Source organism: Mycobacterium bulgaricum (genome assembly GCF_041287165.2).
GTDB lineage: Bacteria > Actinomycetota > Actinomycetes > Mycobacteriales > Mycobacteriaceae > Mycobacterium > Mycobacterium bulgaricum.
Map to the genome: position 1 here is coordinate 735,664 of NZ_JBGGKV020000001.1, position 115,085 is coordinate 850,748.

108 protein-coding genes and 1 pseudogene (2 of these 109 only partly in view) are annotated in these 115,085 nt (G+C 66.4%); 61 read left to right on the forward strand and 48 right to left on the reverse strand.

Going from position 1 to position 115,085, the window contains the following annotated elements:
* The 3 genes in view from hsaD to hsaB are tightly spaced (at most 12 nt apart) and all read left to right on the forward strand, a layout consistent with a single transcriptional unit that may run on beyond the window.
* On the forward strand, positions 1-323 hold the final stretch of the coding sequence (gene hsaD / locus ACAG24_RS03625) for a 4,5:9,10-diseco-3-hydroxy-5,9,17-trioxoandrosta-1(10),2-diene-4-oate hydrolase (protein WP_370471303.1). Its footprint begins 562 nt before the window's first position; only the last 323 of its 885 coding nucleotides appear in the window; the start codon falls outside the window, past its left edge; the stop codon is at positions 321-323.
* Positions 324-335: 12 nt separating this feature from the next.
* Positions 336-1,235: an iron-dependent extradiol dioxygenase HsaC gene (gene hsaC / locus ACAG24_RS03630; protein WP_370471304.1), complete on the forward strand. Its 900-nt coding sequence runs from the start codon at positions 336-338 to the stop codon at positions 1,233-1,235.
* A 2-nt stretch (positions 1,236-1,237) separates the two neighbouring features.
* A complete protein-coding gene (hsaB, locus tag ACAG24_RS03635) occupies positions 1,238-1,804 on the forward strand; it encodes a 3-hydroxy-9,10-secoandrosta-1,3,5(10)-triene-9,17-dione monooxygenase reductase subunit (protein WP_370471305.1) in 567 nt (188 codons plus the stop codon).
* Between the two features lies 1 nt (position 1,805).
* Here the strand turns inward: hsaB and ACAG24_RS03640 are convergent, their stop codons facing one another.
* The 4 genes from ACAG24_RS03640 to ACAG24_RS03655 form a co-directional block, all read right to left on the reverse strand.
* A complete protein-coding gene (locus tag ACAG24_RS03640; protein WP_370471306.1) occupies positions 1,806-2,462 on the reverse strand; it encodes a hypothetical protein in 657 nt (218 codons plus the stop codon).
* 150 nt (positions 2,463-2,612) lie between these two features.
* Entirely contained in the window at positions 2,613-3,008 is a 396-nt protein-coding gene (locus ACAG24_RS03645; RefSeq protein ID WP_370471307.1) for a hypothetical protein, read from the reverse strand.
* A gap of 114 nt (positions 3,009-3,122) precedes the next feature.
* Positions 3,123-3,887: an alpha/beta fold hydrolase gene (locus ACAG24_RS03650; RefSeq protein ID WP_370471308.1), complete on the reverse strand. Its 765-nt coding sequence runs from the start codon at positions 3,885-3,887 to the stop codon at positions 3,123-3,125.
* Between the two features lie 9 nt (positions 3,888-3,896).
* The gene (locus ACAG24_RS03655; RefSeq protein WP_370471776.1) at positions 3,897-4,856 is read right to left on the reverse strand and encodes a LysR family transcriptional regulator; all 960 of its coding nucleotides are present in this window, start codon (positions 4,854-4,856) and stop codon (positions 3,897-3,899) included.
* A gap of 80 nt (positions 4,857-4,936) precedes the next feature.
* Here ACAG24_RS03655 and ACAG24_RS03660 point away from each other — a divergent pair, with 80 nt between their 5' ends.
* The 3 genes from ACAG24_RS03660 to ACAG24_RS03670 are packed head-to-tail and all read left to right on the forward strand — an operon-like array spanning position 4,937 to position 8,957.
* A complete protein-coding gene (locus ACAG24_RS03660) occupies positions 4,937-6,319 on the forward strand; it encodes an MFS transporter (RefSeq protein ID WP_370471309.1) in 1,383 nt (460 codons plus the stop codon).
* Positions 6,316-7,062, forward strand: a complete 747-nt coding sequence (locus ACAG24_RS03665; protein ID WP_370471310.1) for a 3-hydroxybutyrate dehydrogenase — start codon at positions 6,316-6,318, stop codon at positions 7,060-7,062. Before ACAG24_RS03660 ends, ACAG24_RS03665 begins: the two co-directional genes overlap by 4 nt.
* On the forward strand, positions 7,047-8,957 hold the full coding sequence (locus ACAG24_RS03670) for an acetoacetate--CoA ligase (protein WP_370471311.1): 1,911 nt from the start codon (positions 7,047-7,049) through the stop codon (positions 8,955-8,957). The genes ACAG24_RS03665 and ACAG24_RS03670 overlap by 16 nt, the downstream gene beginning before the upstream one ends.
* A 1-nt stretch (position 8,958) precedes the next feature.
* On the opposite strand, the gene xylB is transcribed toward ACAG24_RS03670, so the two are convergent.
* Both xylB and ACAG24_RS03680 read right to left on the reverse strand, forming a co-directional pair.
* Positions 8,959-10,353, reverse strand: a complete 1,395-nt coding sequence (gene xylB / locus ACAG24_RS03675) for a xylulokinase (RefSeq protein WP_370471312.1) — start codon at positions 10,351-10,353, stop codon at positions 8,959-8,961.
* Between the two features lie 2 nt (positions 10,354-10,355).
* Positions 10,356-11,537, reverse strand: a complete 1,182-nt coding sequence (locus tag ACAG24_RS03680; RefSeq protein WP_370471777.1) for an ROK family transcriptional regulator — start codon at positions 11,535-11,537, stop codon at positions 10,356-10,358.
* A gap of 136 nt (positions 11,538-11,673) precedes the next feature.
* Between ACAG24_RS03680 and xylA the strand changes: the two genes are divergently transcribed.
* From xylA to ACAG24_RS03700, 4 genes are read left to right on the forward strand one after another with little or no spacing between them, the layout of a single operon-like run.
* Positions 11,674-12,897, forward strand: a complete 1,224-nt coding sequence (gene xylA / locus ACAG24_RS03685) for a xylose isomerase (RefSeq protein WP_370471313.1) — start codon at positions 11,674-11,676, stop codon at positions 12,895-12,897.
* 42 nt (positions 12,898-12,939) lie between these two features.
* Entirely contained in the window at positions 12,940-14,013 is a 1,074-nt protein-coding gene (locus tag ACAG24_RS03690) for a sugar ABC transporter substrate-binding protein (protein ID WP_370471314.1), read from the forward strand.
* 6 nt (positions 14,014-14,019) lie between these two features.
* Entirely contained in the window at positions 14,020-14,805 is a 786-nt protein-coding gene (locus tag ACAG24_RS03695; protein WP_370471315.1) for an ATP-binding cassette domain-containing protein, read from the forward strand.
* Positions 14,806-14,816: 11 nt separating this feature from the next.
* Positions 14,817-16,076: a sugar ABC transporter permease gene (locus ACAG24_RS03700; protein WP_370471316.1), complete on the forward strand. Its 1,260-nt coding sequence runs from the start codon at positions 14,817-14,819 to the stop codon at positions 16,074-16,076.
* A gap of 16 nt (positions 16,077-16,092) precedes the next feature.
* On the opposite strand, the gene ACAG24_RS03705 is transcribed toward ACAG24_RS03700, so the two are convergent.
* The 8 genes from ACAG24_RS03705 to fadD3 are packed head-to-tail and all read right to left on the reverse strand — an operon-like array spanning position 16,093 to position 24,880.
* Positions 16,093-17,376: an HNH endonuclease gene (locus ACAG24_RS03705; protein ID WP_370471317.1), complete on the reverse strand. Its 1,284-nt coding sequence runs from the start codon at positions 17,374-17,376 to the stop codon at positions 16,093-16,095.
* A 37-nt stretch (positions 17,377-17,413) separates the two neighbouring features.
* Positions 17,414-18,580, reverse strand: a complete 1,167-nt coding sequence (locus ACAG24_RS03710) for an MFS transporter (protein WP_370471318.1) — start codon at positions 18,578-18,580, stop codon at positions 17,414-17,416.
* On the reverse strand, positions 18,577-19,098 hold the full coding sequence (locus ACAG24_RS03715) for a Chromate resistance protein ChrB (RefSeq protein WP_370471778.1): 522 nt from the start codon (positions 19,096-19,098) through the stop codon (positions 18,577-18,579). The genes ACAG24_RS03710 and ACAG24_RS03715 overlap by 4 nt, the downstream gene beginning before the upstream one ends.
* Before the next feature lie 34 nt (positions 19,099-19,132).
* Entirely contained in the window at positions 19,133-20,314 is a 1,182-nt protein-coding gene (locus ACAG24_RS03720) for a pyridoxal phosphate-dependent aminotransferase (protein WP_370471319.1), read from the reverse strand.
* Positions 20,315-20,323: 9 nt separating this feature from the next.
* Positions 20,324-21,265 carry an acyl-CoA dehydrogenase IpdE2 gene (ipdE2, locus tag ACAG24_RS03725; RefSeq protein WP_370471320.1) on the reverse strand — a complete coding sequence of 314 codons (942 nt, stop codon included), beginning with the start codon at positions 21,263-21,265 and terminating at the stop codon, positions 20,324-20,326.
* Complete coding sequence (locus tag ACAG24_RS03730; protein WP_370471321.1) at positions 21,262-22,218, reverse strand: acyl-CoA dehydrogenase family protein; 957 nt, start codon at positions 22,216-22,218, stop codon at positions 21,262-21,264. The genes ipdE2 and ACAG24_RS03730 overlap by 4 nt, the downstream gene beginning before the upstream one ends.
* Positions 22,219-22,224: 6 nt before the next feature.
* Positions 22,225-23,349 (reverse strand): acyl-CoA dehydrogenase family protein, encoded by a 1,125-nt coding sequence (locus ACAG24_RS03735; RefSeq protein ID WP_370471322.1) that lies wholly within the window; start codon positions 23,347-23,349, stop codon positions 22,225-22,227.
* A gap of 1 nt (position 23,350) precedes the next feature.
* Positions 23,351-24,880: a 3-((3aS,4S,7aS)-7a-methyl-1,5-dioxo-octahydro-1H-inden-4-yl)propanoate--CoA ligase FadD3 gene (fadD3, locus tag ACAG24_RS03740; RefSeq protein WP_370471323.1), complete on the reverse strand. Its 1,530-nt coding sequence runs from the start codon at positions 24,878-24,880 to the stop codon at positions 23,351-23,353.
* Positions 24,881-24,940: 60 nt separating this feature from the next.
* Here fadD3 and ipdE1 point away from each other — a divergent pair, with 60 nt between their 5' ends.
* Genes ipdE1 through ACAG24_RS03755 form a run of 3 tightly spaced genes read left to right on the forward strand, consistent with a single transcriptional unit; the run spans position 24,941 to position 28,445 of the window.
* Positions 24,941-26,092, forward strand: coding sequence for an acyl-CoA dehydrogenase IpdE1 (gene ipdE1 / locus ACAG24_RS03745; RefSeq protein WP_370471324.1), 1,152 nt, complete (start codon positions 24,941-24,943; stop codon positions 26,090-26,092).
* A 31-nt stretch (positions 26,093-26,123) separates the two neighbouring features.
* Complete coding sequence (ipdF, locus tag ACAG24_RS03750) at positions 26,124-26,915, forward strand: (5R,7aS)-5-hydroxy-7a-methyl-1-oxo-2,3,5,6,7,7a-hexahydro-1H-indene-carboxyl-CoA reductase (protein ID WP_370471325.1); 792 nt, start codon at positions 26,124-26,126, stop codon at positions 26,913-26,915.
* A 57-nt stretch (positions 26,916-26,972) separates the two neighbouring features.
* Complete coding sequence (locus tag ACAG24_RS03755; RefSeq protein ID WP_370471326.1) at positions 26,973-28,445, forward strand: oligosaccharide flippase family protein; 1,473 nt, start codon at positions 26,973-26,975, stop codon at positions 28,443-28,445.
* Between the two features lie 7 nt (positions 28,446-28,452).
* Here the strand turns inward: ACAG24_RS03755 and ACAG24_RS03760 are convergent, their stop codons facing one another.
* From ACAG24_RS03760 to ACAG24_RS03770, 3 genes are all read right to left on the reverse strand, one after another.
* A complete protein-coding gene (locus tag ACAG24_RS03760; protein ID WP_370471327.1) occupies positions 28,453-29,481 on the reverse strand; it encodes a glycosyltransferase in 1,029 nt (342 codons plus the stop codon).
* Positions 29,478-30,668: an O-antigen ligase family protein gene (locus ACAG24_RS03765; RefSeq protein WP_370471328.1), complete on the reverse strand. Its 1,191-nt coding sequence runs from the start codon at positions 30,666-30,668 to the stop codon at positions 29,478-29,480. Before ACAG24_RS03765 ends, ACAG24_RS03760 begins: the two co-directional genes overlap by 4 nt.
* 206 nt (positions 30,669-30,874) lie before the next feature.
* A complete protein-coding gene (locus ACAG24_RS03770; RefSeq protein ID WP_370471329.1) occupies positions 30,875-32,278 on the reverse strand; it encodes a tyrosine-protein kinase domain-containing protein in 1,404 nt (467 codons plus the stop codon).
* A 437-nt stretch (positions 32,279-32,715) separates the two neighbouring features.
* Here ACAG24_RS03770 and ACAG24_RS03775 point away from each other — a divergent pair, with 437 nt between their 5' ends.
* From ACAG24_RS03775 to fadA6, 6 genes are all read left to right on the forward strand, one after another.
* Positions 32,716-34,749 carry a hypothetical protein gene (locus ACAG24_RS03775; protein WP_370471330.1) on the forward strand — a complete coding sequence of 678 codons (2,034 nt, stop codon included), beginning with the start codon at positions 32,716-32,718 and terminating at the stop codon, positions 34,747-34,749.
* Positions 34,750-34,823: 74 nt separating this feature from the next.
* Positions 34,824-35,513: a response regulator transcription factor gene (locus ACAG24_RS03780; protein ID WP_370471331.1), complete on the forward strand. Its 690-nt coding sequence runs from the start codon at positions 34,824-34,826 to the stop codon at positions 35,511-35,513.
* 5 nt (positions 35,514-35,518) lie between these two features.
* Complete coding sequence (locus ACAG24_RS03785) at positions 35,519-36,541, forward strand: HAMP domain-containing sensor histidine kinase (RefSeq protein WP_370471779.1); 1,023 nt, start codon at positions 35,519-35,521, stop codon at positions 36,539-36,541.
* A complete protein-coding gene (locus tag ACAG24_RS03790) occupies positions 36,538-38,082 on the forward strand; it encodes a DUF4153 domain-containing protein (protein ID WP_370471332.1) in 1,545 nt (514 codons plus the stop codon). Before ACAG24_RS03785 ends, ACAG24_RS03790 begins: the two co-directional genes overlap by 4 nt.
* A gap of 46 nt (positions 38,083-38,128) precedes the next feature.
* A complete protein-coding gene (kstR2, locus tag ACAG24_RS03795; RefSeq protein ID WP_370471333.1) occupies positions 38,129-38,731 on the forward strand; it encodes a TetR family transcriptional regulator KstR2 in 603 nt (200 codons plus the stop codon).
* Complete coding sequence (gene fadA6, locus ACAG24_RS03800; RefSeq protein WP_370471334.1) at positions 38,724-39,872, forward strand: steroid 3-ketoacyl-CoA thiolase FadA6; 1,149 nt, start codon at positions 38,724-38,726, stop codon at positions 39,870-39,872. The genes kstR2 and fadA6 overlap by 8 nt, the downstream gene beginning before the upstream one ends.
* Before the next feature lie 13 nt (positions 39,873-39,885).
* On the opposite strand, the gene ACAG24_RS03805 is transcribed toward fadA6, so the two are convergent.
* The 7 genes from ACAG24_RS03805 to echA20 all read right to left on the reverse strand — a co-directional run bounded on the left by ACAG24_RS03805 (position 39,886) and on the right by echA20 (position 45,990).
* Entirely contained in the window at positions 39,886-41,001 is a 1,116-nt protein-coding gene (locus ACAG24_RS03805; RefSeq protein ID WP_370471335.1) for an NDMA-dependent alcohol dehydrogenase, read from the reverse strand.
* A gap of 106 nt (positions 41,002-41,107) precedes the next feature.
* Positions 41,108-41,851, reverse strand: coding sequence for a hypothetical protein (locus tag ACAG24_RS03810; RefSeq protein WP_370471336.1), 744 nt, complete (start codon positions 41,849-41,851; stop codon positions 41,108-41,110).
* Positions 41,848-42,498 (reverse strand): SatD family protein, encoded by a 651-nt coding sequence (locus ACAG24_RS03815; protein WP_370471337.1) that lies wholly within the window; start codon positions 42,496-42,498, stop codon positions 41,848-41,850. The genes ACAG24_RS03810 and ACAG24_RS03815 overlap by 4 nt, the downstream gene beginning before the upstream one ends.
* A gap of 43 nt (positions 42,499-42,541) precedes the next feature.
* Positions 42,542-43,615, reverse strand: a complete 1,074-nt coding sequence (locus tag ACAG24_RS03820; RefSeq protein WP_370471338.1) for a nitronate monooxygenase — start codon at positions 43,613-43,615, stop codon at positions 42,542-42,544.
* Entirely contained in the window at positions 43,612-44,361 is a 750-nt protein-coding gene (ipdB, locus tag ACAG24_RS03825; protein WP_370471339.1) for a cholesterol ring-cleaving hydrolase subunit IpdB, read from the reverse strand. The genes ACAG24_RS03820 and ipdB overlap by 4 nt, the downstream gene beginning before the upstream one ends.
* Positions 44,358-45,233, reverse strand: coding sequence for a cholesterol ring-cleaving hydrolase subunit IpdA (ipdA, locus tag ACAG24_RS03830; protein ID WP_370471340.1), 876 nt, complete (start codon positions 45,231-45,233; stop codon positions 44,358-44,360). The genes ipdB and ipdA overlap by 4 nt, the downstream gene beginning before the upstream one ends.
* Before the next feature lies 1 nt (position 45,234).
* Positions 45,235-45,990: a (7aS)-7a-methyl-1,5-dioxo-2,3,5,6,7,7a-hexahydro-1H-indene-carboxyl-CoA hydrolase gene (gene echA20 / locus ACAG24_RS03835; RefSeq protein WP_370471341.1), complete on the reverse strand. Its 756-nt coding sequence runs from the start codon at positions 45,988-45,990 to the stop codon at positions 45,235-45,237.
* A 52-nt stretch (positions 45,991-46,042) separates the two neighbouring features.
* On the opposite strand from echA20, the gene ACAG24_RS03840 reads away from it, so the two are divergent.
* Together ACAG24_RS03840 and ACAG24_RS03845 are read left to right on the forward strand one after the other, a co-directional pair.
* A complete protein-coding gene (locus ACAG24_RS03840) occupies positions 46,043-46,831 on the forward strand; it encodes an SDR family oxidoreductase (protein ID WP_370471342.1) in 789 nt (262 codons plus the stop codon).
* A 31-nt stretch (positions 46,832-46,862) separates the two neighbouring features.
* A complete protein-coding gene (locus tag ACAG24_RS03845) occupies positions 46,863-47,768 on the forward strand; it encodes an SDR family oxidoreductase (protein ID WP_370471343.1) in 906 nt (301 codons plus the stop codon).
* A 23-nt stretch (positions 47,769-47,791) separates the two neighbouring features.
* Here ACAG24_RS03845 and ACAG24_RS03850 read toward each other — a convergent pair whose 3' ends face one another.
* Positions 47,792-48,487, reverse strand: coding sequence for a GAF domain-containing protein (locus ACAG24_RS03850; protein ID WP_370471344.1), 696 nt, complete (start codon positions 48,485-48,487; stop codon positions 47,792-47,794).
* A gap of 216 nt (positions 48,488-48,703) precedes the next feature.
* Between ACAG24_RS03850 and ACAG24_RS03855 the strand changes: the two genes are divergently transcribed.
* Genes ACAG24_RS03855 through ACAG24_RS03865 form a run of 3 tightly spaced genes read left to right on the forward strand, consistent with a single transcriptional unit; the run spans position 48,704 to position 51,953 of the window.
* Positions 48,704-49,837 carry a glycosyltransferase family 4 protein gene (locus ACAG24_RS03855; RefSeq protein WP_370471345.1) on the forward strand — a complete coding sequence of 378 codons (1,134 nt, stop codon included), beginning with the start codon at positions 48,704-48,706 and terminating at the stop codon, positions 49,835-49,837.
* A 23-nt stretch (positions 49,838-49,860) separates the two neighbouring features.
* Positions 49,861-50,814, forward strand: a complete 954-nt coding sequence (locus ACAG24_RS03860) for an NAD-dependent epimerase/dehydratase family protein (protein ID WP_370471346.1) — start codon at positions 49,861-49,863, stop codon at positions 50,812-50,814.
* 2 nt (positions 50,815-50,816) lie between these two features.
* Positions 50,817-51,953, forward strand: a complete 1,137-nt coding sequence (locus tag ACAG24_RS03865) for a glycosyltransferase family 4 protein (RefSeq protein WP_370471347.1) — start codon at positions 50,817-50,819, stop codon at positions 51,951-51,953.
* A 5-nt stretch (positions 51,954-51,958) separates the two neighbouring features.
* On the opposite strand, the gene ACAG24_RS03870 is transcribed toward ACAG24_RS03865, so the two are convergent.
* The 5 genes from ACAG24_RS03870 to ACAG24_RS03890 all read right to left on the reverse strand — a co-directional run bounded on the left by ACAG24_RS03870 (position 51,959) and on the right by ACAG24_RS03890 (position 56,040).
* Positions 51,959-52,912, reverse strand: a complete 954-nt coding sequence (locus ACAG24_RS03870; protein ID WP_370471348.1) for a GH39 family glycosyl hydrolase — start codon at positions 52,910-52,912, stop codon at positions 51,959-51,961.
* Between the two features lie 98 nt (positions 52,913-53,010).
* Positions 53,011-53,910, reverse strand: coding sequence for a glycosyltransferase family 2 protein (locus ACAG24_RS03875; RefSeq protein WP_370471349.1), 900 nt, complete (start codon positions 53,908-53,910; stop codon positions 53,011-53,013).
* Positions 53,911-53,952: 42 nt separating this feature from the next.
* Positions 53,953-54,462 carry a nitroreductase family deazaflavin-dependent oxidoreductase gene (locus ACAG24_RS03880; protein ID WP_370471350.1) on the reverse strand — a complete coding sequence of 170 codons (510 nt, stop codon included), beginning with the start codon at positions 54,460-54,462 and terminating at the stop codon, positions 53,953-53,955.
* Positions 54,463-54,472: 10 nt separating this feature from the next.
* Positions 54,473-54,859: a DUF8021 domain-containing protein gene (locus tag ACAG24_RS03885; RefSeq protein ID WP_370471351.1), complete on the reverse strand. Its 387-nt coding sequence runs from the start codon at positions 54,857-54,859 to the stop codon at positions 54,473-54,475.
* A 5-nt stretch (positions 54,860-54,864) separates the two neighbouring features.
* Positions 54,865-56,040 (reverse strand): steroid 3-ketoacyl-CoA thiolase, encoded by a 1,176-nt coding sequence (locus tag ACAG24_RS03890; RefSeq protein WP_370471352.1) that lies wholly within the window; start codon positions 56,038-56,040, stop codon positions 54,865-54,867.
* Between the two features lie 121 nt (positions 56,041-56,161).
* Between ACAG24_RS03890 and ACAG24_RS03895 the strand changes: the two genes are divergently transcribed.
* The 7 genes from ACAG24_RS03895 (at position 56,162) to ACAG24_RS03925 (ending at position 63,027) form a co-directional block, all read left to right on the forward strand.
* Positions 56,162-57,424, forward strand: a complete 1,263-nt coding sequence (locus tag ACAG24_RS03895; RefSeq protein WP_370471353.1) for a cytochrome P450 — start codon at positions 56,162-56,164, stop codon at positions 57,422-57,424.
* A 26-nt stretch (positions 57,425-57,450) separates the two neighbouring features.
* Positions 57,451-58,452: an acyl-CoA dehydrogenase family protein gene (locus tag ACAG24_RS03900; protein WP_370471354.1), complete on the forward strand. Its 1,002-nt coding sequence runs from the start codon at positions 57,451-57,453 to the stop codon at positions 58,450-58,452.
* Between the two features lie 2 nt (positions 58,453-58,454).
* Complete coding sequence (fadE29, locus tag ACAG24_RS03905; protein ID WP_370471355.1) at positions 58,455-59,618, forward strand: acyl-CoA dehydrogenase FadE29; 1,164 nt, start codon at positions 58,455-58,457, stop codon at positions 59,616-59,618.
* Positions 59,619-59,710: 92 nt separating this feature from the next.
* Positions 59,711-60,673, forward strand: a complete 963-nt coding sequence (locus ACAG24_RS03910; RefSeq protein WP_370471356.1) for a bifunctional MaoC family dehydratase N-terminal/OB-fold nucleic acid binding domain-containing protein — start codon at positions 59,711-59,713, stop codon at positions 60,671-60,673.
* The gene (locus ACAG24_RS03915) at positions 60,670-61,083 is read left to right on the forward strand and encodes a MaoC family dehydratase (RefSeq protein WP_370471357.1); all 414 of its coding nucleotides are present in this window, start codon (positions 60,670-60,672) and stop codon (positions 61,081-61,083) included. The genes ACAG24_RS03910 and ACAG24_RS03915 overlap by 4 nt, the downstream gene beginning before the upstream one ends.
* Positions 61,080-62,246, forward strand: coding sequence for a 17-hydroxy-3-oxo-4-pregnene-20-carboxyl-CoA lyase (gene ltp2, locus ACAG24_RS03920; protein WP_370471358.1), 1,167 nt, complete (start codon positions 61,080-61,082; stop codon positions 62,244-62,246). Before ACAG24_RS03915 ends, ltp2 begins: the two co-directional genes overlap by 4 nt.
* 73 nt (positions 62,247-62,319) lie before the next feature.
* The gene (locus tag ACAG24_RS03925) at positions 62,320-63,027 is read left to right on the forward strand and encodes a hypothetical protein (protein WP_370471359.1); all 708 of its coding nucleotides are present in this window, start codon (positions 62,320-62,322) and stop codon (positions 63,025-63,027) included.
* A gap of 53 nt (positions 63,028-63,080) precedes the next feature.
* Here the strand turns inward: ACAG24_RS03925 and ACAG24_RS03930 are convergent, their stop codons facing one another.
* Complete coding sequence (locus tag ACAG24_RS03930; RefSeq protein ID WP_370471360.1) at positions 63,081-64,031, reverse strand: MPT63 family protein; 951 nt, start codon at positions 64,029-64,031, stop codon at positions 63,081-63,083.
* 645 nt (positions 64,032-64,676) lie between these two features.
* Between ACAG24_RS03930 and ACAG24_RS03935 the strand changes: the two genes are divergently transcribed.
* Together ACAG24_RS03935 and ACAG24_RS03940 are read left to right on the forward strand one after the other, a co-directional pair.
* Positions 64,677-66,071 (forward strand): hypothetical protein, encoded by a 1,395-nt coding sequence (locus ACAG24_RS03935; RefSeq protein ID WP_370471361.1) that lies wholly within the window; start codon positions 64,677-64,679, stop codon positions 66,069-66,071.
* A gap of 121 nt (positions 66,072-66,192) precedes the next feature.
* Entirely contained in the window at positions 66,193-66,681 is a 489-nt protein-coding gene (locus tag ACAG24_RS03940; RefSeq protein WP_370471362.1) for a hypothetical protein, read from the forward strand.
* Between the two features lie 6 nt (positions 66,682-66,687).
* Here the strand turns inward: ACAG24_RS03940 and chsH3 are convergent, their stop codons facing one another.
* Together chsH3 and kstD are read right to left on the reverse strand one after the other, a co-directional pair.
* A complete protein-coding gene (gene chsH3 / locus ACAG24_RS03945) occupies positions 66,688-67,548 on the reverse strand; it encodes an enoyl-CoA hydratase ChsH3 (protein WP_370471363.1) in 861 nt (286 codons plus the stop codon).
* A gap of 2 nt (positions 67,549-67,550) precedes the next feature.
* On the reverse strand, positions 67,551-69,233 hold the full coding sequence (kstD, locus tag ACAG24_RS03950) for a 3-oxosteroid 1-dehydrogenase (protein WP_370471364.1): 1,683 nt from the start codon (positions 69,231-69,233) through the stop codon (positions 67,551-67,553).
* A gap of 72 nt (positions 69,234-69,305) precedes the next feature.
* Here kstD and ACAG24_RS03955 point away from each other — a divergent pair, with 72 nt between their 5' ends.
* Genes ACAG24_RS03955 through ACAG24_RS03970 form a run of 4 tightly spaced genes read left to right on the forward strand, consistent with a single transcriptional unit; the run spans position 69,306 to position 74,196 of the window.
* Positions 69,306-70,091 carry a 2-keto-4-pentenoate hydratase gene (locus ACAG24_RS03955; RefSeq protein ID WP_370471365.1) on the forward strand — a complete coding sequence of 262 codons (786 nt, stop codon included), beginning with the start codon at positions 69,306-69,308 and terminating at the stop codon, positions 70,089-70,091.
* A 10-nt stretch (positions 70,092-70,101) separates the two neighbouring features.
* Positions 70,102-71,022, forward strand: coding sequence for an acetaldehyde dehydrogenase (acetylating) (locus tag ACAG24_RS03960; RefSeq protein ID WP_370471366.1), 921 nt, complete (start codon positions 70,102-70,104; stop codon positions 71,020-71,022).
* The gene (gene dmpG / locus ACAG24_RS03965; RefSeq protein ID WP_370471367.1) at positions 71,019-72,071 is read left to right on the forward strand and encodes a 4-hydroxy-2-oxovalerate aldolase; all 1,053 of its coding nucleotides are present in this window, start codon (positions 71,019-71,021) and stop codon (positions 72,069-72,071) included. The genes ACAG24_RS03960 and dmpG overlap by 4 nt, the downstream gene beginning before the upstream one ends.
* A 31-nt stretch (positions 72,072-72,102) precedes the next feature.
* A complete protein-coding gene (locus tag ACAG24_RS03970; protein WP_370471368.1) occupies positions 72,103-74,196 on the forward strand; it encodes a RecQ family ATP-dependent DNA helicase in 2,094 nt (697 codons plus the stop codon).
* Positions 74,197-74,331: 135 nt separating this feature from the next.
* On the opposite strand, the gene ACAG24_RS03975 is transcribed toward ACAG24_RS03970, so the two are convergent.
* The gene (locus tag ACAG24_RS03975; protein WP_370471369.1) at positions 74,332-75,234 is read right to left on the reverse strand and encodes an IclR family transcriptional regulator; all 903 of its coding nucleotides are present in this window, start codon (positions 75,232-75,234) and stop codon (positions 74,332-74,334) included.
* 89 nt (positions 75,235-75,323) lie between these two features.
* On the opposite strand from ACAG24_RS03975, the gene ACAG24_RS03980 reads away from it, so the two are divergent.
* The 3 genes from ACAG24_RS03980 to ACAG24_RS03990 are packed head-to-tail and all read left to right on the forward strand — an operon-like array spanning position 75,324 to position 78,389.
* Positions 75,324-76,451: a hypothetical protein gene (locus ACAG24_RS03980; protein WP_370471370.1), complete on the forward strand. Its 1,128-nt coding sequence runs from the start codon at positions 75,324-75,326 to the stop codon at positions 76,449-76,451.
* Between the two features lies 1 nt (position 76,452).
* Positions 76,453-77,244: an SDR family oxidoreductase gene (locus ACAG24_RS03985; protein WP_370471371.1), complete on the forward strand. Its 792-nt coding sequence runs from the start codon at positions 76,453-76,455 to the stop codon at positions 77,242-77,244.
* Positions 77,244-78,389: a sulfotransferase family protein gene (locus tag ACAG24_RS03990; protein WP_370471372.1), complete on the forward strand. Its 1,146-nt coding sequence runs from the start codon at positions 77,244-77,246 to the stop codon at positions 78,387-78,389. Before ACAG24_RS03985 ends, ACAG24_RS03990 begins: the two co-directional genes overlap by 1 nt.
* Before the next feature lie 57 nt (positions 78,390-78,446).
* Here ACAG24_RS03990 and ACAG24_RS03995 read toward each other — a convergent pair whose 3' ends face one another.
* A complete protein-coding gene (locus ACAG24_RS03995) occupies positions 78,447-78,905 on the reverse strand; it encodes a hypothetical protein (protein WP_370471373.1) in 459 nt (152 codons plus the stop codon).
* Between the two features lie 60 nt (positions 78,906-78,965).
* Entirely contained in the window at positions 78,966-80,129 is a 1,164-nt protein-coding gene (locus ACAG24_RS04000; protein ID WP_370471374.1) for a 3-ketosteroid-9-alpha-monooxygenase, oxygenase component, read from the reverse strand.
* Between the two features lie 196 nt (positions 80,130-80,325).
* On the opposite strand from ACAG24_RS04000, the gene ACAG24_RS04005 reads away from it, so the two are divergent.
* Positions 80,326-81,534 carry an MFS transporter gene (locus ACAG24_RS04005; protein WP_370471780.1) on the forward strand — a complete coding sequence of 403 codons (1,209 nt, stop codon included), beginning with the start codon at positions 80,326-80,328 and terminating at the stop codon, positions 81,532-81,534.
* Positions 81,535-81,538: 4 nt separating this feature from the next.
* A complete protein-coding gene (locus ACAG24_RS04010) occupies positions 81,539-82,180 on the forward strand; it encodes a TetR/AcrR family transcriptional regulator (protein WP_370471375.1) in 642 nt (213 codons plus the stop codon).
* Here ACAG24_RS04010 and ACAG24_RS04015 read toward each other — a convergent pair.
* From ACAG24_RS04015 to ACAG24_RS04025, 3 genes are read right to left on the reverse strand one after another with little or no spacing between them, the layout of a single operon-like run.
* Positions 82,138-83,325, reverse strand: coding sequence for a thiolase family protein (locus tag ACAG24_RS04015; protein WP_370471376.1), 1,188 nt, complete (start codon positions 83,323-83,325; stop codon positions 82,138-82,140). The two genes, ACAG24_RS04010 and ACAG24_RS04015, sit on opposite strands and share 43 nt — an antisense overlap.
* Positions 83,325-84,383, reverse strand: coding sequence for a thiolase family protein (locus ACAG24_RS04020; protein WP_370471377.1), 1,059 nt, complete (start codon positions 84,381-84,383; stop codon positions 83,325-83,327). Before ACAG24_RS04020 ends, ACAG24_RS04015 begins: the two co-directional genes overlap by 1 nt.
* A gap of 14 nt (positions 84,384-84,397) precedes the next feature.
* Positions 84,398-85,390, reverse strand: a complete 993-nt coding sequence (locus ACAG24_RS04025) for a Zn-ribbon domain-containing OB-fold protein (RefSeq protein ID WP_370471378.1) — start codon at positions 85,388-85,390, stop codon at positions 84,398-84,400.
* Between the two features lie 70 nt (positions 85,391-85,460).
* On the opposite strand from ACAG24_RS04025, the gene ACAG24_RS04030 reads away from it, so the two are divergent.
* The 3 genes from ACAG24_RS04030 (at position 85,461) to ACAG24_RS04040 (ending at position 88,519) form a co-directional block, all read left to right on the forward strand.
* Positions 85,461-86,492, forward strand: coding sequence for an LLM class F420-dependent oxidoreductase (locus ACAG24_RS04030; protein WP_370471379.1), 1,032 nt, complete (start codon positions 85,461-85,463; stop codon positions 86,490-86,492).
* A 114-nt stretch (positions 86,493-86,606) separates the two neighbouring features.
* Positions 86,607-87,299, forward strand: coding sequence for an acetoacetate decarboxylase family protein (locus ACAG24_RS04035; RefSeq protein WP_370471781.1), 693 nt, complete (start codon positions 86,607-86,609; stop codon positions 87,297-87,299).
* Complete coding sequence (locus tag ACAG24_RS04040) at positions 87,296-88,519, forward strand: cytochrome P450 (RefSeq protein WP_445206162.1); 1,224 nt, start codon at positions 87,296-87,298, stop codon at positions 88,517-88,519. Before ACAG24_RS04035 ends, ACAG24_RS04040 begins: the two co-directional genes overlap by 4 nt.
* A gap of 11 nt (positions 88,520-88,530) precedes the next feature.
* Here the strand turns inward: ACAG24_RS04040 and ACAG24_RS04045 are convergent, their stop codons facing one another.
* Complete coding sequence (locus ACAG24_RS04045; RefSeq protein WP_370471380.1) at positions 88,531-89,331, reverse strand: crotonase/enoyl-CoA hydratase family protein; 801 nt, start codon at positions 89,329-89,331, stop codon at positions 88,531-88,533.
* 68 nt (positions 89,332-89,399) lie between these two features.
* On the opposite strand from ACAG24_RS04045, the gene fadD19 reads away from it, so the two are divergent.
* From fadD19 to ACAG24_RS04065, 4 genes are read left to right on the forward strand one after another with little or no spacing between them, the layout of a single operon-like run.
* Positions 89,400-91,052 carry a medium/long-chain-fatty-acid--CoA/3-oxocholest-4-en-26-oate--CoA ligase gene (fadD19, locus tag ACAG24_RS04050; protein ID WP_370471381.1) on the forward strand — a complete coding sequence of 551 codons (1,653 nt, stop codon included), beginning with the start codon at positions 89,400-89,402 and terminating at the stop codon, positions 91,050-91,052.
* A gap of 28 nt (positions 91,053-91,080) precedes the next feature.
* The gene (locus tag ACAG24_RS04055; RefSeq protein WP_370471382.1) at positions 91,081-92,202 is read left to right on the forward strand and encodes an NAD(P)H-dependent flavin oxidoreductase; all 1,122 of its coding nucleotides are present in this window, start codon (positions 91,081-91,083) and stop codon (positions 92,200-92,202) included.
* A 20-nt stretch (positions 92,203-92,222) separates the two neighbouring features.
* Complete coding sequence (locus tag ACAG24_RS04060; RefSeq protein ID WP_370471383.1) at positions 92,223-93,797, forward strand: acetolactate synthase large subunit; 1,575 nt, start codon at positions 92,223-92,225, stop codon at positions 93,795-93,797.
* Between the two features lie 25 nt (positions 93,798-93,822).
* Positions 93,823-94,218 carry a VOC family protein gene (locus ACAG24_RS04065; protein ID WP_370471384.1) on the forward strand — a complete coding sequence of 132 codons (396 nt, stop codon included), beginning with the start codon at positions 93,823-93,825 and terminating at the stop codon, positions 94,216-94,218.
* On the opposite strand, the gene ACAG24_RS04070 is transcribed toward ACAG24_RS04065, so the two are convergent.
* From ACAG24_RS04070 to ACAG24_RS04100, 7 genes are read right to left on the reverse strand one after another with little or no spacing between them, the layout of a single operon-like run.
* Positions 94,155-94,853, reverse strand: coding sequence for a helix-turn-helix domain-containing protein (locus tag ACAG24_RS04070; protein WP_370471783.1), 699 nt, complete (start codon positions 94,851-94,853; stop codon positions 94,155-94,157). The two genes, ACAG24_RS04065 and ACAG24_RS04070, sit on opposite strands and share 64 nt — an antisense overlap.
* A gap of 48 nt (positions 94,854-94,901) precedes the next feature.
* Positions 94,902-96,041, reverse strand: coding sequence for a 3-ketosteroid-9-alpha-monooxygenase, oxygenase component (locus tag ACAG24_RS04075; protein WP_370471385.1), 1,140 nt, complete (start codon positions 96,039-96,041; stop codon positions 94,902-94,904).
* Positions 96,038-97,585: an FAD-binding protein gene (locus ACAG24_RS04080; protein WP_370471386.1), complete on the reverse strand. Its 1,548-nt coding sequence runs from the start codon at positions 97,583-97,585 to the stop codon at positions 96,038-96,040. Before ACAG24_RS04080 ends, ACAG24_RS04075 begins: the two co-directional genes overlap by 4 nt.
* On the reverse strand, positions 97,569-99,248 hold the full coding sequence (gene casI / locus ACAG24_RS04085) for a steroid-22-oyl-CoA synthetase (protein WP_370471387.1): 1,680 nt from the start codon (positions 99,246-99,248) through the stop codon (positions 97,569-97,571). Before casI ends, ACAG24_RS04080 begins: the two co-directional genes overlap by 17 nt.
* Positions 99,245-100,756 carry a long-chain-fatty-acid--CoA ligase FadD17 gene (gene fadD17, locus ACAG24_RS04090; protein ID WP_445206163.1) on the reverse strand — a complete coding sequence of 504 codons (1,512 nt, stop codon included), beginning with the start codon at positions 100,754-100,756 and terminating at the stop codon, positions 99,245-99,247. Before fadD17 ends, casI begins: the two co-directional genes overlap by 4 nt.
* Before the next feature lie 8 nt (positions 100,757-100,764).
* Positions 100,765-101,862: an acyl-CoA dehydrogenase family protein gene (locus ACAG24_RS04095; protein WP_370471388.1), complete on the reverse strand. Its 1,098-nt coding sequence runs from the start codon at positions 101,860-101,862 to the stop codon at positions 100,765-100,767.
* A 12-nt stretch (positions 101,863-101,874) separates the two neighbouring features.
* On the reverse strand, positions 101,875-103,056 hold the full coding sequence (locus ACAG24_RS04100; RefSeq protein WP_370471389.1) for an acyl-CoA dehydrogenase family protein: 1,182 nt from the start codon (positions 103,054-103,056) through the stop codon (positions 101,875-101,877).
* Between the two features lie 161 nt (positions 103,057-103,217).
* On the opposite strand from ACAG24_RS04100, the gene ACAG24_RS04105 reads away from it, so the two are divergent.
* From ACAG24_RS04105 to ACAG24_RS04160, 12 genes and pseudogenes are all read left to right on the forward strand, one after another.
* Entirely contained in the window at positions 103,218-103,409 is a 192-nt protein-coding gene (locus ACAG24_RS04105; RefSeq protein WP_370471390.1) for a ferredoxin, read from the forward strand.
* A 13-nt stretch (positions 103,410-103,422) separates the two neighbouring features.
* Entirely contained in the window at positions 103,423-104,331 is a 909-nt protein-coding gene (locus ACAG24_RS04110) for a 3-oxoacyl-ACP reductase (RefSeq protein ID WP_445206164.1), read from the forward strand.
* Between the two features lie 272 nt (positions 104,332-104,603).
* Entirely contained in the window at positions 104,604-105,368 is a 765-nt protein-coding gene (locus ACAG24_RS04115) for an MlaE family ABC transporter permease (RefSeq protein WP_370471391.1), read from the forward strand.
* Entirely contained in the window at positions 105,365-106,207 is an 843-nt protein-coding gene (locus tag ACAG24_RS04120; protein WP_278038986.1) for an MlaE family ABC transporter permease, read from the forward strand. The genes ACAG24_RS04115 and ACAG24_RS04120 overlap by 4 nt, the downstream gene beginning before the upstream one ends.
* Positions 106,208-106,217: 10 nt before the next feature.
* Positions 106,218-107,420 carry an MCE family protein gene (locus ACAG24_RS04125; protein ID WP_370471392.1) on the forward strand — a complete coding sequence of 401 codons (1,203 nt, stop codon included), beginning with the start codon at positions 106,218-106,220 and terminating at the stop codon, positions 107,418-107,420.
* The gene (locus tag ACAG24_RS04130; RefSeq protein ID WP_370471393.1) at positions 107,420-108,448 is read left to right on the forward strand and encodes an MCE family protein; all 1,029 of its coding nucleotides are present in this window, start codon (positions 107,420-107,422) and stop codon (positions 108,446-108,448) included. Before ACAG24_RS04125 ends, ACAG24_RS04130 begins: the two co-directional genes overlap by 1 nt.
* Positions 108,441-109,508 (forward strand): MCE family protein, encoded by a 1,068-nt coding sequence (locus ACAG24_RS04135; protein WP_370471394.1) that lies wholly within the window; start codon positions 108,441-108,443, stop codon positions 109,506-109,508. The genes ACAG24_RS04130 and ACAG24_RS04135 overlap by 8 nt, the downstream gene beginning before the upstream one ends.
* Positions 109,505-110,905: an MCE family protein gene (locus tag ACAG24_RS04140; RefSeq protein ID WP_370471395.1), complete on the forward strand. Its 1,401-nt coding sequence runs from the start codon at positions 109,505-109,507 to the stop codon at positions 110,903-110,905. Before ACAG24_RS04135 ends, ACAG24_RS04140 begins: the two co-directional genes overlap by 4 nt.
* 5 nt (positions 110,906-110,910) lie before the next feature.
* On the forward strand, positions 110,911-112,077 hold the full coding sequence (locus tag ACAG24_RS04145; protein ID WP_370471396.1) for an MCE family protein: 1,167 nt from the start codon (positions 110,911-110,913) through the stop codon (positions 112,075-112,077).
* Positions 112,077-113,791 (forward strand): annotated as a pseudogene (locus tag ACAG24_RS04150) (virulence factor Mce family protein). The gene ACAG24_RS04145 and the pseudogene ACAG24_RS04150 overlap by 1 nt, the downstream one beginning before the upstream one ends.
* Positions 113,792-113,808: 17 nt before the next feature.
* Positions 113,809-114,507, forward strand: coding sequence for an Rv1363c family protein (locus tag ACAG24_RS04155; protein ID WP_370471397.1), 699 nt, complete (start codon positions 113,809-113,811; stop codon positions 114,505-114,507).
* Positions 114,507-115,001 (forward strand): mammalian cell entry protein, encoded by a 495-nt coding sequence (locus tag ACAG24_RS04160; protein ID WP_370471398.1) that lies wholly within the window; start codon positions 114,507-114,509, stop codon positions 114,999-115,001. Before ACAG24_RS04155 ends, ACAG24_RS04160 begins: the two co-directional genes overlap by 1 nt.
* On the opposite strand, the gene ACAG24_RS04165 is transcribed toward ACAG24_RS04160, so the two are convergent.
* Positions 114,988-115,085, reverse strand: the end of a protein-coding gene (locus tag ACAG24_RS04165; RefSeq protein WP_370471399.1) for an alpha,alpha-trehalose-phosphate synthase (UDP-forming). Its footprint extends 1,423 nt past the window's final position; 98 of the gene's 1,521 nt are visible here — the last part of the coding sequence; its start codon lies off the right edge, out of view; it ends in the stop codon at positions 114,988-114,990. The genes ACAG24_RS04160 and ACAG24_RS04165 overlap by 14 nt on opposite strands.

Genomic DNA, 115,085 nt, shown 5'->3' on the forward strand with positions numbered 1-115,085 from the left:
TGATCACCCCCGAGCTGGTCGAGGAACGCTTCGCGATCGCCAGCACCCCCGAGTCGCTGGCGGCGACGAAGGCGATGGGGAAGTCATTCGCCGGTGCGGACTTCGAGCTGGGCATGATGTGGCGCGACGTGTACAAGCTGCGTCAACGGGTACTGCTGATCTGGGGTCGCGAGGACAGGGTGAACCCGCTCGACGGTGCGCTGGTGGCGCTCAAGCAGATTCCGCGGGTGCAGTTGCATGTCTTCGGACAGTGCGGACACTGGGCCCAGCTGGAGAAGTTCGACGAGTTCAACAAGCTCACCATCGATTTCCTCAATACGTAAGGGGGACAGATCGTGACGATCAATTCTTTGGGATACCTGCGGATCGAGAGCACCGATGTCGCCGCCTGGCGCGAGTACGGCCTCAAAGTCCTCGGCATGGTCGAAGGTAGCGGGCCGACTGAGGGGGCTCTCTACCTTCGGATGGACGAGTTCCCCGCTCGGTTGATCATCGTCCCGGGCGAGCACGACCGCCTGCTCGAATCCGGGTGGGAGACTGCCAATGCCGCCCAGCTGCAGGACATTCGGTCTCGGCTCGACGTCGAGGGCACGCCGTACAAGGAGGCCACCGCGACTCAGCTGGCGGACCGCCGCGTCGACGAGATGATCATCTTCGACGACCCGTCGGGCAACACGCTCGAGGTGTTCCACGGCGTCGCCCTGGAGCACCGCCGCGTCGTCAGCCCGTACGGCCACAAGTTCGTCACCGAAGAGCAGGGCCTCGGCCACGTCGTGCTCACGACCCGCGACGACGCCGAGACACTGCACTTCTACCGCGACGTCCTCGGCTTCTTCCTTCGTGATTCGATGAAGCTGCCTCCGCAGCTGGTGGGCCGTCCCGCCGACGGCGCGCCGGCCTGGCTGCGCTTCCTCGGCGTGAATCCGCGCCACCACAGCCTTGCGTTCATGCCCGGTGAAACCCCCAGTGGCATCGTGCATCTCATGGTCGAGGTCGGCGAAGCCGACGACGTGGGCCTGTGCCTGGACCGCGCGCTGCGTCGCAAGGTGAAGATGTCGGCGACGCTCGGCAGGCACGTCAACGACAAGATGCTGTCCTTCTACATGAAGACGCCCGGCGGTTTCGACATCGAGTTCGGTTGTGAGGGGCTCGAAGTCGACGACAAGGACTGGGTGGCCCGGGAAAGCACCGCCGTCTCGCTGTGGGGGCACGACTTCAGCGTCGGTTTCAAATAGAGGTGGCGAATCCCCCGATCGATCCACGCACGTTCCGGAACGTGCTGGGGCAGTTTTGCACCGGCATCACCGTGATCACCACCGTCCATGACGGTGCCCCGGTGGGATTCGCATGCCAGTCGTTCGCGGCCCTGTCGCTGGATCCGCCGCTGGTGCTGTTCTGCCCTACGAAGGTGTCGCGGTCCTGGGCGGCGATCGAGGCCAGTGGCAACTTCTGCGTCAACATCCTGCACGAGAACCAGCAGCACGTGTCAGCCCGGTTCGGCTCCCGCGAGCCGGACAAGTTCGCCGGTATCGACTGGAGTCCGTCGCATCTCGGCTCGCCGATCATCGACGGCACGCTGGCGCACATCGACTGCTCGGTGCACTCGGTGATCGACGGCGGCGACCACTACGTGGTGTTCGGTGCGGTGCACTCGCTGTCCGATGTGCCGAAGAAGAAGCCAAGGCCGCTGCTGTTCTACCAGGGGCAGTACACCGGCATCGAGCCCGACAAGAACACGCCCGCCGACTGGCGCAACGACCTCGAGGCGTTCCTCACCGCAACCACCGACGACACCTGGCTCTAGGTCAGGCCGGTTCCAGCAGACCTGGCGCCCAGGCGAAGCCGTTGCCGCCATCCATGTTGGGGACGCTGACGTGGCAGAAAGCGTCGAAGGTGCAGGGTTCCACAAGCGGAACGACAGACGGCGCCCGAAGCGTACCGATCTGACGCTTGCCCGGACCGTCCGGGATGTTGTAGACGTCGACATCTGCCACAACCTTCGCCGACGACTGGCCCGTTCCTTGACCGGTAGAACAGTTCAGCGGTTCGGACGTGTACCACGGCCCCGGGTTCCACAGGTTGATCGGAATGGGAGTTCCCGTCGAGTCTCCCCGTGCGATATCGTCGTCACCGATGGTGCCGGTGAAGTGTGCCGTTCCTTTGTTGTCGTTCCACGTGATTCGCACATCGATGTTGCGACCGCTGATGCTTCCACTGGCTGATCCGTAGGTTCCATTGGTGCCGCTGGGCGGCACGGTAACGACTCCGGGGCCGAGGGATGATCCCTTGGCGTTGATTGTTGTCGTCGTGATGTAATTCCCGAACGCCTGTCTCAACCTCAGGTAGTCGCCGTTGACTGTGCACGAGCTGTCGGCGTGGGCCGGCACCGCTGTCGCAAGCCCTGCAAATACGAGCGCCGATAGAGCCGTCCCCGCCAGTGTGCGGTTGGTTACGCGTGACATGTTGTGTCCTTTCGACTGTTCGGTTCACCGCGGGACGGCTCTTGCCTGAGCGTTCCTCCGTCGCACCCCGAGGCTCGACACCGAAGGTAGAAGTCATGCCGACGTGCGACTTGCGTAGTGGACTACCTGCTTTTGAAACCGAGAACGCTGCTAGCTCGCGCGCTCGCCCGCCTCGGCCACCAGCGACTCCACAGTCGTCAGGTGTGCGGACGGCACCCTGTTCCACAAGAACCGTGCCACCGGGCCGTCGAGCTGTACGAACGTCGCGAAGACAACGCCGTCATCGGTTACCCGCGTCACCAGCTCGCCGGTCAGCCCGGTGCACGAATCTGCCTGCAGCCGAACGTATTCGGAGTCGTTGTGGGCTACGTGCCAACCGGCGATCGTCTCGCCATCGTCGTGCCGCAGCTTGATGCCGAGCAGCGTCCATCCGGTACGCAGGCTCAGTTGTCTGATGAATGAGACGTTTTCGAGGATCTCGCGGGCCCACGGGCGCTGCTCGCCTTCTCGCTCGTCATCGGCGACCACCTGATCGCGGCAGACCATCCAGGCAGCACGCGGCGACGCGTCGTGCAGGACGCCACCCGGCTCCTCCTGGGCTTGTAATCACACGCGTGTGATTACTCCACACTGTGCACAACCCCTGGGGATAACTCCGCCTCAGTCGAGCTGACCTGCGATGAAGTCGGTGATCGCGGCCGCGACGTCGCGGTGCTCGACCTCGTTGAGGATGTCGTGGCGGGCTCGGGGGAACTCGGCAAGCTGCAGCGGGTCGATCTGCTCTGCGTAGGCGCGCACCGCGCCGATCGGGGCTATCGGGTCGATCGCGCCGTGAATCGCCAGCGTCGGCACCGCCAGCGACGGCAGTTCGGCGCCGAACCGGTCCCAGCCGCGGTCGAGTTCACGGGCCAGTGCCGCCCCGTCGGCGTCGACGAACGCCAGCGGGTCGTTGATCATCGCGTCGATGTAGAAGGGATCCGCCGACAGCCAGTCCGGATCGAGGTCGAACGACGTGTCCGCATCGAGGAGTTCGGGGATCGGGACGAGGGGCGCACCGGAGACGACGCCTGCCCTGTACTGCTCCGGATCGTCGAGCAGCCGGAACAGCGTCACGATCGCGCCGAACGAATGGCCCTGCGCGATCAGAGGGACGCTACGCTGCGCCGCGAGCTCCGTGAGCTGATCTGCCAGTGCGGAGCTGTCCTCGATGGTGCCGAAGTCGCCGCGATCGCCGGGGCTCAGGCCATGGCCGAACTGATCGACCGCCCACAGGTCGATGCCTGCGGCGTTCAGTGCGAACCCGTACCGGTGATACACCCCCGTGTGCTCGCCGAAGCCGTGCAGGAAGACCACGGCAGCGGTCGGATCCTCTGCGGCCCAGTGCCGGTAGTAGGCGCGTCCCTTGTCCGTGTCCAGAAATGGCATGGCGCAACGCTATCGCTGATCACGCTCGCCGAGCAGCACGTCGTGCTGTTCGGCGACCCGGTCGCGGATCGCGCCGACGACGGCGGCCACCTCGGGCCTGCGCAGTGTCTCGGCGCGCGTGACGAGCCAGTACGCCAGCCGGATCGACACCTCGGCCGGAAGGACCCGCACGAGGTCGGCGTGCCGGTCGGCCATGAAGCAGGGGAGCAGCCCAATACCCGCGGACGCCCGGGTGGCCTCGACGTGGACGAAGACGTTCGTCGACGTGACGGATTCGCGCATCGCGGGGGCGAAGCTGGCCGCCAGGTCCAAGTCGTCGACCTGCAGCATCGAGTCGATGAAGTACACGAGCGGAAACCTGTGCAGGTCGGCGACATCGGTGGGCGCGCCGTGTCGGGCGAGGAAGTCCTGCGAGGCGTAGAGGCCGAGGCAGTAGTCGCCGAGGCGCAGGGCCTCGGCACGGTGCACCTTGGGTTCGCCGACGACGACCTCGATGTCGAGGCCTGACCGCTGCTGCGTCACGCGGCGCGTCGCGGCGACGATCTCCACCGCCACCTTGGGGTGCTCGCGCTGCACGACGGCGGCAGCGGGCGCGGCGATGTAGGCGGAGAAACCGTCGGTCGCCGAGATCCGCACGACGCCCTCCAGTGCGCGGTGCCCCGCGGCATCGGTGGTCAGCGATCGGACCGCGTTCTCGACCGCCTCGGCAGCGGCGAGTGCTTCGCGGCCGAGGTCGGTCAGCTCCCAGCCACCCGCGACGCGGGCGAGTACACGGCCGCCCATCGCCGCTTCGAGTGCGGCGATTCGCCGACTGATCGTCGTGTGGTTGAGGCCGAGCTCGTCGGCTGCGCTGGTGTATTTGCCGGTGCGGCCCACCGAGAGCAGAACCAAGAGGTCATCCGCGCTGGGGCGCCGACTGGGAACGACCATCTCTGCATTTTTGCAGATACACGCTGCAGTTTTGGCCATTGCTGCGGCGGGTAGCTGCATGAATACTCACTACATCTGTGGCGGTCATCACAGAGTTGCTTCGAGGAGGGGATGCTGCGATGAGCACGCAACAAGACGCTCGGTCGGACGGACCGGGTTCGATCTCGAAAGGCCTCAAACGCGTCGTCGTCGCCTCGATGGCTGGGACGGTCGTCGAGTGGTACGAGTTCTTCCTCTACGGAACGGCCGCTACGCTGGTTTTCAACAAGGTGTTCTTCTCGGAGACCACCAGTGAGCTCAACGCGATCTTTCTTGCGTTCGCGACGTATGCGGTCGGGTTCGTCGCGCGGCCCGTCGGCGGCGTGGTGTTCGGACACTACGGCGACAAGTACGGCCGCAAGAAGCTCCTGCAATTCAGCCTGTTGCTCGTCGGTGTGGCCACCTTCTTGATGGGCTGCCTGCCCACGTTCGGACAGATCGGCTACTGGGCACCCGGATTGCTCGTCGCTCTGCGGTTCATCCAAGGATTCGCGGTAGGCGGCGAGTGGGGCGGCGCGGTGCTGCTCGTCGCCGAGCACAGCCCCGACCGGCAGCGCGGATTCTGGGCCAGTTGGCCGCAGGCCGGCGTGCCGATGGGCAACCTGCTCGCCACCGTCGTGTTGCTGATCCTCACCGGCACGCTGTCGGACGACGCGTTCCTGTCCTGGGGCTGGCGTGTGGCGTTCTGGCTCTCGGCGGTGGTGGTGCTGATCGGCTACTACATCCGTACCAAGGTCACCGACGCTCCGATCTTCGTTGCCGCACAACAGGAAGCAGAACGCATCAAGGCGTCGTCGTACAGCGTCGTCGAGGTCTTGAAGCGCTACCCGCGTGGGGTGTTCACCGCCATGGGTCTGCGCTTCGGCGAGAACATCATGTACTACCTCGTCGTCACGTTCACCATCACGTATCTGAAGGTGCAGGTCGGCACCGACACCAACTCGATCCTGCGCTACCTGCTGGTCGCCCACCTGGTCCACTTCGCGGTGGTGCCGTTGGTGGGGCACCTGTCGGACCGGTTCGGCCGGCGCCCGGTGTACACGGTCGGCGCGATCCTAGGCGCCTCGTGGGGCTTCTTCGCCTTCCCGATGATGAACAGCAACAACTACGTGATCATCACGGCGGCGGTGACCCTCGGCCTGGTCATCCATGCGTTCATGTACGCCCCGCAGCCGGCCATCATGGCCGAGATGTTCCCCACCCGGATGCGGTATTCCGGTGTCTCCCTTGGCTATCAGGTGACGTCGATCGTCGCCGGATCGCTCGCGCCGCTCATCGCGGTGAAGCTGCTCGACATCTACGATTCGCCGGTACCCATCGCCATCTACCTGGCGATCGCGTGCGCTGTCACCCTCATCTCGGTCGTCGTCGCGAGAGAGACCAACGGCATCGACCTGAAGACGCTCGACATCGCCGACGCCGAGGATGTGGCGCGGTCCGAGGGTAGGGAGCGCGTCCTGTGAGCGACCTCAACGGCCGCACCGCGCTGGTGACGGGCGGTGCCAGCGGAATCGGCGCGGCCTGCGCGCGATCGCTGGCCGCCGCGGGCGTCGTCGTCACCGTCGTCGACATCGACGACGTCGGCGCCAAGTCGCTGGCGCAGGAGATCGGCGGAACCGCCTGGACGCTCGACCTTCTCGACGTCGAGGCACTGGAAACACTCGAACTGGAGACCGACATCCTGGTCAACAACGCCGGGGTGCAGAACATCAGTGAGATCGCCGAGTTCCCGCCGGAGAAGTTCCGGTCGATGTTGGCGCTGATGGTTGAGGCGCCGTTCCTGCTGATCCGGGCTGCCCTTCCGTACATGTACCGCAACGAGTTCGGCCGCGTCATCAACATCTCGTCGATCCACGGGCTGCGGGCTTCGCCGTACAAGGTCGCCTACGTCACCGCCAAACACGCCATGGAGGGGCTGTCGAAGGTGACCGCGCTGGAAGGCGGACCGCACGGGGTCACGAGCAACTGCATCAACCCCGGTTATGTCCGCACCCCGTTGGTGACGAAACAGATCGCCGATCAGGCCAGGACGCACAACATCCCCGAAGACCAAGTGGTGTCGGACATTCTCCTCAAGGAGAGCGCGGTGAAGCGCCTCGTCGAGCCAGAGGAGGTGGGCTCGCTGGTCGCGTGGCTGGCGTCGCCGCTCGCAGGCATGGTCACCGGCGCGTCGTACACGATGGACGGCGGATGGAGCGCTCGGTGACGATGACGGTCACCCCGCAATGGACTCCCACTCCGCAGGATGTCGACGGCGCCATCGTCACCGATTTCGCGCGCTTTGCCGAGCAGCGCACCGGAGCGACGTTCCCGGACTATCACACCCTGTGGCAGTGGTCGGTGGACGACATCGAAGGCTTCTGGGCGGCCGTGTGGGACTACTTCGATCTGGGTGAGCGGGCCGAGCACGTTCTCGCAAATCCCGAAATGCCAGGAGCGCGTTGGTTTCCCGAGACCACACTGAACTACGTCGATCAAGTGGTGCGCAATGCGCGCACCGACCGGCCTGCGATTATCTACGTCAGTGAGGACGCGCCCGACCGCGAGATCTCGTGGGCGGAACTTCTCGGCCGTTCCGCGGCGTTTACCGACAAACTCCGTGCGGCAGGTGTGCAGCCCGGCGACCGTGTCGTGGGATACCTTCCGAACAATCCCGAGGCGGTCATCGCGTTCCTGGCGACGGCGAGCCTCGGCGCGGTGTGGAGCGCCTGCGGACAGGACTATTCGGCGAAAGCCGCCCTGGATCGTCTCGGTCAGCTGGAGCCGAAAGTGCTCGTGGCAGCCGACGGGTATGTGTTCGGCGGCAAGCACCGCGACAAGCGCGACGACGTCGCCGCCGTGCAGGCCGGACTGCCGACACTGGTGGCGACGTTCTGGCTCGGCGACCTCACCGACTCCAGCGACACTGCGCTCTGCGGCGTCGCGGTGCCGTTCGAGCACCCATTGTGGATTCTGTTCTCGTCGGGGACGACCGGCCTGCCGAAGGGCATCATCCACGGCCACGGCGGCGTGATGCTGGAACACCTGAAAGCTGTTGCGCTGCAGTCCGACATCGGTCGCGACGACACATTCTTCTGGTTCACCAGCCCCAGCTGGATGATGTGGAACTTCCAGGTGGCAGGTCTCCTGGTGGGGTCGACCATCGTCTGCTACGACGGCAGCCCGTCGGCGGGACGTCCGGATGCACTGTGGGACATCGCTGCCCGAGTTCATGCGACCGTACTGGGCACCAGCCCCGGCTACGTTCTCGGATGCATGAAGGCCGGGGCCGAACCCGCCGAGACCCACGACTTGTCGGCCCTGCGCACCGTCGGAATCACCGGGTCGTCGCTGCCCGCGGCGACGTCGCAGTGGCTGGCCGACCATGTCGGGGTCCAGGTCGCGTCGATCAGCGGCGGTACCGATGTGGTGTCGGCGTTCATCGGCGGCGTACGCACCGTGCCTGTCTGGCCGGGCGAGCTGTCCGCGCCGTTCCTCGGCGTGGCGCTCGACGCATGGGACGACACGGGCAGTCCGGTGCGTGGCGAGGTGGGGGAACTGGTCATCACGAAACCGATGCCGTCGATGCCTGTCGGGTTCTGGAACGATGAAGACGGAAGCCGTTATCAAGCAGCCTATTTCGAGATGTTCCCCGGAGTGTGGCGCCACGGCGACTGGATCACCCTGACCGACCACGGCAGCGTCGTCGTGCACGGCCGCTCGGACTCCACCCTCAACCGGCACGGTATCCGGATGGGCAGCGCGGACATCTACCAGGCTGTCGAGAGCCTGCCCGAGGTGGCCGAGGCGTTGGTGATAGGCGCCGAGCAACCCGACGGCGACTACTGGATGCCGCTGTTCGTCGTGCTCGCCGAGGGCGTCGAACTCACCGACGCGCTGCGCGAGAAGATCAACGAGGCGGTGCGCACCGAGGTCTCGCCGCGGCACGTCCCCGACGAGATCATCCTCGCCCCGGGCGTGCCCCACACCCGCACCGGCAAGAAGCTGGAAGTGCCGGTCAAAAAGCTGTTTCAGGGCGGGGATCCGGCGAAGGTCGTGGAGCGCAGCGCCGTCGACGACCCGGCGCTGCTCGACTGGTACGTGGCGCAGCGCCGCCCCTGACTCACCTCAGCGTGAAATGTTCGGCGGCGCGATACTGCTGGAGCACCTTCGGGGTCGGCGACCCCTCGTAGCGGACCGCCGCATCGGCTGACCAGTCCGGGGGTGATGCGTCGCCCGACAGCACCCATGCCGCCTGGCGTGCCGCGCCGAGTGCCACGTACTCGGCAGGCGGCGGCACGTCGACGGCCCGGCCGAAGACGGCGGGGGCGATGCGCCTCACTGCTTCCGATCGCGCCCCGCCGCCGATGAGGATGATCCGGTCGGCGTCGACGCCCTGCTCGCTGATCTTGTCGATGCAGTAGGCCATCGAGCTCAGCAGCCCCTCCACCGCAGCGCGAGCGATGTTGGCCGAATTGAGGTTTCGCGCGTTCACACCGTGCAGTGCTCCGGCGGCGTGCGGTAGATTCGGCGAGCGCTCGCCCTCGAAGTACGGCACCAGGACGAGGCCGTCGGCGCCGGCGGGCGCAGACAGCGCGAGCTTGTCGAACTCGTCGAAATCCACTTTCAGCATCGCTGCGACGGCCGCGAGGACGGGTGCCCCGTTCAGTGTGCAGACCAACGGCAGCTGGCGGCCGGTGGCGTCGGCGAAGCCGGCGACGATACCGTCCGCGTCGTGCGGTGCGGCATCGCCCACGGTACTGACGACCCCCGAGGTACCCAGTGACACGACGCAGTCGCCGCGCCCGGCAGACAACCCGAGCGCCGCGGCCGCATTGTCTCCGGCGCCGGGGCCGAGGAGCGCGCCGCTGCGGGTCTTGCCTGCCGGTTCTTTCGGTCCGAGCACGCGGGGGACTGCGGGCCGGCGACCGCGGAATGCGAGTTCCAGCAGAGCGCTGTCGTAGGTGCTGCTCTCGGCAGCGAAGTAGCCGGTGCCGCTGGCATCGCTGCGATCGGTGCAGAGCGTCGCGATGTCGGCGGACCCGTTCAGCCGCCATGTCAGCCAGTCGTGGGGCAGGCAGACCGCGGCGGTCGCGTCCGCATGCTGCGGTTCGTGGTCGGCGAGCCAGCGCAATTTGGTGGCGGTGACCGCCGCGACGGGGACGACGCCGGTGCGGCGCGCCCACTCGGCGGCACCTCCGAGTTCCCCGATCAGTTGGTCGGCAGCCTCACTGGAGCGTGTGTCGTTCCACAGCAGCGCGTTTCGCACTACTTCGCCTGCGTCGTCGAGGCACACCATGCCGTGCTGCTGGGCGCCCACCGATACGGCGGACACGTCGTCGAGCCCGCCGGCCTCGTCGAGGGTGCGCTGCAGCGCATCCCACCAGTGCCGGGGGTCGATCTCCGTGCCGTCGGGATGCGGTGAGCTCGCCGACCGCACCACCTTCCCCGTCTCCGCGTCGCAGATGAGGACCTTGCACGACTGGGTCGACGAATCGATACCCGCCACAAGTGCCATTCTCAGTACCTTCCCGGGTCGAGTAGTACGGGTGCGAAAGCGAGTTCGGCTGCGCCGATCATCAACGTGTCCGCACCGAGGGTCGCAGGCACGACGCGCACGAGGTCGCGCGGCGCGCCCATGCTGCGCCGAGTGAGCTCCTCGTGCAGAGCGGTCCCGCCGAATGCCGGAAAGACACGTAGAAAACCGCCGAGCACGATCAGTCGCGGGTTGAGCATGTTGATCGCATTGCCCAGTGCGATCGCCAATGACTTTGCCTGCCGGTTCACTACGTCGCGCTCGGCGAACGTGTGCGCGAACGGGTCGGCTCCTGAGCCGCTGTCCAGTTCGGTGAGCAGACGCGCCAGGGGTGCCTGGGTGACCTCGGTCTCGAGGCACCCGATGCTCCCGCAGTGGCACTGCTCGACCCCGCCCACGTAGGTGTGGCCGAGTTCGCCGGCATATCCCGCGACGCCTTCAAGTAGCCCGCCCGCGACGACGAATCCTGCGCCGATACCGCTCGGGCCGCCGTTGACGTAGATGAGGTGGTCGGCGTTCTGGTGCTTGCCGAACAGGTGCTCGGCGATCGCCCCCGCGTTGGCGTCGTTGGCGGCGTACACCGGATATCCTGTTGCAGCGCTAAGCATCTGGCCGATCTCGACGTCGTGCCAGGCAAGATTGGGTGCCAGTTGGACGACGGACTCTGGTCCGTGCACCAGGCCGGGAACCGCGACACCGACTGCCGTCACCACCTGCTCGCCGTGCAGGCTGCGGCCGATGGTGCCAATCGCCTCGGCGGCGATCGTCACCGTCTCCTCGGGCGTGGGGATGTGGTCGGTGGGCTGCCGGAGAACATCGAGTACGGTGCCACCGAGCGAGACGACGCCGACGGTGACGGCGTCGACCTCCGGGGTGACGGCGATGGCGAGCACCCGGTTGCTGGGACGCACGATGGGGCTCGGCCGCCCGACCTGCGACACCGACGGCGCGGGTGACTCCTCGGCCAGACCCCGCGCGACCAATTCCTCCACGAGATCCTTTGTGGTGGAGCGTGACAGGCCGGTGTGGCGGGTCAGCTCCGACCGGCTGAGGGAACGATGGCGGTGTACCAGCGTCAAGACGCTCGACAGATTGCGCCGCCGAACGTCGTCGGTGCTCGTGCCCACCCGCACGGCCCGACGCTCCTCGGTCGGTTTCACCGGCATCCCGCCCCTCGCCTGCTGGAAATCCAGAGCCTTGACAGTGTCGCAGGCCACATCTTATGTTCGCACGGAGAACAAAAGCATAGATCTCCGCCCGTGGCCCGCTTTTCCCGGAGCCATGATTCATGAGGAGCCACTGATGACCGTCCTGGACTCCGCTGCCACCGCAGCGGACGATCTGACACCGCGTCCGTCCGACAAGTTCTCGTTCGGACTCTGGACCGTCGGCTGGCCCGGCGTCGATCCGTTCGGGGTGGCGACGCGGCCCGCGTTGGATGCGGTGGAGGCGGTCGACCGGCTCGCCGAACTCGGCGCGTACGGGGTGACCTTCCACGACGACGATCTGTTCGCCTTCGGCAGTTCCGACGCAGAGCGCAGGCAGGCGATCGATCGGTTCACTTCTGCCCTCGGCAGGTCCGGCCTCGTCGTGCCGATGGTGACCACCAACCTGTTCACCCAGCCCGTCTTCAAGGACGGCGGGTTCACGAGCAATGACCGCGCGGTGCGGCGGTTCGCGTTGCGCAAGGTGCTGCGCAACCTCGACCTCGCCGCGGAACTGGGCGCACAGACATTCGTCATGTGGGGCGGTCGGGAAGGCGGCGAGTACGACACGGCCAAGGACGTACGGGCGGCGCTGGATCGCTATCGCGAGGCACTGGACCTGTTGTGTGAGTACGTGATCGACCAGGGCAGCGGGTTGAGATTCGCAATCGAGCCGAAGCCGAACGAGCCGCGTGGCGACATCCTGTTGCCGACCGTCGGGCATGCGCTGGCCTTCATCGACACTCTGGCCCATCCCGAGATGGTGGGCGTCAATCCGGAGACGGGCCACGAGCAGATGGCCGGGCTGAACTTCGTGCACGGCATCGCGCAGGCGCTCTACAGCGGCAAGTTGTTCCACATCGACCTGAACGGCCAGCGGGGCATCAAGTTCGACCAGGACCTGGTGTTCGGCCATGGCGACCTGGCCAATGCGTTCGCGCTCGTCGACCTGCTCGAGAACGGCGGACCCGACGGCGGACCTGCCTATGACGGGCCGCGGCACTTCGACTACAAGCCCAGCCGCACCGAAGATGTCAGCGGTGTGTGGGCTTCAGCGGCGGCCAACATGCGGATGTATCTGCTGCTGCGCCGGCGCGCGGCGGCGTTCCGGGCCGACCCTGCCGTCCAGGAAGCGATGGCGGCGGCGAAGGTCGCCGAACTGCGCGCGCCGACGCTGAACGACGGGGAGTCCTACGCCGACCTGATCGCCGACCGGTCGGCCTACGAGGAGTTCGACACCGGTGCCTACTTCGCTGGAAAGGGTTGCGGCTTCGTGACTCTCAACCAGCTGGCCATCGAGCATCTGATGGGCGCGCGGTAAGTCGGACAACACAAAGATCCAGGACCTGTTCGGAGGAATCTCGTGAAGCGAACCAGCACCCTGCTCGTCACTGCCGTCGTCGGAGTCAGCATGACTGTGACTGCGTGCGGCTCTAATTCGGATTCGCAGTCGGCCGAGGGCGGAGGTGGCGGCAAGGTCGGAGTGATCCTGCCCGACACCAAGTCATCGGTGCGCTGGGAGACCAAAGACCGGCCCGCGCTGGAAGCCGCGTTCAAGAACGCCGGTGTGGAGTACACGATCCAGAACGCCGAAGGCTCGGCCGACACGATGGCCACCATCGCCGACGGAATGATCGCCGACGGTGTCACGGTGCTTGCCATCGTCAACCTCGACTCCGACAGTGGCGCCTCGATCCAGGAGAAGGCTGGCGCCCAGGGGGTCAAGACCATCGACTACGACCGACTGACGCTGGGTGGGTCCGCCGATGTGTACGTCTCGTTCGACAACAACATCGTCGGCGAGCTCCAGGGGCAGGGGCTGGTCGACTGCCTCGGGGGCAAGCCTGCAAACGTCGTTTTCCTCAACGGATCTCCGACCGACAACAATGCGACGCTGTTCAGCGCCGGTGCGCATTCGGTCGTCGACACGACACCGTCGATCACCATCGTCGGCGAGCAGGCGGTGCCGGACTGGGACAACGACAAGGCCGTCACCATCTTCGAGCAGATGTACACCGCGGCCGATGGACGGGTCGATGGGGTTTATGCCGCCAACGACGGCCTTGCGGGTTCGGTCATCTCGATCTTGGAGAAGAACAAGCGTGCCGGCCAGGTTCCGGTCACCGGCCAGGACGCCACGGTGGAGGGCCTGCAGAACATCCTCGCCGGCACACAGTGCATGACGGTCTACAAGTCGGCCACCGAAGAGGCCAATGCTCTTGCCGAGGTGGCCATCTCGTTGGCCAACGGTGAAGAACCCAAGACCACGAGCACGTCGCGTGACGATACCGGCGGCCGTGACGTGCCGTCGGTGCTCCTGACGCCGAAGTCGATCACCAAGGACAACATCGACATCGTCTTCGACGACGGCGGACAGTCCAAGGATGAGGTGTGCTCCGGACAGTTCGCCGCCATGTGCACCGCTGCAGGGGCCTGACCGACCATGACCGAGTCCGCCACGCCGATCCTCGAGTTGCGCGGCGTCAACAAGAGTTTCGGTGTCGTCCACGTCCTGCACGACGTCGATTTCAGCGTCTATCCGGGTCAGGTGACCGCACTCGTCGGGGACAACGGCGCGGGGAAATCGACTCTGGTCAAGGCCATCGCTGGCATCCATCCCATCGACACCGGCGCCTACCTGTTCGAGGGCACGCCGGTCACGGTGCGCAGCCCCAACGATGTGTCGGCGCTTGGGGTCGAGGTCGTCTATCAGGATCTCGCGCTGTGCGACAACCTCGACATCGTCGAGAACATGTTCCTGGGGCGCGAACTCAAGAGCCGGGGCATGCTCGACGAGGCCCGCATGGAGACGATGGCCCGGGACGCGCTGACGTCGCTGTCGGTGCGGACGGTCAAGTCCGTGCGACAGCCGGTGTCGAGCCTCTCGGGTGGTCAGCGGCAGACCGTCGCCATCGCGAAGTCGGTGCTGTGGAACTCGAAGGTGGTCCTGCTCGACGAGCCGACCGCGGCACTTGGTGTCGCGCAGACGCGTCAGGTGATCGACCTGGTGCGCAGGCTGGCCGCTCAAGGCCTCGGGGTGGTGTTGATCTCGCACAACATGAACGACGTCTTCGAAGTGGCAGACCGGATCTGCGCGCTGTACCTGGGTCGGGTGGCAGCTGACATCAGGGCGTCGGACGTCACGCACGGCCAGGTCGTGGAACTCATCACCGCAGGGCGCTCCGGGGGCCTGGGCCTCGCGCCCGCGCAGGCCGCCGAGTCGATGTGAGCAGAGGGCATATGACATCCGAAACACTGGCCGACGCGGATTTCGCCGAGGACACCCGAGCGGATCAGACGTTCGGCGATGCGGTGCGCGGCTACCTCGGACGTGTGCGCGGCGGTGACATGGGTTCGCTGCCCGCGGTTTTGGGCCTCATCGTGCTGTTCGTGGTGTTCGGAATGGCCAACGACCGCTTCCTGTCGGCGCTCAATCTGGCCAACCTGATCACCCAGGCAGGCTCGATCTGCGTGCTGGCGATGGGGCTGGTGTTCGTGCTGCTGCTCGGCGACATCGACCTGTCAGCGGGCGTCGCGGGCGGTGTCTCGGCATGCGCGATGGCCCTGGCTGTCGTGAATCTCGAATGGCCCTGGTGGGCCGCGATTCTGGCGGGCACCGCAATCGGTGCATTGATCGGTCTCGCGATCGGCCTGCTGCGGGCGAAGCTCGGAATCCCGTCGTTCGTCGTGACTTTGGCGTTCTTCCTCGGGCTGCAGGGTGTCACGCTGAAGTTGATCGGCGAAGGTGGATCGGTCCGGGTGGACGATCCGGTCATCCGCGGCCTTACGATCAGCAACCTCCCGGTGACCGTCGGCTGGGCCGTCGCACTCGTCGTCGTGCTCGGCTTCGCCGGCTTGGAGTTCTACACGTTCCGGCGCAAAAAGGCCCTGAACCTCGCGAACTCGCCGCTGGGTGTCGTCGTCGTCCGAGTGGCCGCCGTGGCGGCGGTGGTGCTGGGCGTCACCTACATCCTGAGCATCAACCGCAGTGTCAATGCCCGAGCGGAGATCAGCGGCATCCCGTATGTGCTGCCGCTGATCCTGGTGCTGCTGATCGTGCTGACGGTGGTGCTCAAGCGCACGTCGTATGGCAGACACATCTACGCGGTCGGCGGAAACGCCGAAGCAGCACGGCGTGCAGGCATCAATGTGGACCGCGTCCGCGTGTCGGTGTTCATCGTCTGCTCCTCGCTCGCTGCGCTCAGCGGAATCATCGCCGCGTCCTACGCAGGCAAAGTGTCGGCGTCCTCGGGTGCGGGCAACGTTCTGCTCTACGCGGTTGGAGCGGCCGTCATCGGTGGCACCAGCCTGTTCGGTGGCAAGGGCCGCGCACTCGACGCGGTGATCGGCGGCGTCGTCGTCGCGACGATCGCCAACGGCCTCGGTCTGTTGAATCAGTCGTCGTACATCAACTTTCTGGTCACCGGCGGCGTGCTCCTGCTTGCGGCCAGTGTGGACGCGATCTCGCGTCGCCGGCGCTCCTCCACCGGCCTGGCATAGCGTCACGCCGCATGATTCACGCTGCCTGGAACGTCACGAGGTCGATGCTGATCCGCCCTTCGGCCAGGCTGACTTTCTGTCGCACGGGGACGCCGGGCAACGGTGGAGCTATGGATCTGTACGTCGCTCCGGTCGGAGTCGTGTACTCGGCGGTGTGTTCCCCCTCGTGCTTGCTGGTGGAAACCCGCCAGCCGGGTGCCTCCTTGGCGTAGTTGCAGGCTTCGCAGGCCCCCAACCCGTTGAGCGCACTCGTTTCACCGCCTTCGCGGTCTGGGGTGGCATGGTCGTGGTGGCGGATCGGGGCGTCGCAGTAAGGGGTTCGGCATGTGCGGTCCCGCAGGCCGATGAACGCCGCCAGCCCCTTCGGGAAGATCCGCGCCCTGGATTCCATTGCCACCAGTTGCCCTGACTTTGGGTGGCGATACAGCCGCCGCAGGGTGGCCTTGGCCTCGGCGTCGGTGGCGGCGTCGCCGGTGAGCTTGCAGGCGAATCCGGCAGGGATGGGTCCGTACCCGTCCAGCCATGCCGGTTCCGTGTCGTCACCGGCCAGGGTGGTGTCAGCCATCACCAGGTTCAGCGACACCGAAACTGGTTGCGCAACATCCCTTCCCGTCACGCGTTCGTATGCGACATCGGTCATCACCTGCCCGCGGGACCGGCCGTCGCCGCACATGTCAGCTTCGCGTTTGAGTGCGGCGTACATACCGATGCCTTGCGCGAGCGGCATCAGGAACGTCACGTAGACCATGTTGTTGGGGGCGGGGCGAGTGGTGACACAGCGATCCTTGACTGCTTTGTTGTTGCGTTCCACCACCGCCGCCGCATCAAGACGTGCGGTGATCCTCCTGGCTTCGGCCGCGACGCGCCTGTTACCCCAGCCGTCGAACCCGTGGGCTTCTTCATTCAGCTCGGCGTCCAGCTTCCGCCGATCCTCGACTGACAGGCACGCCGATTCGCGCACGATCGTCAGCGCCCGGTACTCCGAAAGCTGACCCTTCTCCAAAGCTGCCAGCGTGCAGGGCATTTCATGAACCAGCGCATTGGCCATACCCAGGTGAGTGTTACCGCAGGCAGGGGCATCGCGGCGCGCCAAAGCGATCTCCGAGGTCAAGCCTTTCCCGCGCCCGCGTGCCGACATCCCGGCCGCCTGCTCAGCGGCGGCGCGCTTCTGCGCCCACAACGCTGTTGCCCGGGCCTGCGCCGCAGCAGCTTTCGACTTCAGTTCTTCGCAGCGCTCGACCACGTCCCGCAGCTGCGCCTCCGACGCGGCGAAGTCGATATCGAACAAACTTTCGAACATGACGCCGACGCTACACCGGCCCTCTGACAACTATCCGTCACGTACGTTCGGTACGGCCACGGACCCGGCTGACCCCTACCCTCGCCAGACCCGCCAGCGACACGATGACCGCCAACCCGGCAAATCCGAACGGCACGCTCGTGACCGCGGCGATCGACGCAACCGCGAGCGGGCCTGCCGCATCCCCACACTCACGGCCGATCTCGGCCGCACCCATGGTCTGTCCCAGCCGTTCCTCAGGAGTCGACCGCGCCAGCATCGTGAACGCCAGCGGTGTGATCAGCCCGCATCCAACTCCCATGACGACCGCCGCACACAGCAACCCGGTCAGGCCTGGCAGCATCGCCGACGCCAATCCCGCTGCGGTGAGCACCATTCCGACCGCGATGCCACCTGACACGGTGATTTTGCCTGCGTCCAGGGCGCGGCCCGCCAGAGGCTGCGCCACCGCCGTGGTCAACGCGAGAACCGAGACGACAGCACCGGTGACGATGGGGGACAGGCCGGCCTGCGTGCCCAGCACGGGAAGGAAGCCGACACCCACCGACAGGGCGGCGGTGGTCGCCGCGAGGGCCAGTGTCGATGTGACGAAGGAGGATTCGGAGAATCGCCGTAGCGTGTCGGCCAACGTCTGGCGTTCGCGCGGTCGCGGACGCACCGACGGGACCGCGACCGCTGCCCACACCGCGACGACGACGGCAAGGACGGTCATCACCGCGAACAGGGACCGCAGACCACCGAGCGCGACGATCACGCCGCCCAGCAGCGGGCCCAGCGTGTACCCGATCGACTTGTAGGATCCATACGTACCGAACGCCCGTCCCTGCGCTTGCGCCGGTGTCAGCAACGCGACCAGAGCCGATGCGGCAGGGGAGAATGCCGCCGCCCCGACCCCCTGGCCGAATCGGCCCGCCCACAGCCACGCCGGGTCGTCGGCGATCGCGTACGACGCGGAAGCCACGGCGAAGATCACCAACCCGGCGATCAGCACGGTGCGCGCGCCGATCCGGTCGGCCAGCGTGCCGAAGATCGGTTTGAGGACCACTTCGGCGCCGTCGTAGATCGCCAGCAGTGCACCGAGTGTCAGCAGCGACGCCGCGGTCCCTGTTGTCGTCGTGCCGAGGGTTCCCGCGACGGCGTGTGCGCCGAACGCCGTCGTGAAACCCGCCGCCAGCAGCGGTGCCCGCTGCGCGGCGGCGCTCACGAAGTGCCGTTCATCGCGCGGTACACCAGCTCCGAGTAGCCCTCGAACGCCTCCGTGCACCCCTTGAGTCGCTCTTCCGCGGCCCCTGCTTCGGGCAGGCTCAGCACATCGCGCAGCTTGAGGTCTCGGTACCAGCGGCGCAGCCGTTCGAGGCTCTGCTCCTCTTCCTCGAGCTCGGCCAGGGTGAACTTCTCGATGCGGATCTCCTTGGCGATCTCGTCTTCGAATTTCTCACAGTCCGAGCGGAATTCGCTCCATTCGTTAAGTCTGGCCGCCGTGAACGCCGCGGCCAGCGCCTCGGCTGCCTCATCGGTATCGGCGACTGTGAGGGTGAGGACGTCCCCTGTGCCGCGCTCGGCGAGTTCGCGTATTTTCTGCTCGGCTTCGAGGAAAAGCGGGGCCCGGGGCATGAGCCAGGCGCCCTGAGTCACCGGCACGGCGCCGGCCCGCCGCAGTTCGCGCCATGCCGCGACGCGATGCCGCGACGGCTCGGCAGGAATGCGTACAAGGAGGAGCATCCATGTCACGAACTGGACTGTAACAGTTGTTACATCAATGCAGCCATGCTCTGATCCTGCGCAGCGCCTCGTCGATGTCGGAGGACGGACCCGCGAACGACAACCGCACATGGGCGCCGCCGCGCACCGTGTCGAAGTCGACACCGGGCGCAATCGCAACTCCCGTGTCGTCCAACAGCTTCGAGCAGAACGACAGCGAATCGGTGGTCAGGTGAGAGACGTCGGCGTACACGTAGAACGCTCCGTCGGTCGGGGCCAGCCGGTCGATGCCGACCGCCCGTAGGCCGTCCAGCAGCAGAGACCGGTTGGCGGCGTAGCCGTCAAGCAGTGCCTCTGCCTCGGCGCTCGACTCGGGGGTGAAGGCCGCCACGGCGGCGAGCTGGGGCAGTACCGGCGGGCAGATGGTGAAGTTGCCGGTCAGGCAGTCGACGGCCCGCTTCAGCTCCTGTGGCACCAACAGCCAGCCCAGCCGCCACCCCGTCATCGCGAAGTACTTCGAAAAGCTGTTGACGACAAATGATTCCCGCGAAGTCTCCCAGGCGCAGCTGATCGCCGGCGCGCCCGGATATACCAGCCCGTGATAGACCTCATCGCTGATCAGTCGCACCCCCGACGACTCACACCACGCTGCGATCGCCGCCAGTTCCTCGGGCGGGATGACGGTGCCTGTCGGATTCGCCGGGCTTGCGACGATCACGCCGGACACCGGTGGATCGAGTTCGGTCAGCATCTCGAGTGTCGGCTGGAAGCGGGTGTCCGGGCCGCACGGCAGCTCGACCACTTCGCAGCCCAGCGCCGACAGAATATTTCGGTAGCACGGGTAACCGGGGCTCGCGATCGCGACGCGATCGCCGACGTCGAAGCATGCCAGGAAGGCGAGCAGAAAGCCGCCGGACGACCCCGTCGTGATGACCACGTCGTCCGGTTCGACGGTCAGTCCGTGCCGCCTCTGGTAGGAGTCGGCGATGGCAGTACGCAGCTCGGGGATCCCGAGGGCGACGGTGTAACCCAGCTGGTTGCGGTTCAGCGCGGCGACGGCCGCATCGCGAACCGCCGACGGTGCGCCCGCGCTCGGTTGCCCCGCGGACAGGTTGACCAGATCGCCGTGGGTGCGCTGGCGTTCCGCTGCGGCGAGCCACACGTCCATCACATAGAACGGCGGTATTCCGGCGCGCAGCGCAGGGCCCTTGATGCTCCTCGCGTCCGCAGAACTCATAGCGCCAGGCTAGAACACCTCGGATTCGAGGCGACGCAGTTGATCGCGCGGAGCCCCGAGGAACTGCGCGCTGCCGTGTGCGCGCTTGAAGTAGAGCTGGATGTCGCTCTCCCAGGTGATGGCGATGCCGCCGTGCATCTGCACCGCCTCGGCCGCAACCTTCGAGAATGCCTCGCTGGCCGCCAGCCGTGCCAGCGCCGCCGCTGCGGGCGACGGTTCGGCGACTGCCTCGTCGACGACGGATTTCGCCGACTGCACGGCGACGTAGAGGTCGGCCATCCGGTGCTTGAGGGCTTGGAAGCTGCCGATGGGCCTGCCGAACTGCACCCGATCCTTCGTGTACTGCACGGTGAGGTCGAGACACTTCGATGCAGCGCCGATCTGCTCGGCTGCCAACAGGATTGCCGCGACATCCGCGAGGCCGGGGTCCTTTCCCAGCGGGGCGGTGTCGGTCGCTTCGACGGCGGCCAGCGGTCGGGTGATGTCCATCGCGACCAGGGGTTGCACGTCGAAAGAGGTCCAGCGAGTGAGGTTCTCGCCGTCTACGCCGATGACGACGTCGGCGATGTTCCCGTTCACCACATGCCCGGCGTCGAAGACGACGGTGCCGATCGACGTGCCCTCGGCGAGGCCTCCGAGCAGTTCGGCGTCGGGTTCGTCGACCGACAACAGCGCCAGCTCCGCCAGCGTGGTACCGAGCAGCGGCGTCGGCACCAGCCCCTTGCCCAGCTCTTCGAGAACGACGGCGGCATCGCCCAATTCGCCACCGGCACCGCCGAGCTCCTCGGGCACCACCAGCGCTGCTGCGCCCACCTGCTCGCAGAGCATGGTCCACAGCTTCTCGTCGTAACCACGCTCCGATGCCGCGGCCGCGCGAACCGCCTCGGGTGAGGCGTGCTTCTCGACAAGTGCGGCAACGGTGTCGCGCAACAGGTCCCGCTCTTCGCTCACGACAGTGCCTCCAACACTCGCCTGCGGTGCCACGTCGGGTCACCCCATGCCGGGCGCAACGCCTGCACCCGCAGCAGCAGCAGCGACAGATCGTGTTCCTGCGTGAAGCCGATTGCGCCGTGCGTCTGCAGCGACGACCGAGCCGCCAGGAGCGCAGCGTCGGCGGCGGCGACCTTGGCCGCGCTGACGTCCCTCGCGGTGTCCGGGGATCCGTCGGCCAGCGACAGCGCCGCCCCGTAGACCAGGGGGCGGGCGAGTTCGACCGCGATCATCACATCGGCGAGCTTGTGCTTGATCGCCTGATACGTCCCGATGACGGTGCCGAACTGGCTGCGCTGCTTCGCGTACTCCACCGATACGTCCAGCATGGCCTGGGCGGCGCCGATCAGCTGCGCGGCCGTCGCCAGCGCACCGAACTCGAATGCGCGTGCCACGTCGGCGCTGCGGGACACCCCGGTTGCGTGGACCTCGAACAACTTTCGTGCCGGATCGACGGATTCGTGCTGCTCGCCCGTCGATGCGTCGCTGACCGAGTCGTCGGCGGCGAGCAGGATGAGGCCCGCCGTGTCTGCGTCGACGGCGCGGGGGACCAACGGTGGCGCAGCGACGGTGGCGACGAGTTCCCCCGAGGCCAGGCCGGCGGCCCGCTCGTCGTCTCCGAGCAGGACCGGTGCCACTGCGATCGATTCGGCGACGGGCCCGGGCACGTTCCACTTGCCGAGACGCTCCAACGCCACGACCAGGTCCACGGGGTGGGCCGCGATGCCGTCGAACTTCTCGGGCACCAGCAGTGCCGTCACGCCGAGGTCGGTCAGCTGTGCCCACACCTTGCGTCCCGGTGCGGTGTCACCGTCTCCCCATGCTCGTACTGCTGCAGGCAGATCCGCCGCGCCCAGCGCGGCATCGATGCTCGCAGCGAAATCGCGCTGCTGTTCGTCGATCTCAAAATTCACGTTCGTCTACTTTCGAGGCAGGCCCAGCAGCCGCTCGGCGATGATGTTGCGCTGGATCTCGTTGGTGCCGGCGTAGATCGGCCCGCCGAGCGCGAACAGCAGGCCCTCGCTCACCGAGTCGACGAGCTCACCGTCGGCGGCGCGCAGGTCGAGCGCGGTCTGGTGGATCGCGACGTCCAGATCCGACCAGAACACCTTGGTGATCGACGATTCCGCACCCAATTCGTCGCCGTTCGAGACCCGTGTGACCGTGCCGAATGTGTGCAACCGGTAAGCCTGCGCCTTGATCCAGGCGTCGGCGACACGGTCGGTGAAGGCCGGATCAGGATTGTCCTTCCATTGTGCGACAAGCCGTTCGGCGGGTGCGAGGAAGCGGGCGGGGCTGCGCAACGACATGCCGCGCTCGTTGCTGGAGGTGCTCATCGCCGCGCGCCACCCGTCGTGCACTCCGCCGATGACGTCCTCGTCGGGAACGAAGACGTCATCGAGGAAGATCTCGCCGAAGCCGGTGTCGCCGCCGAGCTGTGCGATGGGGCGGACGGTGACCCCGTCGGCCTTCAGGTCGAACATGAAGTAGGTCAGGCCCTTGTGACGCTGCGCTTCCGGGTCGGAGCGGAACAGTCCGAACGCACGCTCACCGAAGACGGCACGCGAGCTCCAGATCTTCTGACCGTTGAGCAACCAGCCGCCGTCGGTCTTGGTCGCGGTGGATCGCAGCGAAGCCAGGTCGCTGCCGGACTCCGGCTCCGACCAGGCCTGTGCCCAGATCTGTTCGCCGCTCGCCATTTTCGGCAGGATGCGGTCGAGTTGTTCCTCGGTGCCGTGTGCGAACAGAGTCGGCGCCAGCATGGAGGTTCCGTTGGCGCTCGCCCGGCCGGGCGCGCCCGCACGGAAGTACTCCTCTTCGTAAACCACCCACTGCAGGAGGGTCGCGTCTCGGCCGCCGTATTTCTGCGGCCAGGTGATCACCGAGAGCCCGGCGTCGAAGAGGATCTTGTCCCACCGGCGATGTTGTTCGAATCCCTCGGCGGTGTCGTAGGACTTCGTCGGGAAGGAATCCTTGTTCGAGGCGAGGAAGTCGCGCACCTCGGCCCGGAACTCCGAGGTGGCGTCGTCGAATGTCAGGTCCAACTCAGGCCCTCTCGTCGATCTCTCGCAGTTGCGGTTTGACCACTTTGCCTCCAGGGTTGCGGGGCAGCACGTCGAGGAAGGCCACCGAGCGTGGTGTCTTGAAGTTCGCCAGATGTTCTTTCATGTAGGCGATCACGGCCTCTTCGTCGAGGGAGGCACCGGGTTTGACGACCACGAATGCCTTGCCCACCTCGCCCAGTCGCTCGTCGGGGACGCCGATCACCGCGGCTTCGGCGACACCGTCGAGGCGCGCGAGGACCTGTTCGATCTCGGCCGGGTAGACGTTGAAACCGCCGCAGATGTACATGTCCTTGAGGCGATCGGTGATCTTGAGATTGCCGGCGTCGTCGAGTTCGCCGATGTCGCCGGTGTGCAGCCAGCCGTCACCGTCGATCGCCGCGGCGGTGGCCTCCGGATCGTCGAGGTAGCCCAGCATCACGTTGGGCCCTCGCAGCAGCACTTCACCTGAATCCCCGATACGCAATTCGAAATCCGCGATCGGTCGGCCGGACGTCGTCGCGACGGTGACAGCGTCGTCGTCGGCGCGGCACATCGTGCCGAAGCCTGCGGCCTCGGTGAGCCCGTACGCCGTCAGCACGACGTCGATGTCGAGTTCTTTCTGCATCCGTTCGATCAGCACGACCGGGATGGTGGCCGCCCCGGTCACCGCGAATCGCAGTGAACGCAAATCGAATTCGCCGCGCCTGGGATGGTCCAGCAGAGTCTGGTAGATCGTGGGCGGGCCTGGCAGCACGGTGATGCCGTTCTCCTGGACGGCGCGCATCGCTTTCTCCGGATCGAATGTCAGCTCGGGGAACAGCGTCGCGCCGGTCTGCAGGCAGGCCAGGATGCCGGCCTTGTAGCCGAAGTTGTGGAAGAACGGGTTGATGCACAGGTAGCGATCCGCGCTCGTGACCTCGCCGCAGGCCGCCCACGCCGCGGACGCGTCGAGCGACTGACGCTGTGCGCACCGCACCCCCTTGCTGCGTCCGGTGGTGCCGGACGTGAAAAGGATGTCGGAGACGTCCTCGGAGCCGACTGCCGCCGCACGGGCTTCGACCGCGGCGAGGTCGGTCCCGCGCGCCACGAAGTCGTCCCACGTCCCGTCGGCCTTCTCGATCGGGATCCGCACGACGTGCCGCAGCGCGGGAAGCGAATCCCGGTTGACGCTGGCGGCCTTGTCGGCGCCGAGGAACTCGCCCGACGCGAACAGGAGCGGCGCGGACGTGCGCGACAGGATGTCCTCGGCCTCGCTGGCGGTGTAGCGGGTGTTGAGTGGCACGAGGACCGCGCCGGCATGGTGGGCGGCCAGCGACGCGACGACCCAGTGCCAGGTGTTCGGCGACCAGATCGCGATGCGATCGCCGGTTTCGATGCCGAGGTCGATCATCGCGGCCGCAGCCCGCCGGACCTCTGACCGCAGGTCAGCGTAGGTGAGCGTGCGTTCCGGCGTTACCACTGCGGGGTGGTCGGGAAGCTCGCGCGCGATCCGGTCGAGAACCGCGGGGGTGGTCCTCGGGGAGGTCGTCATCGAAGCTCCTGTAGCAATACGGGATACCCAAGCAAGTGCTTGGTAGGCTACCCTACAGGGGTGATAGAGGTCCAGGAGTTCAGGGCTGAGGTCCGCGACTGGCTTGCGGAGAATCTGGTCGGCGAGTACGCCGCGTTGAAGGGTTTGGGCGGCCCGGGCCGCGAACACGAAGCCTTCGAAGAACGCCTCGCGTGGAACCGGCACCTGGCCAAGGCCGGGCTGACATGCCTGGGCTGGCCGGAGGAGCACGGCGGCCGCGGACTGTCCGTCGCCCACCGCGTCGCCTTTTACGAGGAGTACGCAAAAGCCAACGCTCCCGACAAGGTGAATCACCTCGGTGAGGAACTGCTCGGGCCCACGCTCATCGCGTTCGGGACCGAGGAGCAGAAGAAGCGCTTCCTGCCGAAGATTCTCGACGTCACCGAGCTGTGGTCGCAGGGCTATTCCGAGCCGGGCGCGGGCAGCGACCTGGCCAACGTGTCCACCACCGCGACGCTCGACAGTGATCACTGGGTGATCAACGGCCAGAAGGTGTGGACCTCGCTCGCGCACTGGGCGCAGTGGTGCTTCGTGGTGGCGCGCACCGAGAAGGGCTCCAAGCGCCACGCCGGTCTGTCCTATCTGTTGGTGCCGCTGGATCAGCCGGGCGTCGAGATTCGCCCGATCATCCAGCTCACGGGCGACTCCGAGTTCAACGAGGTGTTCTTCGACGACGCCCGCACCGACGCCGATCTCGTGGTCGGCGAGCCGGGCGACGGCTGGCGCGTCGCGATGGGCACGCTGACGTTCGAACGTGGCGTCTCCACGCTCGGCCAGCAGATCCGTTATGCGCGCGAGCATTCCAACCTCGTCGAGCTGGCCAAGAAGACAGGCGCCGCCGACGACCCGCTGATCCGCGAACGGCTCGTCCGGTCCTGGGCAGGCCTGAAGGCCATGCGCTCCTATGCGCTGGCGACTATGGACGTAGAACAACCCGGACAAGACAATGTCAGCAAGTTGCTGTGGGCGAACTGGCATCGCGAGCTCGGCGAGATCGCGATGGACGTAGAAGGGTCAGCCGGCCTGACCCTGCCCGAGGGCGAGTTCAGCGAATGGCAGCGGCTCTATCTGTTCTCCCGCTCTGACACCATCTACGGCGGATCCAACGAGATCCAGCGCAACATCATCGCCGAGCGGGTGCTCGGCCTGCCCAGAGAGGCGAAGGGCGCCTGATGAGCGCTCGTGTGAAGAAGCGAGGATTGTGGTGACCGATCTTTCCGTAGCTCCCAAGGAAATCGAAGGACACGGCCTGCTCAAGGGCAAGGTCGTCCTGGTGACGGCCGCCGCGGGCACCGGTATCGGGTCGACGACGGCCCGCCGGGCACTCGCAGAGGGCGCCGACGTCGTCGTCTCCGACTACCACGAGCGCAGGCTCGGAGAGACGCGCGACGAGCTCGCGGCGCTCGGGCTTGGCAAGGTCGATGCGGTCGTCTGCGATGTGACCTCGACGGAGGCCGTCGACGCGCTGTTCACCGAAGCGGTGCAGAAAGCCGGCCGGCTGGATGTGCTGGTCAACAACGCCGGCCTCGGCGGTCAGACGCCGGTGATCGACATGACCGACGACGAGTGGGACCGCGTGCTCAACGTGACGCTGACCTCGGTGATGCGCGCGACGCGCGCCGCGCTGCGGTACTTCCGTGACGTCCCGCACGGCGGGGTCATCGTCAACAACGCGAGCGTCCTCGGCTGGCGCGCCCAGCATTCGCAGTCCCATTACGCGGCGGCGAAGGCCGGCGTGATGGCGCTGACGCGCTGCAGCGCAATCGAAGCCGTCGAGTACGGGGTGCGGATCAACGCCGTCTCGCCGAGCATCGCCCGCCACAAGTTCCTGGAGAAGACCAGCAGTTCCGAACTGCTCGACAGGCTCGCCGAAGGGGAAGCCTTCGGCCGTGCCGCCGAGCCGTGGGAGGTCGCGGCGACGATCGCGTTCCTCGCCAGCGATTACTCCAGCTACCTGACCGGTGAGGTCATCTCGGTGTCGAGCCAGCGCGCCTGACGATTCGATTCCTCTGAGTCACCGAGAATTCCGACGCTCTCGGGCTAAACTCGGACGGTGACGGCTCCCGACGGCGGTTCCCTCCAGGGAACTGCCGTCCGCGGCGGGGTCGCGGTGATCATCGGCCAGCTGGCGCGCACTGTGATCCAGTTGGTCGGGTTGATCCTGCTGGCGCGTCTGCTGTCGCCGGCAGATTTCGGCTTGGTCGCCATGGTCACGTCGATCATCGGCGTGACCTCTGTCCTGAGTGACTTCGGCCTCTCGCTGGCCATCATGCGGGAGGCGAATCTCGACCCCAGGATCCGGGACAGCCTCTTCTACATCAACACGATGCTGGCCCTGGCGACCGCGGGGCTGGTGTGGGTGGCGGCTCCGGCGATCGCCGCGTTCTACGGCGAGCCTCGCCTCGAAGAGGTCACCAGATGGCTCGCTGTGTTCGTGGGAATCGCCGGTATGGCGCCCCAGTTCAGGGCCGAGCTCGCGCGCACCCACAAGTTCAAATCGCTTGCGTCCGTGGACACGATCGCGCAGGGAGTGGCCCTGGTCGCAGCGTGCGTCGCCGCCGTCCAGGGCGCCGGATACTGGGCGGTGGTGATCCAGCAGGGCACTGCGGCAGTTGTGCTGGTGATCTCCCTGGTCGCGCTGTCGCGCTATGTGCCGCGGTCGCGGCCGCAACTGCGCGGAGTCAAAGAGCATGTGTCGCTGGGGGCTGCGTCGCTGGGAATCGACGTGACGAACTACGCCGCCGTGTATGCCGCGCCCGCGGCGATCGGCCAAGCGCTCGGCGCCACGGCCGTAGGTCTCTACACGCGGGCGTTCCAGCTCGTCGCGTTCCCTCTCGTCCAGCTGGCGGGCCCCCTCACCCGCGTGGTCGTCCCGATTCTGGCCCACGTCGAAGACGGACCGAAGCTCGTCGCGGCAGCCAAACGTATCCAGCTCGCCATGGCCTACGCCCTGCTGCCGATCCTCGCCCTCATCATCATCGGCGGCGCGGACCTGATCGACATCCTGTTCGGTCCCGAGTGGCGTCCGTCAGGGCGGATCGCTCAGATCCTGGCACTGGGCGGGGTTTTTCAGATCTTCGGCTACGTGAACTACTGGATGTACACCCGCAAAGGCCGCATGGGTCTGCTCTGGGCGATCGACGGGTCCGTGTGGATCCCGATCACCGCAATGTATTTCGTCTTCAACACCAGCGGCGCGGTGTGGGTCGCCGCGCTCTACGCGTTGAGCCTGCTGCTGAATTGGCTTGCGTCCACCCTGATCGGACTTACCAAGTTGGGCCTTCCGGCGTGGGAGTTTCTGAAGCCCTCGCTGATACGTCTGGTCCTTCTGACTCCCGTGGTCGGAGTCGGGCTTGTCGTCAGCGAGGTCCTGGCCCGCGAGGGGTGGTCGGCGCTCTGGACATTCGCAGCTGCCACCGCTGCGGCGCTGCTCGTGGTGGCCGGCTTGCTGCTCGTGCCGGTGTTCCGGCGTGAAGTGCGCGACTTCCTGCAGATCCTTGCGAACGTGCGAAGGCGCAAGATCTGACAGCTGATCAGGGTTCGGACGCGTAGACCCGGTCGAGTTCGGCGCGGATCTCGTTCCACGAGAATCGATCACGCGCAGCAGAATTGAGTGTGACGCAGTACCCGCGCAATTCCGAAGGTTCGAGCGCGGCCAGCGCGTCGTACTTCGACCAGAATTCCTCCGCCGAGGAGAACAGCGATCGGTCACCGTCGGCGGCGTAGTCGGTGACGCCGTCGATGCGGCTGACGAAAGCGGGCAGATAGCAGTTGTAGGCCTCGAACAGTGCGTTGTTCGCGGTCGCGAACGTCAGCGGCAGCAGCAGAGCGAACGATTCCCGCAGCAGCCCGTCGTAGCTGTCGGCATCGAGTCGCGGATGGCACACCACGCCGTCGCGTCCGGTGAATCGACTGCGCGCCGCCTCGTCCATGCCGACGAGGTCGACCTGCACGGGTCGCGAGCCACGTTGGGCGAGAATTCCTTCCAGCATGTCGAAGTCCCGGTAATTGGAGCCGACCAGGACAAGCCGACGCGGATCGCGGGTGCGCATCTCGAAGAGTTCCAGAGGAGGCGGCGGACTGTCGAACGTAAAGCCGTGCGGGACGAAGCTCACCGATTTGTCCGGGAGCGCGGCTTGGAAAACGCCGCGCTGCTGCGCGCTCAGGACGACGATCGCGTGCGCGGCGCGCATCGAGTTCTGCTTGATGCGGTGGTGGACGCTGCGGGTGTCGCCGAACCATTGCGAGTCGTCGAGATGCACCGTGTACACGATGCGTTTTCCGAGGCGACGAAGAATCCTCGGTGACAGGTACGCGGTGGACTCCGGGTACAAGTAGTGCACGGTGTCGTAGCGCAGCGCGCGGATCAGCGTGATGAGGTCCAAGAGCAGGAAGTTGAGGTGGCGCGGCCGGGTCGACTCCAGGCGGTCGGCGAATGGGAGCCGCGCTCCGCTGACGTAGTCGCGAGGATCGGGCACCACCGCGTCGTACCCCGATCCCGGATTGTGGTGCAGGTAGTGGAATCCGGAGTACAGGACCCGTCGACCGGAGCGCGCGGTCACAGCGTTCGCTCCGCGTCGCGGCCGTGGTTACGCGCCATCAGCACGGCGGCGAAAATCAGTGTGCTGGTGGGGAATTGCTGGATGTTGGGCCACAGGTGCCACACGGCCTCCGTCATCGACAACACAAAGAATGCGATGAAGTAGCCGAACAATGCGATCTTCTCGTGAGTGACGCGCATGGTGCCGGTGACATAGATGGCGCCGATCCAGATCGGCAGCAGGAAAGCCAGCCCTGACAATCCGAACTTGATCAACGTGTCGATGAGAATGTTGTGGCCCGTGCCCATTCCGGCCCACAGGATGACCCCCGCCTCCGACTGACCATGGGTCAGGAAAAAGTTGTAGCCGGAACCGACCACGGGGGATTCCTGCCACAGCTCCAGCCCTCCCTTCCAGATGAAGGCTCGTTCGGTGAAGCTGTCGGGGTCCCATTTCAACAGCGGGATCACAAAGGCTGCTGCTGCGGCTGCCCCTGCCAGTACGGTTCCCGTGAGGCGGATCGAGTAACCCGTCCTGGCGCGGCAGATCAGCCACCACAGAATGACGAAACCGACTGCGATGAGCGATGTTCTGGATGCGGACGCCAAGATCGTTGCGAAAAGTATCGCCCCGCAGACGATCCGCCAACGATTCCCGGGTACCAGCGGCACCAAGGAGAACGCGATGGCGCAGTACATTCCGAGGGCGTTGCTCTGGCCGAAGGGCCCCGCCAGTTCCCAACCGAAGATCAGAGACTTGCGGGAAACGATGTTGTACATCATGTACTCGGGAATGATCAGGGCGCCGATCAACGAGTAGGCGCCGACACCGGTGACGAGGATCGGTATCCACTTCAGCTCGGCAACCCGTGCGCCGGTGTTCCAGATGGCCACCAGAACCAGATTGGCGAGGAGGATCTTGACGAGGTCCGAGGGGCCCGGTTGGTCCGGGCCGATGAGGTACGGCAGATTCAGCGCGAGGAGGAACACGAGCAACCAGGTGATGTCCCGATTCGGGTGGCCGCGCATCAGGATCACCAGCGAGCTGACCGCGAGCAGCACACCGGACAGTGCCCAGCGGGCGAGGCCCGCCACCGGAGTCTCCGCGGTGGCCAGTGCCTGATCGATGCTCTGATCCGGCGCGTGCTTGACGAGCAGGTAGTTGATGATCTCGGGAACGATGACCAGCGCGACGGCGGCGATGATCACCAGGGCGAACGCCCGGTCCCCTGCCTTGTAGTCCGCGTTCGTGTCCCGAACGAAACGAGTCGGTGCCGTCAGAAACGTTGTGGCCGAATCGTTGCGATTCCCGGACGGATCGCGATCTCCGCCGCGTGGTCGTGGGCGAGACGCTACGAACGTCGCTGGCCGGCTCGGTGGCAGGACTTCGTTTCCGTCCATGGATCTGCCGGGGGTCAGTTCCGGTGCGACCCGCGGCGCGCTTGCCCGTTCTGCGGCCTGGGATCGGATTGAGTGTGATTGCCTGTGCCGTAGTAGGTGTGACCCTTTGCCGGCTTCTTCGCAGGCGTCATCATCAGGACGGTTCCGACGAGCGGCGCGCCTCCGCGCGTCACCGAGTGGACCGCCTGTGTCAACTGGGTGCGCGTCGTTTTCCCGAAGCGGGCCACCATCAGGACGCCCTGGGAGGCGGCGGCGAGGACGGCGGCATCCGGCTTCAACAGCGACGGAGTGTCGACGATGACGTAGTCGAACTGTTCGCCCAGTTCGTTCAAGACCTCGGTGGCCGCACGGGATTCGAGGAGTTCGGCGGGGCCGGACGGAATCGGGCCGGAGGTGAGCGCGGTTAGTCGGGGGCGGCCGGTGTCCCGCAACACGTCTGCCAGGCGGCCTCCGCCGGTCAGTACCGTGCTCAGGCCGGTCTCCTCGGTGAGGTCGAGATAGCGTGCCACGCGCGGGCGCCTCAGGTCGCCGTCGACGATCGCGACGTTGTTCCCGGAATCGGCGAGGGCCAGCGCGAGGTTGACCGCGGTCGCGGTCCGTCCCTCCTCGGGCATCGCGCTGGCCACCACGAGCACTCGTGGGCCCTGGGACCTTTCGAGGAATCTGATGTTCACCCGCAGATCTCGGAATGCCTCAGCCGCCGCGGTGCGGTCCGACTCGAACGAGATGAGCGGGTTGTCCTTGAATCGCGCCTCTGATGGAATCTCGGCGAGCAGTCCGGCGCCGGTGAGTTTCTCCAGCGATTCCGGGCTTCTTACCGAGCCGTCGGAGCGACCCCGGAACACCGCGATGGTCATTCCTGCCAGTGCGCCGAGCACGGCGGCCAACACCGCGTTGCGGGCCGTCGGCGCCGCCGAAAGGCCGGGCACCTCGGCGCGCTCCTGGACGATCACCCGCGCGTTGGGCTGTGCACCCAGTTCCGGCGTCTCCAGTCCGGCCGCCATGGCGACGAACTCGTCGGACAATGTGTTGGCGATGTCCCGGGCCCGGGTGGGAGACCTGTCGGTCACGGTGATGTCGATCAGGACCGTGTCCGTCGGCGAGGTGGCTTCGACCTTGCTCTTGAGGTCGGACGCGCTCATGTCGAGTCCCAGTTTGTCTACCGTGCGTTGAGCGAGGAGGTCCCCGGTCACCAACTCGACGTAGGACAACACCCGGCGCTGGGCGAAGAGGCCGCCGTCGTTGGACTGGGTGTTGTTGCCGTCCGAGGTTGTCGACACGAACAACCGGGTGGACGCCTGGTAACTCGGCGCGATCGTGAGCGAGTAGGCGACGGCGGCCAGAATTGCGAGGACCGTTGTGGCGCAGATGATTTTCCACCGGCTGCGCAAGATCTGCACGAAATCCTGGACAGTCAACTGCGACCTTTCACGGCTCAAGCCCTCCCTTACACCTGCCGCTCGCACGCCAGGTCTCCCGCCAGCGCTCAAGTCGCACCACGCTATCCCAGGTGGTTGCTCGTCGCCAAGGAAGATCATGCCGTGTCATCGCTGATGACGGGGAGAACTGGGCAGAACTGCGGCGCGAATTCCGGGGACGCGGTACGCGCACCTGCAAACTCCGGCCGTTGTTCGCCTGGCCGCTTTCCGACACGGGCTGCCAGCTACCGATTAGGCCGTCGGCCCGCGTCGCGCGCCGGTATAGTCCGACCCCTGTTGGGAATGTGAAGGCCGAACACGCGAAAGTGGAACAGGGTGCACCCGGTCAGGTCAGAATGGTCATCGGTCCTGCTGCGATTCCGGGCCGCGGAGCACTCGCGACAATCGCGCGTCAATTCTTGTGTGGGGGAACGACTATGAGCCGCACCAGCGTCGTGCGGGTGCTTGTCTCGGTCGTGTTGCTGTTCGTGCCCGCGGTGCTCGCCGCGCCTGCGCACGCGCAACCAGCCGACGACGCTCCCGCACCGGAGTTGGCGAACGTGACGCTGGGGTGGGCCGACCTCGGTATGGAGCGTGAACTGTTCCTCAGCCCCAACGACAGTCAGACGTTCTCGGTTCCGGTGCCTGCAGGGCTCAACGCAACGAGGCTGCGGGGCACCGTCAACACACCGTTGAACATCGACGCCGGGTACGTCGAGATCGACGATGCCGACGGCAGGCTGCTGGCCACCGTGGATTTGCTCCCGGCCGGACCGGCGCGGGCCGCGACACCGTTCGACGTCGACATCGCCCCGGCGCGGGTCCGAGACTCCTCGGTCGAGTTGGCGTTCACCGTGCGTGCGCTCGGCGGCCCCGGCCAGAACTCCAGCGTCTACGAGGGGCAGTTCTGCGGGCCTCTGCAACAGGTGACCGTGACGAATCTGGCGACGGTGTTCACCGGCGTCGAGCCTCCGGTGACCACCATCGCCGGCTTCTTCCCCCCGGTGCTCGAGCGGGTGACGATCTATGCACCCGATGACCCCGACGTCGCCGAACAGCAGTCCGTGTTGCTGATGGTCGCGACGTTGGCGCGGATCTACAACCCGCTGCCGCTCGACATCTCGGTGGTCAATCAGCCACGGGGCGTGTCGCCGCCGCCCGCCGGCCCGCTGGCCCGCGCGGTCGTCATCGAAAGGGGCGGTGAGGCCGGCCTGCGTGTGGAGAACACCGGTGCTCAGGACGCATTTCTTCGCGTGTCGGGCGACGGGGACACGCTGTCCACCCAGGTCTCCCTGCTCGTCGACGAACTGCAATCCCTGGTGCAGGTGCCCACGGCCCGCGTCGACGAAGCGGGCTCCGGTGAGGTACCGAGCAGTGAGAGCTTCACCTTCGATCAGCTGAACCTCGGTGGCAGGACAGAGGTGCTCCGGTCGAGCAATCTACGGGTCGGTGTCGGCCGTTCGCAGCTGGGGAACGGCCGTGTCGGCAGCGTTGAGGTCAACCTGCTCGCCGACTACACCCCGGTGCCCGACCAGGACTCGGCGGCGGTAGTGGTCCGCGCAGCCGATGGCAATGTGGTCTATCGATCGCTGCTCGACAAGACCGGCCGCCTGGACGCCCGCTTCGAGATCCCGGGTCAGACGATGGGTCAGTTCCTCAATCTGGACCTCACGCTGACCTACACCCCGCAGCAGCCCTGCGGACCGCTGATCGCGCCGATGACGTTCCAGATCGATCCGAAGTCGTCATTGACGATCCAGCGTGGGGGCCCGCCGCTCGGCGGTTTCAACGCGATGCCCTCGGAGTTCTCACCCAGCTTCCTGGTCGCCCTCGACGGGAGCAGCCCCGATCAGCTCGTGTACGCCGCGCGGGTCGTCGCGGCGATCGCCGGTCTCACCAACAGGCAGTTGACGCCGAAGGTCGTCGACCTCAAAACTGCCGGGGACGCGAACACCGGCGCGTTGATCATCGCGAAATCTGCCGCGCTAAATGATATTTCACTGCTCCCCCCGGTCAGCGGCGACGGCGCGGACGTGAGCGTCGAGGATCTGCCGGAAGGCCTTCGAGCCACCATCGGCGAAGGACTCGGCTCGATCCAGGTGTTCGCCGATCGACCCCGCGACCGCACCGTCGTCCTCGTGACCACGACGGACTCGTGGAGCCTGGTCGATCCACTCTTCACCTACATCGACGGCTTGGAGGGCAAGTGGTCGGCGCTCAGCGGGGATGTGCTCGCTGCGGGCAGCGCCGGTGTCGCAACCAACCTCTCGATCTTCGCGCAGCCCACCAACGAGAATGTCGCGGAGGCGCCTGCGGCCGAAACGTCGCCGCCGTGGACTGCCATCGGTATCGCGGTCGCAGTGGCCGCGGCCGTCGCGATCCTCGCAGGGATCCTGTGGTCTAGCCTGAGGCGCAAGCGCAGACAGTCCGCCTCCGCTGAGGAGGACGCCCAGGCGGCACCGGCCCCCTAGGGTCGCCCAGATCTCCACAATTTCTTCACCATCGCTGCCGGAAAGGCCCATATCCGGCCCCTAAAGTCTGACGTGTGAAGCGAATCCTGGTGGTCGAGGACGAGCCGACCATCCTGGCCGCGGTCGTCACGCGGTTGCGCGCGGAGGACTTTCAGGTGGACACCGCGGTGGACGGGCCGTCGGCGGTCGACGCGGCCACGACCACCCCGCCGGATCTCGTGGTCCTCGATGTCATGCTGCCCGGGTTCGACGGTCTCGAGGTGTGCCGTCGTATCCAGGCGGTGCACCCGATCCCGGTGTTGATGCTGACCGCGCGCAGCGACGAGACCGACATGCTCATCGGGCTCGGGGTCGGCGCTGACGACTACTTGACGAAGCCCTTCAGCATGCGAGAACTGGTCGCCCGCGTACGGGTGCTCCTACGACGTGTAGACCGCGCCGCGACCGCTCAAGCTCTCATGGTCGGCGACAACCGGGTCGATCTGCAGGCGCGGAGGGTTCATCGCGGTGACGACGAAATACACCTGACACGAACAGAATTCGATCTGCTGGTTTTCTTGGCGGGCCGGCCGCGCACCGCGGTCTCCCGTGACGCGCTCCTCGAACACGTGTGGGGCTGGGGCTCGGGTGTGGAGAGCCGTACCGTCGACACCCACGTGAAGGCGTTGCGCCGCAAGCTGGGTCCCGAACTCATCCGCACGGTGCACGGCGTCGGGTACTCGCTGGAGCTGCCCCGCCCGGCGGACGGCTCGCCGTCATGGTGAACCGGCTGGCGCGGCTGTGGGACAGGCTGCCCCGTCCTCTCGACCCGTTCGGCTCGTTCAAGATGAAGATGGGCCTGCTCGTCGGCAGCGCCATCGTGCTCGCGTCGTTCACCTTCTGGATCGGGGCGAGCTGGCAGTTCCGGTACGCGCTGCTTGCCGCACTGGCCACGTCGCTGACGTTCACCTACTTTCTCGCGCATGGGATGACGTCGCCGCTGCGCCAGATGACGGCGGGTGCGAGGGTCATGGCACGGGGCGATTACAGCGTGCGTGTCCGGGCCACCTCCCGCGACGAGGTGGGGCAGCTCGCGACGGCCTACAACCAGATGGCGGCCGATCTCGGGGCCGCCGATGAGTACCGGCGCGGTCTGATCGCCAACGTGTCCCATGAATTGCGCACGCCGATAACCGCTTTGCATGCGCTGCTGGAAAACGTTGTCGACGGGATCGCGGAACCGGACGAGAAGACGATGCGGATGGCCCTGGCGCAGACCGAAAGGCTCAGCGAGCTGGTGACGAACCTGCTCGACCTGTCCAGGCTCGAAGGCGGCGCGATATCGCTGCAGCACAGCTCTTTCCGTGTCAGCGACTTCCTCGACGAGGCCATCTGGCACGTCAGCGTTCCCGGCGAGGGAGTGCAGGTCGCGGTTCGCGTCGAGCCGCCGGATCTGGTCGCCGTCGGAGATCAGGCCCGCCTGCGGCAAGTGGTGGTCAACCTCGTCGACAATGCGATCCGGCACAGCCCGACGGGGGCCCGCGTCACGGTGTTCGCCAGGCAGGCAACGTCATCCGGGCTGCGGCTTGAGGTATGCGACGAAGGGCCGGGGATTCCACCTGCCGAACGCGAGCGCGTGTTCCAGCGCTTCACCCGGGGCGCCACCTCGGCCGGCGGGACAGGACTCGGACTGGCCATCGCCCGCTGGGCGGTCGAACTACACGGCGGCACCATCGAGGTGATGGAAGCGGGATTCGGTTGCCGCATCGGGGTCACGATCCCCGCGCCGGTGACAGGGGAGGAGAGCCGGTGAACCAGCCGACGCCCACGACATATCCGATTCCGCAGAGCCATGTGCCGCCGTCGGCGTTCGGCCCGATGCTGCCGCGCTACGGCGAGCCCTGGTGGTCGGTGTGGCCGCACCGGCTCTGGCCCAATCCGCCCCGGGCCGCAGCGCCGCGTGCGCTCGTGCTGCTGGCGCTCGTCGCCGGAGTGATCGGTACGGCGGTCTGGCGCGTCGGGACTCTCAGCATCGGGTATCTGGTGGTGGGCGTGATGGTCTTCGGCGTCGTGTACGGGACGGCCGAACGTCGTCCCAGTCGCCGGGAGTGGCTCGGCATCGGCTTGACCTTGCTGCTGCTCGCGGTGCCCGGCCTGCTGGCCGCGGAATGGCTGGGCGTGCTGTGCATCATGACGGCGTGGCTGGTCGGCTGGAGCACGCTGGCCGGCGGCCGGACATGGACGGCGGTCCTGAGCGGACCGTTCGTCCCGTGGGTGTTGCCGGCCCGGGTAGCCGGGTGGGTCCGCCGCGCCCTTCCAGAGGGCGGAATCCGTTGGGCCGGAGGGACGAGCGCCACGCGGATCGCGATCGTCGCGGCCGTCACCGTAGGCCTGACGCTGGTGTTCGGCGGATTGTTCGTCTCGGCGGACCCGGCTTTCGCACAGTTGGTGGAGCACCTCATCCCCACCTGGCGGGGTGACGAGTTCGTCGCCCGCACAGTCGTCTTCGTGGTCGTGGTGTGTTTCGTGCTGTTCGCCGCATACCTGACGCGGGTTCCGCCGAGGCTCGACGCGATGGCGCCGCCGAGGATGCGGCCGGTGCCGAACTGGGAATGGGCCGTGCCGTTGGCCGTCCTCGACCTGCTGTTCATCGGTTTCGTCGCGGTCCAGGCGACCGTCCTGTTCGGCGGCCACACCCACGTCCTCGCAACAGAAGGACTGACTTACGCCGAGTACGCGCGGCAGGGTTTCTGGCAGCTGCTGTGGGTGTCTGCGCTGACCCTGCTGGTGCTCAGCGCCGTCCTCCGCGTCGCGGGGCGGGACACACCGCGGGATCGCAGGCTGTTGCGGACCCTCGTCGGGACGCTCTGCGTGACGTCGGTCGTGGTGGTGGTCTCGGCGATCCACCGGATGTGGGTGTACCAGCAGGCCTACGGGTTCAGCACCGAGCGGCTCATGGTGATCACGATCGAGTTGTGGCTCGGTGCGGTCTTCGTGTTCATCGCTGCCGCCGGGATCCGGATGACGGGACGCTGGTTGCCGCGGACGGTTCTGCTGGCAGGCGCGGTGGCGCTCCTCGGGCTGGCCGCGACGAACCCCGAGCGGCTCATCGCCGACCGCAACATCGACCGGTACGAGCAGACCGGGCTGCTGGACACCGCCTACCTGCTGCGGCTTTCCCCTGATGTCGAGCCCGCGCTCGCGCGCCTGCCTGAGGCAGTGCGGGCGTGCGCGCAGTACCGGGCCGCCGAACGGGGTCCGTGGTACGAATTCAACCTGTCCCGGTGGCGCGCGCCGCTGCTGTCTGAGGAGGTCGACCTCGACTGCACGGGGTACTGGTCGGAGGACCGGTAGCGTCACCCGGCTTACCTAGCAAGCGCTTGGTTGCTATCCTGATCGGGTGGATAAGGCGCTTCCCAGTCGCCGCGACGAGCTGCTACAGCTCGCTGCGACGATGTTCGCCGAGCGCGGCCTGCGCGCCACCACGGTGCGCGATATCGCCGACTCGGCGGGGATCCTCTCCGGAAGCCTCTACCACCATTTCAAATCCAAAGAGCAGATGGTCGAAGAAGTCCTGAAGGACTTCCTGGACTGGGTGTTCACCCGCTACCGCGAGACCGTCGAAAGCACTGCGGACCCGCTCGAACGGGTCAAGGGATTGTTCATGGTCTCCTTCGAGGCCATCGAGCACCGGCATGCGCAGGTCGTGATCTATCAGGACGAGGCCAAGAGGCTCAAACCGCTGACGCAGTTCGGGTTCCTCGAAGACCGCAACCGCGAGCAGCGCAAGATGTGGATCGAGGTTCTCAAGCAGGGCGTCGCCGAAGGGAAGTTCCGCCCCGACCTCGACGTCGACCTCGTCTACCGGTTCATCCGCGACACCACCTGGGTGTCGGTGCGCTGGTACCAGCCGGGCGGCCCATTGACGGCCGAACAGGTCGGAAGTCAATACCTTGCCATCGTGCTCGGTGGCATAACCAACGAAGGAGTCCCCAATGCCTGAGGCGTATGTCATCGACGCTGTACGCACCGCGATCGGCAAGCGCAACGGCTCGCTGGCCGGAGTGCATCCCGTCGATCTCGGTGCCGCCGGATGGCGGGGGTTGTTCGCGCGCAACGACGTCGACCCCGGCGCCGTCGACGACGTGATCGCCGGCTGTGTCGACGCGATCGGCCCGCAGGCCGGCAACATCGCGCGGCTGTCGTGGCTCGCCGCCGGCTACCCCGAAGAGGTTCCCGGTGTCACCGTCGACCGCCAGTGCGGCTCCAGCCAGCAGGCCATCTCGTTCGGCGCGCAGGCCATCCTGTCGGGCACCGCCGACCTGATCGTCGCGGGCGGTATGCAGAACATGAGCCAGATCCCGATCAGCTCGGCGATGACCGTCGCAGAGCAGTTCGGATTCACCTCGCCCACCAACGAATCCAAGAGCTGGCTGCACCGGTACGGCGACCAGGAGATCTCCCAGTTCCGCGGTGCCGAGATGATCGCCGAGAAATGGGACATCTCCCGTGAAGACATGGAGCAGTTCGCGCTGACCAGCCACCAGCGGGCCCAGGCGGCGATCCGCGCCGGACACTTCGAGAACGAGATCATTGATGTCGACGGTTTCGCCATCGACGAAGGGCCCCGCGAGACGTCGCTGGAGAAGATGGCCGGTCTCAAGACACTGGTCGATGGCGGCCGGCTGACCGCGGCGATGGCCAGCCAGATCTCCGACGGGGCGAGCGCGGTGCTGCTGGCTTCCGAAAGTGCCGTCAAGACACACAATCTGAAGCCGCGCGCCCGCATCCACCACATCAGCGCCCGCGGCGCCGATCCCGTCTTCATGCTGACCGGACCGATCCCCGCCACCCGCTACGCCCTCGACAAGACCGGCCTGTCGATCGACGACATCGACACCGTCGAGATCAACGAAGCCTTCGCGCCCGTCGTCCAGGCCTGGCTCAAGGAGACCAAGGCCGACCCCGAGAAGGTCAACCCCAACGGTGGGGCCATCGCGCTCGGACATCCTCTCGGCGCAACGGGCGCAAAGCTTTTTGCGACCATGCTCAACACACTGGAGCGCACCGGCGGCCGCTACGGGCTTCAGACGATGTGCGAAGGCGGCGGCACCGCGAACGTCACGATCATCGAAAGGCTCTAACCCTCGCCGGATCTCAGTGGTCGTGCAGGATGACGCCGCGGACGTTGCGGCCCTCGCGCATGTCCTCGTAGCCCTCGTTGACCTCGGCCAGCTTGTACTCGTGGGTGACCGTCTCGTCGAGCAGTAGCTTGCCCTCGCGGTACAGCGACAGCAGCCGCGGAATGTCGGCACGTGGATTGGCCTCGCCGTAGAGGCTGCCGAGAAGTCGCTTCTGGAACAGGGTGAACATCATCATCCCCAGCGTGGGGGAGTTGTCGGCCATCGTCGACAGGGCGGTCATCACAACCGCGCCGCCCTTGCGGATGATGTTGGCCGCGTCCTCCAGCATCGAGCCCTCCAACAGGCCCACGGTGAGGATCGCCGAGTCCGCCATCACGCCCCGGGTCAGTTCGGCCACCAGCGCCGTCGCCTCGGGAAGCGACGTGACGAAGTGGGTCGCACCCAGCTGAATTGCCTTCTCTCGCTTACTTTCAACGGGCTCGACGACGACGATCTTCTCGGCTCCCGCCAGCCGCGCGCCCTGCACCGCGCCGCTGCCGATGCCGCCGAAGCCGATCACGACGACCGTGTCACCGGGCTGCACATCGGCGGTGTTGACCGCCGACCCCCACCCGGTGGTGACACCGCAGCCGAGCAGGCAGGCGCGCGACAGCGGAATGTCGTCGTCGATCTTCACGATCGACGCCTCGGGCACGGTCCCGTATTGCGAGAACGTGCCGACGAGCGCCATCACGCCGATGTCCTGGCCGTTGGCATGGTGGCGCCGGTAGGTGCCGTCGAGCTGCGTGCCCGCCATGATCATCGCGCCGAGATCGCAGAGGTTCTGGTGGCCGGTCGAGCAGAATCGGCAGCGGCCGCAGGCCGGAAGGAACGACGCGACGACGTGGTCGCCGGGGGCGAGCCCGACGACGCCGGCGCCGACCTCGCGCACGATGCCTGCACCCTCGTGCCCGCCGATCAGCGGCAGCGGAGCCGGAAGATCGCCGGTGCGGATGTGCTCATCGGAGTGGCACAGTCCGGTGGCCTCCCACGAGACCAGCACCTCGCCGTCACCCGGCGGGTCCAGGTCGATTTCGTCGACAGTCCAGTCGGACCCGTACTCCCAGAGAATGGCGGCGTTGGTCTTCACCGGGCCGAGTTTAGGAACCCCGAAGATCCGCCGTGGCCGTATCGGCCGGATCGATCAATGCTCTTCGCGCAAGCGCTCATCGGTCTCATGCTCTTCGCGCAAGCGCTCATCGGCCGGCCGCGAGGACCAAACCTCCCATCGCCACCAGCCAGCTCGCGAAACTGCCTACGAGGAAGTACTCGGTGACCTCGTCGATGCCCGACGCCGAAGGGTCGGCCGCCTCTTTGCGCTGGGCGTTGAGCTCCGGGAAACGAATGATCCCCTTGGCGGCGATGACCGCCGACGCGGCGCCGAGTTGGCCGCCGAGCCCCAGCCCGACGATCAGCAGCCGTTCCATGGGTCCGAGGAGCCGACCACCCTTGAGCCTGTCCGACGGTTGCGGTTCCCCTGCCGGGCGCACGGCGCCCACCGCGCCCAGGATCAGGCGCACCAGCTGATTGGCTGTCACGAGCTGGAGCAGCAGGACGCCGACGATCATCGCTGCGCGGTCCGGGTCGAGGCCGGGGACGAGATCGGTCCACTCCAGCCACGGCCTCACGATGCCGCCGACCGGTGATACCCAGCCGGCCAGGATCAGCGGCAGAGCGAGCCCGACACCGAACACGGTCAGCGCCCTGCCCTCCCGCCTGCCGGTGCGCTCGGCCTTCCCGCTGAGGTGCACCCAGAGCGTCGACACCGCCGCAGACCAGATCAGCAGCACGATGTCGCCGAGGTGCCACAGCCCTGCGAGTGCTCCGCACGTGACCACGGTGGCCGGCCCGGCGATCAGGGGCAGCCAGCGGCGACAAGTCACTTTCGAACAGATGTCGGCGACGCCGAGTGCGATCAGAAGGACGGCGAGAACGCTCACCGCACGTCCCGGAGTTCCTGTGCCGCAACGAGCAGGAGATCCACACCGGCGCGGTTCGCACGTTGGGACACCGCCGAAGCGCTGATTCCCTCCGCCATGGCCAACTCCTTCTTCGACCGCCCTGCCCGTAACCCGGCCAGGATGCGTAGCGACCTCTCGTCCAGTGATCCAAGCAAATGGTCCCGACACATCAGGGCCGCGTTGACGGCGTGCGGGTCGGCGCCTGTGCCCGTCTCGTTACGAAACGCGGTGCGCACCAGGGACGACCCGGAATGCTGCTGGGTCGCTGCCGTCCACTCGATGGCCTCGCGCGCGGCCCACCAGCCCGGTCCGTCCTGAATGCCGGATGTCTCGTCGAGTTTGGCCACACCGCCCCAGCCGATCCCGAACCGGACGTCGATGTCCGGAGCCAAAGTCAGACGGAGGGTCAGCGCGGCATCGATCGCATGCCCGACTGTGTGAAAGGCGCCCTGGAACTCGTCGCCGACCGTCAGTCGGGGGGCGTCGACGGCATCGGGTGCGACGGTGGCCAGGGCTGCGGCCACGCGGCGATGAAGCTCTCTGCGGTCTCGGAACTGGCGCGACCCCACGACGTCGCCGATCATCGTGGCGAGCGGCGATGAAGCTAAATCCTTCATCCCAGACATATGAAGAGAATAGCTTCATTATGCCTTGATGAAGCATCTGACTTCATTCCGTGATGTAGCCGGTTGCCTTTCGCAGGTGCTCGACCGCTTCGGCGACGATCGAGGGCACCAATTCGGCGCACGACGGCAGATCGTCGAGGATGCCGGCAACCTGGCCGGACGCCAGCACGCCGGCATCGGTGTTGCCCTCGACGAGGCCGGCCTTGAGCAGCATGGGCGTGTTCGCCGCCATGACGACCTGCGACCATGTCAGGTCCTTGCCGTGACGCATGGCCAGACCGTCGGTCACCATCGACTTCCACGTCATGCCGGACATCTTCTTGAACTTCTGCGCGTTGAGGACCGCGGCGGAGAGGCCGCGGATCGGCGACCCGCTCTCCAGCTTCTCGACCAGTCCCGTGCGCAGGACGCGGTGCGGCATGCCGTCAACCTTCGTGGAGACAACGGTGCCGTCCAGCGCAGCCTGCAGGTACTTCTGCTTGACCGCGTCGGGGACGGTCGAGTCCCTGGTCAGCAGGAATCGCGTACCCATCGCGACACCTGCCGCGCCGTAGGACAGGGCGGCCGCCAGACCTCTGCCGTCGAAGAACCCGCCCGCGGCGACCACCGGCATGCCGGTGTCGGCGACAGCGTCGAGTACCGACGGCAGCAGCAGCGTGGTGGCGATCGGGCCGGTGTGCCCGCCCCCCTCCCCGCCCTGCACGATGACGGCGTCCGCGCCCCAGCCGGCGACCTTCTTGGCGTGCTTGGCCAGGCCCACCGATGGGATGACCACGACGCCGGCGTCTTTCAGCTTGGCGATGAGGTCGGGCTTGGGAGCTAGGGCGAAGGAGGCGACTTTGACTCCTTCGCGGATCAGGAGGTCGACGCGATCGTTCGCGTCGCCGGCGTCGGCACGGATGTTGATGCCGAACGGTTTGTGGGTGGCGGCTTTCACCTTGGCCACCGCAGTCGTCAGTTCCTCGAGTGTCATCGTGGCCGACGCCAGGATGCCGAGGCCGCCTGCGTTGGAGGTCGCGGCGACGAGGCGTGCCCCCGCGACCCAGCCCATGCCGGTCTGCACCACGGGGTGCTCGATGCCGACCAGGTCGGTCAGCGCGGTCTTGAGCTGAGTCACGACCTGACTTCCCTGTCGCGCAACGACTTCGGATCGATCACTTCGCGCAGCAGCCGCTGCTCCTCGCCCGAGGGCAGACGGGTCGTCTCGGCCTCGCCGAGCCCGTGCACCTCGAACGACGTGTTCTCGGCGACCTGCTCGGCCTCGACGCCGGGGTGCAGAGATACCGCCCGCATCTGGTGGTCGGGTCCGTTGAAGTCGAACACGCCGAGGTTGGTCACCACCCGGTACACGTTGACGAAGCGGTACGCGGGATTGTCCGGATCGACCTTGTCCCAGCCGATTCCGGACACGATGTCGACGGACTCGCCGAACACCCGCTTGCTGTGGTTGCCCACCCAATAGCTCGTCGCGTGGTTGATGGTGTTGCCCGGCGCGCCGCGCACGCCGAACATCTGCCGCGTCGGATGCTGCAACGGTCCGAAGGCCGAAAGGTTCTGGTTGCCGTAGCGGTCGATCTGGTTGGCGCCCATCACGACATGGCGCTTGCCCCATGCCAGGGTCTCGAACACGCGGCCGAAGGGCATCCAGCCCTCGATCGCGGCGGAGGCTCCGATGGCTGGTGTGTCGGCGATCAGGCGGGCCTCGCCGTCGGACAGCACGATGTCGGGGGAGAAGGTCAGCCGCGCGAGCCTCGCGCCGATCGACACGATCGTCGTCATCGGGCTGACCATGATCTCGCCGGCGTCACGGAACAATTCGGCGCACGCCACGGCGCAGATCTCGGCGCGGGTGGTGGAGATCATTTCGTCGCCTCCAGGTCCTCGGTGAATTTCCGAACCGCTGCTTGGTAATCCGCCTCGCTGCCCGACAGGTATGTCGTGACGAACTCGGCCCATGTCTCGTCGGAAGCGGCCGCCTCGGCATAGTGACGCTGAAACTTCTCGTCGCGCCGGTAGTCGGGCTCGGCGGTCGTGAAGTGGGCGCCGTTCGGTGCCTCGACGACGGAGTCGACCATCATCCTGTTGATCAGCAGTGCCTGCGGCGGCACCGATTTCACCAATTCTTCGGTCGAGACAACCTTCTCCACCGACAGCAGGCGCTTCTCGGCGGACATCAGGAACAGATCGTCGAAGTAGGGGTCGATTCCGGTGTAGGCCGCGTTGCCGCGCTCGTCGCCGAGATTCATGTGCACCAGCGCCACGTCGAGGTTCAGCGCCGGCATTGCGACGAGTTCTTCTGAGCCATAGGGAGATCGCACCGTCTTGAGCTCGTCTCCCCAGAATGCCCGGACGTCACTGCCGAGGCCGGCGCGAATCGGCAGAAACGGCAGGCGCTGGGCGGCGGCCTGCAGACCGCAGCGCAGCATGCCCTCGTCCATCTCCCGGGACTCGATGGAGCCCGACGTGCGGGCTTTCGCGAACCACGGATCGTAGAACGGCGGCGAATCCAGCGAGACGAAGCCGTAGTAGACCCGCTTGACCTTGCCTGCCGAGCACAGGAGCCCGAGATCAGGGCCGCCGTAAGTGACGACGGTCAGGTCGGTGACTTCGGTGCGCAGCAGCGCCCGGATGAACGCCATCGGCTTGCGGCGTGACCCCCAGCCGCCGATGCCGATCGTCATGCCGCTTTCGATCGAAGCAACAGCCTCGTCGAGAGTGGTTCTCTTGTCTGACATTCTATTTAGACCCCTTGTCGGTTCCCGCGAACGCGTCACGGTGCTCGTCCGAGACGCCCGCGAGGTTCAGCTCGAACGTGAAGCCCTGTTCCATGCGGTATCTCGCGTTGACCGGCTGGATGTCGATGAAGTTCAAGGCCTCTTTAGCGGCGCGGATCACCCGGGTGTCCTTGGAGGCGATGTCGCGAGCCACGCGCAGCGCCGATTCGTCGAGGTCGGCACGCGGCACCACCTCGTGGACCGAACCGAAATGGTGCAGGGTCTCGGCGCTGACGGTGGCCGCGGTGAAGAAGAGCCGGCGCATCAGGTGCTGCGGCACGAGGCGCGAGAGATGGGTCGCTGCACCGAGGGCCCCGCGCTCGACCTCGGGGAGGCCAAATTTGGCGTCGTCGGACGCAACGATCACGTCGGCGTTGCCGACGAGGCCGATGCCGCCGCCGACGCAGAACCCGTTGACGGCGGCGATCACCGGCACGGCGCACTCGTAGACCGCGCGAAAGGCTTCGAAGCACCCGCGGTTGGCGTCGATGAGGGCGGTGAACCCCTCGGTCTTCTGCATCTCCTTGATGTCGACGCCGGCGTTGAACCCGCGGCCTTCCGCGCGCAGGATCACGACATGCGTGCTCGGATCGCGACCTGCCGCGGTGATGGCGTCGGCGAGTTCGAACCAGCCGCGCGAAGGGATCGCATTGACCGGCGGGTAGTCGACGGTGACCGAGACGATGCCCGGTTCCACGGACTTTGTGGTGATTGGCATGCAAACTCCTGGGTGGCTACCTAAGCAAGCACTTGCTTGGTACGCTAGCACAGTGACTGACGCCGTCGACAGTGCCGCTGAGGGCATCTCCCTGGGACTGACCGGACGCATCGTTCTCGTCACCGGCGGGGTGCGCGGTGTGGGTGCCGGCATCAGTCGGGTCTTCGCAGCGCAGGGTGCCACCGTGGTTACCTGTGCGCGCCGCCCGGTAAAGGGATCGCCGTATGAATTCCGCCCCTGCGACATCCGCGACGACGAAGCGGTCAAGGCGCTGGTCGACGGGATCGTCGGGGACCACGGCCGCCTCGACATCGTCGTGAACAACGCCGGCGGCTCGCCCTATGTGCTCGCCGCCGACGCTTCGGCCAAGTTCAGCACCAAGATCGTCGAGCTCAATCTGCTTGGTGCGCTGTCGCTTTCACAACATGCCAACGCTGTGATGCAGAGCCAGGATTCAGGTGGGTCCATCATCAACATCACCAGTGTGAGCGGAAGGCGACCCACCCCGGGCACCGTCGCCTACGGCGCGGCCAAGGCGGGTATGGAAAGCATGACGTCCACACTGGCCGTCGAATGGGCGCCGAAGGTTCGGGTGAACTCCGTCGTAGTTGGCATGGTCGAGACCGAACAGTCCGAACTCTTCTACGGTGACGCCGAGTCGATCGCCGCGATATCGAAGAACGTGCCATTGGGCAGGTTGGCCAAACCTGAGGACATCGGTTGGGCCACCGCATTTCTCGCCTCCCCCGCGGCGTCCTACATCAGCGGTGCCTCGCTGGAGGTGCATGGCGGTGGCGAACCGCCGCACTACCTGTCGACCACCAACGCCGCCATCAAATAGGAAGACGACACCAAACCAAGGAGACACAGGAATGGGATTGCTCGACGGCCGCGTGGTCATCGTGACAGGTGCCGGTGGCGGAATCGGAAAGGCGCATGCGCTGGCCTTCGCGGCCGAGGGGGCGCGGGTCGTGGTCAACGACATCGGCGTGGGTCTCGACGGTTCGCCCGCGGGTGGCGGCAGCGCCGCCCAAGCCGTCGTCGATGAGATCGTCGCTGCCGGTGGTGAAGCCGTGACCAGCGGCGCCAACGTCGCCGATTGGGCTGAGGCCGAGGGTCTCATCCAGACCGCGGTGGACGCTTTCGGCGGGCTCGATGTTCTGGTCAACAACGCCGGGATCGTGCGCGATCGGATGTTCGCCAACACCAGCGAAGAGGAATTCGACGCCGTCACCGCGGTGCACCTCAAAGGGCACTTCGCCACGATGAAGCACGCCGCCGCGTACTGGCGGGCGAAATCCAAAGCCGGCGAGACTGTCGACGCTCGCATCATCAACACGAGTTCCGGTGCGGGACTGCAGGGAAGCGTCGGCCAGGCCAACTACAGCGCGGCCAAGGCGGGCATCGCCGCACTCACCCTGGTGGCGGCCGCCGAGATGGGACGCTACGGCGTGAGCGTCAACGCGATCGCCCCGTCGGCGCGCACGCGCATGACCGAGACCGTATTCGCCGACATGATGGCCACCCAGGACAAGGATTTCGACGCGATGGCGCCCGAGAACATCTCACCCTTGGTGGTGTGGCTCGGTTCCGTGGAGTCCCGCGATGTCACCGGCAAGATGTTCGAGGTCGAGGGAGGGAAGATCCGGGTGGCCGAGGGTTGGGCGCACGGGCCGGAGATCGACAAGGGCGCCAAATGGGACCCGGCTGAACTCGGCCCCGTCGTCACCGATCTGCTCGCAAAGGCGCGGACGCCGGTGCCGGTCTACGGGGCCTGACTCCGGGATTTCCTGCGGCGGATCTACCTCGCGAACATCCTGTCTGTCGCCAACTGTGCGAGATCCCGCAGCGTCGTCACGTGGCCCGACGTCCACTGGCGAGGATTGGTGTCCCACACACACAGCGTCCCGACTGCGTGATCACCGCTGTCGATCAACGGGATGCCGAGGTAGGACACGACGGTCCCGTCGGTGACTGCGGGGTTGTACTTCAAGACCGGGTCCTCCCGTGCGTCGGGAATGACCAGGGGCTGCCCGGAGGCGACGGCGTACTGGCACACCGACCGGTCAATCCCGGTCTGCCGATCCTCCGGTGCCTCCGCCGACGATCCGTGCATGCTCACAAAGAACTGCCGGTCGATGTCCACCAATGAGATGGCCGCGTTGGGGGCCGCGAGGGCGGTCGCGGCCATATCGGTGATGCGGTCGTAGATCTTCTCGCGGGGTGCGTCGAGCAGGCCCGTGGCGTACAGCGCCTCCAACCGCTCCGGGTCTGCAACCACGGATTGCGGTCCGAGGGACTGCTCGTCGACGTTGATGTGTGCCTCGGAAAGATGTGCGAGCAAATCCGCGCTGTCCTGCTGACTTCGTGTGACGTCGGCTATCAACCGCGAAGCGACAGCTTGGGCGACGTAGGCGTCAATTGATTGGCCGGCGTTCTTCGCCTGCTCTTCCACCACATGGTTGAGCCACGCGTCGAAGCCTGGTAGCGAGATCACGTGTCAACGATAAGCGAGTAAGCGGTTTGTGCACGCCGTTGCGGAAATCGAGCGAAAATTATGCAGCCCACCTAAGCGCACGGGCCTGGAATCTGCCACTAGCAAACGACTTCGCGGACTGCGATCCGCAGGTAGCATCATCACCCGATCGGGGGTACGGCACGGCCAGCTATGTCCGGTGACATCACGACAATTCGGCAACGGGGGACTGAACGGATGCACGTGGAGTCGGGCCAGGGGCGGTCCCTGCGATTCGCGTTCCTCACCGAGCTCTACCACCCGAGTGTCGGTGGCCAGGAGATCTTCTTCCAGGAGCTGGGGGAGGCCATGGTCCGCCGCGGGCATCACGTGGACGTCTTCTGCATCGGACATCAGCCCGGTCTCGCGGGCGACGAGACGAGGAACGGCGTGAGGGTGCGGCGCAACCCCAACGGCGGTCGCTACAAGACTCCTCGGGTAGCGGCCATGCGCCGCAACTGGACTGACATCGTCAGGTTCAGTACCGCGGTCCGTCGGCTCGCAAGCCGCGAGCGATACGACTTCTTCCTGCTGAACGAATGGCCGTTGATGCACATCACGGCGCTGCCCAGGGCGGTCAGGCCCCGCAGTGCCGTGCACTGGTGCGAGATCCGCGAAGACCCGTTCCTGAGACTGCTGCAGGCGCAGCTTCCCAAACGGGTGGGAATGAACTTTGCCGTCAGCGAGGCCGTCGCCGAGGCAATACGCGAACAGTCGCAACAGGATTGCGGGGTTCTTCCGAGCGGCATCGTCGCATCTCGGTACCGAGCGGCGCCGCGAGCCGAGCGATCCGGGGCCCTCTACGTCGGACGGTTGGCCCCACACAAGAACCTCCCGCTTCTGATCGACGCGTTCGCGCTCGCGGCCACACGCGGATTCGGGGGCGACCTGGTGATCGCCGGCGACGGACCGTCGCGGGGTGATATCGAAGACCATGCGCGCCGATCCCCGGTCGCATCGCGGATTCACGTCCTCGGATCGGTCGACGAAGAGCAGAAGATCGATCTGTTGTCCCGATCTGTAGTACTCGGAATGCCAAGTCGCCGTGAGGGATTTCCCCGGGTGATTGCCGAGGCGATGGCCAGCGGGCTTCCCGTTGTGACAGCCGATTTCCCGGAGAACGGGGCCAGGGACGTCGTCAAGCAGTACGGCGCCGGGGTGGTCTGCGGCACCGCTGAGGCGGACTTCGCCGACGCGCTGCTCACAGCGGAAGCCGACTGGGACGTGTATTCGCAGGCCGGTTCGAGTGGTGCGGATTCGCTCGACTGGTCACACATTGCGAAGACACTGGAGACACACGCCCTCGCTGCCGCGGGGCGAGGCAAGCCGTAGGGCGCGAGAGGCGGGGGCGACACATGCGGATCATGGTCACAGGCGGTGCGGGTTTCGTCGGCAAGGAACTGGTGGGCTATCTCAAGTCTCGTGCCGACGTGGTGGTTGCCGACCTGCTGCGGTACGGCACGCCCGAATGGCTGCAAGGCGACCCGGACGGATTCACATTCCGGCATGTCGACATTCGTGATGCCGCGGCGACCAAGGCGCTGATCGACGAGGTCGCTCCCGACGTCATCGTCCACCTCGCCGCCATCCACTACATCCCCGAATGCGACAACGACCCGGCGAACGCCGTCGCGACCAACGTGACCGGCACGGTCAACCTGCTCGCCGCGTGCGCACCCGGCACCCGCTTCGTGTTCGCCAGCAGCGGCGCGGTGTACCGGCCCGACGAGGCGGCCCATCGGGAGTTCGACTCCGTCGTCGAACCCGTTGACATCTACGGTTATACGAAGCAGCAGGGCGAGGTGTATCTGCGCGCGCTCGCCGCCAGCCGAGGGCTCTCCGGAGTGATCGTCCGGCTGTTCAACGTCATCGGGCCCGGCGAGACCAACCCCCACCTGCTCCCTGCCATCGTCGTTCAGCTGCGTGAGAACCCGGAAGCCATCTATCTCGGCAACACCTGGCCCAAGCGCGATTACATCGACGTGCTCGACGCCGCCGGCGGTTTCGCGGCTGCCGCGCTCGGCTCCTCGCCGGAGGCCGGGAAGTGTGAGGTTGTCAATCTGGGTAGCGGTCAGCAGTATTCGGTCAACGAGATCGTCGACCGGATGCGCTCGGTGCTGGGTCTGGAGTTCGAGGTGCGCCAGGACGAAAGCCGGATGCGCGCAGTCGACCGGCCCTTTCTGGGTGCGGACATCTCGCGGATCAAGGACGTCTTCGGGTGGAGCCCCGAGCACGCGCTCGACGAGACGCTGAAGCGCATGTGGGACAAACCGGACTTCCTGCCACAGCTCGAAGGGCGTCTGACATAGCCATGGCTGGCTCGGCCACGGACAGGCGGGTCGACCTGCTCTTCGACGTCCGTCACATCCGCCAGAGCGGCATCGGCACCTACATCGGCACGTTGCTACCGCATCTGGAGGACGTGTTCGCAGACCGGGGGATGACGTTGGCGGTCCTGGTCAACGAACACGCCACGCCGTCACTGCGGGAGAGTTCGGTCGTCATCTCCGAACCCGAGGTGGCCCCGATGTATTCGCCGGCCGAGCAGCGGTCGTGGAAACGCGCGCTGAGCGCTGTTCGGCCGCGCGGCTTCTGGGTCCCCCATTACCCGTTCCCGTTTGCGTCGCTGGCGCCTGCGAATCGCAAGACCCTGTTGTTCGTCACGGTGCACGACACCCTCCACGTGATGAAACAGGAAGTGAGTGGCCACAATCGGGCGCGTCAGGCGTATGCCCGCATGATGCTCAACCTGGACGTTCGCCGTTCCCGCAAGATCTTCACGCCGTCGCTGGCCACCGCCGCCTCGTTGACGAAGATGGCGTCGTCGGCACCGGTCATGGTCACGCCGATTCCGGTCGACGACGAATGGTTCACCCCCGCGGATCCAAGCCTCGCCCCGGTGCGAGGCCAGTACATCCTCTATGTCGGAAACACCAAGTGGCACAAGAATCTGCCGCTGCTGCTCACCGCGTATGGACAAGTGGCGCAGGAGATTCCGCAAAAGCTGGTGATCGCCGGCAGCGGTGAGGCGCTGCGAGACGGTGACGACCGCGTGGGTGCGCTCGCAGCCCGGCTGGGGGGTCGCGTGCAGGTGATGGGTCGTCTCGACTTCGCCGTCCTGCGCGCGTTGGTGGCCGGCGCGGACCTGCTCGTCATGCCGTCACTGCACGAGGGGGCTGGGCTCCCGCCCATCGAAGCCATGGCCTCGCACACCGGTGTCCTCGCGTCTGACATCGCGGCACTGCGGGAGACGTGCGGTGACGGTGCGGACTACTTCGACCCGTACGACGCGAGCACCCTTGTACCGCTGCTGCGCAGGTACGGCACCGACGACGGCGACCGTGCCGCCCTTGCGACCCGCGGTTGGACCCACGTCATGACGCGGCAGGCGAGCTCATCCCTGCGCCCGGGTGCCGAAGCCGTGGCGGATGAACTCGCCAGGGCGTGATCGTCTCAGCCGGTAGCGGATTCGATCAGCGCGTCTGCGGCCGGTTTCGGGCTGAGGTCTTCGTGGAGCACACCGAAGTTCTGCTCGGTGTCGCCGAGATCCGGCCCACCGTCCACCAATTCGTAATAGATCAACGGCCCGACCCAGTCCCACTCAGCGGCCTGTCTTCTGGCCTCCAGTAGCGCGGTCGCCTGGTCATCTTCGGAAACCGCATGCGGCCCATCGCCTGTCGGCGCACCGAACTCGGTGATCCAGATCTTCTTCGCCTCATCTCCGTGGCGTTCCATCACCGCACGCAGCGCGGGCAGGTCTTTGAATCCGCCGATCATCCGCTGCGGGTCCTCCATCGGAAGCGCGGGAAAGCTGTACGGATGCGCCGCGACGCCGTCGGCCCGTTTGGCGGCCCCGTTGGCATACAGCTGCTCAAGGTAGTCGGTGGGCGGAATCTCGGCATCCGGCTCCTCGAATTTGGGGCCGAGGCCCCCGATGAGGATCGTGGCGTCCGGATCGACCTCCCGGATTGCATCCGCGGCAACCCAAAACAGCGTTCCGTATTCGTTGATGTCCGGGCGCGGCGGCCAGAAGTTGGTGGTGTTGGGCTCGTTCCAAATCTCCCAGCTGTGCACCCCGCGGGGTGCGTACCGTTCGGCGGTCGTGCGCGCGAAATCTGCCCACTCCGACAGGTTTTCGGGCCGGGATCGACGTGCCTCGACGTTGTCACCCGGGGTGGACGGACGCGCCCATTCCGGCGTGAACGACACGACCGCCAGCACCTTCATCCCCTGGGCCTCGGCTTCGTCGACGACCATGTCGGGGTAGGACCAGTCAAACTGTCCGCGTTGGCTTTCCACCGACGACCAATCGATGTCCACCCTGACCCAGGTCACGTCCATCGCGGCCATCACCTCGAATTGGCGCTTGATGGCATCGCTGTCGGCGCCACGTGAGTGCACGGTCATCCCGATGTCGACCGCGGGGGTGGGCGTCCCGCACGACAGGGTGGCGAACCCTAGCAATGCAACTGACAGCAGGCGAGTAATTCCTCTGCGCCCGTGCGTCATCGCAGAATTGCCTGATTGCCGCCCTTGCTAGAGAAGGTCCGCCCCAGGACGCCTTCGGTCCGGCCCACCAGCAGGGCCCAGCCCTCGCCGATCCCGAACTTCTTCGGGTTACGGAGCGGCATCAGGGCGGCGGCGACCAGGTGAGCGGCCTTGTACCACAGCGGGTAATCCCACGTGCGCAGAACGTATCCGGCGCCGCGTCCGTAGCTGCGCTGTTTGCGGCGGCGCTCGTCCGGCGGCAAGTGGGCGAACTCCGTCTGCGCGTGCACGACGATGTCGCCCACCCACGCGACCGACATGTCTCCGCGGTCTGCCATCCGCAGCAGCAGATCCGGGCCTTCCCCGGATTGCCACGGCGTGTCGGCCCCGGATCCGAGTGCGAGATTCCAGCCGCCGACCGCCTGGAATGCGTCGCGCCTGAATACCGTCGCCGGCTCCATTGCCCCCCACACCGTGCGGCGGGTCGGCTCCGTTCCGGGGGCCGGCAGCGGGTTTCTGGGCCCTTCCCTGTCGACGAGTTGCACGGCCACGACGGTCGTCGGTGGCGCGCAATGCTGACCGATCCGTTCCAAGAAATCGCCGTCGACACGACTGGTGTCGTTGGGGAACCACAGCCACTCGACATCGTCGCCGATCGCCTCGGCCGCGGCGTTGCGCCCGTTCGAGATACCGCGCGGGCTGACCACGGTGCGGATGTGCAAGGTGTCGCTAAACGGTGCGATGACAGCGTCCAAGGCGGCGGATTGCGCGGCGTCGTGATGTGCGATGCCCACGACGTGGGGACGCTGCGACTGCGCGGCGAGGTCGCCGAGGAGGTCTCGTAGCGCCTCCCAGCGTCCGACTGTCGTGACGGCGACTCCGATTCGCGCGTGAGCCGGTTGCCCGCTGGCGCCCATGCGCCGAGCCTAGTCGACGGTTTGCTGGCCCGAGGTCTAACGCTAGGCCGGATCGCAGATCAGGATCGGAATCTTGCGGTCGGTGTAGGAGCGGTAGTTCTGGAAGTCGGGGTAGATCGCGTCCAGCTTGGGCCAGTACTGGTCGCGCTCGGCGTCGGTGGCGTCCCGGGCGACGAGTTTCAACTTCTCGCTCTTGTACTGGAAAGTGACTGCCGGGTTGGCCTGGATGTTCAGGTACCACATCGGATTGGTGGCACGTCCACCCTGCGACGCGACCAGGACGATGCGATTGCCCTCGCGCAGGAACAGCAGGGGGCTCTCACGTGGCTCGCCGGACTTGCGCCCGATCGTCGTCAGAATCCCGACCGGCGGTGGCGCCGAGAAGCGATTGGACCCGCCGCGCCACTTCGCTCCGAGCCGCCCGCCGGTCGCCTTGTACGCCCAGGTGTTCAACTTCGACATCCACTTGATGCCGGTCCCGACCGCCTTGGAGTTGAGGCCTTCGACCTGCTTGGGGCTCAGCGGTTTCGGGGGCTTTGGGCTCTCGACCATGCGGGGAATCCTATCGGGCGAGAAACGGGCGGATGGACGCGTTGATGTGGTGGATCTGCGCTCGTCCTGAAGGGTCATTGGCCGGGATCAGGAACGTCTCGTCGATGCGGGCCCCCACGCTGCGGCCCGCCAGCTTCGGCTTGGTCGACAACTCGAACCGTGCCCGCACCGTGTCACCGTCGACTGTGAACTCCGGCGTCGTCACAGCCTTGATCACCTTGTACTGCAGGCCGTTGTTCAGGCTGCGGCGCAGGTGGTTTCCGGAGAATCCCGTCTTCACTCCGATCTCGACCCGCGTGCAACCGGGCGCGAACGGCACGTCGTCGGCCCGATGGCTCGCGAGCGCGCTGATGTAGGCCTGTGCCGCGGCGATGCGTTCGGAGTCGGGGATGGCCACCGCCGCTAGATCCGCTCGATGATAGTGCCGGTGGACAGAGCGCCGCCCGCGCACATCGTGATCAGCGCAGTCGTCTTGTCGGTGCGCTCCAGTTCGTGCAGCGCGGTCGTGATCAACCGGCTGCCGGTGCTTCCGACCGGGTGGCCGAGCGCGATGGCGCCGCCGTTGACGTTGACGGTGGCCATGTCGGGCTCGTGCACGCGGGCCCAGGACAGCACGACCGACGCGAACGCCTCGTTGATCTCGGTGATGTCGATGTCGCCGATCTTCATACCGGCCTTCTCCAGCACCTTCGCCGTCGACTGAACAGGACCGTCGAGGTGGTAGTACGGCTCGGCGCCGACGAGCGCCTGGCTGACGATGCGGGCACGCGGCTTCAATCCCAGCGCTTTGGCCTTGTCTTCGTCCATCCACAGCACCGCGGCGGCGCCGTCGGAGATCTGCGACGAGGTTCCCGCGGTGTGGATGCCGCCGTCGAGGACGGGCTTGAGCGACGCCAACCCCTCGAGCGTGGTGTCGCGCAGACCCTGGTCCTTGCTGACGATGTGGCGTTCGCTGGTGGGCTGCTTGTTCTCGTCGAGCACCGGCGCTTCGATGCCACTGATCTCGCGCTCGAAGCGGCCCTCGGCCCACGCCTGCTTGGCCTTCAGCTGGGACTCGAACCCGAACTGGTCGATGTCTTCGCGGCTGATACCGCGCCGCTTGGCGATGCGCTCGGCCGCGGTGAACTGGTCGGGTAGGTCGATGTCCCACGACGACGGCCGGATGATGCTGCGGTCGGGGCCGGCGTTGGCGCCGAGGCCGACGCGGCTCATGGCTTCGACGCCGCACGCGATGCCGACGTCGATGGCACCGGTGGCGATCAGGCCCGCGATGAGTCCGTTGGCCTGCTGTCCGCTGCCGCACTGGCAGTCGATCGTCGTCGCGCCGACATGCTCCGGCAGGCCGGCCACCAGCCAGCCCACGCGGGTGATGTTGTTGGACTGCTCGCCGAACTGGGTGACGCAGCCGCCGATGACCTGCTCCACCTGGTCTGCTGTGAACCCAGAATCGAGCCCAGCCTTGTCGACGAGCGCCTTCTGGGTCGCGCCGAGAAGCTCGGTGGCGTGCAGACCGGACAGCCAACCATTGCGCTTGCCGATGGGGCTGCGGGTGGCTTCGACGATGACAGGGTTACCCATTCCGTCAGGCTAGAACACGTTTCATAAGCCTGACAAGCTGCGATGCCCCCACACCTTTGATCTGCGCAGAAGCCATGTTTTACTGGCACTAGAACACGTTGCAATTGAGGAGAGCTTTTTTATGCCTGGCCCCAACTCGTGCCCCGTTGCCCCCGACTTCGATTTCCTCGACGCGACCCTGAACCTCGAGCGCCTGCCGGTCGAGGAGCTCGCCGAACTGCGCAAGTCCGAGCCTATCCACTGGGTTGACGTGCCTGGTGGGACGGGAGGCTTCGGTGACAAAGGCTATTGGTTGGTCACCAAGCACGCCGACGTCAAGGAAGTGTCCAAGCGCAGCGACATCTTCGGCAGCTCGCCCGACGGTGCGATCCCGGTGTGGCCCCAGGGGATGGAACGCTCCGCGATCGACCTGCAGAAGGCGGTGTTGCTGAACATGGACGCGCCGCAGCACACCCGCCTGCGCAAGATCATCTCCCGCGGTTTCACCCCGCGTGCCGTCGGCCGTCTGGAGGACGAACTGCGGGCCCGCGCCAAGAGGATCGCCGAGACGGCTGCGGCCGCCGGCACCGGCGACTTCGTCGAGCAGGTGTCGTGCGAGCTTCCTCTTCAGGCCATCGCGGAGTTGCTCGGGGTGCCCCAGGACGATCGCGACAAGATCTTCCGCTGGTCCAACGAGATGACCGCTGGTGAGGATCCTGAGTACGCCGACATCGACCCGGCCATGTCCTCGTTCGAGCTGATCACCTACGCGATGAAGATGGCCGAGGAGCGGGCGAAGAACCCCACCGAGGACATCGTGACGAAGCTGATCGAGGCCGACATCGACGGAGAGAAGCTCTCCGACGACGAGTTCGGCTTCTTCGTCGTCATGCTGGCGGTCGCCGGCAACGAGACCACCCGCAACTCGATCACCCACGGGATGATCGGGTTCATGCAGCATCCCGAGCAGTGGGAGCTGTACAAGAAGGAACGTCCGGAGACCGCCGCGGACGAGATCGTCCGATGGGCCACTCCGGTGTCGGCGTTCCAGCGCACCGCGCTCGAGGACACCGAGCTGAGCGGCGTGACGATCAAGAAGGGTGAGCGGGTCGTGATGTCGTACCGCTCGGCCAACTTCGACGAAGAGGTCTTCGAGAACCCGCACTCGTTCGACGTCATGCGCAGCCCCAATCCGCACGTCGGTTTCGGTGGCACCGGCGCGCACTACTGCATCGGGGCCAACCTGGCCAAGATGACGATCAACTTGATCTTCAACGCCGTCGCCGACGCGATGCCCGACCTCAAGCCGATCGGCGAGCCGGAGCGGCTGAAGTCGGGGTGGCTCAACGGAATCAAGCACTGGCAGGTCGACTACACGGGTACGGGTTGCCCCGTCCAGCACTGACGCACGAGAGACTCAAGGAGGAGTCGGTGGACTTCAGTCCAGACGAGGGGCAGCAGGCTGTCGCCGATGTGGTGACGTCTGTGCTCGATCGTGACAATAGCTGGGAGGCACTGGTTTCCGGCGGCGTGACGGCGCTGGCGGTACCAGAGCGGCTCGGTGGTGACGGTGTGGGCATCGCCGAGATCGCGACCGCTCTCACCGAGATCGGCAGGCACGGCACGATCAGCCCCGCGCTCGTCACGCTCGGCGCTACGGCGGTCCTGCTCGACCTCGCCGCCGATGCGCAGCAGGACCGGTTCCTGGCCGGTGTGGGCAAGGGCGCGGTCCTGACACTGGCGCTCAACGAGCCCGGTTCGCAGCTCCCCGAGCGTCCTTCGACTTCCCTGGCCGACGGCAAGCTCAACGGCACCAAGCTCGCGGTGGGTTACGCCGAGCAGGCGGATTGGCTCGTGGTGACCACCGACTCGGGCGTCGCGGTGGTGTCGGCGCAGGCAGACGGGGTGACCGTCGCGAAAACGCCGGCGGCCAATGGATCCGACGAGTACGTGGTGACGTTCGCCGACGTCGCGGTCGGTGACGACGATGTGCTCAAGGACGCGACGGTGCACAGGGTGAATCAGCTCGCCCTCGCAGCGATCGGAGCGTTCGCGGCGGGCCTGGTGGCCGGCGCGCTGCGCCTGACCGCGGACTACGTCGCCACCCGGGAGCAGTTCGGCAGGCCGCTGTCGACGTTCCAGACGGTCGCGGCACAGCTGTCCGACGTCTACATCGCGTCCCGCACGATCTCGCTGCTGTCGACGTCGGCGGTGTGGCTGCTCTCGGAAGGGCTCGACGCCGAGGACGATCTCGCCGTTCTCGGGTACTGGCTGAGCTCGCAGGCGGCTCCGGCGATGCGGCTGTGCCACCACCTGCACGGCGGTATGGGCATGGACATCACCTACCCGATGGATCGCTACTACTCGTCGATCAAAGACCTGACCCGGGTGCTCGGTGGTCCTACACACCGGCTGGATCTGGTGGGAGCGTAAACATGTACATCGAACTGACCCCTGAGCAGCGGCAGCTGCAAGCCGAACTGCGGCAGTACTTTTCGACGCTGATCACGCCCGAAGAGGCGGCGGCGATGGAGTCGAACCGGCACAACGAGGCCTACCGCGCGGTGATCAAGCGCATGGGATCGGACGGCAAGCTCGGTGTCGGCTGGCCCAAAGAGTACGGCGGCCTGGGCTTCGGGCCGGTGGAGCAGCAGATCTTCGTCAACGAGGCCAACCGCGCCGACGTGCCCCTGCCGCTGGTGACGTTGCAGACGGTGGGCCCGACGCTGCAGGTGTACGGCACCGACGAGCAGAAGAAGAAGTTCCTGCCCGGAATCCTCTCCGGTGACATCCATTTCGCGATCGGCTACTCCGAGCCCGAAGCCGGTACCGACCTCGCGTCGCTGCGCACCACCGCGGTCCGCCACGGTGATGAATACATCGTGAACGGCCAGAAGATGTGGACCACCGGCGCCCACGATGCCGACTACATCTGGCTCGCGTGCCGCACCGATCCGGAAGCCGCCAAGCACAAGGGCATCTCGATTCTGATCGTCGACACCAAGGACCCCGGCTACTCCTGGACGCCGATCATCCTGTCCGACGGTGCTCATCACACCAACGCGTCGTACTACAACGACGTGCGGGTGCCTGCCGACATGCTCGTCGGCGAGGAGAACGGCGGCTGGAAGCTCATCACCACGCAGCTCAACCACGAGCGCGTCGGGCTCGGCCCAGCCGGCCGTGTCGCGGGCATCTACGACCAGGTGCACGCCTGGGCGTCCAAACCAGGCTCGGACGGCGTGACGCCGATCGAACACGACGACGTGAAGCGACTGCTCGGGCAGATCAAGGCGATCTGGCGGGTGAACGAATTGCTGAACTGGCAGGTGGCCGCCGCCGGCGAGACCATCGCCGTCGCCGACGCGGCCGCGACGAAAGTCTTTTCCACCGAACGCATTCAAGAGGTCGGACGGCTCGCCGAGGAAATCGTCGGCAGGTTCGGCAACCCCGCGGACCCCGAAACCGGTGAGCTGCTCGACTGGCTGGACAAGATGACTAAGCGCAATCTGGTCATCACCTTCGGCGGAGGCGTGAACGAAGTGATGCGGGAAATGATCGCGGCGTCGGGTCTGAAGGTGCCGAGGGTTCCGCGATGAGCGCTTGCGCGAAGAGCAGAGGACCCAGATGAGCGCTTGCGCGAAGAGCAGAGGACCCAGATGAGCGCTTGCGCGAAGAGCAGAGGACCCAGATGACGGACCTGCAGCCGGGTATCGACAGGATCAAGGCCGAGGGCAGGAGCGAGCCGCGCCGTGGTCGAGATCCCGTGAATCAGCCGATGATTCACCACTGGGTGGATGCCATCGGCGACAGGAACCCCATCTACGTCGACACCGAAGCCGCGAAGGCGGCAGGCCATCCCGGCATCGTCGCGCCGCCGGCGATGATCCAGGTGTGGACCATGGGTGGACTCGGCGAAGGACGTTCCGACGACGACCCGCTGTCGAAGATGATGGCGCTTTTCGACGACGCGGGCTACGTCGGCGTTGTCGCCACCAACTGCGAGCAGACGTACCACCGCTATCTGCAGCCGGGCGAGGAGCTCGCCATCCACGCCGAGATCACCGACGTGGTCGGACCGAAGCAGACCGCGCTCGGCGAGGGCTACTTCATCAACCAGCTCATCACGTGGACCACCGCCGACGACGAGCTGGTCGCCGAGATGAACTGGCGCATCATGAAGTTCCGGCCCGCCGACAAGGGTCAGGCAGAAGCCGTAACCACCGTGCCCGAAGACCTCGATCCGGACAAGCTGATGCGGCCCGCATCGTCGCGGGACACGAAGTTCTTCTGGGACGGCGTCAACGCACACGAACTGCGTATCCAGAAGCGCCCCGACGGGACCCTGCAGCACCCGCCGGTCCCCGCAGTCTGGGCCGACAAAGAGGCGCCCGCCGACTACGTCGTGTCCAGCGGAGAAGGCACGGTATTCAGCTACGTCGTCCACCATGCGCCGAAGGTGCCGGGCCGCACTCTGCCGTTCGTCATCGCGCTGGTCGAACTCGAAGAAGGCGTCCGGATGCTCGGTGAGCTCCGCGGTGTGGATCCAGACTCTGTGCAGATCGGAATGCCCGTGCGCGCAACCTATATCGACTTTCCTGACAGTGACATCAGTCCGGCATGGACGCTGTACGCGTGGGAGCCGCGATCATGAGCGCACCCGCAGTCCCGTCGCACGAGGTGGGCACCAGACTGCCCGAGCTCAAGCTCTACGGCGACCCGACGTTCATCGTGTCGACCGCCATCGCCACCCGCGATTACCAGGATGTCCACCACGACCGGGACAAGGCCCAGGCCAAGGGGTCCAAGGACATCTTCGTCAACATCCTGACCGATACCGGTCTGGTGCAGCGCTACATCACCGACTGGGCCGGCCCGACCGCCCTCATCAAGACGATCGGCTTGCGACTCGGGGTGCCGTGGTACGCCTACGACACCGTGACGTTCACCGGCGAGGTGACGGCCGTCGACGATGGGCTCGTGACGCTGAGGATCACGGGCAGCAACAGTCTCGGTAATCACGTGATCGCGACGGCCACCATCACTTTCGGAGGAAACGCATGACGACCGGGCTGTCCGGCAAGTCGGCGATCGTCGGGATCGGCGCCACTGATTTCTCGAAGAACTCCGGCCGCAGCGAGCTTCGGCTGGCCGCTGAGGCTGTCCTCGATGCGCTCGACGATGCGGGCCTGAAACCCGCCGATGTCGACGGCCTCGTCACATTCACGATGGACTCCAATCTGGAGACCGCTGTCGCACGCGCGACCGGAATCGGTGACCTGAAGTTCTTCAGTCAGATCGGTTACGGCGGCGGTGCGGCGGCAGCGACGGTGCAGCAGGCGGCCCTGGCGGTCGCGACCGGTGTCGCCGAGGTCGTCGTCGCCTACCGTGCGTTCAACGAGCGGTCAGAGTTCCGCTTCGGCCAGGTGATGACGGGGCTCACGGTCAACGCCGATTCCCGTGGCGTCGAGTACAGCTGGTCCTATCCGCACGGCCTGAGCACCCCGGCAGCCTCGGTGGCGATGATCGCGCAGCGCTACATGCACGAATACGGCGCGACCAGTGCGGATTTCGGTGCGGTGTCGGTCGCCGACCGTAAGCACGCGGCGAACAATCCGAAGGCGCACTTCTACGGCAAGCCGATCACGATCGAGGATCACCAGAACTCGCGGTGGATCGCCGAACCGCTTCGTCTGCTGGATTGCTGCCAGGAAACCGATGGCGGCGTGGCGATCGTGGTCACCACACCCGAACGTGCCAAGGACCTGAAGCACCGTCCTGCGACCATCGAGGCCGCGGCACAGGCCGCCGGCGCCGACCAGTTCACGATGTACTCCTACTACCGCGAGGAACTCGGGCTGCCCGAGATGGGCCTGGTGGGCTCGCAGCTGTGGGGGCAGAGCGGCCTGACCCCGGCCGACATCCAGACGGCGATCCTCTACGACCACTTCACTCCTTACACGCTGATCCAGCTCGAAGAACTCGGGTTCTGTGGGAAGGGCGAAGCAAAGGACTTCATCGCGGGCGGTGCCATCGAGCTGGGGGGCAAGCTCCCGATCAACACGCACGGCGGGCAACTCGGCGAGGCGTACATCCACGGTATGAACGGCATCGCCGAAGGTGTGCGCCAGTTGCGCGGCACCTCGGTGAACCAGGTGCCGGACGTTGAGCACGTGCTGGTCACCGCGGGCACCGGCGTGCCGACGTCGGGTCTGATCCTGGGGTGAACGCCCGGCGGCGACCGAGCGTGTGAGGTGCGCCTCGCACAATGGTCACGGCCGGCCAACTACCCTTTACCAAATGACCTCCCGCCAACCGCATCCCGACGACGAGGACACCGGGCCGCTCCACGTCGGCGAGGTGCGTCCGCCGCAGACCGGTCAGCGGGAGTCTCGCTATGAGGCGCCGATGTCGGTGAATCCCCGCCCGGTGCACCGGGATCGCAAGCCCGTCGTGGTGGCGGCCGCGGCCGCTGCGGCTGTTGTCGTCCTCGTCGTCCTCGCGTGGGTCTTCTGGCCGTCGTCCGACACCGGAGACGATTCGGCAGCCGCCACCACGAGCACGACGGCGGCCGAATCTCAGCAGGAGGCAGAGGCGCGTCTGCTGGGCATGCTGCCGCCCGGCTACCCGGAAGGTTCGTGCGAAGCTGTCGCCCCGGTGGAAGGTGCACTGGCACAAGTCAGTTGCACCAAGAACGCCGATCCGGGCGGGCCCTTGACGGCGACCTACACGCTGGCCGGCGACGACGACTCCCTCAAGGAACTGTTCGACGGCGTCATCGGCACGACGTCGGTGGTTGACTGCCCCGGCAACATCCAGTCACCCGGGCCGTGGCGCCGTAACGCCACGCCTGAGCAGGTGGCAGGCACGTTGGTGTGCGGGTTCCAGCAGAGCAAGCCCACCGTGTCCTGGACGACCGAGGCCGATCTGATGGTCAGCGAGGTCCAGTCGGGTCCGCAGGGGCCTAACATGGTTCAGCTCTATACCTGGTGGAGTTCGCACTCCTGAAACGAACCGTGCCGCCTGCTTTCGGCAGGCGGCACGGATGCGTCGATCGAGCGTCAGGCAGGCGGTGCGGGCACCACGACCGTGGTCGTGGGAGCGCCGGGAGCCGGTGCGGGCTGCGCCGGTGTACCGGCACTTCCAGCGGGCGCCTCGGCCGCCGGGGCGGCGCCCTGAGGCAACGGGGTTCCGGCGCTACCTTGCGGTGCGGGAGCCACGGCGGCAGGAACCGGAGCGGGCATGGCCTCCGCGGGGGCGGCGCCCTCCGGGAGCGGGGTGCCGGCGCTGCCCTCAGGCAGCGGCGTGCCCGCACTGCCCGCGGGCAGCGGTGTGCCCGAGCTGCCCTCCGGCAGCGGCGTGCCTGCGCTGCCCGCAGGCACCGCCGTCGGAGTGGCCGGCGCCGGGGTCGGCGTCGCCGAGGCGGGGGTGGCCCCCGGGGTCTCCGTCGTGGTGGTCTCGGACTCCGCAGACGATGACGGACTGGTTCCGGTGTTGTACGACGTGGATCCGCCGGTGCCGGACCCGGTGGCCGCCGGTGCGGGCGGAGCTTCGAGCCACAGCAGCTGCTCACCCTCGCCGTTGCTGTAGAAGACGCTGTCGGGAGCCTCGCCCGTGACGTCGAAGTAGATCTTGCCCGAGGTCTTCTGGCCCTCTGCCAGGGTTGAGGGGTTCACGCCCTGGGCGGTCGCGACGCCGAAGAGCACGCGGTAGGTGTCGCCGTTCTTGGCGCGGGCGTTGAGATTCGACACAATGGGCGTCACGCTGCCCGAGATCGCCTCGTCGCTGGCAGTGGCTTCCCACAGGGTGCCGACGGGCTGGTACGGAATGACGTCGGAGCTGGGCTTCAGATGACTGACCGTCCAATGCTGGACGACGTTGCCGTTGACGATCTCGCCTGGCTGTCCGAGCCACTGTGTCTCGGTTTCGGCCGAGGCGACGGATGCTCCGGCGAGCGCCACTGCGGCGGCCGCCGCGGTGGTGACAGCAGCCAGTGCGGGCTTGATTTTCACGCGCTTTCCTCCTGGTTTCGGTGAGCGAGCAGCGAGGTTTTCCCCTCAAGCAACGTAACAGCTTCCTGGGGGCGCTCAGTCCGGTGTCTGACCTTGATACAGGTGGCAGCACACGCTCTCCGCCTTGACCAGCGCGGATGCAGCGTTCTGGAAGCGGGTTCCCGTGGTTGCTGAACAGGTGGCATCAAGGCGATCGGGGCAGGTTGCTGGCACAGAGCGCCATTTTCATGTGCGACGACAACGTTGCCGGGGCGGCGAAAATTCGCTCGTTCCGTAGCAAACGCAACAAAATCTTGTGCCGCGGCGCAGCCGCGATTGTCTTCGGCCCGCACGCCACATCGCGTCTGCGTCCGCGCCATTGGACTGAGGTCTGCCTAACGCCGCGCTCGTTTACGCAGCTGACCTGTGGCCACTGTGGTGGACGATACAAATGACGAAACGCTGGGCACTCGCCCAGGACGCGGATTCGCCTGATCGATCGCCCTTGACTGCTAGCAGGAAGCGGCTATCAGGTGAACCCTTGAAATAGGGTCCAGCAAAACCCGACAATATGGCCGTCGCTCTGGTAAGACTGTCTACGCGTTGCCTGGCGTAGATGCTCGGGCGACTCCACCCGACATCACTACCTTCTCAGGGGGCACGACAATGGCAAGGCACGCCAAGAAGAGCGATCGCTCGGCGGCAATCCGCACGTATCTCGGCGCCGGTATCACGGCGGGTGTCGCGGGGGCGGCACTGGCAGGCGTCGGCGCGCTGACGCTGATCGACGATGCTCAGGCACCCACCGAAATTCAGGTGCAACTCGTCTCGAACGAAGAAGAACTGCTGTTCCTGTCGCTCAACGGCGGCAGCGATCGCAAAGAGGCCGCTTCGACGTCGTCGGCGCTCATCTTCGACACCGCGAGCGCGAACCCGGCGTTCCGGCCGATCATCGGTCCTGGCGGCTGGCTGATCGGCAACGGCATCGATGCGGCCGCTGACTGCACGGGCGACGCCTGCAACGGTGGCGACGGCGGTCTGCTCTGGGGCAACGGTGGCGCGGGCGCCAACGGTGGCGACGGCGGCAACGCCGGGTTCTGGTTCGGTAACGGTGGGAACGGCGGAGTCGGCGCGGACGCCGTGTACAACGCCGATGGCTCTCTGAAGACGGCGGCCCAGGCCGGTGGCAACGGCGGTCACAGCGGGCTGTTCGGCACCGGCGGCAACGGCGGTCGAGGCGGCGACGACTTCAACGACAGCAACTTCACCAATGACCCTGCGACCCCAGCCGATGAGGACGACAAGAACAACGCGTTCGGTGGCCGTGGCGGCGATGGCGGCGGCAGCCACTTCGGCCAGGCCGGCTCGGGTGGCCGAGGCGGAGACGCCGAATCCGTCAACGGCAGTGCCGGTGGCGGTCGCGGCGGCAACGGTGGCGACTCGACGTACGGCGACGCCGGCGTCGGCGGTGACGGCGGTGACGGCATCGCCGAAGAGGACGGCGAGATCGGCACCGGCGGCAACGGCGGCACCGGCGGCGGCAACGACGGCATCGGCGACGGAGCCGAGGGCGGTTGGGGTGGATCCGGCCTCGGCTACGGCGATGCCGACGCCAAGGGCGGCGATGGCGGCACCGGCGGCGAGACGTTCAACGGCAACGGCGGCAAGGGTGGCGAAGGCGGCCTGGCCGAATCCCTGGACGGCAATGCGACCGGCGGCAAGGGCGGCAACGGCGGCGAGTCCTCCGGCAGCGGCAACGGCGGTTCCGGCGGCAAGGGTGGCGACGGCACCGGTGGCGTTCCCGATGAGGAAGGCGACCCCGCTGGCAGCGGCAATGGCAAGGGCGGCAACGGCGGGAAGGGCGGCGACGCCGGAATCGTCGGCAATGGCGGCAACGGCGGTGACGGCGGCGACGGCGCGGTCGAGCCCGGAGGCACCGGAACCGCCACGGGTGGCATCGGTGGCGCCGGCGGATCCCGAGGGGTCATCGGTTCCGACGGCGACGACGGCAACGACGGATCGCCCTCCAGCGCTCCCTCAGGTGCGGACGCCTCCGACTAGGAATTAGTCAGTTCGACGGCGGGTCCACCGGCATTGCCGGTGGGCCCGCTGTTCGTTTGTGCGATCAAAGGCTTTGGTGGGAGAGGATTTTCGCCGGCACTTTGCCGGTATGATCGCGCCCGTGTCGGAATCTGCAGCGTCATCGCGTCTTACCGGTCAACTCGTCATCGCCGCCCTGGTGGTCGCACTCGCGGCCCTCGGCGTTGCGATCTTCGCTGTGGTGAGCGCTCCGTCGCCCACCACCGAGACCTCGGCGGCGACCGCCGATCAGTCCACCGACCCCAAGACCCGCGTCTGCAGCGCTTTCACGCTCGTTCGTAATGCGGTGTCACTGCAGACCAACGCCAATCTCGGTCCGGATCCGGTGGCGACTCAGGCTGTCGCGGCGAACGCACGACTCGCCACTCTGGGCGGCGGGCAGTTCCTGTTGTCGCGGCTCGACGGCGAGGTGCCGGATGATCTGGCCGACGCGGTACGGTCTTTCGCCAACAATCTGGAATACATCGGGATGGGTCAGCTCGCAGGTGCCCCGGGCGATGACCCCAATCAGATCAATCGGATGAACGACGCGCAGGCGACATCCAACACGATCACCGAGCTCTGCAAGTAGATCCGGTCAGGCGGGAACGAATTCCACGCCGGCCAGCGCTACGGCGTCGTCGCGCTCCGGTGCGGTCACCGTGGCCATGTAGGCTCCGTCGCTCTTCCACACGCTGACCTTCAGCGTCTCACCCGGGAACACGACGCCGGCCATCCTTGCCCCGTAGGACTTCAGACCGCTGACGTCGCCGTCGAGCAGATTGTCCACCAACGCTTTACAGGTCATGCCGTAGGTGCAGAGTCCGTGCAGGATCGGGCGGGGGAAGCCGGCGGCCGATGCGAAGTCCGGATCTGAGTGCAGCGGATTGCGATCCCCGCACATCCGGTACAGCAGCGCCTGCTGCGGCGAGGTGGGCACCGACAGCTCGTGGTCGGGGGCGCGGTCCGGGGCGGCCGAGGAGCCGGACGGCCCTCGGTCACCACCGAAACCACCCTCACCGCGTGCGAAGATGGACCGCTTCTGTGTCCACAGCAAGGTGCCGTCCGGATCTTTGACCTCGGTCTCCGACCAGATGACGGCAGCCTTGCCCTTGTCCCAGATCTCGGTGAACCGGGTGACTGCGATGCCCGTGCCCGCCGCGGGGATCGGACCCGGAACGGTCACGGCCTCGCTGGCATGCAGCACCTTGCTGAGCTCGATGTCGATGCCGGGGAATTTCACCGCCGGGGGCTCTGTCATGTGGAAGCTCTGCGCCACGTTGCCGAAGGTGGGTAGCACCTGTGGCGTGCCATCGGTGAGGTAGCGCAGCTCTGCCTTGTCCATCGGATCGGCGCCTGCGCCGAGGCCCAGGTGGTAGAGCTGGATATCGCTACTGCTCCAAGCAAATTCGACCGGGGGAAGCTCCGCGCCGATGGCCTCGTCGAGATTGATGGGCACGCCTATTCCTTTCCTGCCAGGTGCAATGCCGCCAGATATCCGAACGTCATCGCCGGCCCGATCGTGCCGCCCGGGCCGGGATAGGTGTGACCCATCACGGGGGCGCTCACATTGCCTGCGGCATAGAGACCTTCGATGATCGAGCCGTCGTCGCGCAGCGCGCGGCCCTGGATGTCGGTGACGATGCCGCCCTTCGTGCCGAGATCGCCGGGCACCATCTTGGCGGCGTAGAACGGCCCGTTGGCGATCTCGCCCAGGTTGGGGTTCGGCTTATTGGTGGGGTCGCCGTAGTAGCGGTCGTAAGCGCTTTGGCCGCGCTTGAAGTCCTCGTCGACGCCGGAACGTGCGAAACCGTTGAACCGTTCGACAGTCGCCTTGAACGCGTCTGCGGGAAGGCCGGTCTTCTCGGCCAGTTCGTCGAGCGTGTCTGCCTTGACGATGACGCCGGACTCCAACCACTTTTTCGGAATGCGTTGTCCCGGCTGCAGTCCCGCGAAGATGTATCGATCCCGGTACTGCTGATCGAAGACCAGCCAGGCCGGGATGTTCTCGCCCGGCCCGGGGCCCTGGCCGTACTGGCCGCCGTACATGTGATGGCAGGCCTCGACGTACGGCATGGACTCGTTCATGAACCGCTTGCCCGCCATGTTGACGATGATCGAGCCGGGGGAGTTGCGCTCCGACAACGCGAACCACGGAGAGTCGACGAGCGGGACCGTCGGGCCCCACCAGGCGTCTTCCATGACATCGAGTGCGGCGCCGAGCTTTTCGGCGGCCAGGATCCCGTCACCGGTGTTGGCTACAGCGCCGACGGTCCACTCCGTGGTGATGGGGGCCCGCTGGTACTTCACCCGCATCTGCTCGTTGTGCTCGAAGCCGCCGCTGCCGAGGATGACACCCCGCCGGGCTCGGATCAGTTGTGGCTCAGCATCAGCGGAATCGCGGGCATCGACAACGTAGATGCCACGCACCACACCGTCCTCGACGTAGAGGTCGGTCATCGCGGTGTTCAGCAGCACCGGGACGCCGGCCTGCTGCAGGCCGATCCGCAGCGGCGCGATGAGCGCACGGCCCATGCCGACCAGGTTCTTGCGGGTGGCGTTCGCCCACACGGAGCGCACCCCCACCTTGAGGCTGCGCAGGAGGCCTCGCGGATGGCGCTTGAGTTGGTTGAGACGCACGTAGTCCTGCTGCATCACCACCATGTTCAACGGCACTTTGCCGTACGGCGGCTCAAGGCCCTTCTCATCGGGGCCGAGCTTGCGGGCGTTGAACGGCTTTGGTTCCACAGAACGCCCGGAGGGCTTTCCGCCCGGTGTCTCCGGATAGTAGTCGGAGTAGTTGGGCACCCAGCACAGCTTGAGCGGGGAGTGCTTCAACACGAACGACAGCATTTCGGGGCCACGCCTGAGGTACGTGTCGATCTTCTCGGCCGGCACGACGTCGCCGATGATCGCGTGCAGGTAGGTACGGGCCGCCTCGGGAGTGTCCTTGACCCCGTCGCGCTGGAGCACTTCGTTGTTCGGGATCCATACGCCGCCGCCCGATCGTGCCGTCGAACCGCCATAGTGCGGCGCCTTCTCAACGACTACTGTCGAGAGGCCCTGGTGGGCCGCGGTGAGGGCGGCGACCATGCCGGCAGCTCCGCTGCCCACCACGACGACGTCGTACTCCTGCTGCGTCATGTAGAACACGTTATAGAATTGCCCGGCCGACTAACAACTGTGCCGGTCGACGGAACGAGGGGACTTCACAAAATGCTGCCCGTTGAGGTGCGCGAGAAGTTGGCTGCAGATCTGGCTGAGGCGGAGCGCAGCCGGGTTCCGGTCGCGCCGTTGACCGATGGTCATCCTGATATCGATGTGGTCGATGCGTATGAGATCCAGTTGATCAACATCCGTCAGCGGGTGGCTGAGGGTGCTCGGGTGATCGGTCACAAGGTGGGTCTGTCGTCGGAGGCGATGCAGAAGATGATGGGCGTCGACGAACCTGATTACGGGCACCTGCTGGCGGAGATGGAGGTTTTCGAGGATCAGCCGGTCGAGTCGGGTCGGTTCCTGTATCCGCGGGTGGAGGTCGAGGTGGGCTTCATCCTCTCGGATGATCTGCCGGGTGCGGGCTGTACCGAGGATGACGTGTTGGCTGCGACGGCGGCGTTCGCGCCGGCGATCGAGCTCATCGATACCCGGATCACGAATTGGCAGATCAAGTTGTGCGACACGATCGCCGACAACGCGAGCTCGGCGGGCTGGGTGTTGGGCCAGGCGCGGGTTTCGCCGAAAGATATCGACATCAAGAGCATCGATGCGGTGTTGACCAACAACGGTGAGGTGGTTGCCGAGGGGCGCAGTGATGCGGTGCTGGGCAATCCGGTGACCGCGGTGGCGTGGCTGGCGCGCAAGGTGGAGGGTTTCGGCGTGCGCCTCAAAGCCGGTGACATCGTGTTGCCGGGGTCGTGCACGCGTGCGATAGATGCACCCCCGGGCAGCCGTTTCGTTGCCGACTTCGCCGGGTTAGGTTCAGTACGACTGGATTTCGAATAGGAGCCGGCTTATGGCTGACAACAAGGCCACTGTGGCCATCGTGGGGTCGGGCAACATCAGTACCGATTTGTTGTACAAGTTGTTGCGCTCGGAATGGCTGGAGCCGCGGTGGATGATCGGGATCGACCCTGACAGCGAAGGTTTGGCCCGGGCCCGCAAGCTCGGCCTGGAGACCTCCCATGAGGGGGTGGACTGGCTGCTGGCCCGTGACGAGAAGCCTGATCTGGTGTTCGAGGCCACGAGTGCTTATGTGCACCGTGATGCGGCACCGCGCTATGCCGAGGCCGGTATCCGGGCGATCGATCTGACCCCGGCCGCGGTGGGGCCCGGGGTGATCCCGCCGGCGAATCTGCGGGCGCATCTGGATGCCCCGAATGTGAACATGGTGACCTGCGGGGGGCAGGCCACGATCCCGATGGTGTACGCCGTGAGTCGCGTCGTGGACGTGCCGTATGCCGAGATCGTGGCGTCGGTGTCCTCGGCGTCGGCGGGGCCGGGGACGCGGGCCAACATCGATGAGTTCACCAAGACCACCAGTGCCGGTGTGCGCGATATCGGCGGTGCCCGGCAGGGTAAGGCGATCAGCATTTTGAATCCGGCGGAGCCGCCGATGATCATGCGCGACACCATCTTCTGCGCGATCCCCGAGGATGCCGATCACGCCGCGATCACGGCGTCGATCAAGGAGGTGGTCGCTGAGGTGCAGACCTATGTGCCCGGCTACCGGTTGCTCAACGAGCCGCAGTTCGACGAGCCGTCGGTGGTCAACGGCGGCAACCACCTCGTGACGACATTCGTAGAGGTCGAAGGGGCGGGGGACTATCTGCCGCCGTATGCGGGAAACCTGGACATCATGACCGCGGCCGCGACGAAGGTCGGTGAAGAGGTCGCCAAGGAAATCCTGGCAGCCACGACTGGGGGCCACGCATGAGTACCGAAGGCGTCTACTTCAACCCGATCTGGGATGTGCGGATGACCGACACGTCGCTGCGCGACGGGAGCCATCACAAACGTCATCAGTTCACCAAGGACGAGGTCGGCTCAATCGTGGCGGCGCTGGATGCGGCCGGGGTGCCGGTGATCGAGGTGACCCACGGTGACGGTTTGGGCGGGTCGAGCTTCAACTACGGCTTCTCGAAGACCCCCGAGCAGGAGCTGATCAAGCTGGCCGCTGAGACGGCCACCGAGTCCAAGATCGCGTTCCTGATGCTGCCGGGGGTGGGCACCAAGGAAGACATCAAGGAGGCCCAGAACAACGGCGGGTCGATCTGCCGCATCGCGACGCACTGCACCGAGGCTGATGTGTCGATCCAGCATTTCGGGCTCGCTCGCGAGCTCGGGCTGGAGACGGTGGGCTTTTTGATGATGAGCCACACCATCTCCCCGGAGAAGCTCGCCGCCCAGGCCCGCATCATGGCTGATGCGGGATGTCAGTGCGTCTACGTCGTGGACTCCGCCGGTGCCCTGGTGCTCGAAGGGGTGCGTGATCGGGTCGCGGCGTTGGTGGCCGAGCTCGGCGATGACGCCCAGGTGGGTTTCCATGGTCACGAGAACCTGGGTTTGGGGGTGGCCAACAGCATCGAGGCGGTCCGTGCGGGTGCCAAGCAGATCGACGGGTCCTGCCGCCGCTTCGGTGCAGGGGCGGGTAACGCGCCGGTGGAGGCGTTGATCGGGGTGTTCGACAAGATCGGTGTCAAGACCGGGATCGATTTCTTCGACATCGCCGACGCCGCAGAGGAGGTCGTCGCCCCGGCGATGCCGGCGGAGTGTCTGCTGGATCGCAACGCTTTGATCATGGGCTACTCGGGGGTGTATTCGAGCTTCCTCAAACACGCCATCCGCCAGTCCGAGCGCTACGGAGTGCCTGCGCACAAACTGCTCCACCGCGCCGGACAACGCAAACTCATCGGCGGCCAGGAAGACCAACTCATCGACATCGCCCTGGAAATCAAACGCGAACAAGAAGCCGCCAACTCCTGACCCGTCGGACCCACCCGGCACGATGGTGGCCATGACGGCCACGCGAGCTGACGCACAGGCGATCCTGGAACAACTGGCGGGCCCGGACGCCGTCCTGCGCGATGACCAGTGGACGGCGATCGAAGCGCTCGTCGTGCACCGGCGTCGCGCGCTCGTCGTGCAGCGCACCGGTTGGGGCAAGTCGGCCGTCTACTTCATCTCGGCCAAGCTGCTGCGCGCCGAGGGGCACGGGCCGACGGTCATCGTGTCGCCGCTGCTGGCCCTGATGCGGAACCAGGTCGCGGCCGCCGACCGCGCCGGCGTGCACGCAGCGACGATCAACTCCAGCAATGTGGCGGACTGGGCGGAGATCCACGACCGTGTGCGCCGTGGTGAACTCGACGTCCTGCTGGTCAGCCCGGAACGCCTGAACAATCCGGACTTCCGTGACGAGGTGCTGCCCGCGCTCGCCGACGACGCCGGCCTTGTCGTCGTCGACGAGGCGCACTGCGTCTCCGACTGGGGCCACGACTTCCGCCCCGACTACCGCAGGATCCGTACGCTGGTCGCCGATCTCGGTGCCGACGTGCCGGTGCTCGCAACTACCGCGACCGCCAACGACCGAGTGGTTGCCGACGTCGCCGCGCAGCTCGGGGTCGGCGGCGATTCGGACACCCTGGTGCTGCGCGGAGGCCTGGACCGGGAGTCGCTACGGCTGTCTGTCGTCAAAGCCGGCAACCCTGCTCAACGCGCGGCATGGCTTGTCGCACATCTGGATTCGCTGCCGGGCTCCGGGATCGTCTACACGCTGACGGTGGCGCAGGCCAACGACGTGGCCACGCTGCTTGCTGAACAGGGGCACAAGGTCGCGTCCTACACAGGGGCCACCGAGGCGGCCGAACGCGAGCAGTTGGAGGCTGATCTGCTTGCCAACCGGGTCAAGGCGCTCATCGCCACGTCCGCTCTCGGCATGGGTTTCGACAAGCCCGACCTCGGCTTCGTCGTCCACCTGGGGGCGCCTTCGTCACCCATCGCGTACTACCAACAGGTCGGACGCGCGGGTCGGTCGACCCCCAGCGCGGAGGTGGTGCTGCTCCCCGGCCGCGAGGACCAGGACGTGTGGCGGTACTTCGCATCGGTGGCCTTCCCCTCTGAAGCCATGGTGCGCAACGTAATTGATGCTCTCGACGCCGAGCGGCCGCAATCGACGGCCGCGCTGGAACCTCTCGTGGACCTCAACCGGTCGCGCTTGGAGATGGTGCTCAAGGTGCTCGATGTCGACGGGGCGGTGCGCCGCGTCAAGGGAGGCTGGATCGCCACCGGGCAGCCATGGGGCTACGACGAACAGCGCTATCGCACCCTCGACGAGGCCCGCAAGCGCGAGCAGCAGGCGATGCTGGACTATCAGTCCACCAGCACGTGCCGGATGGCGTTTCTGCGCGTACAACTCGACGACCCCGAACTGGGCGACGACGAGAAGTGCGGCCGGTGCGATAACTGCTCGGGGGCAAGGTATTCCGGCGACGTCGACGCTGCGGTGGCCGAAGATTCCCGGCATCGGCTGATGAGACCGGGCGTCGCCCTCGCGCCGCGGAAGCAGTGGCCGACCGGGCTCGGCAAACTCGGGCTCGACCTCACCGGCAAGATCACCGACGGGCCCGCCCCGGGACGCGTCATCGGGCGGCTCACCGACCTGGGTTGGGGTGCACGCCTGCGCGCCCTGCTGGACGCTGACGACGCAGAAGTGTCCGACGACGTCGTCCAGGCCGCGGTAAAAGTCCTCGCCTCGTGGGATTGGGAGACCCGGCCGACTGCCGTCATGGCGGTGGATTCGGACCGCCACCCCGCATTGATCACCTCGCTGGCCCGCAAGCTCGCCGAGCTGGGTCGGCTCACCGACCTCGGGGTGCTGCGGTACGCGCCGGATCGGCGGCCGGTGACGGCAGCGAACTCGGCGTACCGGGTGGCCGCACTCGACCGGTCGTTCTCGACACCTGATCCCGCCGTGGTCACGGCGGGCGGCGGACCCGTGCTGCTGGTCGACGATATGGCCGACAGCGGATGGACACTGACGATGGCCGCCCGGGCGGTACGCGCGGCCGGTGCCCAGCAAGTGTTGCCGTTCGCACTGGCCAGCACGTCCTGATTCAGCGCCCTTCTTGCCTCGGCCCTTTCGGATTGTTCGACGGGGCGTGCTCGTTTTCGGGGCTGTGGCAATCGTCGATTCCGTCGCCGACGCCCAGCCCGCCGCCCAGTGCGCGGACCTGGTTTCGACGCGGCCCTAGAACGCGGGCCTCTCGCCGCCGAGGTGTGCCGTGACCGCATCGGCTGTCTCGACGACGGCACGGGCCCGCACGCTTATTTCGTTGTCGGTCAACGCTTTGCCGATATGCATCGAGGTGACCATCACCTGGCGTCGATAGTGGTCGAACACCGGAGCGGAGATGACACTGATGTCGGTACGCCTGCGGCTCGGAGTCTCACCGCGCAGATAGACCCTTTCGCCGATGTCGGACACCAACTCGCTCAGCAGGGCGCGCAACTCGTCGGGCAACGTGGTCGGCATACCTGCCATCAACGAGTACAGCCTCCGGCCTCCCGGAGTCAGTCGTTCCACCAGGTAGCCGTCCGCGCGGCAGCGCGCAGTCACCCGACGCAATCGAGCCGTGTCCGTCCGCAGTGGCAGAGTCGGTTGTCGCGCAAGCCAATTGCGCTCTGCCTCGTCATCCCACAGCACGAACATCAGGCCCACCGGCGGGGCGAAGGGATAGCTCTGGCCCACCTCGACCCCCGGCTGCGCGCCGGCGGGGGCAACCAGATCGAGCAGCGTGATGCGGTCGTCGACCACCGCCGACAGTGCCGCGGCGGCATCGAATCGGGCCGAAAGCCGACGTAGTTGTTCGCGTGTGGCCGGGCTGACCCGCAGCGACTCCTGAGCCCTGTGCCCCAACGCGATCAACGACGGGCCGAGTCGATAGGTCTTGTCTGCCGGATCACGGACGAGATATCCCGCCTCGGCGAGGGACGTCACGATGCCGAGGCATGTCGGCTTGCTCAAGCCGATGCGCCGCGCCAGCTCGGACACTCCGAACCGCTCGGCAGGCCGGCTCGCAAGAAAATCCAGAATGCGGACCACACGGTCGGTCGGCGGCGAGGCGCGTGTGGGCTGGATCGGCATCACCATTGCAGGAATGTAGCGCCATCTCGTTCCAAATATGAAACAACACGGTCGATATATTGACTCCTGGTAGAACGCGTTCTAATTTTGACGCTGTGTTTGCGAAGCCATTGGCCGACGCCATCGCCGAGGCCGAGAACCTCGTCACCACCGCCTCGTTCATCGAGTCCGAAGCGGATCTCCTCGAGGGACTCCAGTACCTCGCCGGGTGTATCGCCGCATGTACGCACGTGGCGTTCGACTACGACCGCGACCACCCGTTCCTCCACAGCGGTACCGGACCGTTCACGAAGATGGGTCTCGACAACCCCGACACGATGTACTTCGGCACCCGGGTGCAACCCGGCCATGAATACGTCGTCACCGGCACCCGCGGAACCACCACGGATGTGAGCTTCCAGCTTCTCGGTGGCGAGTACACCGACGAAGTCGTCCCCGACAGCGAGACAGCCTTCGACGACCGCAGGCTCGACATCGCCGAAGACGGCACATTCGAGTGGCGCTTCACGCCGGACACACCGTCCCAGCTGGTGATCCGCGAGGTCTACAACGACTGGTCCGCCAAGCGCGGCTCGTTCGCGATCGCGCGCACCGACACCGCGGGCACCGCACCACCACCGCTGACCCGGGAACTCATCGAGAAGCGCTACGCCGTCGCCGGCAAGCAACTCGTCCAGCGCGTGAAGACGTGGCTGCAGTTCCCGCAGTGGTTCTACAACGACAGCCCGCCCAACACGATGGTGTCGCCCAGGCTCACCCCCGGCGGCCTCGCCACGCAGTATTCGTCGGCCGGCCAGTTCGACCTGACCGAAGACCAGGCTCTCGTCATCACGCTGCCCGTCACGGACGCGCCCTACCTGGGGTTCCAGCTCGGCAGCCTGTGGTACATCTCGCTGGATTACATCAATCATCAGACGTCACTGAACGGCACTCAGGCACAGGCGGATCCGGACGGCATGATCCGCATCGTCGTCTCCGACCGCAATCCCGGCTTGACGAACTGGGTGGAGACCCTCGGACATCGCAAGGGTTTCCTGCAGTTCCGCTGGCAGCGGGTGTCTCGGGAGATGACGGCCGCGGACGGACCGACGGTAGAGCTGGTGGACGTCGACAAGGTCAGCGCCGCGCTGCCCTACTACGAAACGAACAAGATCTCGGCGGAAGACTGGCGAGCGCGGATTGCACTGCGTCAGAAACAGATCGGCGAAAGAATGGTGGGTTAGCGTGACGGGTTCCGCAGGGCTTCTGGACGGCAAGGTCGTCGTCATCAGCGGGGTCGGACCCGCGTTGGGCACCACCCTTGCCCGGCGCTGCGCCGAGGCCGGCGCCGACCTGGTGCTCGCAGCACGCACTGTCGAACGCCTCGACGACGTCGCCAAGCAGATCACCGATCTGGGCAGGCGGGCCGTCTCGGTCGGCACCGACATCACCGACGAGGCGCAGGTCGACAATCTCGTCGCGGAATCGCTCAAGGCGTACGGAAAAGTCGACGTGCTCATCAACAACGCGTTCCGCGTTCCGTCGATGAAGCCGTTCGCCAACACCACCTTCGAGCACATGCGCGACGCGATCGAGTTGACGGTCTTCGGTGCGCTGCGTATGGTGCAGGCCTTCACCCCGGCCCTCGCCGAGTCGAAAGGCTCTGTCGTCAACGTGAATTCGATGGTCGTCCGGCACTCGCAGGCAAAGTACGGCGCCTACAAGATGGCCAAATCGGCCCTGCTCGCGATGTCGCAGACGCTGGCCACCGAGCTCGGCGATCAGGGCATCAGAGTGAATTCGATTCTGCCCGGTTACATCTGGGGCGGAACACTGGAGTCCTACTTCAAGCATCAGGCCGGAAAGTACGGCACCACTGTCGAGGAGATCTACAAGGCCACGGCGGCGGCCTCCGACCTCAAGCGACTGCCCACCGAGGACGAGGTCGCCTCGGCGATCCTGTTCATGGCCAGCGACCTGTCCAGTGGCATCACCGGTCAGGCACTCGACGTGAACTGCGGGGAGTACAAAGCCTGATGAGCGGACGGACCAACGTAGGAACCGTCGAGGACCTGCACGCATCGGCCGTCAAGGCCTGCGGCCTCGACGATTTTGGCACCGACGACGACAACTACCGCGAAGCGCTCGGCGTGCTCCTTGAGTCGTTCCAGCGCGACGCCGATCTGACCGAATTCGGCAGCAAGATGCAGCGGTTCTTCGTCCGCAACGCGCTCGTCGCCCGGCTCGTCTCGGAGGCGGCGTTCAAGCAGTACCCCGAACATGCCGACGTGCCCATCGAACGACCGATCTTCGTGACGGGCTTGCCCCGCACCGGCACGACGGCGGTGCACCGACTGCTGGCCGGGGATCCCCGCCACCAGGGCCTCGAACTCTGGCTGGCCGAGTTCCCCCAACCGCGGCCGCCTCGCGAAACCTGGTCGCAGAACCCGGTTTTCCAGCAGCTCGACGCGCAGTTCACCAAGGCCCACGAAGAGAACCCGGACTACACAGGGCTGCATTTCATGACCGCCGACGAGGTGGAGGAATGCTGGCAGCTGCTGCGGCAGTCGTTGCATTCGGTGTCCTACGAGACGTTGGCGCACGTGCCGACCTACTCGCAGTGGTTGGCGCGTCAGGACTGGACCAAGCCCTATCAGCGGCACCGGCGCAACCTGCAGCTGATCGGGCTCAACGATCGCGAGAAGCGCTGGGTGCTCAAGAATCCGAGTCATCTGTTCGCGCTCGACGCATTGTTCGCGGCGTATCCGGATGCGCTGGTGGTGCAGTGTCACCGGCCGGCCGAGACGATCATGGCGTCGATGTGCTCGCTTGCCCAGCACACCACCGAGGGTTGGTCGAACACCTTTACCGGTGATGTGATCGGCGCCGATTCGATGGAGACCTGGTCACGCGGGCTGGAGCTCTTCAACGCCGAACGGGCCAAGCACGATCCGGCGCAGTTCTACGATCTCGACTACTTCAAGCTGATCAAAGACCCGGTCGGCGCCGTCGAGGACATCTACCGTGCCTTCGGTATCGAGTACACCGATGAGGCCCGCGCGTCGGTGCAGCACACCCACGAGGAAAGCAAGAAGGGTCCCCGGGCTCCTAAGCACACCTACTCGCTCGCGGACTACGGCCTGACGGACGAGCAGGTCAAGGAACGGTTCAAGGGGCTGTAGACGGCTCAGCCGTCGGGGTTTGATTGACGGCTCAGCCGTCGGGGTTTGATTGACGGCTCAGCCGTCGCCGGGCGACGGTGCGCTCGAGTACTCCTCCAGGCAGCCCTCGGACACGGCATGCCTGATGCTGTCGGCCAAGCGTGGGCAGGACCGCGCGCGTGCGGGATCCCCACCGGCATCTCGGATTTCTGAGAAGTGCGCGCAACGCTTGGTGGCCTCGGCGTTCCACTGCACCGAGGTGTGCGTGGGTCCGAGCTTCTTGACCTGCACCGCCACGTGGCAGAAACGGCAGTCGACGGACACCAGCCCGGAGGTGAGATAGCGCTGGCGGTCGCGGTCGGTGCCTTCCCGCACCGCCGCGGCCCGATCCGGATCAGACGCGAAATCCGGTGCCTTGCGCCAAGACCCGGGCGCTCTGTCACCGGACGGGGCGCCGTGGTCGTGCTCGTCCTCGTCGTGCCCGTGGAGCAGGAGCATCGACTTGGCGAGGCGGTCCACATCGGGCACGTCAGTCATGCGCGATCCGCTTCGCTACTCGCTGAAGTCATGCGCGATCCGCTTCGCTACTCGCTGAAGTCATGTCGCCGGCTGCTCCGCCTTCTCGGCTTCACGCGCCTTGAGATTCTCCTCGACTTCGACGGCCCATTTCTCATTGGCGATCGTCGTGTCGACCTCCATCTCGAAGCGGTCCGTCATCTCCGGCGTCACGTCGGCGACATCGACATAGAACTGCTGGTACCAGCGGCGCATCTGATACACCGCACCGTCCTCCTCCACGAGCAGAGGATTGTCGATGCGGGTCTTGTGCTTCCAGATCTCGACGTCCTGCAGGAAACCCTTGCTGACACCGTCGGTGAAGGCGTCGGCCAGCTTCTCGGTGGTCTTGTCATCGAGGCCCTTGGGCTTCTCGACGATGACGCCCCACTGCAGCATGAACGAATCCTGTGTGACCGGGTAGTGGCAGTTGATCAGGATCGACTCGGCCTTGAAGTCGCCGTACTTGTTGTGCAGCCAGTTGATCATGAACGACGGACCGAAGTAGCTGGCCTCCGAATCGAGCGACGCCTCGCCGTAGGCGGTGCCCATGTCGTTGACGTCGGGCCGGCCGACGTTGTGCAGGTACTGGCTGGCGATGTGGCCCTCGAACACGTTCTTGAAATACGTCGGCAGCCCGAAGTGGATGTAGAAGAAATGCGCCATGTCGGTGACGTTGTCGATGATCTCGCGGCAGTTGGAGCCCTCGATGAGCATCGAATTCCACTTCCAGTCGGTCCACTCGCCGCTGGACCACTCCGCGATCTCCGGGATGCGGACTTCTTCCTGCGGCGGGTTGCCTTCGTGGTCATGCCAGACGAAGAGCAGACCGCCGCGGACATCGGTGTGCCAGGCCCGGGTGCGGGCCAGCCGCGGGGTGCGCTTGGCATAGGGGACGAGCTTGCACTTGCCATCGCCGCCCCAGCGCCAGTCATGGAACGGGCAGGCGACCTCGTCGCCCTTGATCTCGCCCTGGGCGAGATTGCCGCCCATGTGGCGGCAGTAGCCGTCCAGGACCTTCAGTTCGCCCTGCGAATCGGCGAAGACGACCAGCATGGTGCCGAAGATCTCGATGCCATGAGGCTTTCCGTCCAGGTAGTCCTTGACCGGTCCAAGGCAATGCCAACCCCTGGCGAACCGGTCAGGCAGGGCACCTGTGTCGATTTCGCGAATGCCAGCGGTTGCCCCAGTGGTTTCTGTGCTCACCTGTGGCCTCCAAACTCTCGGTCTCTAACTAGAACACGTTACAGTTTTGCCCTCTTTCGGGCAATTCAATCGCTGCTCACCTGCGCACAGTGTCGCCTTCGCCACTCCCGGGCGGGGATACCCATTTGCGCGCCACCTATATAGTGGACAGAGTGTTCATTAATGGAGGGCGGGTGACGACGTGACCGCGACGACCATGCGCCCGGCTACCGGCGCATATCCCGTGCGTTCTGCGCGACGCTGGCTGACGGTCGCCGCGGCGACGTTCGCGATCGCGTGGGGCGGGAACGAATTCACACCGCTGCTGGTCATGTACCGGGTACATGACGGGTTCTCCGCCGTGACGGTCGATCTCCTGCTGTTCGCCTACGTGCTGGGCATCGTGCCCGCGCTACTCATCGGCGGCCCGCTGTCCGACCGGTTCGGCCGCCGTCCGTTGATGCTTCCCGCCCCCGTTCTTGCGGCCATCGGATCACTGATCCTTGCGACAGGTGCCCATTCAGCGGCGATGCTCGCGACCGGCCGAGTGTTCAGCGGACTCGCGCTCGGGCTTGCGATGGCCGTCGGCGGAAGCTGGATCAAGGAGCTGTCTAGCCCGCCGTGGGAGAACGGCGACGCAGGCGCACGGCGCGCGGCGATGAGCCTGACTGCGGGGTTCGGGCTCGGCGCAGGCGTCGCGGGCGTGCTGGCCGAATGGGGACCCGCGCCGTCGGTCCTGCCCTACACGCTCAACATCGCGATGGCCCTCGGCGCCGCCGCGTTGCTCCTCACCGCCCCCGAGACGCGTGCGCGCCACGACACGGGACAGCCCTTGTGGACGGATCTCGCCCTCCCCGGCGCCTCGCACCGCCGCTTTGTGCTCGTCGTGATGCCCGTCGCCCCATGGGTCTTCGGTGCGGGCGCATCGGCCTATGCCGTTCTTCCCGCGCTGATGAGCGACCACGTCTCGGCGGCGCCGATCGCATTCTCGGCCCTGCTGTGCGCCGTCACGCTGGGTGTCGGCTTCAGCGTTCAGCATTTCGGACGCAACCTCGTGTCGGGCCGTGCGGGCGTGCTCGTGGCCATGGCGTTCGTGGTGGCGGGTATGGCTGTGGCGGTGTGGGCTGCAGCGGCCTTGACGGTGTGGGCGTCCGTGGTGGCCGCGGCGGTGCTCGGCGCGGGATACGGGATGGCACTGCTGGCCGGCCTGCAGGAGATCCAGCGCATCGCGGGACCCGACGATCTCGCCGGGATGACGGCAGTGTTCTACAGCCTCTGCTACCTCGGATTCGGCGTGCCCGCAGCGATGGCGTTCCTGTCGCACTGGGTGAGCTACCCCGTGATGTTCGGGTTCGGCGTCGTCGCCGCCGGTCTCAGTTTGGTCGTCGCAGTCGCCGGTTCGCAGCGGGTGCCGGCAATAAACTGAGCGGGTGGACGACAAGCAGCCTGCGCCCCGCCGCGGTCGTCCTCGCAGTGAGACGGTGCGCAGTGCTGTGCTGACGGCGGCCGCCGAGCTCGCGCTACGGGGTGGCCCTGCGGCGGCCACAGTCGAGGCCATCGCCAAGCGTGCCGAGGTCAGCCGCACGACCATCTACAAGTGGTGGCCGTCGGCGGCATCCATCGTTCTCGAGGGGCTCTACGAGAGGGTGCGCAACTCCGTCACCCGTCCGCCGGGAAGCAACTCCGTCGACGCGATCACCCACCACGTCAAAGCGCTCTTCGGTTTCCTGGCCGACCCCGAGGTCGGACCGTTGCTGCGCAACGTGATTGCGGCATCGGCGTCCGACCGGGCGATCGAGCACGCACTGTTCGAACAGTGGATCACGCCACGCCGAGGCGCCATCGCGGCCATCGTGCGCGACGCGGTCGGCAACGGTGAGCTGCCGGCGGACACCGACGTCGAAGTCGCCGTCGACGCGCTCGTGTCACCGCCGTATTACCGGTTGGTGTTCGGCATGCCGACTCTCGACGACGCGTCGATCGACCGGCTGGTCCAGACCGTGTGGCAGGGCTGCCTCGGCCAGGTCGATCAGGAGCCGGGCTTATCCGAGCTGACCACCCACATCGAGTAGTACTGCGCGCCACCGCCGTACGCATGGCCGAGCGCCTTTCGGGCGCCCTGGACCTGATGCTCGCCGCCCTTGCCCATCACCTGGATCGCCGACTCGGCGAACCGGATCATGCCCGAGGCGCCGATGGGATTCGACGACAGCACGCCCCCGGACGGGTTGAACGGGATGCGGCCGGTCATGGCCGTCTCTCCCGCCTCGGTGAGCTTCCAGCCCTCGCCCTCGGCCGCAAAACCGAGGCTCTCCAACCACATCGGCTCATACCACGAGAAGGGAACGTAGACCTCGGCCACATCGATCTCGTCGATCGGGCTGGTGATCCCGGCGGCTTTCCACAAAGCGGCAGCGGCGTCACGGCTCGCCTGCGGGTTGACCTGGTCGCGGCCCGCATACGCAAGCGGTTCGGTGCGCAGCGCGGTCGCATGGATCCAGGCCACCGGATGTCCCTCGGCGACACGGGCATCGGCGCTCGCCTCATCGCCGATGACCAGTGCGGCTGCCCCGTCTGACGACGGGCAGGTCTCGTCGTAGCGGATCGGATCCCACAGCATGGGCGAGGACATCACCTTCTCCAGCGTGATGTCGGGCTGATGCAGATGCGCCAGCGGGTTTTTCACCGCATTGAGACGGTCCTTGACGGCCACCATCGCGCCGATGTGAACCGGAGCTCCCGACCGCCGAATGTAGGCGCGCACATGGGGGGCGAAGTACCCGCCTGCTCCCGCGCCCACCGGCTTGGTGAACGGCACCGGAATGCTCAGTGCCCACATGGCGTTCGACTCCGACTGCTTCTCCCAGGCCATCGTGAGCACGCGCCGGTACTTGCCCGACTGCACCAGGCTGGCGGCCACGACGGCCGTCGAGCCACCCACCGAACCCGCGGTGTGCACCCGGATCAGCGGCTTGCCGGTCGCGCCGGTGGCATCGGCCATGAACAACTCGGGCATCATGACGCCCTCGAAGAAATCCGGAGCCTTGCCGACCACGACCGCGTCGATATCGGCAAATGTGACGCCGGCATCCGCGAGCGCGCGGTCGATGGCCTCGCGGACCAGACCGTTCATGGAGACGTCGGTGCGTTTGGCCACGTACTTCGTCTGTCCGGTGCCGAGAACGGCAGCGAGCTTCTTGCCTGTTTTCGAAGCCATCAGTTCTTGCCTTCCAAGACAGCGACCAAATTCTGTTGCAGCGCAGGGCCGCTCGTTGCATGGGCCAGCACCCGAGAGGCGTTGCCCGCGAAGATGTGCTGCGCGGCGAAGCCGATCCGCTCCAGGCCGGCCGAGAACATCGGGTTGGCAGCCAGTGCGCCGCCCGACGGGTTGATCGTCGTGCTGTCGGACAGCCCGATCGCCTCCTTCAGGATGAGCTGCTGATGACTGAACGGGGCGTAGATCTCGGCGATCTCGATCGACGACGCGTCGCCACCGGTGGCCGCGGCAGCCGACGCCGCAGTGGACGGCGATGTCGTCAGATCACGGGCGCCCAGGACCGGCGTCTCGATGCGATGTTCGATCCCGGTGATCCAGGCCGGATTCTCGCGCAGCTCGCGGGCACGATCCCCTGCGGCGAGCACGATCGCCGACGCACCGTCGGTGATCGGCGCGATGTCGTGGCGCCGCAACGGGTCTGCGAAGTACGGCTGCTCCAGGAGCTCCTCGACGCTGGTGCCGGGCTCCAGGCGGTCGACCCGCGGGGAAGCTGTCTGCGCGTCCAATGCGACCTGGGCCATCTGCTCGGCCGTCCACTTGCCGGAGTCCAGACCGAAGCGGGCTTGCAGACCGGCCATGCTGACCGCATCCGGCCACAGCGGAGCCACGGTGTACGGGTCGGTCTGCAACGACAGGACGCGGCGCAGCGTGCCCGCCGACGACTTGCCGAACCCGTAGACCAGCGCCGTCTCGACCTCGCCGGTGAGGATCTTGATGTAGGCCTCGTACAGCGCCCAGGCCGCATCCATCTCGACGTGTGACTCGTTGATCGGGGGCACGGCTCCGATGGAGTCGATGGCCGAGATGAACGAGAATGCCCGGCCGGCAAGGTAATCCGATGATCCCGAGCACCAGAATCCCAGATCGGTCTGCTTGAGACCCAGCTCGGAATACAGCCTGTGGAAACACGGCATCAGCATCTCGACACCGTTGGTGGTGCCGTTGGTGCGGCGGACGTGGGGCGCGTGCGCGAAGCCCACGACGGCTACTTCAGTCATGTGTTAGTCAGTCCTCACAGGTGGTGCTTGTAGGTGTCGTAGTCGGCGTCGGGTTCGCCTGTGGGCCTGAAGTAGTCGATGTTGTCGATGCCGAGGCCCCACTCCTCCTTGGGCTTCCACACCGCCTGAACTCGCATGCCCATCCGCACCTCGCTCGGATCGATCTCGGTGACCAGATGCAGGAACGGGATGTCGGCGCCGTCGAGCAGCACGTAGGCCGCAACGTAGGGCGGCTTGATGCGCTGCCCCGCGAACGGGATGTTGATGATCGCGAACGTCGTCACCGTGCCCTTGTCGGGAAGCTCGACGTAATTGTCGAGTTCGAGGCCGGTGGCCGGGTTGGCCTCCTTCGGCGGGAAATACACCTTGCCGTCCTCGCCCGTGCGGGCGCCGAGGAGCTTGCCCTGCTCCAGCGCGCGCAGGAAGGTGCTCTCGGGAAGCGATGCGGTGTGCTGGATTTCGATCGACGTCGGCACTACCAGCATCGTCACCGGGTCGAGACCCTCCTGCGGCGGGGGAACGTCCTCGGGATCGTCCCCCAGTGCGAAGTACGCGATGTCGGTGATCGCGCCGACGGGCTCGTCGACCCAATGCGCATGAACGCGGGTGCCGGTGGTGATGGCGTCGGATCCGCCGGCATCGACCGCGTGCAGCAGCGGTGTATCGGCGCCGTCGAGCAGGATCAGGGCCCACGCGAACGGGCGGGCCAGGGGCTGCCCCTCGAGCGGCTCGGGCTGCCATGTCCACGACATCACCGTGCCGACACTGGCCACCGGTACGATCTCGGTCAATTGCTCCCAGGTGACGGGGTCGTACTCGGCGGGCGGGACCAGGACCCGGCCATCCGATCCGCGAACTCCGACGATGCGCCGCTCACGTAGCGCGGTGAAGAACTCACCGAGGAGCGAACCGACTGAACGGGTGTAGTCGAATGCGAGCTTCAGCGGCGCGGAAAGCGGCGGCTCATGGGGATCGATCTGCACCGGGCTGCTTTGGCTGGTGGTCACGCCATCGAGTAGAACAGGTTCTAAGTTTCGTTTCAAGAACGGGGCCCGGTGGCCCGGAAGGACGAGTGGCATGAAGTTGGGTTTGCAGCTCGGATACTGGGGCGCGCAGCCGCCGACCAATCACGCCGAACTCGTCGCGACGGCCGAGGAGGCCGGGTTCGACACGGTGTTCACCGCCGAGGCATGGGGTTCCGACGCCTACACGCCGCTGGCGTGGTGGGGCCGCGAGACGACACGGATGCGGCTGGGCACGTCCGTCATCCAACTGTCGGCCCGCACTCCCACGGCGTGCGCGATGGCGGCGCTGACCCTCGACCACCTGTCGGGCGGACGGCACATCCTCGGCCTCGGCGTCTCCGGTCCCCAGGTCGTCGAGGGTTGGTACGGCGCCAAGTTCCCGAAGCCGCTGGCCCGCACCCGCGAGTACATCGACATCCTCCGACAGGTCTGGGCGCGAGAAGCACCGGTGCACAGCGACGGACCCCACTACCCGCTGCCATTGGGCGGCGACGGCACCACCGGTCTGGGTAAGAACCTCAAACCGATCACCCATCCCCTGCGCGCCGACATCCCGGTCATGCTCGGCGCCGAAGGGCCCAAGAACGTCGCACTCGCCGCCGAGATCGCCGACGGCTGGCTGCCCATCTTCTACTCGCCGCGGATCGGGGCCATGTACAACGAGTGGCTCGACGAGGGCTTCGCCCGTCCCGGTGCGCGGCGCACCCGGGAGACGTTCGAGATCTGCGCGACGGCGCAGGTGGTCGTCACCGACGACCGTCCCGCCATCATGGAGTTGATGAAGCCGCACCTCGCGCTCTACATGGGCGGAATGGGCGCCGAGGACACCAACTTCCACGCCGACGTCTACCGCCGCATGGGCTACGCGGAGGTCGTCGACGACGTCACCAAGCTCTTCCGCAGTGACCGCAAGGGCGAGGCTGCCAAGGTCATCCCCGACGAACTCGTCGACGACTCCGCGATCGTCGGAGACCTTGCCTACGTCCAGGAGCAGATCAAGGCATGGGAAGCCTCGGGCGTGACGATGATGGTCGTCGGGGCGCGATCGCCTGAGCAGATTCGGGATCTGGCCGCGCTCGTCTGAAGTCGACTAGACACATTGTTGCCGACTGTCTAGTGATCGTTCTAGATTGGCGGTGTGACCGACAGCACTGTGTCTCCGCCCTCCCAACACACGATTCAGGACACCACGCTGACGATGCCGGTGCGGGTCCGCACGGCGTTTCAGCACACCGCGATGTTCGCCGTCGACGCCGGCGCCGCCCAACGGATGATCGACTACAGCGGGCTGCAGGTGTGCCGGTTCGGCAGGGGTAACCGCCGAGCGCTCGTCGTGCTGATGTTGATGCGCTACGAGGACACCGACCTCGGCCAGTACTACGAGTACGGCACCAACGTGATGGTCAACCCGCCGGGCAGTGAGGCCACCGGCCTGAAGGCGCTGCAATCGGCGGGCGCGTTCGTGCACCACCTGCCCGTCGACCAGTCGTTCACGCTGGAGGCCGGCCGGACCATCTGGGGCTACCCGAAGGTGATGGCCGACTTCACCATTCGCAAGGGCGGTCAGTTCGGCTTCGATGTGACCATCGACGGTCAGCACGCCCTCAGCATGGAATTCGCGCCGGGCATCCCGATCCCTTCTGCGTTCACCGGTCGCAGACAAGTGCATTCGACGTACTCGCACCTCGACGGTGTCACGCGGGAAACGGCGGGGGAGATGGTGCTCTCGGGCGTCCGTTACCGCCCCGGCGGCGTCCAGATCCGGTTGGGCGAACATCCCTACGCGGCGGAACTTTCGTCTCTAGGCTTGCCCAAACGCGCACTCGTGTCGAGCTCGGCGGCCAACGTCGACATGACATTCGCCGATTCGAAGATTGTGGGAAACCGATGACCTCAACCACTCCCATGGTGGAAGCCGGACTCGATGTCGACCTGGCCGACGGCAATTTCTACGCCGACGGCCCCGCCGCGCGCGCGGCGTATGCGTGGATGCGCGCCAACCAGCCGGTGTTCCGTGATCGCAACGGACTCGCCGCGGCCACCACCTACGCGGCGGTGCTCGACGCCGAGCGCAACCCGGAGCTGTTCTCCAACACCGGTGGCATCCGCCCCGATCAGCCCGGTATGCCGTACATGATCGACATGGACGATCCCGCACACGTCCTGCGGCGCAAGCTCGTGAATTCGGGCTTCACCCGCAAGCGGGTGATGGACAAGGTGCCGTCGATCGAAAAGCTCTGCGACACACTGATCGACGCGGTGTGCGAGCGCGGTGAGGCGGACTTCGTCCGCGACATCGCCGCGCCGCTGCCGATGGCGGTCATCGGGGACATGCTCGGCGTGCTGCCCGAGGAGCGCGACAAATTGCTCGAGTGGTCCGACGATCTGGTGTGCGGGCTGTCGTCCACCGTGGACGACACGGTCATCCAGAAACTGATGGAGACCTTCGCCGCATACACCGCGTTCACGATGGAGGTGATCGCCGACCGGCGGGCCAACCCCCGTGACGATCTCTTCTCGATCCTCGTCAACGCCGAGGTCGAAGGTCAGCGGATGTCGGACGACGAGATCGTCTTCGAGACACTGCTGATCCTCATCGGCGGGGACGAGACCACCCGCCACACGCTGTCCGGCGGCACGGAACAGCTTCTGCGGCACCAGGATCAGTGGAAGCAACTGGTGACAAATCCTGAGGAGCTGCTACCCGGCGCGATCGAGGAGATGCTGCGCTGGACGTCGCCGGTGAAGAACATGTGCCGGACATTGACGGCCGACACCGAATTTCATGGCACGTCGCTGAAGTCGGGCGAGAAGATCATGCTGATGTTCGAGTCGGCCAACTTCGACGAATCGGTGTTCGGCGACCCGGAGAATTTCCGCATCGACCGAAACCCCAACAGCCACGTCGCGTTCGGCTTCGGTACACACTTCTGCCTCGGCAACCAGCTGGCCCGCCTCGAGCTGCGGCTGATGCTGAACAAAATCCTGCAACGCCTGCCCGACCTCCGGCTCGCGGACCCCAGCGCATTGCCGCTGCGGCCGGCGAACTTCGTCAGTGGCCTGGAGTCGATGCCCGTGGTGTTCACGCCGACGGCAAGGGTGCTGGGCTGACGCCGACGGCGCTACTTCATCTGGAAGTTCGGAGGCCGCTTCTCCTTGAACGCACGCGGGCCTTCCTTGGCGTCCTCGCTCAGGAACACCGGGATGCCGTTGGCGGTGTCGGGCTTGAATGCCTCTTCCTCGTGCATGCCCTCGGCTTCGCGAATGGTCTTGAGGATCGCCTGCACCGCCAGCGGACCGTTGTTGTTGATCACCTCGGCGATCTCGAGCGCCTTCTCCAGCGCGGTGCCGTCCGGCACCACATAGCCGATCAAGCCATAGGACAGCGCCTCGGCCGCGGTGATGTGGCGTCCGGTCAGCAGCAGGTCGCACGCGATGGTGTACGGGATCTGGCGCGGCAGACGCACCGCGGATCCACCCATCGGGTAGAGGCTCCACTTGGCCTCTGAGATACCGAACTTCGCGCTTTCGCCGGCGACGCGGATGTCGGTGCCCTGCAGGATCTCGGTACCGCCCGCGATCGCGGGGCCCTCGACGGCGGCAATCAGCGGCTTCGTCAGCCGGCGGCCCTTCAGCAGACCTTCGATCTTCGACGGGTCGTAGCTGCCGTCCTTGAACGAATCACCCGGCGGCTTCTTCGACGCGGCCTTGAGGTCCATGCCTGCGCAGAAGTAGCCGCCGGCCCCGGTCAGGATGCAGCTCCGGATCTCGGGATCCTCGTCGACACGGTTCCAGGTGTCGACCATGATCGAGAGCATCTCAGTGGACAGCGCGTTGCGCGCCTCCGGCCGGTTGAGCGTCAGGATCAGCGTGTGTCCGCGCTGCTCAACGAGGGCGTCGGGACCTTTATCGGGCTCAGTCACGGGCGGGCGCCTTTCATCATCGAAGACAGCGACTTGTCACGAAATGTAACACGTTCTAATTTAGAGCCGTGGCCCTGAACATCGCCGATCTTGCCGAGCACGCCATCGACGCCGTGCCTGACCGCGTTGCCCTGATCTCGGGTGACGAACAACTGACCTACGCCCAGTTGGAGGACAAGGCCAACCGCCTGGCGCACTACCTCCTCGACCAGGGTGTCAAGAAGGACGACAAGGTCGGCCTGTACTGCCGCAACCGCATCGAGATCGTCATCGCGATGCTCGGCATCATCAAGGCCGGCGCGATCCTGGTCAACGTCAACTTCCGCTACGTCGAGGGCGAGCTGAAGTACCTGTTCGACAATTCGGACATGGTCGCGCTGGTGCACGAGCGCCGTTACGCCGACCGCGTCGCCAATGTCCTGCCCGAGACCCCGAACGTCACGACGATTCTTGTCGTCGAGGACGGATCCGATGACGACTATCAGCGCTACGGCGGCGTCGAGTTCTACGCCGCGCTCGAGCAGGGGTCGCCGGAACGCGACTTCGGTCCGCGCAGCGAGGACGACATCTACCTGCTCTACACCGGCGGCACCACCGGCTTCCCGAAGGGTGTCATGTGGCGCCACGAGGACATCTATCGAGTTCTGTTCGGCGGCACCGACTTCGCAACAGGCGAGCCGATCGCCGACGAGTACGACCTGTCCAAGCAGGCAGCCGCGAACCCGCCGATGGTGCGCTACCCGATCCCGCCGATGATCCACGGTGCGACCCAGTCATGCACCTGGATGTCGATCTTCTCCGGCCAGACCACCGTGCTCACACCGGAATTCGACGCCGACTCGGTGTGGCGGACGATCCACGACCACAAGGTCAACCTCCTCTTCTTCACCGGCGACGCCATGGCGCGCCCGCTGCTCGACGCGCTGCTGGCCCACCAGGATGCCGGCAACACCTACGACCTGGACTCGCTGTTCCTGCTCGCGAGCACCGCGGCGCTGTTCTCCACCAGCCTCAAGGAGAAGTTCCTCGAGCTGCTGCCCAACCGCGTCATCACCGACTCGATCGGCTCCTCGGAGACGGGCTTCGGCGGCACCAGCGTCGTGGCGAAAGGCCAGTCGCACACCGGTGGTCCGCGCGTCACCATCGACAAGAACACCAAAGTCCTCGACGAGGACGGCAACGAGATCGAGCCCGGCTCGGGCAAGCGCGGCATCATCGCCAAGTGCGGCCACATCCCGGTCGGCTACTTCAAGGACGAGAAGAAGACCGCCGAGACGTTCCGCACATACAACGGTGTGCGCTATGCGATTCCGGGCGACTTCGCCGAGGTCGAGGCGGACGGCACCGTGACGATGCTGGGCCGCGGCTCGGTCTCGATCAACTCCGGCGGTGAGAAGATCTATCCCGAAGAGGTCGAGGCCGCGCTCAAGGGGCACCCCGATGTGTTCGACGCGCTCGTGGTCGGCGTGCCGGACCCGCGGTTCGGCCAGCATGTCGCCGCCGTCGTGGCGGCCCGCGAAGGGACGCGCCCCACACTCGCCGACCTCGACGCGTTCGTCCGCAAGGAGATCGCGGGATACAAAGTGCCAAGGAGTCTTTGGCTGGTCGACGAGGTTAAGCGCTCACCCGCGGGCAAGCCCGACTACCGCTGGGCCAAGGACACCACCGAGGAACGTCCCGCTGACGACGTCCACGAGAAGCACGCAGGAGCATCGGCATGATCGGGCGAGCGAAGCGACGGGAAAAATAATGAGAACCGAACTTTGCGATCGCTTCGGCATCGAGTACCCCATCTTCGTCTTCACCCCATCGGAGAAGGTGGCCGCGGCGGTCAGCAAGGCCGGCGGCCTGGGCGTGCTCGGCTGCGTGCGGTTCAACGACGCCGACGACCTCGAGAACGTCCTGCAGTGGATGGACGCCAACACCGACGGCAAGCCCTACGGCGTCGACATCGTCATGCCGGCCAAGATTCCGACCGAGGGCACGTCGGTCGACATCAACAAGCTCATCCCGGCCGAGCATCGCGAGTTCGTCGACAAGACCCTCGCCGACCTCGGGGTGCCGCCACTACCCGAGGACGAAGAGCGCTCGGAAGGTGTTCTGGGGTGGCTGCATTCGGTGGCGCGCAGCCACGTCGACGTCGCGCTCAAGCATCCGATCAAGCTCATCGCCAACGCGCTGGGCTCGCCTCCCAAGGACGTCATCGATCAGGTCCACGAGGCGGGTGTTCCGGTGGCAGCACTGGCCGGTTCGCCGAAACACGCTCTGCGCCATGTGGAGAACGGCGTCGACATCGTCGTCGCGCAGGGCCACGAGGCCGGAGGGCACACCGGTGAGATCGGCTCCATGGTGTTGTGGCCCGAGATCGTCGACGCGCTCGACGGCAAGGCTCCGGTGCTCGCCGCCGGAGGCATCGGCACCGGCCGTCAGGTGGCGGCCGCGCTGGCCCTTGGCGCCCAAGGGGTGTGGATGGGCTCGGCGTTCCTGACCTCAGCCGAGTACGACCTCGGCGTGCGTCTGGAGTCTGGTCGTTCGGTGATTCAGGAAGCCATGCTGAAGGCCACGTCCGCCGACACGGTGCGTCGCAAGATCTACACGGGCAAGCCGGCACGCCTGCTCAAGAGCCGGTGGACGGACGCGTGGGACGCCGAAGGTGCCCCCGATCCGTTGCCGATGCCGCTGCAGAACATTCTCGTCAGCGAGGCCCACCAGCGGATGAGCGAGTCGGCCGACCCCACCGCCGTGGCCATGCCGGTCGGTCAGATCGTCGGGCGGATGAACGAGATCCGGCCCGTCGCCGACATCATCGCCGAGCTGGTGAGCGGATTCGAAGAAGCCTCCAAGCGTCTGGACGGTATTCGCAACGACTGAGCGGGCGTATAACAGCAGATGTGATCGGCGCCCGGACTCTTCTCACCACCCTCGTCGGCCACGGCGTCGACGTGTGCTTCGCCAACCCCGGCACGTCAGAGATGCATTTCGTCGCAGCGCTCGACGAGGTGCCCCAGATGCGGGGAGTGCTGACCCTGTTCGAAGGTGTCGCGACAGGCGCGGCTGACGGCTATGCCCGCATGGCTGACAGGCCCGCCGCGGTGCTGCTCCACCTCGGGCCCGGACTGGGCAATGGCCTGGCCAACCTGCACAACGCCCGGCGGGCGCACGTGCCCATGGTCGTGGTCGTCGGTGACCACGCGACGTACCACAAGAAATACGACGCCCCACTGGAATCCGACATCGACGCGCTCGCCCGCACGGTGTCCGGCTGGGTGCGTCGGACGCTGGACACCGCCGAGATCGCGATCGACGCCGTCGACGCGGTGACCGCCAGCCACGCCGGAATCGTGTCGACGCTGATCCTGCCTGCCGACGTGTCCTGGAGCGACGCCGAGGCCATCGACCCCGATCCGCAGGACGCGCACCCGCCCGTGGCGGACGACGATGCGGTGCGCGATGTGGTGACGGCACTGACCTCTGGTGCACCGACGGTGCTGCTGATCGGGGGTGATGCGACGAGGGTTCCCGGACTGTCCGCGGCGGTGAGGATCGCCGAGGCGACCGGCGCCAAGGTGCTGTGCGAGACGTTTCCGACGCGGCTGGAGCGTGGAGCCGGCGTCCCCGCGGTGGAGCGGCTCGCGTATTTCGCCGAGGCCGCCGAGGAGCAGCTGGCCGGCGCCGAGCATCTGATCCTCGCCGGCGCACCGTCTCCCGTCTCGTTTTTCGCCTACCCGGGGCGCGCCGGCGACCTCGTGCCCGAGAACTGCGACGTGCACGTGCTGGCGAAGTGCTCAGGTGCCGCGACGGCGTTGGAACGGGTGGCCGACGAACTCGCGCCGGGAAGCGTCGCGGCGGTGGCCCCTGCCGCACGGCCGGCGATGCCGTCAGGGGATCTCACGTCCTTCTCGGCTGCCGCGGTGATCGGCGCGCTGCTGCCCGACAACGCCGTCGTGGTCGACGAATCGAACACCGCGGGGGTCGGTATCGCCGCCGCGACCGCGGGCGCGCCGGCCCACGATGTGCTGACTCTGACCGGCGGCGCGATCGGCTACGGGATGCCCGCCGCGATCGGAGCCGCCATGGCTTCCCCCGGCCGGCCTGTGCTGTCGCTGCAGGCGGACGGGTCGGCCATGTACACCGTGTCTGCGCTGTGGACGCAGGCGCGCGAAAACCTCGACGTCACCACCGTGATCTTCAACAACGGCGCCTACGACATCCTGCGGATCGAACTGCAGCGCGTCGGCACCGCCAACGCCGCGAGCCCCGGCCCGAATGCCCTGCAGCTGCTGGATCTCGGCAATCCCGGCCTCGATTTCGTCAAGATCGCCGAGGGGATGGGTGTACCCGGGCGCCGCGTCACGACCGCGGAGGAGTTCGCCTCCGCCCTCGCCGTTGCCTTCGACGAACCCGGCCCGCACCTGATCGAGGCCGTGGTTCCGTCGGTCGTGTCCGATTTGTTCAAGACCGGGTAACCGTCGCGCGCTTAGCGTGGCGGGCATGGACATTCGTGTGACATCGACGGCCATCGAGATCGTTGCCTCCGACCTGAGCCGGTCGTTGGCGTTCTACCGCCTGCTCGGGCTCGACGTGCCGGACCCCGACGGTCCGCACGTGGAAGTCGACCTGCCCGGTGGCGGCACGCTCGCGTTCGACACCGAGGAGACCATCGCCGGTGTGCATCCCGGGTGGACCGCGCCGACGCAGGCCGGCCGCGTCGTCATCGGGTTCGAGCTGAACGCACCCGACGCCGTCGACGCGCTCTACGAGAAACTTACCGGCGCAGGCCATTCCGGTGTGCTGGCACCATTCGACGCGTTCTGGGGTCAGCGCTACGCGACGGTCGAGGACCCGGACGGAACGTCAGTGGACCTGTACTCGCCGCTGGCCAGCTGACTGGCGGAGACGCCGGCGAGGTCGCGGACCTGACGTGAGAAATGTGCCTGGTCGGAGTAGCCGGTCACGTGGGCGGTGTCCGCGATCGCCCGGCCGGCCCGCAGTAGGTGAACGGCACGCCGGAACCTCAAGACCCGGCGCAGCATCGCCGGGCCGTAGCCGTAGACGGCCGCGCTCTGGCGCTGCAGATTCCTTGCCGACGAACCGATGTCGTCAGCCACCGACTGCACCGACGCACCCGTCCAGAAACGGTGGGTGACGTGGGCGAGTTGCTCGACGGGCCACGGCGCCGTCTCCCGGGTGGCCTCACCTTTCAGCAGCCGGTCGACCGCAGACATCAGCGGCGCGCTCTCAAGGTCCGGACGTACCGTGGCCAGCGGGACCCGCACACCACGGAACTCGCAGGCGGGGATGCCGAGCAGCCGGGGCAGGGCGCCAGGGCGGAAGCGGATCCCCGTCGCGACCGGCGACTGGGGCTCGCTGACGTGAGCTCGGGTGTCCGGTCCGGCGACCACCACACCATCGTCGAACTCGATGAGATCCATACAGCCATCAGGCAATATTCGCGCAGTGTCCGCACCCTGTCTGACCCACACGCATTCTGCGAGATCGCGCAGAGACGCGGGGGCGGGCATCTCGCGGTAGCTCACCAGCCCGACGTTACTCGGCGGGCCGGGTGTTGCTCAGGTGGCGGTCTCCGGAGTTTTCCGGGCCGCCATGTTCTCTTCGACCTCCTGCTGCCAGAGGTCGTAGGCGTGGGTGGTGTCGACTTCCTGCTCATAGCGGTCGGTCATGTCCGCGGTGACCTCGGCCGCGTCGACGTAGAACTGCTCGTACCAGCGCCGGTGTTGATAGACGGGACCGTCTTCCTCGGTGAGGAGCGGATTGTCGATGGGCGACTTGTTCTTCCAGATCTCGACATCCTCGAGGAACCCGTCCCCGAACGAGCGGTTCATCGCGGCAGCCAGCTTGGCCGCCTTGTCCGCGGGCAGACCCGGCATCTCCTGCACCGCCACACCCCACTGCAGCATGAACGAGTTGTGGGTGACGGGGTAGTGGCAGTTGATCAGTGCCACCTCGACCGTAAATCCGGGCGCCAGATCGTTGTGCAGCCAGTTGATCATGTAGGCAGGGCCGAAATAGGTCGCCTCGGAACGCAGATACGTTCCCTCCCAGAGCTTCTCGGGATTGGGGGTGAAATCGGGCCGCGGCTTCGACTCCATGAACTGACTGGCGGTATGGCCTTCGATGACGTTCTTGAAATACGTCGGGTAGGCGTGGTGGATGTAGAAGAAGTGCGCCATGTCGACGTTGTTGTCGACGATCTCGCGACAGTGCGCGCCCTCGATGAGGATCGAGCTCCACTGCCACGGTGACCAACGTCCCTCGTCGTAACCCTCGATGGTGGGCGGGATCAGTTCGGCCGGGGCAGCGGAATGCTCGGGGTCGTGCCACACGAGCAGCTGGCCGTTCACCTCGGTCGTCTGCCAGGCGCGGGTGCGGGCCAGGCGCGGCGTCCGCTTCGCGTACGGGACGAGCTTGCATCGTCCGTCGCCGCCCCAGCGCCAGTCGTGGAACGGGCAGGCCACCTCGTCACCTTTGACGGTGCCCTGGGCGAGGTTTCCGCCCATGTGACGGCAGTAGCCGTCGAGCACTTTGATCTCCCCCTGGGAGTCGGCGAACACCACCAGCATCGTGCCGAAGGCGTTGATGCCGTGGGGTTGCCCGTCGCGGAAGGATTCGGCCAGCCCGAGGCAGTGCCACCCGCGGGCGAACCGCGTCATGGCCTTGCCGGTGTCGATGTCGCGAATGGTCTCGGTCATATGGTGCGCTCCTTTGCGTCCAGCACGGCCAGGTGGCTGAAAACCATGCTGGTGCCGATCGGGTTGCCGCCGCCTGGGTAGGCGGTGCCGCTGGGTGCGGCCATCGTGTTGCCTGCTGCGTAGAGTCCCGGAATCACATTGTCCGCCGAGTCGAGGACCCGCGCTGCGGTATCGGTGCGCAATCCGCCTTTGGTGCCGAGGTCGGACACTCCGAACGCCGCGGCGTGGAACGGGCCCTTCTCGATCGCGTACAACGGCGGTGCGCCTCCGGGGAACGCCCGGTCGTACGCTTCGTCGCCACGGCCGAAGTCCTCGTCGGTTCCCTGCCGGACGAATTCGTTGAACCTCGCCACCGTGTCCACCAGATTGCGTGGGGGCACGCCGATCTCGGCGGCGAGCTCTTCGAGTGTGTCCGCGGTGCGCCACAACCCCGCGGCGACGTACTTCTCGGGCTCGACCATCGAGACATTCGTGGCCTTGACCGGTGGGATTAGCCCCTCGCTGTCGTCGTAGACCATCCAGAACGGCAGGCTGACCTTGCCTTCATCCATCGCCGCAAGCACGGCACGGCCGAGACGATCGTATGCTGCAGACTCGTTGACGAACCGTTCGCCGTGGTCGTCGACGAAGATGCCGCCGGTGAACCACAGCGCGAAGGCGGAGGTGCCGTCGGGGTGGGTCAGACCGGGCGACCACCATGCCTGGTCCATCAGATCGGTGTCGGCGCCGGCGGCGATCCCGGCCAGATGTGCGAGCCCGCGATTCCCGGGCGGGCCCATGGTGTCCCGCGAACTGCCGGGCACTCCGTAGAGCGCCCGCATCTCGTCATTGTGCTCGAAACCGCCTGCCGCCAACAGGACTCCGCGCCGTGCTCGAATGCGGGTGCGCTTCTCGTCCGACTCGACGACGGCACCGGTGACCGCGCCGTCCTCGACGACGAGCTCGACAAGGGCGGTGTTCAACCGCGCCGACGAGTTCGGGTGTCGTGCCGCGGCGGCGAGCAATCGTGCGACCAGCGCCCGCCCGCCGACGAAATAGTCGTCGGGCTGCGGTGCTCCGAGCCGATCAGCGTCAAGCGGACCCCGGACTGCTTCACGGAGCTCCGGCGCCGCAGCCACTTTGAGCGGCTTGGCCGCGATGTGGCGCATGCCGTCGGCGCGTGCTTTGGGCGCCTTGCCGAAGTAGTCGGGCCACGGCAGCAGCGAGAACGCAAGCAGCTCATCGGTTTCCAGGTACTCGATCAGCCGGGCTCCGGTACGGACGTAGGTCTCCTGAAGTGCCCGCGGCGTGCGGTCACCGACCACAGCGGTGTAGTACTCAAGAGCGTCCTCGATGGTGTCGTCGGCACCGGCGCGCTGCAGGACGGGATTGCACGGGAACCACATTCCGCCGCCGCCCGAGTACGCGGTGGTGCCGCCGAACTTCTCGGTCGCTTCGACAAGGATCACCTCGAGTCCTTCGCGGGCCGCGGTGTAGGCGCCCGTCACCCCTCCGGCGCCGGAGCCCACGACGAGGATGTCGGTGGTCTCATCCCAGACTGACATGGTGGTCCCTTCCGTGCGTGGCGAATTCCGCGTCCAGCGCCGCGCGGTCGTCATCGGTCATCCGCCGGTATTCGGGCCGGCCACGGCCCTCCCAGCGGTAGACGGCTTCGTCGGTGTGCCAGCGCTGCGCCTGCAGTTCGCGCTTGAGGACTTTGTTCGATCCCGTGGCGGGCAGGTTTGCCGACACCCGCAACAATCGTGGAATACCTTTGGTGCCGAGGTCTTCCTGGTCGCAGAGGTAGGCGGCGAACGCGTCGACGTCGAACGACGCCGGGTCGGGGACCTCGAGGGCGGCCATCACCTGATCACCCGACCGCGGGTCGGGAACGCCGTAAACGCCGGCCGTGATGACCGCGGGATGGCGGCGCAGCACCCGTTCGATGGTCAACGCCGAGGTGTTCTCGCCGTCCACGCGGATCCAGTCGCCGCGGCGTCCGGCGAAGTACAGAAAGCCCGCGTCGTCGACGTAGCCAAGATCACCCGACCAGTACCAGCCGTTGCGTACCCGCTCGGCGTCGGCGGTGTCGTTGCGGTAGTAGCCCTCGAAATCTCTGGCCCCCCGCCGGTCCACGATCTCGCCGATCGCCTCGTCGGGGTTGAGGATCCTGCCCTGGGGGTCGAGAATGGCTGTCGCACAGGTCTTCAGCGTCTCGGGATCTACGACCATCACATCGTCATGCGCGGGTCTGCCGAGGGCCGTGGGCGGCGCTGCGGGGTCCGGGGTCGCCACCGCGCCGCCCTCGCTGGAGCCATAGCCCTCGAAGAGTTCGGCGTGGAAGCGGCGGCGGAACTCGGTCTGATCCTCCGGGGAGGCCTCGGTGCCGAACCCCCGAACCAGCGGATTGTCGGCGTCATCGGGTTGCTCGGGCGTGGCCATCAGATACGCCAGCGCCTTGCCGACATAGGTGAAGAACGTGGCGCCGAAGTACCGGACGTCGGGAAGGAACCGCGATGCGGAGAACGCCGGGGTGAGGCAGACGGTGGCACCGTTGGCGAGCGCCGGTGCCCACAGCGCCATCAGCGCGTTGCCGTGGAACAGCGGCATGCAGCAGTAGTCGACGTCCCCGCGGTGGTGGCCGAACTTGTCGGTGGCCGTGTAGGCGATGCGGGCGAGGCGGCCCTGGCTGCACTTGACGGCTTTCGATGTGCCCGTGGTTCCTGACGTGAACAACAGGAGGAACAGCGAATTAGCGTCGGCGTCCACCGCCGCGGCGGGCTCGCCGCGGCGGTGGACGCCGAGCCTGCGCTGGTACTCCGGGTCGTCGACGACGAGTAACCGATCGGGGGACACGCCGTGGTCGAGAGCGTGCAGGCGCTGTGCGCCGGCGGTGTCGGTGACGATCAGCTGACAGTCGGCGTGCCGGATGTCGGCGGCCAGATCCGCGGCGCCGCGGGTGGGGTTGAGCCCGACAATCGTGGCAGAGGCCAGGGCGGCGCCGCCGAGCCAGAAGACGAAATCAGGCACGTTCTCGAGCAGGACGCCGATGTGAAGGGGGCCGAGTCCGTTGTCGTGCAACGCGTGTGCCAGCGATGCCCGCGCCGCAGATTCGCCGACGACCTCATCCCAGGTCCAGTCCTGTTCTCGGGTGCGCAGGCCCAGGTGCTCGTCGCCGATGCGGTCGAGCAGCATCGTGGCGATGTCGTCGCGGCGCGTGGCGCTCATGGCCGGGCGATCTTGTGGACGGGATCGTCGCAGTCTGTCCCTTCGGCCGACAGCCGGCGTTTGAGGACCTTGAAGGTCTCGGTGCGGGGCAACTCCGTGGCTGTGCGGACGTACTTGGGCCACTGCTTGGGTCCGAGATCGGTTTGCGCACCGAGAAAGTCGGTGAAGGCATCCGGGTCGAAGGCGATGTCGGCCGGCAGGACGAGAGCCGCCATCACCTGGTCGCCGACAGCGGGGTCGGGAATCGGGTACACCGCGGCCTCCGTCACCCCGGGGAAACGCATCAGGATGCGTTCGATCGGTGCGGTGCCGAGATTCTCGCCGTCGACGCGCATCCAGTCGCCGAGTCTGCCCGCGAAGTACGCGAAGCCGTTCTCGTCGCGATAGGCCAGATCACCGCTGTGGTAGACACCGCCGCGCATCCGATCCTCTTCGGCCTTCGGATCCCGATAGTAACCCCGGAACTGGCCCGGCCCTTTGGTGTTCACCAGTTCGCCGATCACGCCGGGAGGACATTCGGCGCCGGTTTCGACGTCGAGAATGGTCACCCCGCCCACCAGGGGACCCAGGGCACCCTCAGGGGTGTCGGGTGTCCTCGCGATGGACACGCCGCCCTCGCTGGAACCGAATCCGTCGACGACCTGCACCCCGAACCTTTCCGCGAACCGGCTCAGATCCCGTGGTGCACCCTCGTTTCCGTAGGCCACTCGCAGTGGGTTGTCGGCATCGTCAGGCTTCGGAGGGGTGGCAAGAATGTAGGACAGCGGCTTGCCGACGTAGTTGGCGTACGTCGCGCCGAAGCGACGGGTGTCCGGGATGAATTGCGACGCGGAGAACCTGCGACGCAGAGCGATCGACGCACCGGCCGCGACTCCGGGCGCCCAGCCGGCCATGATCGCGTTCGAATGGAACAGCGGCATCGACAGATAGCAGGTGTCCGACGGGCCGAGCCCGAACCGCTCCGCGAGCATGACCCCGGGAAAGGCCACCTTCTCGTGGGTGCACCGCACAGCCTTCGGGTCACCGCTCGTCCCGGAGGTGAAGATCAGCATGAACAGGTCGTCGGGGTCGGCGGACCTGAAACTGACAGCGGCATCTGCGTGAGCGGCGAGTTCGTCACGGAACTGAGGTGATTCGACGTCGATCGACGCGACGGCGTCCTGGGAGTTCTCCCGGTCGGCCAGCACGAGTTGGCAATCGGCGTGCGCGATGTCGCGGAGCAGGGCCTCGCCGCGCCGGGTCGGATTGAGTCCGACCGGCACGATGCCCGACAGCGCCGCCGCCACCAAAACGGTGCCGAAGAACGGTGTGTTGCCCAACAACACACCGACATGCGGCGGGCGGTCCCCGTCGAGCCGCGCCCGCAACGCCGCGGCCAGGGCCGCGCCATCGCGAATATGGTTGCGCCAACTGACGAACGACGTGGCGTCCGTGTCAGGGTCCACCCACTGCACACCGCGGTCGTCGACCTCGGTGAGGGCCGAAAGCAGCGACGAGACGGTCGGCACCGGCTGTGTCAGGCTGGGGTGTCGGCGAGTTCGCGGCCGATGCGCAGCAGCTGCCCTGTCGCCCCGCCGAGTGCGAACTCTGTCTGTTTGGCGGCCAGGAAGTACCGGTGCACCGGATGGTCGGTGTCGATGCCGACTCCGCCGTGGACGTGCACCGTGGTGTGCGCGACGCGGTGGCCCGCCTCGGCCGCCCAGAACGCGGCGCTGGCCACATCGACGTCGGCAGGCAGGTCCTCGGAGAGCCGCCACGCAGCCTGCGTCAATGTCAGGCGCAGGCCCTTGATGTCGATGTAGCCGTCGGCCAGCCGCGACGACACGGCCTGGAAGCTGCCGATCGGACGGTCGAACTGTTCGCGCTCGCGCGCGTAGGCCGCCGTCATTTCCAGCGCGCGCTCCACAACACCGAGCTGATAGGCGCTGCGGGCCAGCGCATTCCGCGTCACCAGCCAGTCGAAGACCTCGGCACCGCCGACCCGGCGGTCCGCGCCGACGCTGACACCCTGCAGTTCCAGCGCGCCGACACTGCCGTGCCCGGTCGTGTCGAGCGCTGTGACAGAGACACCGGCGTCACTCGCGGCGACCAGGAAAACCGCCAGGCCGGAATCCGTCTCCGCCGGAACCAGGAACGCGTCGGCGCTGGCCGCGAACGCCACCTGGGTCCTGGTGCCCGTCAGCGTGAAGCCGTCACCGCTGCCCTGGGCCCGCACCGGTCCCTCGCCCATCTCGCCGTCGAGCGCGATGGCGATGATCGTGTCGCCCTTAATGGCGGGCGCCGCCCACTCCTGCTGCAGCGACTCGGAGCCGAACTTGGCGAGAGTCCCGGCGCCGAGCACCACCGATTCGAGATACGGAACCGCGGCGAGCTGGCGACCGAGGGCGACCAGCACGGCGACCTCTTCCAGCACTCCGAAACCGCCGCCTCCCAACGATTCCGGGGATGTCGTCGACAGGATGTCGGCGTCGATCAGCTTGCCCCACAGCGTCCTGTCGAAACGCTCGTCGAGCCCGTCGAGCTCGCGCTGACGCTCCGGTGTGGACACCGATTCGGTGATCGTGCGCACCAGACCGCCAAGGTCTTCACTGGCTTCGGTCGTCTTGAAATCCATGGTTGAGTCCCTCTACCGGTTCACTCGGGGCAGGCCGAGCGCGACCATGCCGATGATGTCGCGCTGAATTTCGTTGGTACCGCCACCGAACGTCAGGATCAGGCAGGACCGGTGCATGCGTTCGATGCGGCCCCGCAGCAGCGCACCGGGGGAATTCGTCCGCAGCGTCGCGGCGGTGCCCAGCACCTCCATCAGCAGCCGGTACGCCTCGGTCGCGAGTTCCGTCCCGTACACCTTGGCCGCGGATGCGTCGGCCGGTGACGGCGCGACGTCGTCTGCGGAAGCGAGCTCCCAGTTGATGAGCTTGAGCACCTCGGCCTTGGCGTGCACCCGGGCCAGGTTCAGCTGCACCCACTCGGAGTCGATGAGCCGGTTGCCGTGGGCGTCCTTGGTGTTCTGGGCCCACTCGCGAACACTGTTGAGCGCGAGGAAGATCGGCTGCGCCGACACCAGGGCGACGCGTTCGTGGTTGAGCTGGTTGGTGACGAGCTTCCAGCCGCCGTTCTCCTCGCCGACCAGTGCCGTCTTCGGCACCCGCACGTCCTGGTAATAGGTGGCGCTGGTGTCGACGCCGGCCATGGTGTGCACCGGCGTCCAGGAGAAACCCTCGGCTGTGGTCGGCACGATCAGCATCGAGATGCCACGGTGCTTCTTGGCCTCGGGGTTGGTGCGTACGGCCAGCCACACATAGTCGGCGTAGGCGATCAGGCTCGTCCACATCTTCTGGCCGTTGATCACGTAGTCGTCGCCGTCGTGCACCGCGGTGGTGCGCAGCGACGCGAGGTCGGTACCTGCGCCCGGCTCCGAATAGCCGATCGAGAAATGCAGCTCTCCCGCCGCGATCTTCGGCAGGAAGAACTTCTTCTGCTCGTCGGTACCGAAGTGCATGATCGTCGGCGCGACGCTGTTGATGGTCAGGAACGGCACCGGCACGTTCGCGATGGCGGCCTCGTCGTTGAAGATCAGGCTCTCCATCGGCGTGCGCTCCTGGCCGCCGTACTCCTTGGGCCAGTTGAGCGTCAACCACCCATCCTTGCCCATCTGCTGCACGGTCTCGCGGTAGACGTTGCCGCGGCCCATCTCGCCGTCGCTGGCGGCCAACGCCTCGGCGCGCTCGGGCGTCATGAGCTTGGTGAAGTACGCACGCAGTTCGCGACGCAACTCCTCCTGTTCAGGGGTGTAGCCGATACGCATCGCGTCGTCCTCACTTATCTGCGAGCCTTGATTCGAAGGTGCCTGTTCCAGCCCTCGGTTCCTCCCCGGTTGTAACACGTTCTAGTCTTGGGGTCCAGGGTGCTGCGACACTGGGTGCCCGGCAAGATCGGACCAACAGCCCGGACCGACAGGAGAGACTCATGCGAGTGGAAGTGGATCGTGACCGTTGCGAAGGCAACGCGGTGTGTGTCGGAATAGCCCCCGACCTGTTCGACCTCGATGACGACGACTACGCCGTCGTCAAGGCCGATCCCGTACCCGCAGAAGAGGAGGCGGTGGCCGAACAGTCCATCGCCGAGTGCCCCCGAGCCGCCCTGATCCGACACGACTAGAGGTATTAGTACTTTGTCTGACATTGATCTGTCCGGCCACGTCGCCGTCGTCACCGGAGCCGCCGCCGGCCTCGGCCGCGCGGAGGCCATCGGGCTCGCCAAGGCGGGCGCGACCGTCGTGGTCAACGACATCGCCCCGGCGCTCGACAAGTCCGACGTCCTCGACGAGATCTCCTCGGCGGGCGCCAAGGGCGTCGCGGTTGCCGGCGACATCAGCGAGCGCTCGACCGCCGACGAGCTGGTCGAGACCGCCGACGGGCTCGGTGGGCTCGCGATCGTCGTCAACAACGCAGGCATCACCCGCGACCGCATCCTGTTCAACATGACCGACGAGGAGTGGGACGCCGTCATCGCGGTCCACCTGCGGGGCCACTTCCTGCTGACCCGCAACGCTGCCACCTACTGGCGGTCGAAGGCCAAGGCCGGGGACGGCCAGATCTATGGGCGGATCATCAACACGTCGTCCGAGGCCGGCCTGTCCGGCCCGGTCGGGCAGCCCAATTACGGCGCAGCCAAGGCCGGCATCACCGCGCTGACGCTGTCGGCGGCGCGCGCCCTCGGCCGCTTCGGAGTGCGGGCGAACGCCATCGCGCCGCGAGCGCGAACGGCCATGACGGCCGGGGTGTTCGGCGATGCCCCGGAGCTGTCCGACGGCGCCGTCGATCCGCTGTCCCCGGAGCACGTCGTGAACCTGGTCCGATTCTTAGCTTCTCCGGCTGCGGAAGGGGTCAACGGACAGCTCTTCATCGTTTATGGTCCGACGGTGACCCTCATTGCGGCTCCGACGGCGGAGCGGCAATTCAGTGCGGACGGCGACGCCTGGGATCCCTCGGCGCTGTCCGACGAATTGAAGAATTACTTTGCTGACCGCGATCCCGAAAAGAGTTTCTCGGCATCGATGGGGCTGGGCGATCGAGACTGACAGTCTTGGTTGTCATGCCCGCCAGGCGGTTAGAACACGTTCTAGGATGACCTACGTCACAGTGGCTTTGAACAGCGCAAATATAACAATTTGAGGCGTTTCCGCCGTTCTTTGACACTGCGAACACGTTCTAGTTAATATGATGCGGCTCACTAAGAGCGCTGCTTAACACAGGGGTGGGAACAGAACGCGGACCGCTAGTGCCGGGCAATTCGCCACAGGTCGGTACGCGGGCATGCACTTCCCACCCCGTCCCGAGAACGGAGCCGAGGTTGATCGAAACGCTTGCGGCGCCTGCGCGGGCCGTAGGCGGGTTCGTCGAAATGTCCCTGGACACTTTCGTCAAAACCTTCCGTCGCCCCTTTCAGTTCCGGGAATTCCTCGAACAGACCTGGATGATCGCCCGCGTCTCGTTGGTGCCGACACTTCTGGTCGCGATCCCGTTCACGGTGCTGGTGGCCTTCACGCTGAACATCCTGCTGCGGGAGATCGGCGCGGCCGACCTTTCGGGCGCGGGAACCGCGTTCGGCACGATCACCCAGCTGGGGCCGGTGGTGACGGTGCTCGTCGTCGCGGGCGCGGGCGCCACCGCGATCTGCGCCGACCTCGGAGCGCGCACCATCCGCGAGGAGATCGACGCGATGCGGGTGCTGGGCATCGATCCCATCCAGCGTCTGGTCGTGCCGCGTGTCCTGGCGTCGACGTTCGTCGCCCTGCTGCTCAACGGGCTGGTCTGCCTCATCGGCCTGTCCGGCGGTTACGTCTTCTCCGTGTTCCTGCAGGGCGTGAATCCCGGCGCGTTCATCAACGGACTCACTGTGCTCACCGGCCTGCCCGAGCTGATCCTCGCCGAGATCAAGGCCCTGCTGTTCGGTGTGGTCGCGGGTCTCGTCGGCTGCTATCGCGGCCTCACCGTCAAGGGCGGGCCCAAGGGTGTCGGTAACGCCGTCAACGAGACGGTCGTCTACGCGTTCATCTGCCTGTTCGTGATCAACGTGATCATGACGGCGATCGGCGTCCGGGTGTTGGTCAAATGAGTTACGACGCCACGGTCCGATTCCGCCGCCTGTTCCGCGGCGTGCCCAAGATCGTCGACGGAGTCGGCGAGCAGGCACTGTTCTATGGGGAGTCGATCCGCTACATCCCCAACGCGGTGACCCGGTATCGCAAGGAGACGATCCGTCTCATCGCCGAGATGACCATGGGCACGGGCGCACTCGTGATGATCGGCGGCACGGTCGGCGTCGCCGCGTTCATGACGCTGGCCTCCGGTGGCGTCATCGCCGTGCAGGGCTACTCCTCGCTCGGCAACATCGGTATCGAGGCGCTCACCGGCTTCCTGTCGGCGTTCCTCAACGTCCGCATCGTGGCCCCGGTGATCGCAGGCATCGCTCTGGCGGCGACCATCGGAGCAGGCGCGACGGCGCAGCTGGGCGCGATGCGCGTGGCCGAGGAGATCGATGCCGTCGAATCGATGGCGGTGCACTCGGTGTCGTACCTGGTGTCCACGCGGCTGATGGCCGGGCTCATCGCGATCGTCCCGTTGTACGCACTCTCGGTGCTGGCCGCGTTCTTCGCGGCGCGGTTCACCACGGTCTACATCAACGGGCAGTCCGCCGGTCTGTACGACCATTACTTCAACACGTTCCTGATCCCGAGCGATCTGCTGTGGTCGTTCCTACAGGCCATCGTCATGTCGATCGCGGTGATGCTCGTGCACACCTACTACGGCTACAACGCCTCGGGTGGCCCCGTGGGCGTGGGCATCGCCGTCGGACAGGCGGTGCGCACCTCGCTGATCGTGGTCGTGACGATCGTGCTGTTCATCTCTCTCGCCGTCTACGGCGCGTCCGGCAACTTCAATCTCTCGGGATAGGCGGGATTCCATGGCCGACGGTGACGCCAAGCGCAGCCACGTGAGGATTGCTGCGGCGATTCTCGCTGCGCTGGTGCTCGTCGCCGCGGTCTTCACCTACCTGTCCTACACGGCGGCGTTCACCTCGACCGACACCGTGACGGTGCTGTCCCCACGGGCCGGCCTGGTCATGGAAGACAAGGCCAAGGTCAAGTACCGCGGCATCCAGGTCGGCGAGGTCGAGTCGATCGAGTACGCGGGCAACCAGGCGAAGCTGACGCTGGCCATCCGTAGCGGCGAGCTGCGCTACATCCCGTCGAACGCGCCCGTGCGGATCGCGGGCACCACCATCTTCGGGGCCAAGGCCGTCGAGTTCCTTCCCCCGGAGGATCCGAAGCCCACGGCGCTGGAGTCCGGCGCCGAGGTCAGGGCCGAGGACGTCCAGCTCGAAGTCAACACGCTGTTCCAGACCCTGACCGACGTGCTGCAGAAGATCGACCCGATCAACCTCAACGCCACCCTGTCCGCGCTCGGCGAGGGACTGCGCGGCAACGGCGACGACGTCGGTGAATTGATGTCGGGTCTGAACACGTATCTGGCGCAGCTCAATCCGAAGCTCCCGACGGTGCAGCAGGACCTGCGTCAGGCCGCCGACGTCGCGAACATCTACGCCGACGCCGCCCCCGATCTGGTCCGGATCCTCGAGAACGCGCCGCAACTCTCGCAGACCATCGTCGACGAGGAGGACAACCTCAACGCGACGCTGCTGGCCGCGACCGGTCTCGCTAACAACGGCACCGCGACGCTGGAACCCGCCGCCGACAACTACATCGCCGCCATCCAGCGGCTGCGCGCCCCGTTGAAGGTGGCCGGCGAATACTCTCCGGTGATTCCGTGCGTGCTCAAGGGCACCGCCAACGCGATCGACCGTTTCGCGCCGGTCATCGGAGGCACCCGCCCCGGTCTCTTCGTGTCGTCCAGCTTCATCCCCGGTGCGCCTGCCTACACCTACCCGGAGAGCCTGCCCATCGTGAACGCGTCCGGCGGGCCGAATTGCCGTGGCCTGCCCGATGTTCCGAGCAAGCAGTTCGGCGGCAGCTGGTACCGCACGCCGTTCCTGGTGACCGACAACGCCTACGTTCCCTACCAGCCGAACACCGAGTTGCAGTTCGACGCACCGTCGACGCTGCAGTTCCTGTTCAACGGCGCTTACGCAGAGAGGGACGACTTCTAGTGAATCACCGCCGTACCCTCGTCAACGTCTCGGTCTTCACCGTCGTCATGCTGTTGGTGGCGGGCATGCTCGTCGTGATCTTCGGTGAATTCCGGTTCGGCTCCGACGAGAAGTACCATGCGACCTTCTCCGACGCGTCCCGCCTGAAGGGCGGCCAGGACGTCCGCATCGCGGGTGTGCCCGTGGGCACCGTCGAGGACATCTCCCTCAATCCCGACAACACCGTCGACGTCGCGTTCACGGTGAACAAGAAGTACCAGCTCTACACCTCGACCAAGGCGGTCGTGCGCTACGAGAACCTGGTCGGTGACCGATACCTCGAGATCACCTCGGGGCCCGGCGATCTCGTCAAGCTCCCGCGCGGCGGCACCATCACCAACACCGAAGCGGCCCTCGACCTCGACGCGCTGCTCGGTGGTCTGAGGCCCGTTCTGAAAGGCCTCGACGGCGACAAGATCAACGAGATCAGCAACGCGGTCATCGAACTTCTCCAGGGCCAGGGCGGTGCGCTGTCGAGCATGCTCTCCAGCACCAGCGCGTTCACGCAGAACCTCGCCGCCCGTGACCAACTGATCGGTGACGTCATCACGAACCTGAACACCGTGCTGGGCACCGTCGACGAGAAAGGCGCCGAGTTCGACGCCAGCGTCGACCGCCTGCAGCAGCTGCTGACCGGACTGGCCGAAGGGCGCGACCCCATTGCCGGAGCCATCGGACCGCTGGCCCAGGCAGAGGTCGACCTCACCGAGATGCTGCAGGAATCGCGCAGGCCGGTGCAGGGCGTCATCGAGAACGCACGTCCGCTGGCGCAGCGTCTGGACGAGCGCAAGGACGACGTCAACAAAGTGATCGAGCCGCTGGCGGAGAACTATCTGCGTCTCAACGCGCTCGGCGCCTACGGAGCCTTCTTCAACATCTACTACTGCTCCATCCGCATGAAGATCAACGGCCCGGCGGGCAGCGACATCCTGATCCCGTTCGGTGGACCGCCCGATCCGTCGAAGGGGAGGTGTTCCGAAGATGGCTAGGCCTGGACCCAGAGACTCGAGTAACCCGCTCCGCACCGGGATCTTCGGCATCGTGCTGGTCACGTGCCTGGTGTTGGTGTCGTTCGGCTACGCCAACCTGCCGTTCATGCCGCAGGGCAAGAACTACGAGGCGTTCTTCACCGACGCGGGCGGCATCACGCCCGGCAATGACGTCAACGTGTCCGGCATCAAGGTCGGCAAGGTGACCGGTGTCGCGCTGGCCGGCGACGCGGCCAAGGTGACCTTCACGGTGGACCGGAGTGTGCGCGTCGGCGACCAGTCGCTGGTGTCGATCAAGACCGACACCGTGCTGGGCGAGAAGTCGCTCGCCGTCACCCCGAAGGGCAGCGGGTCGGAGACGTCGATCCCGTTGGGACGCACGACGACTCCGTACACGCTGAATACCGCGCTGCAGGATCTGGGTCAGAACGCGAGTGAACTCGACAAGCCGCGCTTCGAGATGGCGCTGCAGACCCTGACGGACTCGTTGCGCGATGCGACGCCGCACCTGCGCAGCGCGCTGCAGGGCGTCACCGACCTGTCCCGCAGCCTCAACAAGCGCGACGAGGCGCTGGAGCAGCTGCTCGGGCACGCCAAGCGGGTGTCGGACCTGCTCGCCCAGCGGGCCGGTCAGGTCAACCAGTTGATCGTCGACGGCAACCTGCTTTTCGCCGCGCTCGACGAACGTCGCCAGGCGCTGAGCAACCTGATCGCGGGCATCGACGATGTCTCCGAGCAACTTTCGGGGTTCGTGGCGGACAACAAGGTGGAGTTCGGCCCCGCGCTGGAGAAGCTCAATCTCGTGATGGACAACCTGCTCGAGCGGCGCGAACACATCGGCGAGGCGCTCAAGCGCCTGCCGCCGTACGCGACGGCGCTCGGCGAGGTGGTGGGTTCGGGCTCCGGCTTCAACATCAACCTGTACGGTCTGCCCCCGGCATCCCTCGCCGAGGTGCTGCTCGACTCCTACTTCCAACCCGGCAAGTTGCCGGACAGCCTCGCCGACTACCTGCGCGGGTTCATCTCCGAGCGCATGATCATCAGGCCGAAGTCGCCATGAGCCAGAACATTTCACAGAACCGCACACTGCGGGCCGTGGTGGCCGTGGTGCTGGTGGCCGTGCTCGCCATCGGCGCCTACCTCGTGTGGCCGTCGCGCACCGGCAACAAGGTCGTCGCGTACTTCGAGTCCGCGGTGGGCCTCTACTCCGGGGATGAGGTACGCATCATCGGTGTGCCGGTCGGAAGCATCGATTCGATCGAGCCGCGCGCGACCGACGTCAAGATCACGATGTCGATCGACGACGGCGTCAAGGTGCCCGAGAACGCGCAGGCGCTCATCATCGCGCCGAACCTGGTGGCCGCCAGGTTCATCCAGCTGACGCCCGCCTACACCGGCGGTGCGGTGATGGCCGACGGCGCCGAGATCGGTCCGGATCGGACCGCGGTGCCCGTGGAGTGGGACGAGGTCAAGGAGCAACTGACGGAGCTGAGCGCCCAGCTCGGGCCGCAGCAGGGTTCGGTGCAGGGGCCGCTCACCCAGTTCGTCAACCAGGCGGCCGACACCTTCGACGGGAACGGCGACACCTTCCGCCAGGCCATTCGCGAGCTGTCGCAAACGACCGGGCGCCTGGGAGATTCGCGCGTCGACCTGTTCGGCACGATTCGCAATCTGCAGGTTCTCGTCGACGCGCTGTCGAACAGCAACGAGCAGATCGTCCAGTTCACCAACCACGTCGCGTCGGTGTCGCAGGTGCTCGCCGACAGCGCGACCGATCTGGACAACACGTTGGGCACGCTCAACCAGGCGCTCGGCGACGTCCGCGGCCTCCTGAACGAGAACAACGAGGCGCTGATCGACCAGGTCGCCAAACTGGCGGATTTCACGCAGATCCTGACCGATCACAGCGACGACATCGAGCAGGTTCTCCACGTCACCCCCAACGGCCTGTCGAACTTCTACAACATCTACAACCCCGCGCAGGGCACCGTCGGCGGGCTGCTGTCGCTGCCGAACTTCGGCAACCCCGTGCAGTTCATCTGCGGCGGCACCTTCGATGTCGGTGCCTCACCGGACAACTACAAGCGTGCCGAGATCTGCAGGCAGCGCATGGGTCCGGTGTTCAAGCGCATCGCGATGAACTACCCGCCGGTGCTGTTCCACCCGATCAACAGCATCACCGCCTACAAGGGGCAGGTCATCTACGACACTCCCGCGACCGAAGCGAAGGCCGAGACGCCCGTGCCGTACCTGCAATGGCAGAACGCGCCCGGCGTCACCCCGCCCGTGATCCCGCCCGATGCCGACCTCGCGTCGCTGTTGTTGCCGCCGGCGCCTGAGGCCGAGCCCGGTGCGGCCGCAGCGCAAGGGTCCTCCTCGCACGTCGGTGGACCGGAAACCGTTGCGCCAGGCGCGGTCCCGGTTCCTGCGCCGGCCCCGGGAGGTGCAGTCGGATGATGCGGATGACATCGATTTCGCGTAAAGCGGTGGCGTTGGGTTCGCTGTCGGTGCTGCTGGCGGGCTGCCAGTTCGGTGGTCTCAACTCCCTCGACATGCCGGGTACGGCGGGGCACGGCTCCGGTTCGTACACCGTCACGGTGCAGCTGCCGAATGTCACCACGCTGCCGCAGAACTCGCCGGTCATGGTCGACGACGTCACCGTGGGCAGCGTGTCGGGCATCGAGGCGGTGCAACGCGAGGACGGCACGTTCTTCGCCGCCGTGAAGCTGTCCCTGGATCGCAACGTCGAGCTGCCGAGTAACGCCATCGCCAGGGTGGCCCAGACGTCGCTGCTGGGTTCGCAGCACATCGAACTCGCCGAACCGGTCGACAGGCCCGTCGGTCGCCTCGTGGAGGGCTCGGAGATCCCGGAGGAGAACACCGCCAGGTATCCGAGCACCGAGGAAGTCCTGTCCTCGCTCGGCGTCGTCGTCAACAAGGGCAATCTCGGTGCGGTGCAGGACATCACCGACGAGGCCTACACCGCGGTGGTGGGCCGTGAGGGCACGTTCGGCGAGCTGATCCCGCGGCTGGCGGAATTGACCAGTTCACTGGACCGCCAAACCGATGACATCATCGCGGCCGCCGAAGGACTCGACCGGTTCGCCGGGATCCTGGCCCGCAGCAAGGACAGTCTCGGCCGCACCCTGGACACGTTGCCCGCCGCGCTGGACGTGCTCAACCGCAACCGCACCAACATCGTCGACGCGTTCGCCGCGCTGCGCACCTTCGCAACGCTGGGGTCACGGGTCCTGCAGGAGACCAAGGACGACTTCGCGGCGGATTTCAAGGATCTTTACCCGATCATCAAGGCGCTCAACGACAACGCTGACTACTTCATCAAGAGTCTGGAGTTCCTGCCGACGTTCCCGTTCCACTACAAGTATCTGCGTCGGGCCGTGCGCGGCGATTACCTGAACGTGTTCGTGACCTTCGACCTGACGCTGCGGCGGTTGGGGGAGACGGTCCTGACGACGTCGCTGGGGTTGGACCCGAACATGAAGCGGATGAACGAGATCATCAACACCCCCGACTTCCTCGTCGGCGCCACGTCGAACCTGTCCGGGCAGGCGGCTGATCCGTTCAAGATCCCGCCGGGTACCGCGACTCAGCACGAGGGGGCGCCCTGATGATCGATCGCCTCTCCAGGATCCAGCTGATGATCTTCGCGGTCGTCACCGTGCTGACCGTCGGCTCCATCTCGATCTTCTATCTGCGCCTTCCCGAGGCCGTGGGAATCGGCTCGTACAACATCACCGCCGACTTCGCGGCGGGCGGCGGTCTGTACGAGAACGCCAACGTCACCTACCGGGGTGTCACGGTCGGGCGGGTCGAGTCGGTGGGCCTGAGCGACAACGGGGTCGTCGCACACATGCGGCTCCAGAGCGGTACGCCGGTTCCGCAGAACGTGACCGCCACGGTGAAGAGTGTCTCGGCGGTCGGCGAGCAGTACGTCGACCTCGTCCCGCCGGAGGACGCCTCCCAGGCGACCCTGGCCGACGGCTCCAACATCGGCCTCGACCGCACCGCCATCGGCCAGGACATCTACGGCCTGTTGCAGCAGGCCGACGCGCTGGTCAGCAGCGTCGGTGACAGCCGGTTGCAGGACCTCCTGAGGGAGAGCTTCAAGGCGTTCAACGGATCCGGTCCGGAGCTCGCACGCCTGATCCAGTCGTCGCGCCTGTTGATCGACGAGGCCAACTCCAGTTACGGGCAGACATCTCAGCTGATCGACCAGGCCGGCCCGTTCCTGGAAGCTCAGATCCGCAGCGGGGACGACATCCGGTCGCTGGCCGACGGGCTGGCCCGGCTGACCGGTGAGGTCGCCAACGCCGATCCGCAGCTGCGCGAGACATTGCAGACGGTGCCGGGCGCGACCGAAGCGGCCAACACCACCTTCGCAGGCATCCGGCCGACATTCCCCGTGCTGGCCGCCAATCTCGCGAACTTCGGCCGCATCGGCGTGATCTACAACAAGTCGCTCGAGCATGCGCTCGTGGTGTTCCCGGCTCTGCTCGCCGCCCTGAACACCGTCGGCGGCGGGCTGCCCACCGACGAGGGCGGCAAGCTGGACTTCAAGGTCGACCTCGGCGATCCGCCGCCGTGCTCGGTCGGCTTCATCCCACCCAGCCAGATCCGCTCTCCGGCGGACACGACGCTGCGTGAGCTGCCCACCGACATGTACTGCAAGGTGGCGCAGAACGATCCGAGCGTGGTGCGCGGCGCGCGCAACTACCCGTGCCAGGAGTTCCCCGGCAAGCGGGCGCCCACCGTGCAGCTGTGCCGCGACCCGAAGGGCTATGTGCCCATCGGCAGCAACCCGTGGCGCGGGCCGCCCGTCCCGTACGGCACGCCGATCACCGACGGCCGGAACATCCTGCCGCCCAACAAGTTCCCGAACATTCCGCCGCAGGTGGACCCCGACCCGGGTCCTCCGTCGGTACAGTTGCCGCCGGGGGTGGCGCCAGGGCCGGGACCGGCACCGCATGCGCCGTTCCCGCTGCCGTACCCGCCGAACGAGCCCGGTCAGATGCCGGCTCCGTGGCCGTACTTCTCGCCGCCGGATCAGGTGGTGCCGCCGTATGGCCGGCCGCCGTTGGCGCCTCCGCCCGCTCCTGGCGCGCCGCCCGCGGCTCCGCCGCCGGTCGCTCCGCCCGCCGCGCCCCCGGCGCCCGGGGGACCGTTGTTGCCGGCAGAAGCGGTGCCCAGGCCAGCGCCAGCTACGACCAGAACGGCGTCTTCGTCGACCCGGCAGGCGGAACTGGCGTGTACGCCCCGGGAACTGACAAACTGGCGCCCGCAGAAAACTGGGTCGACCTGATGTTGTCGCCCAAGCAGGCATAGGCAGGCGTAGGACAGCAGTGACAGAAGAGGCACCCCGCGATGCAGGCCGCCCCGCGCGGCGCCGGGCATCGCGGGCAGCGGGACCGGCGGGAGCACCCGAGTCGGCCCCGGTAGCACCCGCAGGCGAGGTGAAGGTCGCGGTCTCGCGTCCGGCCAAGCCGCTCTCGATGACCCCGGTGGCCCCGCCGCCGCGCAGGGCCGCCAACCGGGGGCCGGTGGCGCTGGCCGCCGCGCTGGTGCTGGTGCTTCTCGGCGGGCTGCTCGCGGGCGGGATCGTCTGGATGATGTCGAGCCAGTCCGACGTGCGCGATCGATTGGCGCGCGACCAGCAGTTCGTGGACACCGCGTCGCAGCTCGTCGTCAACATGTTCTCGTACACGCAGAACGACATCGACCAGAGTGTGGATCGATTCGTCGACAGCACCAGCGGGCCGTTGCGCGACATGCTCAGCCAGGACAACAACGTCGACAACCTCAAGGCGATCTTCCGCGACACCAACGCCAGCTCCGAGGCCGTCATCAACGGCGCCGCGCTGGAGTCGATCGACGACGTCACCAACAACGCCGCCGTCCTGGTGTCGGTGCGGGTGACGGTCACCGACATGGACGGCACCAACAAGCCGTCGCAGCCCTACCGGCTGCGGGTGGTCGTGCACGAGGACGACAACGGCCACATGACCGGGTACGACCTGAAGTACCCCGACGGGGGCAACTGATGAGCAAGCGCACGGCCCGGCTCGTGGGCGCGCTGATCGTGCTGCTGTCGGTGGCTTTCATCGGTGGCGGGGCCGTCGGCGGCTGGCTGTACTGGGACGGCGTGCAGCTCCGCGGCGAGCAGTCGGCCCGCGCCGAACTGCCCCCGCTGGCCGTGGACCAGATTCCGCGGGTCTTCGGCTACGACTACCAGACGGTCGAGCGCAGCCTGACCGACATCTACCCCCTGTTGACGCCGGCGTACCGCCAGGAGTTCCAGAACCGGGCGAACACGGACATCATCCCGCAAGCACGGCAGCGGCAGCTGATCAGCCAGGCCAACGTGGTTGGCGCCGGCGTGCTCGATGCGCAACGCACCAGGGCCTCGGTGATGGTGTACATGAACCGGACGGTGACGGAGAAGGACGGCCAGCCCGTCTACGACGGCAGCCGCCTGCGCGTCGACTACGAAAAGGTCGACGGCAAGTGGCTGATCAGCTACATCACTCCGATCTGAGATCGGGTTCAGGCTGCTGCGGCTTGTTGGCCAGCGCGTCGAGGAACGAACGGGCCCAACGGTCCACGTCATGCGCGAGCACCT

Coding starts and splice junctions, on each gene's coding strand:
- ACAG24_RS03640 (WP_370471306.1), bottom strand. CDS start 2,462: ATGTCACGCGTAACCAACCGCACACTGGCGGGGACGGCTCTATCGGCG.
- ACAG24_RS03645 (WP_370471307.1), bottom strand. CDS start 3,008: ATGGTCTGCCGCGATCAGGTGGTCGCCGATGACGAGCGAGAAGGCGAG.
- ACAG24_RS03650 (WP_370471308.1), bottom strand. CDS start 3,887: ATGCCATTTCTGGACACGGACAAGGGACGCGCCTACTACCGGCACTGG.
- ACAG24_RS03655 (WP_370471776.1), bottom strand. CDS start 4,856: ATGGCCAAAACTGCAGCGTGTATCTGCAAAAATGCAGAGATGGTCGTT.
- ACAG24_RS03660 (WP_370471309.1), top strand. CDS start 4,937: ATGAGCACGCAACAAGACGCTCGGTCGGACGGACCGGGTTCGATCTCG.
- ACAG24_RS03670 (WP_370471311.1), top strand. CDS start 7,047: ATGGAGCGCTCGGTGACGATGACGGTCACCCCGCAATGGACTCCCACT.
- xylB (WP_370471312.1), bottom strand. CDS start 10,353: ATGGCACTTGTGGCGGGTATCGATTCGTCGACCCAGTCGTGCAAGGTC.
- ACAG24_RS03680 (WP_370471777.1), bottom strand. CDS start 11,537: ATGCCGGTGAAACCGACCGAGGAGCGTCGGGCCGTGCGGGTGGGCACG.
- xylA (WP_370471313.1), top strand. CDS start 11,674: ATGACCGTCCTGGACTCCGCTGCCACCGCAGCGGACGATCTGACACCG.
- ACAG24_RS03695 (WP_370471315.1), top strand. CDS start 14,020: ATGACCGAGTCCGCCACGCCGATCCTCGAGTTGCGCGGCGTCAACAAG.
- ACAG24_RS03700 (WP_370471316.1), top strand. CDS start 14,817: ATGACATCCGAAACACTGGCCGACGCGGATTTCGCCGAGGACACCCGA.
- ACAG24_RS03705 (WP_370471317.1), bottom strand. CDS start 17,376: ATGTTCGAAAGTTTGTTCGATATCGACTTCGCCGCGTCGGAGGCGCAG.
- ACAG24_RS03715 (WP_370471778.1), bottom strand. CDS start 19,098: ATGCTCCTCCTTGTACGCATTCCTGCCGAGCCGTCGCGGCATCGCGTC.
- ACAG24_RS03720 (WP_370471319.1), bottom strand. CDS start 20,314: ATGAGTTCTGCGGACGCGAGGAGCATCAAGGGCCCTGCGCTGCGCGCC.
- fadD3 (WP_370471323.1), bottom strand. CDS start 24,880: ATGACGACCTCCCCGAGGACCACCCCCGCGGTTCTCGACCGGATCGCG.
- ACAG24_RS03775 (WP_370471330.1), top strand. CDS start 32,716: ATGAGCCGCACCAGCGTCGTGCGGGTGCTTGTCTCGGTCGTGTTGCTG.
- fadA6 (WP_370471334.1), top strand. CDS start 38,724: ATGCCTGAGGCGTATGTCATCGACGCTGTACGCACCGCGATCGGCAAG.
- ACAG24_RS03815 (WP_370471337.1), bottom strand. CDS start 42,498: ATGTCTGGGATGAAGGATTTAGCTTCATCGCCGCTCGCCACGATGATC.
- ipdB (WP_370471339.1), bottom strand. CDS start 44,361: ATGATCTCCACCACCCGCGCCGAGATCTGCGCCGTGGCGTGCGCCGAA.
- ipdA (WP_370471340.1), bottom strand. CDS start 45,233: ATGTCAGACAAGAGAACCACTCTCGACGAGGCTGTTGCTTCGATCGAA.
- echA20 (WP_370471341.1), bottom strand. CDS start 45,990: ATGCCAATCACCACAAAGTCCGTGGAACCGGGCATCGTCTCGGTCACC.
- ACAG24_RS03845 (WP_370471343.1), top strand. CDS start 46,863: ATGGGATTGCTCGACGGCCGCGTGGTCATCGTGACAGGTGCCGGTGGC.
- ACAG24_RS03855 (WP_370471345.1), top strand. CDS start 48,704: ATGCACGTGGAGTCGGGCCAGGGGCGGTCCCTGCGATTCGCGTTCCTC.
- ACAG24_RS03860 (WP_370471346.1), top strand. CDS start 49,861: ATGCGGATCATGGTCACAGGCGGTGCGGGTTTCGTCGGCAAGGAACTG.
- ACAG24_RS03865 (WP_370471347.1), top strand. CDS start 50,817: ATGGCTGGCTCGGCCACGGACAGGCGGGTCGACCTGCTCTTCGACGTC.
- ACAG24_RS03870 (WP_370471348.1), bottom strand. CDS start 52,912: ATGACCGTGCACTCACGTGGCGCCGACAGCGATGCCATCAAGCGCCAA.
- ACAG24_RS03875 (WP_370471349.1), bottom strand. CDS start 53,910: ATGGGCGCCAGCGGGCAACCGGCTCACGCGCGAATCGGAGTCGCCGTC.
- ACAG24_RS03880 (WP_370471350.1), bottom strand. CDS start 54,462: ATGGTCGAGAGCCCAAAGCCCCCGAAACCGCTGAGCCCCAAGCAGGTC.
- ACAG24_RS03890 (WP_370471352.1), bottom strand. CDS start 56,040: ATGGGTAACCCTGTCATCGTCGAAGCCACCCGCAGCCCCATCGGCAAG.
- ACAG24_RS03895 (WP_370471353.1), top strand. CDS start 56,162: ATGCCTGGCCCCAACTCGTGCCCCGTTGCCCCCGACTTCGATTTCCTC.
- fadE29 (WP_370471355.1), top strand. CDS start 58,455: ATGTACATCGAACTGACCCCTGAGCAGCGGCAGCTGCAAGCCGAACTG.
- ACAG24_RS03910 (WP_370471356.1), top strand. CDS start 59,711: ATGACGGACCTGCAGCCGGGTATCGACAGGATCAAGGCCGAGGGCAGG.
- ACAG24_RS03915 (WP_370471357.1), top strand. CDS start 60,670: ATGAGCGCACCCGCAGTCCCGTCGCACGAGGTGGGCACCAGACTGCCC.
- ltp2 (WP_370471358.1), top strand. CDS start 61,080: ATGACGACCGGGCTGTCCGGCAAGTCGGCGATCGTCGGGATCGGCGCC.
- ACAG24_RS03925 (WP_370471359.1), top strand. CDS start 62,320: ATGACCTCCCGCCAACCGCATCCCGACGACGAGGACACCGGGCCGCTC.
- ACAG24_RS03935 (WP_370471361.1), top strand. CDS start 64,677: ATGGCAAGGCACGCCAAGAAGAGCGATCGCTCGGCGGCAATCCGCACG.
- kstD (WP_370471364.1), bottom strand. CDS start 69,233: ATGACGCAGCAGGAGTACGACGTCGTCGTGGTGGGCAGCGGAGCTGCC.
- ACAG24_RS03955 (WP_370471365.1), top strand. CDS start 69,306: ATGCTGCCCGTTGAGGTGCGCGAGAAGTTGGCTGCAGATCTGGCTGAG.
- ACAG24_RS03960 (WP_370471366.1), top strand. CDS start 70,102: ATGGCTGACAACAAGGCCACTGTGGCCATCGTGGGGTCGGGCAACATC.
- dmpG (WP_370471367.1), top strand. CDS start 71,019: ATGAGTACCGAAGGCGTCTACTTCAACCCGATCTGGGATGTGCGGATG.
- ACAG24_RS03970 (WP_370471368.1), top strand. CDS start 72,103: ATGACGGCCACGCGAGCTGACGCACAGGCGATCCTGGAACAACTGGCG.
- ACAG24_RS03975 (WP_370471369.1), bottom strand. CDS start 75,234: ATGGTGATGCCGATCCAGCCCACACGCGCCTCGCCGCCGACCGACCGT.
- ACAG24_RS03990 (WP_370471372.1), top strand. CDS start 77,244: ATGAGCGGACGGACCAACGTAGGAACCGTCGAGGACCTGCACGCATCG.
- ACAG24_RS03995 (WP_370471373.1), bottom strand. CDS start 78,905: ATGACTGACGTGCCCGATGTGGACCGCCTCGCCAAGTCGATGCTCCTG.
- ACAG24_RS04005 (WP_370471780.1), top strand. CDS start 80,326: ATGCGCCCGGCTACCGGCGCATATCCCGTGCGTTCTGCGCGACGCTGG.
- ACAG24_RS04015 (WP_370471376.1), bottom strand. CDS start 83,325: ATGGCTTCGAAAACAGGCAAGAAGCTCGCTGCCGTTCTCGGCACCGGA.
- ACAG24_RS04020 (WP_370471377.1), bottom strand. CDS start 84,383: ATGACTGAAGTAGCCGTCGTGGGCTTCGCGCACGCGCCCCACGTCCGC.
- ACAG24_RS04030 (WP_370471379.1), top strand. CDS start 85,461: ATGAAGTTGGGTTTGCAGCTCGGATACTGGGGCGCGCAGCCGCCGACC.
- ACAG24_RS04035 (WP_370471781.1), top strand. CDS start 86,607: ATGCCGGTGCGGGTCCGCACGGCGTTTCAGCACACCGCGATGTTCGCC.
- ACAG24_RS04040 (WP_445206162.1), top strand. CDS start 87,296: ATGACCTCAACCACTCCCATGGTGGAAGCCGGACTCGATGTCGACCTG.
- ACAG24_RS04055 (WP_370471382.1), top strand. CDS start 91,081: ATGAGAACCGAACTTTGCGATCGCTTCGGCATCGAGTACCCCATCTTC.
- ACAG24_RS04065 (WP_370471384.1), top strand. CDS start 93,823: ATGGACATTCGTGTGACATCGACGGCCATCGAGATCGTTGCCTCCGAC.
- ACAG24_RS04070 (WP_370471783.1), bottom strand. CDS start 94,853: ATGCCCGCCCCCGCGTCTCTGCGCGATCTCGCAGAATGCGTGTGGGTC.
- ACAG24_RS04075 (WP_370471385.1), bottom strand. CDS start 96,041: ATGACCGAGACCATTCGCGACATCGACACCGGCAAGGCCATGACGCGG.
- ACAG24_RS04080 (WP_370471386.1), bottom strand. CDS start 97,585: ATGTCAGTCTGGGATGAGACCACCGACATCCTCGTCGTGGGCTCCGGC.
- casI (WP_370471387.1), bottom strand. CDS start 99,248: ATGAGCGCCACGCGCCGCGACGACATCGCCACGATGCTGCTCGACCGC.
- ACAG24_RS04095 (WP_370471388.1), bottom strand. CDS start 101,862: ATGGATTTCAAGACGACCGAAGCCAGTGAAGACCTTGGCGGTCTGGTG.
- ACAG24_RS04100 (WP_370471389.1), bottom strand. CDS start 103,056: ATGCGTATCGGCTACACCCCTGAACAGGAGGAGTTGCGTCGCGAACTG.
- ACAG24_RS04105 (WP_370471390.1), top strand. CDS start 103,218: ATGCGAGTGGAAGTGGATCGTGACCGTTGCGAAGGCAACGCGGTGTGT.
- ACAG24_RS04120 (WP_278038986.1), top strand. CDS start 105,365: ATGAGTTACGACGCCACGGTCCGATTCCGCCGCCTGTTCCGCGGCGTG.
- ACAG24_RS04125 (WP_370471392.1), top strand. CDS start 106,218: ATGGCCGACGGTGACGCCAAGCGCAGCCACGTGAGGATTGCTGCGGCG.
- ACAG24_RS04135 (WP_370471394.1), top strand. CDS start 108,441: ATGGCTAGGCCTGGACCCAGAGACTCGAGTAACCCGCTCCGCACCGGG.
- ACAG24_RS04140 (WP_370471395.1), top strand. CDS start 109,505: ATGAGCCAGAACATTTCACAGAACCGCACACTGCGGGCCGTGGTGGCC.
- ACAG24_RS04145 (WP_370471396.1), top strand. CDS start 110,911: ATGACATCGATTTCGCGTAAAGCGGTGGCGTTGGGTTCGCTGTCGGTG.
- ACAG24_RS04160 (WP_370471398.1), top strand. CDS start 114,507: ATGAGCAAGCGCACGGCCCGGCTCGTGGGCGCGCTGATCGTGCTGCTG.